The organism is Sporolactobacillus sp. BBK16-2 (genome assembly GCF_059878335.1).
This window is the reverse complement of the sequence record NZ_CM187611.1, coordinates 171,435-286,777: the sequence shown is the minus strand read 5'-3', so window position 1 is coordinate 286,777 and position 115,343 is coordinate 171,435. Positions and strand designations below refer to the sequence as shown.

Below are 115,343 nucleotides of genomic sequence, written 5' to 3'. Positions count from 1 at the left end.
GAGCCTCTATAAAAAGGCTCGAAAGCTAGCAAAAACCTATGGTGCCTGCATTATTTTTATCGATGAAATTGATGCGATCGGCATGTCTCGGCAAGCAGGAGGCGCCGCTGGGGGTATGGGTGGCATGCTCGGTATGGGCGGATCGGGTTTGCTCAACGAACTTCTGCTGCAAATGGACCCACCGAATATTGATCATTCACGGTTTGCTAAGCTGTTCCGCGCGCTTGGACTCAGGCACAAAAAAGCAGAGCGCCGCGCTGTATTGACCATCGGTGCAACCAATTTACCGGACGTCCTGGATTCCGCTTTACTTCGTCCCGGTCGATTTGATCGAAAGCTCTGGGTCTATCCCCCTGACTATGACGGACGGGTGGATGTATTCGACTATTATCTTGTGAAGGTTAACCATGATGAATCGCTGACTCCGCAAAAAGCGGCATTGGACACCATAGGCTACAGTCCGGCACAAATTAAACATATTGTGAATGAGGCCATCGTTATTGCGCATCAGCGCGGAGCAAATGGCGCGAGTTATGAGGATTTTAGAGCAGCCATGGAAACCTATGAATGGGGCTTAAAACAGCCGCTTCGATCAATGAGTGACGATGAAAAGCGTAACGTCGCCTACCATGAGGCTGGCCATGCGGTTGCTCAATATTTACTGAAGCCTCATGAACGTGTTTGGAAAGTGACCATCATCCGTCGAGGCAGCGCGCTCGGACTTGCCGCAACGAAACCAACCCATGAGCGTTATAATCAAAGCGACAGCGAAATGCTGGCGGAAATTCAAGTATGCCTCGCATCACGCGCGTCCGAAGAACTCTTTTTGGGAAAAAAATTAAACGGCGTTACCTCCGACCTGCAGCAAGCAACCGAGCTCGCCGGTGCCTATCTTGGCGCAGTCGGCATGGGCGACGAATTGTTCAGCTGGCTTTCTACAGGTTCACTAACGGACGCACTTAAACAGCTCCGTCCTAAAATCAACACATTATTAAAAGATCAGATGAACCAAGTAAAAACATTAATCGAAGAACAGACGGAATTTGTTCATGCCATTGCCAGAGAACTATTGACACGCGGTGATCTCACCGGAGAAGAAATTGATGCACTTTATGTTAATCTATATGGTCACGAGCGTCCAGAAGTGCCTGAAATCAAGGCATTAGGAACTGCCTCTGACGTGAAAAATTCGTCTGAAACTATTGCAGAAAAAAAAGAAGATTAAAGCAAAGAAACAGAGGCTGCTCACACGTCATGATACGACGATGAGCAGCCTTTTTTTACCAACATTCAAATGAAGGACATCAACGGTGAATTTTTGAACCATATATATTTTTATTGATTGTCTCAGATGTCAGAAAGGCAGCGGAAGCGGACAGCAGTGAAACGATCATAACGTAAAATGCGAGATAGTACCACTGATCTCCATCAACAGCAGTCAGCCATTTGGCAATAAACGGAGTGAACCCCCCTGCCACAATCGCACCTAATTGTGCGCCGATGGATGCCCCACTGTAACGGACGGAAGGGCCAAACATCTCGGTAAAAAAGGCCGGCTGAACCGCATTAATCGAGTTGTGCCCAACATTGATAAATAGAAAATAAGCTAGCATCAACAAGGCAAAGGAGCCACTTTCGACGAGATAGAAAAATGGAAAGACGAAGGCCGCTGCGAACAGCGCACCAAAAATATATACCGGACGACGGCCGGTCTTATCTGAAATATACCCGAACAGTGCGTGAGCTGGAAATGCAATGACACAGGTCAGCATGACAACAGACAGCATCATCCCGTTGCTTACACCGAGCTGCTCGGTAGCATAGGAAACTGCAAAAACAGTGGCAAGAAAAAAGGGAACGCTTTCCGCAAAGCGCAGTACCATAATGGTCAGAAGCTTCTTCCATCCCTTTTTCACAACCCGAAAAACGGGACTTTTCTGTACAACCTGCAAACCGCTTTTTTCGATTTTTTCTTTTTTCTTCAATTTTTCAAAGACCGGTGTCTCCTCAAGATGTATGCGCATATAAAGGCCCACAGCTACAAGCACGCCACTAAAGAGAAAAGGAATTCTCCAGCCCCATGAAAGCAGCTGTTCCCGATTCAGCATTGTCACAAGTGCGAACATTCCTGTTGCCAGCAGCTGTCCGGAAAAACCGCCGGTCTGAGGAAGAGCACCTGCCAAGCCGCGTCTGCTCGGTGATGCGCTTTCAACAACGTAAAGCATCGCGCCGCCCCATTCGCCACCGACCACAAAGCCCTGCATGAAACGTAAAAGGACGAGCAGAATCGGCGCCATGATTCCGACTTGCTGATAGGTTGGCAGAATGCCGACAAGCATCGTAGCCGCGCCCATACCAAGCAACGTAATCACAAGCGCCTTTTTCCTTCCTAGAGTATCGCCATAATGCCCGAAAAAGGCTCCGCCAAGCGGTCGCGCGATAAATCCGACACCAAAAGTTGCAAAGGCTGCTAAAGTTCCCGCCAAAGCACTGATATTGGGAAAAAAGATCGTATTAAATACCAAAGCCGCAGCAAGCCCATAGACGAGAAAATCATAAAACTCAATTGTATTTCCAATCCAGCTGGAGATAATTACCTTGCGAAGCTCAGAAGGCTTGCGTCCTGAAAAGTTTCCCGGATCTCTATCTTGAGCTATTTCGGTTGTTTCTTTTTCCAACTTACTCATTACCAGCACCTCTTCAATTACGATTTTGGTCCCGCTCTATTATTGAATTTTCTTCAGTGTCTTCAGTTATAAGCAGCAAAATATGGCATGTGGAGGAGGAGATCACGAAGAGTTGAAAAGTTTAATGATGAATCGAATTAAATATTCTATACCCTTAGATTATTAATCGAAACCATTTCTATAACAAAAGGGTATCGTTTTTGATTATTTATAATGAAAGCACAAAGCAGACTATTCCTCCGAACAGGGATAATCTGCTTTGTTTGTATACGATTCATTTGTACTCAATAATTAATCCAATTCCCTTTTTTCCTTCAACAGCTCTTGAAATTCCCGCTCCAATTCATCAGATGGTTCAATACTTAAACGACCAAGCACCGCTGCTATTTTTGTTTCGAGCACGAGACGTTTGTCCTTTTCGAGATCTCGATTCTTTTTTGGCTTGTCATTTTTGAACTGTCGGTAGCTTCCTTCAAACACGCGAATTTGCTGATTTCGGATTTCCAATATCCGGGTGGCAATGTTTTCAATAAATCGGCGGTCATGGGAGACAAAGATCACGCTTCCCTCAAATTCTTTGAGCAGCGATTCCAATGCGGCAGCCGCTTCCATGTCAAGATAATTTGTCGGTTCATCCAGAATCAGCGTATTCATATCGCTTAGAAAGAGCTTGGTTAGCGCCACTTTTACTCGCTCTCCGCCGCTTAACATCCCGACAGTCTTGTAGATATCGTCTTTGAAAAAATGCATCCGTGCGAGCACCGTTCGAATCAGCGTTTCATCCTGATAGGACGTAAAACGTACATTTTCGATAATCGATTTATCCTCATCCAAGATATTTAAATTTTGACTGAAGTAGGCAATCTTCACAGATGGCGATAACGTTAGCCCATATTCCTGATTGATGATCTTCTTGATCAGTGTCGTCTTCCCACTGCCATTGGGACCGATAATCGCTAATTTGTCCCCACCCCGAATAAAGAAGCTGGTCCGACGCCAAAGCACTCGTTTACCAAATTCTGCAGATACACCCTCCGCCCGAAGAATGATTCGCTTCTTAAACGTTTCTGCATTGGGCAAACTCATCTTAAGCGGCTGAATGTCTTTCAGTTTTTCTACCTTTTCTAGTTTTTCCAGTCGCGTTTTCATTGCATTCGCAGTCGTCTGCAATTTCTTTTGTATTATGGCAAAATCTTTTCCATTTGAATCCGACAGATTGACATTCTTCGGTTTCCTGATTGCCTTTTGAGCCTTTCTCTCCTTTAATCGCAGCGCTTCCTCGAGCTGTCGTTTCTTTTTCTCGTAGCTCTCATAAGCATGTTGTTGTTCGGTACGGGCGGCTTTTTTTTGGTCTAAATAATTACTGTAGTTCCCTGTGTATACGTTTATTTTGCCGTCATTGATTTCCCATATTGTTGTACAAAGCGTATCCAAAAACGCACGGTCATGCGAAACGATAACCAGAGCACCTTGCCACGCCTTCAGCTTCTTTTCGAGCCACTCTATATGATCCGTGTCTAGATTAGTTGTTGGCTCATCGGCAAGCAACAACTCAGGATCCCGCATCAAAGCTTTTTGGATGTACTCTTGTGTCACTTCTCCACCACTTTTAGTTGTATTCGTCCGCTTCAACTGCGGCAGCAGTTCACACGATGCGTGTTGAATAATCGTCCCTTCTTCGGGTACTATTCTCTTTGCGATTATGTTCAGCAGTGTTGTTTTTCCGCATCCGTTTCGTCCAACAAGCCCAATCCGATCCTTTTGATGGATTTGCAGTTGATCGATATCAAGTAACAAACGATTCTTGACGTAGTGTTTTATTTTGAGAGCTTCTAACAGGATCATAAGATCATCCCCACTTATTTCATAATCAAGGACATAAGAAAAATTTTGAAAATACCTGTGTCTGACACAGGCTGATCCTTAGATTTTTCTTTTACTAGCTTCCGCTAATCTTTTGTACAATCTAATTTGTACAAAATGGCCCCCCTATCTGCTGGTCAGAATAGGATTATCGACCTAATTCTTTTTTCTCTTTCAACAGCTCTTGAAACTCCTGCTCCAATTCATCAGATGGTTCAATACTTAAGCGACTGAGTACTGCTGCTATTTTTGTTTCGAGTACGAGGCGTTTGTCCTTTTCGAAATCTCGATTCTTTTTTGGTTTATCATTTTTGAACTGTCGGTAGCTTCCTTCAAACACGCGAATTTGCTGATTTCGGATTTCCAATATCCGGGTGGCAATGTTTTCAATAAATCGGCGGTCATGGGAGACAAAGATCACGCTTCCCTCAAATTCTTTGAGCAGCGATTCCAATGCAGCAGCCGCTTCCATGTCAAGATAATTTGTCGGTTCATCCAAAATCAGCGTATTCATATCGCTTAGAAAGAGCTTGGTTAGCGCCACTTTTACTCGTTCTCCGCCGCTCAGTACTCCAACCGGCTTATAAACATCGTCTTGGAAAAAATGCATCCGCGCAAGCACCGTTCGAATCAGTGTTTCCTCCTGCTTTGACGTTGCACGGACATTTTCAATAATCGATTTATCCTGATCCAGGATATTTAAATTTTGACTGAAATAGGCGATTTTTACAGATGGAGACAGCGTTAGTCCCGTTTTCTGATTGATGATCTTCCTGATTAACGTTGTTTTTCCGCTGCCATTGGGACCGATGATGGCGAATTTATCCCCACCCCGAATAAAGAAGCTGGTCCGACGCCAAAGCACATGTTTGTCAAATTGTGCAGATACATCCTCCGCCCGAAGAATGATCCGATTCTTAAATGTTTCTGCGTTGGGCAGATTCATTTTAAGCGGCTGAATGTCTTTCACTTTTTCTACCTTTTCCAGTTTTTCCAATCGTGTTTCAATGGCGTTCGCTGTTGTCTGCAATTTCTTTTGTTTTTTGGCGAAGTACGGCTTCGCTCCCGTAATTCGAGCTTCTGATCCACTTACGTTTTTGGGCTTTTTTGTCGCCCGTTCCGCTTTTTTCTCTTTTAATTTCAAAGCGTCTTCCAACTGCTTCTTCTTTTTTTCATAGTTCTCGTAAGCGTGTTGCTGCTCGGCATGCATGGCTTCCTTCTGCTGCTCATAATCACTGTAATTGCCTGTATAAACACTTATTTTGCTGTCATTGATTTCCCATATTGTTGTACAAAGCGCGTCCAAAAACGCACGGTCATGCGAAACGATGACCAGCGCACCCTGCCATGCCTTCAGCTTCTTTTCCAGCCATTCAATGTGATCCGTATCCAAATTGGTCGTGGGTTCATCTGCAAGCAAAAGCTCAGAATCCCGTACCAGCGCTTCTTGGATATACTCTTGGGTGACTTCACCGCCGCTTTTTGTTGTATCCGTCCGTTTCAACTGCGGCAGCAGCTCACACGATGCGTGTTGAATAACTGTTCCTTCTTCAGGTACGATTTTCTCTGCTAAGATGTTGAGCAGTGTTGTTTTACCGCACCCGTTTCGTCCAACGAGTCCAATTCGATCGTTGCGATGAATGTGCAGTTGATCAATATCGAGTAACAAACGATCCTTAACATAGTGTTTTATTTTTAGAGCTTCTAACAAGATCATAAAATCATCCCCATTTTTTCATAATCAGGGACGTAAAATAGCCCCCTATCTGTTGTCAGAATAGGAGGCTGCTGTAAAAATATAGGCGAACACCAAAAAGACACCCGGTCTTCTCAAGCCGACTACAAATCACCAATCCTATTCTGAACTCCGTTTGAAGGCATAGTGGCAGTACGGTTCCCCTGCTTCTCACTACCTTCAATTGGCGGTTTCAAAAAATAGGATTAGTTTTTCATCGGCCGTTGGTTCACCCCTTCCGTTCACTCGATTACTTTCAATGTAATCAATTTACTCGCTATTGTCAAACAGCAAACCCTCTAGGCAAAAGCGATGTTCACTTTTTCAATGCTTCTTTCTCGAAAATGGATCGCTGGTTTTATCGTTGTTCCAGACATATTCAATGCCGTGAGCAACATCAGAAGCTTGCTCAGTCCCAAATTGATCGGCAACGAATCCCAGAGTCATATCGATTCCCGCTGAGACGCCGGAGGATGTATAGTATTTCCCGTCAGTGACCCACCGAGCACGCTCCACCCAGTGCACCGCCAAATTTACACTTTTTACCCAATCAAACGCGATTTTATTAGAGGTCGCTTTCCGGTCGTCAAGCAGTCCTGTCCGTGCCAAGAGAGCTGATCCGGTGCATACTGTTAAGCAAAAGGCTGCTTGTTCTGCCGCATGCTTTAACTTTTTTGTAAACTCTTCATCATGAACAAGCGGCCGCGTACCTTGTCCGCCTGGAATCAGAAGGATTCCTGACGGATCAGCTTGATCAATCGGCTCGGTCATGATTTGCATCTGCTGCCTGCTGACCACCAATCCGCCGTCCATTGATACAAAATGGAGCGCATAATCGCTGATCCTTCCCAGTACTTCAACCGGGCCAAAGGCGTCCAGCGTTTCAAAATCAGGAAAAAGCAAAATATTTACATCCATGCTGATCCTCCTTTTTTACACAAATAAGAAAGTATAAAGATTTAGAGGAATTTAGTGTAAGTTCAACTAAGTCTTCGCCTTCTTCAGAGACTTGGCGAAGCCAAGTTTTCTAATCGAAACGGCACGTCTAAATGACAACCACCTAATTTGAGTGAATAACGCAAATCTTGATTGCCGCGCACCGTCATTCCAAAATCGGTGGCGTAAACAACAAGCCCAAGATGGTGTCCGGCGGTTAATCGGTGGAACGTCGGCTGTAATTCCACATCGATAGCATAGAATTGATCCGGCTGTAATTCGTCAACCTTCCAGGCATTTTCTCTATTTTGCAAGTTGATGTGACCCTTTGAGATCATCTTAAACGGCGTAGGAAAATTGGCCAGAGTAAATTCACGAAGCTGATCCTCACGCCAGCGATAGCCTAGATCTATTTTTCTCATAGAGTTTGGCGTTGGCGAAACGTTGAATCGTTTTGCTTCTCCGTAATCGACCAGTTGAAAGCTAAGCATACCAAATGAATGGTTTGATGCCGCCTGAACATGAACATGCACCCGGCCGTCAATGATTTTGTCCTCATCCACCGGATCTGTTTTGAACAATAGACAATTCTCGCTCAAAGCGTTCGGTTCATCCGCAAGAAGATCCTGTGCCCATTGATCATGGTGTGCAGCATAACGATCAAAAATGGCTTTCGGAAGACTATCTTTGAAAGACACCACTTCGTGACCCGCAGTTGCAGTAGTTAATCTTCCCTCAGCAAAATGATAGGTTTTCCTTGCAGCGGTCGGTTCGGACCAATCTTGATAAGCGGTCCAGGTTTCCGGAGTTACATTGTCTTGCACGATTACGTTGGGCAAAAGCTCCTTTGCCCCGTTTTGGATACCATAGAGCTCATGGCTGATCCAAAGATTAATCATGTCCGTATAATCAATCGAACGGAAGGCGTTAATATAAATGTGCTGCCCTTGATGCAGAATGATTTTTTTCGATACCGGCACGTCACGCAGTGCTTGCCACAGCTGCTCCACCTGACCAGGCTTCACATTCCAGTCATTCAAGCCATGAATCATCAGCACATCGCATTTAATGTTTCTCACTTTTTTAAGGTAGTTGCGTGCGTCCCAGAACGTATTATAGTTACCCGATTCACGTTCCATGTCGGTTGCCATCTTTTCCATCTGTGCGTCAAAATAATCTTTGATATGCAGATGATAATCAGCAGCAGCCTTCATGCGGCTCATCGTTTCGATTGCCAGAACATCGGCGTCCTCACCCGGAAAACCATCCGGTGCAATCATTAACCCGCCTTCGCGGTAATAGCCGTACCATGAAGAGATCGCCGCTTCAGAAATAATCGTCTTTAGGCCCTCAACGCCGGTTGTAGCGGCGGCAGTCGCCAAGGTCCCCAGATAAGAACGACCGGTCATTGCCACAGAACCGTTGCACCACCAAGCAGTGATTGCTATGTTATCTGTTCGATTCGTAAACGCGCGCCGTTTGCCGTTCAGCCACTCAATCACATCAATGGTGGCTTCGGTCTGCTGCGGATCACCGCAGGTTTGAATACCATCCGAATCTAACGTGCCAATGCCCGCAGAGTATACAGCCGCCAACCCTCGCGCCAAGAAATAATCATTCAATGTATAGGAATATTCACGGCTGAACGTCTCCGTTGCATATTTCGTTTCTCCATTGACCGGACGCGGGACAGGCAGTTCCAGTTTCTCATCATGGTAAGCAATATCCTCGTAGCTGAGGTTATTCGGCTGCTTCTCCGTCAAAGGGACATTAATGTTGTGCATTGCTTTTTCTCCGGCTTCATCATTTGTATCTTGATTATATGGACTAGCGGTGAAAAGTGCCGGAACCTTTAATCCATCTTCTGTGTCAGCCGGACGTATAATTTGAACCTTCAGCAGATCGCGCTTGCCGTCACCATCTGAATCAACGGAAGATTCCACATAAACGACCTCACGAATCAGCTTGGCTGTATCAAAAACGGCCTGGGATTTGCCATTAAAAAAGAGCGGTTTCTGCTGCGTGGACAAGTCATAAAACGGAACAAAATAGCCTTGATTCGTCAACAGATCGAGAAATGTCTGTCCATCCTTAGTGTGGGTAGTCAGCAATAAATACCAAGCATCCAGAACCTGCTCTTTAGTCCACGCGCCCGCGGCTTCAAGCATCGGCAATTGTATCTTTTTCATCGCGGCCAGCGGTTCAGCAAGCGAAAAATCTTCCTCCGGCAAAAATCCGCATAGCTGCAACGCGACTAAATAGAAGACATCCGCCGTAATCGGATCACCGGCATCCAAATAGTCTTTGAGATCGGCAGTTGGTGTTGCTAAATAGTTTCGCAGTTTCGTATCAAATTCATGTTCGCCACGCACCTTTACAAACGCTTTTTTGAGCAGCGAACAATAGGCTGCGGCAGGCGTCTGCGCGTGGTTGATTTGATCATCCAGAAAATGAATCCGTTGTAGTTCTTCGATCACTGTTTGGTGATCGGCAGTTATTCGTGCAAATTGATTGTTTTTCATCGACAAAACTCCTCAGTAAGTAACTGCAGTTATTATATCACTCAACGATGCAGCACTCAGGTCTCCTATGTATTTGTCCATCAATTAACTTAAGAAAAATGCTAAAAAAGTGGATACTTCCCTACTTCTACTGTTGATGGAATTCCTCATTGAACAGTTGGATTACATATTTTCCTTTATTCGTGCATGGATTCTCAGTTTTCGTGCATTGGCCACCTGTTTTCGTGCATTGAACTCTATTTTTCATGCATTGAATTACCGTTCTCGTGCATGGCCTGATCTCTATATTTGATTCGTGCATGGATTCTCTGTTTTCGTGCATTGGCCACCTGTTTTCGTGCATTGAACCCTATTTTTCGTGCATTGAATTACCGTTCTCGTGCATGGCCTGATCTCTATATTTGATTCGTGCATGGATTCTCCGTTTTCGTGCATGGGCCACCTGTTTTCGTGCATTGAACCCTATTTTTCGTGCATTGGACTGCCGTTCTTGTACATGGCCTGATCTCTATCTTCGATTCGTGCATGGATTCTCAGTTTTCGTGCATTGGCCACCTATTTTCGTGCATTGAACCCTATTTTTCATGCATTGGACTGCCGTTCTTGTGCATGGCCTGATCTCTAGCTTTGATTCATGCATTGATTCTCAGTTTTCGTGCATTGGCCACCTGTTTTCATGCATTGAGCCCAATTTTTCATGCATTGGATTGCCGTTCTTGTGCATGGCTGGATCTCTATCCGATTCGTGCATTGGCATTTGGAAAGATCCATCAATCCAGCTGACTAACTGGCTTATTTAATCAAAAGGATCGCAGTCTCAAGCAGTAAAAAGCCCCGTCATTTGGACAATTAGGTCCATTTTCCGGGGCTTCACATTTAATCTATGTTTTTTCAATTCCACATTAAATACGGTTCTCATGAGTTCTGAGTATCCGGTGTCGTCCACCTTTCAAAGCGCTCATAGCCTCTCCCGACATCCTTCGAAAAATGTGCGTCTGATCCAAAAACAAACGGGATCTGTTTTTTTACGGCTAACGATGCGATTTCATCGGGTGGATAGGGTTCTCTGCACCAATCTTTAAACATACCGGACGTGTTGTAATCCAATGCATACTCGCCAATGACAACTTCATTTAAAAAATAATCAATCAACTGTTCTGTCTTCGCAGAAAAGCCGGTATCCTCTTTTGTAAAGTAATTTTTGAACTTTCGGCAAAGTGTCATATGACCGATTCGCGTTGGTTTATAAATGCCGAGGTCTGATTTTACCAAATGACGCAGCATCCCGAAATACGCCTCTTGGGCGAATTGAAAGCTTCCATAAAAAGAGACAATCCCCTGCTGATAGTCTTCCGCACTATAGTCTATCGCTCGATAGCCTCCGCTGCCCGGAAGGAAGTGCAGGGATAGAATACTATGATCACTATACAAACCGTATTCGTTTAAAAAATCGCGTGTCCAGTTTTCGTAATCACTAAGATAATCCACTTCAAAACCAATATGAATGTTCAGCTGTGAACGATATTTTTGCTTTAATTTGTTCATTTTGTTTAAATAAGGCTCTACATCGTTTATAGCGATACCCGCTGTATCAATCGCTTGTTGAGCACCGGCGCATCGAGCCAAGAAATCAGGTGGAAGCGGCGCATGTTCAGTAATTGAATAATCCGTCATTCCCTGTTTTATCGCCGATCGAATGAATAACTCTGTATCTTCACCGGATCCATGCGGACAAAATTCACTATGTGTATGTCCATCCCATTTCATAACTGTCTTTCCCCTAACTCGGCCTATAATTTTGCTGCATATTATTGATGCAGCGTCACAACATCTTCTTGACGAATAAAGAGTGTGACATCTTTTAAATCATTCAATACTGCTTGGCCTTGATTCATTCGATCCACCCACAGTGTTCCATATTGTGTTTGAACCGTACAGCGGACCACATTGCCAAGAATATGCCGCTCAATAATTTGTCCTACCACAGAAACAGCGTCATCTTGCGGCGTGAATTCAATGGCTTCCGGGCGCAAAGCATAAGTGCTCCCTTCCTCAATGAGAGGACCAAACAAGCGCTCAATTTGTTCCTTATTTAGTTTGTTGTAATTACCGATGAAGCCTGCAACAAACTCATTCGATGGATGGAAGTATACTTGACTTGGCGTACCCTCTTGAGCGATTTGCCCGTTGTGCATGACAAAGATACGATCAGATATTGCCATGGCTTCTTCCTGATCATGGGTAACAAAAATCATGGTTATACCTAGTTTCTTTTGCAGGCGACACAGTTCGAGCCGCAATTGCTTGCGAATCTGCGCATCCAGCGCACTCAATGGTTCATCAAGCAGAAGCACCTTAGGCTCTACAACGATGGATCGGGCCAGAGCTACGCGTTGCTGCTGTCCACCTGATAATTCGCCCGGATATGACTTAGCCTTATCTTCAAGTCCTACTAATTCTAAAATTTGAGCGACTTTCTTGCTCACCGTATCCTTATCGATCCTTTTCATAGCCAGGCCAAACGCTACGTTATCGGCTACAGTAAGGTTGGGGAACAGGGCGTAGGATTGAAAAACCATCCCCACTTCTCTTTTTTTAGGTGCGAGCTTCGTTATGTCCCGCCCATCGATCATAACTTTTCCACTTTTAATTGAGTTAAGACCGGAGATTCCCCGCAACAAGGTCGATTTTCCGCAACCGCTTGGACCGAGAAGCGAAATTAATTGACCCTTTTCAATCGATAGATTCAGATCCTTGAGAATCATTTTTCCGCCAAGCTCCAGATTCAAGTTTTCAATGGTTAAGTAGCTCATGAGCAGGGCTCCCTTTTACAATTGGTTTAAATGCTGCTTCTTCACGCATCATAGAGGAACGCTTTCGATTCATATTCGTCAATTTGATAATAAGGGCGCTGATGATCACGAGCAGAATCAAATAGGTCATGACCACAGCACTTGAAAGATGGCCATTGACTTTCATCACGCGAAGCATATAAATACGAATGGTTTCAAAATCGCCGCCAAGAATCATATTTGTTAATTGAAATTCACCGAAGAAGGCAGAAAATGTAAGTAAGCTGCCTACCATAATGCCAATCTTGATGTTGGGGAGCAGAATGCGGATGAACGCGTAAACCTTTGAAGCGCCCAGCATTTCCGCAGCCTCCATTAATCGTGTTCCGTCAATCTCCTGCAAGCTGCTGCGCACGCTTTGATACATGAAGGGAAGCGAATAAATAAACAGTCCGCCCGACAATACGGCAAAAAGCGGGACAAGGCCATTTGTATAGGTGCGCATCAAACCGGTCGCAAGCACGACACCCGGAATTGCATACGGCAACAGGACAATCGGCTTGAACAAGTGATCAAACTTAGGAAGATAAATGGCAACAAGCGCAATACTTGGAACCAGAATCACGAGCACTGCCGCCAACGTAACTACCGTCAAAATTAATGAACGAGAGATTGCCGCGAGAAATTGTGGATCCTGATAAAGCTGCGCATACCACTTCAATGTATATCCAGAAGGAAGAATGGATTTTCCCCATTCAGTGGCAAATGAGTAGACGAGCGTTACCAAAATAGGCAGACACATGAAGGCAACAAATAGTGTGATGATGAATCGGTTCATCTTTTTCATTTGATATCCCTCCGGAAAAGATGCAGTAAATACTGATTGACCAGCAGCACGGCAATCATCAAGATGGAAAACAGAACGGCCATTGCACTGCCGATTTGAGGCTGGGCAAAAATATCGCCGGATACTGAACTGGCAATGCGTGTTGTGACCAAGCTGACCGTACCGCCAACCAAGGCATAAGCTGTTTCATAGGTTCCCATTCCATTGGCAAACAGGATAATGAATGTCCCCAATACACTGGGGAGAATATGCGGAATGCCAATACGCGCCCAGAAGGAAAAACGGCTGGCTCCCAGCAATGCAGCTGCCTCTCCCCAGCGCTGGTCCATTCCTTTAAATGCGGGATACAGAAATAACACACCCAGAGGTACTTGAAAATAGACATACGTCAATGCAAGTCCCTGCCATGAATAAAGATTAAAGAAGCTCTGTAAAGAAATGCCCATATGCTGCAGAATCAACGTCACGAGTCCTGCATTGCCCAGTAAAATTATATAGGCAAAGGCAAGCGGAACACCGGCAAAGTTTGCCGTCATATTAATAAATAAAGTGATTTTTTCCTGTGCCTTTTCATTCATCCGGGCAAGTGCCGCAGCCACGAACATCGCCAAAACAAGACCCGCAAGTGCAGAATAGATGGAAATAAAGAAGCTGTTGCGAAACGCATCATAATAGAACGGCTGACTCAAAATCTGCATGAAATTTGCAAACGAAAATCCATCACCATTTTGATCACCGAAACTTTGCCGAATCATGATAACAAGCGGAACCGCAAGAAATAAAAGCAATACGGCCGCAAGCGGCAAAAGACAAGCTTGAGCTTGTCTTTTCCAATGCTGCTGCAAAATTCTCCACTCCTTAATTAAATAGATTCTGAAGATGTACGCAATCCGGGAAACTCAAGACGCTCCATGTCCTGCGTAGGTTCAAGGTTCATTAAATGGCAGGCAAGCGGAGCGACCATCAGTTCCGGAATTTGTTTCTCTACAATTCGCGGAACAACTTTGTCTGACATAATGAACAGCGGTACTTGGCGAACTCCGGGCCGCGTTCCTCCGTGATGTCCGAATTCATCCATTCCATGATCGCTCGTCACGATGATCTGATAACCTGCCTGCATCCATGCAGGCAGGCATTCAGCAAGAATCAGATCGGCCTTATCAACTGCCGCGCGATATTCCTTGGAATCCGATGTAAACTTATGACCCGTATCATCTATATTCATTGAGTGAATGTAAAGAAAATCCGGCTGATAGTTTTCAAGCAGATAGTTAGCTTCTGCAAAAACATGTGAATCAGGATATTGATCTTCAAAATAGAAAATTCCATGTTGAATCGGCAGTTCGTCATTATGCTGAATACGATCCTTTTGAAAAGAAAACGGTGCATGCTGATAAAGTTCACTAACCCAGTAATAGGCAGATGCCGCAGTGACTCCTCCCGCTTCCCGAACCTGATGAAACAGGCTTTTTTGCTGAGACAAACGAACACTTAGGTTGGACACAATCCCATTTTTATAGGGAGGAGTACCGGTCAGCAGAACTTGATACATCGGGCGCGAATTACTCGGTAACTCAGAAAGCACCTGATATCGTGCCGCCTGTCCTTTTTCAACGAGATGTCCGAGAAAACCGAGTTCCTCCACCGCTGTATCATATCGGCATCCATCCAGAGTGATCATGATCAGCTTATTGCTTTGCATTCGCAAGGACCTCCTGCTGCCATTTCTGTGGCAAGGTTTCAGCTGTCTTTGTCCACGTTGCAACATCTTCAAGAGGAACAACGTTTTTGTATTCATCTTCAGGAAGCAGCTTATCCTTAATGGATGCAGGAAGTTTTACATCAGATCGAATCGGCCGTGCATATCCTTTCGCTAAGTTTGTTTGTCCTTCATCAGAAAGAATGTACTCACGTGCGAGCTTTGCGGCATTCGGATGTGCAGCATTCTTATTAATAATCGATGAATAACCGAACATCAGGGACTTATCTTCAGGAATGCTGACGGTAAAGCGGTTCTTGTCAATTTGATCACGATAGCCGAGGCCAAGGAAATCCCAAATAACTGCAACATCGACTTCGCCTTTTTCCAAATTCGGGATTGACGAATCGATCGTAGACAACCGGCCTTGCTTTGCGATCTTCTTGAAGAAATCAATACCCGGCTGAATGTCGCTTGCGCTTCCTCCATTTGCCAAAGCAGCCGCAAGTACGGTCATCTGCGACATTGCGCCTTTCGTTACATCACCAATTGATATTTTATAATCTCCGTTTAGAAGATCATCCCATGTTTTCGGAGGATTTTTCACGTTTTTCGTATCCGTTAAGAAAGCGAGTGTTCCTGTGTAGCTGGCAGCGTAATAGCCGTCTTTGTCCTTCGCCCAGGAAGGAATGCTGTCCCAAGTTGTCGTTTTATAGGGAATGGTCAATTTTTTATCCTTTGCCATTACCCCAAAATTCAGACCGACATCGCCAATATCCGCCGAACTGTCTGATTTCGGTGTTTGAAACTTGGCCAATTCTTCAGCACTGGACATATCTGTATCCGTATGTTTAATGCCGTATTTTTTGGTTATGTCATTCCAAGTATCTTTCCAGTTTGCCCATGCGTCAGGCATACCGACGCTCGAAATTTTTCCTTCTTTCTTTGCCGCCTTTGTAATTGAAGAAAGGGATTGATTATTATCTGTTGAAGCAGTTTCTGAATTTCCACAAGCAGCTAAACTTGACACAAGCAGAACGCTCGCCGTACACCCAACAGCAAATTTACGAATCTTCTTGAATGATTTCCAATCGTTGCCCATCATCATGCTCCTTTTTGTTTCTATATTTGTTTTATTTGTATCAACACTTTAATCATACATACAGAATGTAAACAAACATCGTTACGCAGATTAAAATTATGTAAATGTCAAAGACAAGCATGGAAAATGATGTAATAATAAAAAACGAGTAGGAGATGAACATTATGAACTCGTCATTTGATTACAGAAAAGCGTTTATTTTGAATACCTTGGCAGCTTCCAAACGTGTCAGTGTCAATAAGCTCGCAGAAACACTTGATGTAACACCCGAAACCATTCGTCGTGATTTATCCGCATTAGAAAAACAAAAACAACTGCTCCGCGTGCACGGAGGCGCAATCTGCTATGAAAATCCAGTTACTGAACCCCTATTCGTCAGGAAAACAAACATTAAGAAAAAAGAAAAACGGCGAATTGGTACGTTCGCCGCAAAAATAATAAAGAATGGAGACACAGTCGTCCTCGATTCAGGAACAACAACACTCGCATTGTGCGAATGTCTTCAGCAGGTTAGCGAGGTCACCTTTTTGACTCATTCCCTGGCTGCCGCTTGGTGTCTCAACAAAAAAATCGAGCAGAAACAGCTGATTAATTGCCAATTAATCGTTTTAGGAGGTACTGTTTACCCCGAACAACGATCAATAAAAGGGACATTAACCGAGCGCATGCTCGCTTCATTTAAAGTTAATAAGGCTTTTATTTCCTGCGGCGGTATTAATGAACAGGTCATTAGTGATTATGACTTAGAGGAATGCCAAATTTCGTCAATGATGATTGAGGCGGCAGATGAAAGCTATTTACTCACCGACGCGACAAAATTGGGAAAACAAAACTTCTGCACAATAAAACCGACCTCGAGCATTGATCACATTATCTGTGATGCCGAGCCGGATGAACGATGGAAAAAATTCTGCGAGGACGAACGTATTTTTTGGCATCGTGTGTGAGTTCATTATCATTGTACTCCCGGTTTCTAATCAGTCGATCAGTCAGTCGCACTCAACTCTGACAAAAGGTCATTAATGTCCAATTCCGCGCCTGCCATCGTGCGATCCGAAGCTCCGTAATAAAGCTTAAGCTTTGATCCTTTGACAACGCCGCCGCAGGTAAAGACAACGGCTCCGAAAAAGCCGTTTTTCTCATAGTCAGCCTCCGGCTCAACGATTGGTTCGGCTGATCGAGCGATGATCTTCGAAGGATCATCCAAATCAAGCAGCAGCGCGCCGAGACAGTAGCGGCTTTGCGCATCCATGCCATGATAGATTTCCAACCACCCATCCTTGGTCCGAATGGGTACAGCCCCGGCTCCAATCCGCCCTTCATCCCAAAAATGTTTGCGCACGCCCAGCAGATGGCGATGATTGCCCCAGTATTTGAGATTATTCGATTCAGCGATCCAAATCTCCGGGCTGCCGACACTTTTCAAAGAAGGACGATGCAGTGCGTAATAAAGTCCGTGAATCTTTTCGGGGAAAATGACCACATCCTTATTTTCCGGTGAAAAAATAAGTCCTTGATCCTCGTATGATTTGAAATCCTTGGTCGTCACCAAATAGTCGCCAATGCCAAGCGACGAAACAGCACTGAAGTAAATGAGGTACGTCGTTCCGATCTTCGTTATGCGCGGATCTTCAATGCCGAATGTCTGATAACGATTGGACGGATAGATGAACGGCCGGTCATCCACCGTGAAGTGATGCCCATCTTGACTTCGCGCCAGTCGAAGGTAGGACAATGAGGTGAGACCGACAAATGTATCCAGATTGGTCGAAGGACGGATCGTGCGACTGTCTTCAAAATTGTAGTCCGGATCATTTCGACGATAATTTTTGACTCGAATTTTTTGCTGACTGACATCGTAAAAAGGAGAAGGAACGATTGCCGGATCGTTTATAATCGGACGCTCCGCAACCCTTAGCAGCAGCAGTGTTTCTCCCTGATACTCTGCCGCGCCCGCATTAAAGGTACCAATCACTTCGTAGCCTTCATGATACGGTTTGGCCTCTTCAGGACAAATCAGCGGATTTTCCGGAAAACGAGTAACCTTTACCATTTGAAACGCCTCTATGTCTTTATCATTTCAATCTGCACTAATTAAACCATCTACATTTTGTACCCTGCTTATTCTTTCTCAACCCGATACCGAAGAACCGTCTTTAGTTTTTCAGGTTCAGTCCTCCGCGGGTCCGACAAATAGATCTCGCGATGTGTTTTGGAGACTCTCCTGTAGCCCTGTTCGCTGCAAAATTCAGCCATTCGTTCAAAGCTTTCCGGCTCATCGTCATAGCTTCCTTTGTGAAGCATTTGGCAGCATAATCCTTCTTCCAGCGCCGAGAACATCACTTGGTCTAAATAAGGATTGGGCTTTTTCTTCTTCGTCTCGGATAAAAATCGCTCAAATAATTCATTCGTAAGAAAATCGGGCTGACGGATCATCAATGTATATTTAAAATTACTTTTTACAGTCGGCGGCAATGTTTTATCCACCAAATCCCAGACACCTTCAAGCGGAAAAACAACATATTCATAATAACCATCAGGAACTGTGTCCTTCTTATAAGACATTTTAACCGCATAACTCAAGCTATAGAGTGCGGCTGTCGCCTGGGCAAATGTCTCACCATTGGGATCACCGCTGCCCTCAAGCATGAAATAATTGATCTTAGGAACGCGCACGATGACTGGTTTTTGTTTGGGCAGATACAGGTCTTTAAAGTCTTTCTTGTAGTCTATTTTAGTCATGATCTCATAATTTCTCCCTTAAAAGTTGTGATCATCTCTTCTTAAGAACACACTTATATTATAAAACATTAGTCATGACGACTTACTGTCAGACTAAAAAAAGAACGTCATGCGGACCAATTAAATCCGCTGACGCTCACTGCTCTTTATGTGATTAAGGGGCTGTACGTGTTTGTTCTTCCATTTGAATGTCATTCCGAAACCAATGGCCATAATAATCGCAGCAAAAAGGTACGGAAAATTAATGTTCCAATCAAACAACAGTCCGCCCATCGCCGGCCCAATAATATTGCCTAAGCTCGTATAGGTTGAGTTCATTCCCGCAACAAATCCTTGCTCTTGGTCATCGGCTGTTTTTGACAATAACGTTGTCAATGCCGGACGAAGCAAATCAAATGCGAGGAAAATCGCACAAGTGACTGCGAGCACGATAAAGAAATTGGAAACCATCGTGGACACCACTGCCAAAAGCACACCCGCAACGAGACACAACTGTATGAGTTTCTTCTCACCAAGTACTTTGACCATTTTCCCAAACATCGATACTTGAACAATAAGGCCGACTATTGAACTTATGGTAAAGATCATGGCAATATCTTGTGCTGTATACCCAAATCGATGATCAGTAAACAAGCTGAAAATCGTTTCATACACAGACAGGCCGAATGAAAGCACAAATACAATAACGAACGCAATCAAGTAAAGCGGATGAAAAGATTTTTTTACATCGCTGATAAAGCCTGTGTTCTCCTGAGTATGCGCAGGATTTTCGGCAGACTGCTCTCTTGGCATTGTCTCACTTAACATAAGCAGCGATGAGATGCAGGCTAGAAAAGCAACGACCGCTGCAAAAAAGAATGGCGTGCGCACGCCGTATGTGGCAAGAAAACCACCAATACCCGGTCCGATAATAAAACCCGTGCTGATCGCCGCAGAAACATAGCCCATCGCTTTCGGTCGTTCTTCAACGGTTGTAATATCTGCAACATAAGCCGTGGCCCCCGGCATAATAAAGGCGGCACCCACACCTCCTAAAATTCTTGAAAAATAAAGCATCCCTATGTTGGTTCCCAATCCGAAAATCAGCTCCGAAATGCTGAAAAAGAATAGACCAATAATAATTGCTTTCTTTCGACCAAAGCGATCAATCCAGCCGCCGGTGAGCGGAGACATCAAGAACTGTGCTGCCGCAAACGTTGCCACAAGGTAACCCATTGTTTGCCCTGATAAATGCATGGCATCCATAAAGGAGGGCATAACGGGAATAATGAGACCAATTCCCAAGAAAGCAATAAATATATTACTCAGCAAAATAATGAAAACCGTTTTCTGTTTTTTTTCCTGCTTTTTCACCCAGCAACACCCTCTTCTGTTTAAATCACTGAATTCCTCGCCAAAATACACGCCAAGAGGCGTCTAATTTTTCCTTAAGTGTTTTCTCATCGTTTCCGTATACAAGCTCCACTAAAATAGAATCAACGACACCTAAAAAAGCAAGCGTCAATCGTTTCGCTGAATCATCAACGACTTTTTTATGATCAATCCAGCCCTGAAATTTTTCCTCCAGTACGACCCTTACCTGCGTTTCGACATCGTCTACTTCCTTGTCGATCACTTTAGTAAGATGTACGGGAGGGAAAAAAGACACGCGCAGCCAAAACTTTAATTGTTCATTTTTCTGAAACAGATCGATCATCATCGTCAGAAATCCATAGAGATCTTTTTCGGGATGTTGTGCATCAATATCGCGAAAATACTTGATTTTTGAATACAGATACTCTTCCTTCGCTTCTTGCAAAACATGCAGAAAGAGATCGTCCTTTCCTTTAAAATGTGCATAAATGGATTGTTTTTTCATACCGACTTCTTCGCCTATTTGAGCAAGCGAGGCTCCTTCATAACCATAAATCGTAAAATATTTTACAGCCGCCGCTTTAATTTCATCGCTTTTCAATAACATCAGCTCCTACTTGACGAACGTTCGTCAGTTATCGTATCAAATAAAGAAAACAAAAGCAAGTGATGACGAAACCGAGTCCATTTAAATCAAGAAAACTGTAGCATCCTCACTCCCTGATACCACAACTTTTCCAAAATTGATTCTGTACACCCCGGTTCATAAAAATCATAATTGTTAGTAATCAATGCTCTGTCACTAAACACATGAAAACTGGAGGCTGTCAAACAAATGGAACAGATTAAAGATAAGGTTGTTGTCATTACCGGTGCTTCAAGCGGTATCGGCGAAGCCACTGCTCGAAAGCTTGCCAACGAAGGTGCCAAGCTCGTTCTCGGTGCGCGCCGAACGGAAAAGCTTGAAGCGTTAGTTTCTGAAATCATCGGCAATGGCGGCGACGCCTGTTTTCAAAAAACAGATGTAGCAAATAAAGAAGAGGTTCAATCACTGATCAATCTTGCCGTTGAAAAATATGGCCGAATTGATGTGCTCTACAACAACGCAGGCTTAATGCCGCTGTCCCCGCTTCGCGATTTGAAGGTTGATGAATGGGAGCGCATGGTCGATGTTAACATCAAAGGCGTCCTTTATGGTATTGCGGCTGCACTTCCAATCATGCGTCGTCAAAAGTCAGGACATATCATCAATACCGACTCAGTTGCCGGTTTCGCTGTCAATCCAGGTGGCTGGGCCGTTTACAGTGGTACCAAATTTGCCGTCCGAGCGATTGCCGAGGGCCTGCGTCTGGAGGAATCCCCATACAGCGGTATTCGTGTCACCGACGTTTCACCCGGCGCAGTTCAAACGGAGCTTCCTACCACAATTACCGATCCGGAACTTAAGAAACAAGTCGAGGATAAGGAAAAATTCAACGGCATTAAGCCGGAAGCAATTGCCAATGCCGTTGCTTACGCGATCAGTCAGCCCGATGATGTGTCGATTAATGAAGTCATCATACGTCCGACCGCGCAGAGAAACTGATTAAATGACACTTCGAAGATAAGTAGCACCATTAGCGCTGACCATCCACAAAGGTTCACTAAAAGTGATTTAGGACTTGCCTGAAATAATCTTTTCACAGCAAGTCCTTTTTTCATGAAAAGACTTCCTGCTCTTTATGTAATTTTTCACCAAAGCTAATTTAACGGCACATTGTGCAGGGTTAATGGTTGATTGTTTCCCATCGTTGCACGATACAAACGGATAGTCCCGGTAGTCGGCTCGGAAGCGTCCGAATGGACCACAAAATCTTCATTTAGCGACAGCGTCCACACGGCTTGATCATCTCTTTTCAGCACAACAGCCAGTGTCCCATATTGAACAATACTGCTCCATCCAAATAATTCTGTCGCGCCATTTTCAGTTACGGAAATGCCCTTGGAATCGCTGACGACCGTTGTTCTCCCCCCTTGCCATTTTCCATGAATTTCCGCGCCCACATAATAGTAAGATCTGCCTCCTCCGCGATCACCGTACGTACCGATGAACTGCTGAACCTTATCATTTGCATCCGTATACGTCAGAGCGGCAACATCGTTCGCCAACCATTTAACTTTATACCGGTCATCCGCTCTATAGGGAATGACCTGCTTTGGCCGACAAAAAATTCCATAGTAGCTCCGATAATAAATGGCCACGCCGGTCGCCGGATTTTCTTTAACAACAAACACATGCTTCCAATCCGGTGATATGCTGGTTATGTTGTTGACTTCCCTGCTGCTTTCAACAAGCAGAATCCCATTTACAACGAGAACAAGAATGATCCCTCCGGCAAGAATCCATATCATTCTTCGCGTGAATACAAGTAAAAATAAAAGGGACAGTGTAATGAAAAATAAACACAGGCTGTTGACGATGAAGAAGAGTTGATTGTCAATATACTCCACTTGAAAAAAACGATGTGTGAATAAATAGCCAATCTGCAAACAAAAAAAATTGCAGGCGAGCAATAATGAGCACCAGCCCAAGACCGTCGTCCATTTATTCCTGTTAATTTTCATCCGGCTGCACCTCCTCAGAAAAGACCCATGTTCTACCATTATCCTCTGAAATGAATTTTCCTTTCACTTTTCCGCCTTCATAATCGCCATTTGGGCCTTGGTTCACGAAAACAGCCAAGTGGTTCCCTTCTATTGTTGGAATTTCCGCCGTAACAAAGATCTTGAGATATTTTTTAGGCATTGTAAACACAGCCTTCGACCAGGATTTTCCTCCATCTTCCGTCACATAAAGCTCCGGATTCTCAGGATTAATCGTTCCAAAAGACAGGAATCCGGTAGATTCATTGACAAAGCCGCCGTCCGAAATCAACTGTGTAACTCCTGTAGATGCAGTCTCCTTCCAGCTGTGGCCCCCGTCCTGTGTTAAAAAGACTCTTGAACTTTCTTGAGACATCGTTCGATCACCGGATAGGATGACATAACCAAAGTGTTCATTGATAAACCTTACTTTTCTAAAGCGCATGGCGGTAAAGGAAGTTGTCACAGTAGCATTCTTCCATGTTTTTCCGTGATCAAGGGAGTAAGTGAGTACAACACTTTTATTTTCCGTATTCGCACCGTCTGAGTGTAAGAATGCCGCCCGATGTTCGGTCAGCATATAACTGCCGTCAATCAATTCCTGCTTGTTTCCGTTGTATTCTCCGGCGAATAATTGATCTTGTTCAACCGGAACTTTGACCCAGTTCTTCCCATGGTCGTATGTTATGTTCAATTCATTTTTCTGTAACGTGTAGCTTATCATGTCATTCGTGACAGGACGCAGCAACTCAGATTGCGGTTGCTTAGGCCTTCCCTGCGCACCAGTGACCTGACTGTGACTGCGGGCCGGTATGAAGCGGATCAGATTTTCATAATTAAATAGTGTCATGATCAGAGCGATGATCATGAACCCGCACACACTAATTAAGATCGTTTTCAAAGAAAAGACTCCTTCTGTTCATTTGTGGAGAACTCCGAGGATTTTCTTCAACGATACCAAAGGCTCGCTTCGTTTACAATTTAATGTCCTTATTAACAGCCTCATAACGATTGTCAATTTGTTCACGATGCATTTTTGTTGACATAGCTTCGTGTTGTAACTAAAATGATTACATCAAGCAAAAAAGCTATATGATAAACTATTTTTTATTGCGTATTAGTTGTAACCGAAAAAGTTACAGATGAATCTTATTAAATTTGGAGGTATTTTCTATGAAACTATTAGTTACCGGTGCCACCGGAAAGCTTGGCTCAAAGGTTGTTACGACACTCTTGAAGAATGTCCCGGCAAATCAAATTGCTGTCAGCGTACGTAATCCGGAAAAAGCAGCCGATCTTCAGGCTCAAGGTGTGGACGTCCGCTACGGAGACTTCGATCAACCGGAAAGCTTGGATCATGCTTTTGCAGGCATTGATCGGTTATTGATCATTTCTACAACCGACGACACGGAAACACGCATTCGGCAGCATACGAATGCCGTAGCTGCCGCTGAACGTGCAGGTGTAAAATTTATCGCTTACACAAGCATTGCTAATGCTCAGAAAAGCTCCAACGCACTGGCACCGACCCATCAGGCAACGGAACAGGCCATTTTAAAAACCGGCATTCCGTACTCCTTCCTGCGCAACAACTGGTATTTAGAAAATGAGCTCTCGTCAATTCAGGGTGTAATGGCAGGCGCGCCATGGGTAACCTCCGCGGGCAACGGCAAGGTAGGCTGGGCCTTGCAGCAAGATTATGCCGATGCTGCCGCAGCAGTACTCGCCGGCAGCGGCCATGAAAACACAATCTATGAACTGTCCGGCAAACTAAGGACTCAAGAAGAGCTTGCATCTGCTGTTGGCGAAGTGCTCGGCAAGAGCGTTTCAGTGGAGCACGTCGATGACAGCACCTACACGAAGCTCATGAAACAAGCCGGCGTGCCCGAATTTCTTTTACCGATGCTTGAAGGTATTCAAAAGGACATCCGTGAAGGCAGTCTTGAAGTATCAAGCAATGATTTTGAAAAGCTTCTCGGACGTCCGCTCGCACCAATTAAAGAAGCCATCGCAAAACTCGTTCAAGAAAGTTCACAGACAAAATAATGTGTACTCATAACAGCCGGCCTTCCTGAATACAGAAAGGTCGGCTGTTTCATTTGAAAAATGCCATCGTCTTAGGAATTCTGAATTTCATACGTTAATTGATCCGACACATGAGGCTGGTTAATCTGAATATAAACATCTACTCGCTGGGTATCTTTAGGTACTTCAAATTCGGTTACATGCGAAAAATCCAGCCCAACTATATCGTGAAATAGTCCAGCCTGCTTCCAATGAACAAGATAAGAATGGGATGTATGTGAATCTGAACTTTCTTCCATAAAGTCCGTAGATTGATTGTCAGGCAAAGCAGATGGTTTGTAGAATCGGTTGCCAATGGAAAGATGTTGAGGATTAAATGCCGACACACTGGCCCATGTCTGCACGGCATCGCTCGATAATTGCTGGTATTCCTGCCGGTACTGTATTGAGATCGATGTCGGCTTCATGGTTGCGGGACTATAGTCAATCCGCTCGCTCCCAACACATGCGAATTTTCGTTGTCCTTCAGAGATGAGATTCAATCTGATGCGTACGAATTTTACTCGCTGTGGTAATTTCGAATGGGTCACTTGAGACAAAGCCTGAGCATAATTCTTTTTTGAAAGTTTCTGTGAATCACTTGAAGTAACCTTCAGATAGGTCATCGATTGGGCAACGACTTTACCTTTCAACGGTTCGAGCCGCTGCTGCTCTGCATTGGACAGATTTGCAACCGCAAAGTCTGAGAACCCGATTGTTTTCAAATCCGTGGTACTCTGATTTTCTGAGCGCAACGCTTGGTGCTTTGTCTGCAATGTTTCAGGATTTACAATAATGGAGGATTGAACAAGTTGATCTAGGTAGGTATAGCACGTATAGATAAGCAGCAAGACAGTAACAGCAGTACACGCTATTAATATTTTCTTATTAATCAGGTAACTCTCCCTTCAAGGATAGCTGATGTTTAGTATAATAATACCAAGCAATGCATTAAAAATCGAATGCGATTGGGGAGTTATTTCGTGGGTTTTAATCAAATAATTATAGGATGCGTTTTTGTCTTCTTCCGTTTCACTATTAGTACGATTGATATTCTGCCCGATGTCATCGGCTACATCTTTATCTTTTACGGAACGCGCGCCTTATTATCCCATTTCCATAATGATCGGTTCATGAATGTAAAACGGGCCAGTCTGCTGCTCATCATTCTATCAGCGCTCGATCTCTTTATCCATCATTCCGCGGTTCTAGATGGCGTCATTGACAACACTCAGCTAAGCGGCAGACTGTTTTCCTATTTTTATTTTGTCGTTACGACCGTCCTGCTTACTTTCTCTATTTATCACTTGTGCAAGGGCATTGAACAAGAAGCCCAGGGTGTTGAAAATACCGAACTCGCTTCAAAATCAACATGGACCTACCAATTCTGCTTCTCATACCAAATCGTAACCGTGATTTTCAACACGACCGCTCTTTTCATCGGAAAAGAATCACTGGAACTCAATCTAAACGGAACAACAGGAACGATACTATTTGTCGTACTCTTTTTTTACATGATATCTGCTGCCGCCCAAGTGTTCCTTCTATTGAATAATGCGAAGAAGGTATTTGCCCATTAATAAAAAACAGAACCGCCCAACACATTGCGAGCCGTTCTGTTGCTTGATATCTGATTGTGGAACCGTGAAGCTGTTACCTATCAGCCACAGCATCAGTGATTTGCTGCTGGTCATAGGCCTGCAAGGTTAGAAACATAATGACGTAGAGCACGAGCGGAATCCAAACGTAGTTCACATTGATCATCGACAACGTCGCCGCGTTTTGCGCATGATTGGAAACATAACCGGACAGATGGAACAGTCCTGCAGTAATCATGCCGCCGATTCCGAGTCCCATATTGACCCCGAAATCATCGGTAGAAGCCAGAATACCTTCAGCCTGGACACCCATAGCCGTACCGTATCGAATCGTGTCGGCAATCATAATGGAAACAAGACCGATGATGATTCCGTGCCCGACAGAATTAATAAACGTTCCGGCAAACAGAGTTGCCAGAGAATGCGCATAAACCCCGACAGTCAAAATGACCTGACCGATAAAAGCAGTAACGATTCCGGACAGCATCGTCTGCTTCTTACCATGCTGTTTGGCCAATCGTATAATCAGTATAACTCCAATCAGGGCCGCCAACGTAAAGCTGTTTGCCAGCGGGACTAAGTCTTCGCGACCCAAGGTATATTTGAAATAGTAGATCGTGGTCTGATTTTTCAATGCAGTAACAAGCCAGTAAAGGAAAATCACCGCGGAAATGATTAGCCATGGCCGATTTTTGCGGAGCATGCGCATCACTACCTTAAACGGCTGATGTGCTACGTCAGGCTTGCTGATCCGCTCATGCACGTTGAAAAATGTATTGAGAATCAACAATAACGAAATCAACCCAAACACACAGATGGTCAGCAGGAAGCCCTTTTGCTGATCGCCGCGTCCAAAGAAGGCAACGAGCGGCAATGTGAAAACCGCAATAATAATTTGGACCGAGCTGCCGAAAAATTGTCGAATGACCCCAAGCAGTGTCAATTCCTGCTCATTTTCTGACAAAGCAGGCAAAATGGACGTAATCGGCAGATTGACCGCCGTATAAAAGAAGCCTAATCCCAGATAGGTTACGTAGGCCCATACAAGTTTACCTGACTGCGAGAAATCAGGCGTCATAAAAGTCAAAACGGCAAAAATGACATAAGGCAGAGCGTACCAAAGAAAGAACGGTCGGCTTTTGCCCCAGCGAGAATGCGTATGGTCGATCATCACCCCAATAATAAAGCTTTCCACAACATCGGCAATCCGGGCAACGATGAACAAAATCGCTACCGCCCCTGGATTTAATCCATAAACATCGGTATAAAAGAACAACAGGTACGTGGTTAACATTTGAAAGACCAGATTGTCGGCCGCATCGCTTAATCCATAGCTGATGCGTTCCGGCCAGGCCGTTTGCCATTTTCGTTTCATAAGCCATCTTCTTTCCAAAGAAAACAAGAAGGCACCAAATGGTCAGCGCCACTTGGTGCCGTTTCATTTCATTGTATGTGCTTGGTCAGCCGATGGTAAACTTCATCGCCTATAACGTCATTAGTCCACATCCAGACGATGTGTCCCAACGCTTCGGAAATATGTTCCTCCGTCGGCTGCTCCTTCGCTGACGGTACGGTTTTCATTGCCGGCATAATACCCAGGTGAAAAGCTGCCCAGACGGTGAGACCAAATACCGATCCTCCGCCTGCTTTGATTTTCGGTTCATATTGAGCAAGCACCTGATAAAGTACGGCAAATGACGTGGAAAAACCGAAGTGGACTAAATAACTGACCCATGGCATATCTTGTTCTGAATATCGATATGCAGCGTGTGTGGCTGATTCAGGAACACCCATTTGCTGCAGTAATTTCTGAGGCGGATTCGTTGCGTCACGTTTTGGAGTCCGCGGCGGCAGAACGTTTTCCCAGCCAAATTTGACGAGTCCGGAAATGAGCCCGGCGACAACTCCTGCTTTTATGGCTGCATTTAATTTGGAGGACTGTTTCTTTTTTAAAGCCATGTCTCCAGCTCCTTCTCTGTTGCTTACTTATTGTTAGTCTACCAACTAGTATAATCAATTCTTTCATTTAAGTGGTGCATTATGCTTTTGGGTTATTCATTTGCTATGGATGTGAGTGCACAAATGCAATTGTACCCTACATTTTATTAAGTTACAGTTGCTTCCAACAAAGGCCCTATTAATCTCAACAACATACCTGCCCATTTTCTCTCCATGCTATAATGAGCACGGAATGCAGACTTCAATTTATGAAATGAATCAGTGAGGTGCACTCATGCCAACACGAAGAATTACTCTTTCCAGCACGGTCAACACACGAGATTTAGGTGGTTATCCAACCCTTGACGGCAGAACGACAGCATTTGGAAGAATCATCCGCAGCGATGCACCGCAAGCATTAACCCGAGAAGATCTTGCATTATTGAAGAAATTAGGTGTTACAGCAGCACTCGATTTCCGTTCCAAACCGGAAACAGAAAAATTACCAAGTGCCTTCGAACAATCTGCTGATTTTGATTACTTTCATTGCCCGTTTGCATTTGGCAATCGCAATCCAGCCTCTAAGGCAGAAGTTCCCCTGCTGTACGCGGAAATGATCGATGATCTTCCGGCAATCAAGCGGATTCTCAGCATTATCGCTCGGCAAGAGGGTTCAATTTTTATCCACTGCTATGTCGGCAAAGACCGCACAGGTGTAGTAGCTGCGTTGCTTTTGCTTATTGCCGGCGTCGGCATCAGCGACATTCTGGCTGACTACCAAGTCTCCTATACTTATTTGCGGCTCAGAATACGTGAATTGCTGCATGAACATCCGGAACTTCCTGATTTCACTGGCCGATCCGATATGGAATATATGGAAGTGGCCCTGGATCATTTTTTCAAGACCTACGGCAATATCCAAGACTATCTTCAGAAAGTCGGACTGCATCCGGATGAAATTACAGCGCTGAAAAATAGGCTATTCTAAAAGTTCTCCCCGTTATAAATGATGATACAATCTCAGTCCTCAACGAATAAAGTCACGAAACGATTGGGATTAGCCCGATTAAAAATAGGGTATGATGAACGGGTTAGTTAAGGATCGGTTTGGGGTATCTTAATATCAACCTGACTAAAGACAGGTATACCATAAAGTGAAAAATGAGGTGATTTCAATGAGCGTGCATGTGCACCCATATATTATTATGAATGGCAATGGACAGGAGGCTGTCCGATTCTACAAAGACGCGCTTGACGCAGAAGTGGTCGGCATTCAGACCTTTGGTGATATGCCTGAAGAACCGGGCTTTACAGTTCCCGAAGAGGCAAAGCATCGCGTTATGCATGCCATGCTTAAAGTGGGCGATTCGTTCATCATGCTATCCGATACATTCCCTGGTCAACCCTATCAGTTGGGAGACCAGGTAAACATCGCCGTCCTCCTAGACGATACCGAAAAATCCAAAAAGGTGTTCAGCCATTTGCAAGAAGGCGGCACCATCCTTATGCCGCTCCAAGAAACGCCATGGAGTCCGCTCTACGGGCAAGTAAAAGACAAGTTCGGCATTACTTGGCAAATTTCAACCGAACCAAAATAAAAATCAAATTGACAAAAGGGGGGCATCTTAGCGTCATTTTTTTGACGATAAGACGCCCCCCTTTTTAATGAACGAGGAAAAAATGATCCGACTGTCTTATTTCCGCCGCAGAAAAGTTGAAATGAGATGACGACTCTAATGCCGGCGATGCAATACTCTTATTTTTTCGTATCTTTAACCGCATGGCGAATTTCTTTTTGATTTAAGCGTAAAACTTTCGGATTATAAAGTACTAAAGGAACGGCTTCCTCAACAACTTCACTAAATTTTAACCCGTACCAAATAGCCGGGGAAGTCGTGATATTTTGTAGAAAGATACGACCTCCGATCAATAAACGATCCCAGCGATTCATCTTTGGATCTGTCGCTAAATCCATTAACTGCTGCGTGGTGACAACAAATTTGAAATCACCGACACGCCTATTTTTAAGCGTTGTATATTTAGGATATTGCGTATCAATGACTTTTTCATCAATAAGATCATTGACGATCTGCCGAACATAAATATTAACATGTTGTGAATTCTTAAAGCCCAGATAGAGCTGTACACTAATAATATTACGAGTACCCAGCATATCTACCGTATACTGGCTCTCATACGGAGCATCCGTTTCATTAACCGTTACAAACCAATACACTTTTGCCCGTTTCGGTCGCTTATCAAGAATTGAATACAGGACTTTCCGTTTAATGCTGTAATGTGGACCGATTTTGGTCATATAAACTAAGTTCGTACTATAAAGCGGCTCCGTGCTGTCCTTACTCAATTGAACTAACTGTTTACGATAATCCAATAACGAAACATATTCACTTGTGCGTTCATAATTTTCACGCTGCTTGTTGCCGAAATACCAAACAACCATAACCGAAAGAATCACTAGTGTAATTAAAAGTGTCAAGTAGCCCCCATGGACAAACTTAACGAGGCTTGCCATCAGAAAGAGAACCTCAATCAAGCCAAAGAATAGAACCATCCCAAAAGCAACTGCTTGATTAAGCCTGCTCTTGATAAACTCAAACAGCAGCAAGGTGGTCATCAACATGGTTATGGTTATTGCTAACCCATAAGCGGCCTCCATATGCTGTGAGGTTTGAAATAACCAGACAATAATGAGTGTACTGACACACAAAAACCAATTAACAGTTGGAATATACATTTGACTTCGCGTGTTACTTGGACGTTTAATCAACATTCGAGGCAGAAACTTTAAACCAATTGCTTCATTTACTAATGTATAACTGCCTGTAATCAACGCTTGCGAAGCAATGATTGCTGCCAAGGTCGCAAGCACAATGGCAAATAACCTTATTTGATCCGGAAGCATTTCATAAAAAGGATTAACATCAAGAAGATTACGATAAGCCGCACTCTGGTAATGACCGATCACCCATGCGCCTTGCCCCATATAGTTAAGCATCAGCATAAGCGACACAAAAGGCCAGCTGCCATAAATATTTTTCTTTCCAACATGGCCCATGTCCGAGTAAAGTGCTTCTGCACCGGTCGTTGCCAGAAATACACTTCCAAGTATAAAAATACCTGCTTTATTTATCGGACTGAATAAAAACTGAATCGCATAGTATGGAGATAGTGCCCTTAAAATTTCTAAATGTGTCAGCATATTCATAAAACCGAGGACACCGATAAAAACGAACCATAGAAGCATCATTGGCCCAAAAGACCGCCCGATTACCTCTGTTCCAAAGTGCTGAATCAAAAACAGGCCTAATAAGATCGCCGTCACAATGAGAACGACAACGAATTGATGATCACTAAATTCAAGTGGACCAATATGCTGCCCTTTTAACCCTTCGATCGCTGATGTTACAGACACAGCCGGTGTTAACGTTCCATCTGCTAAGAGCGCAGCGCCACCGATGAGTGCAGGAAAGGTCAGCCAACGGGCACGATTGCGAATTAAAGCATATAAAGCGAAAATGCCACCTTCATGATTATTATCTGCGCGCATCGCAATAAGGACATATTTTACTGTTGTAATGATCATAAGTGTCCAGAATATCAATGAGATCGAGCCAATAATATATTCGGGTACGGCATACCGCATTTTTCCAGTATCTGAAATAATCGCATTTATCACATACAACGGTGAAGTACCAATGTCACCATAGACAATCCCCAACGTAACCAACATCCCACCAATCGACAAGCGTTGGTTCATTTTACTATCCATTAGTTTATTGATCTCCTCGCAAAAGTATTTTTTTCTGTACCAATCACGGGCACTTCATTAAAAAATGAAACGACAAAAAGGCCACAGAGAATCATCCCCGCGGTCGAATTAATTTTCGATCATCAGTTCACACCCTCTCTCTTAACGCTTACGAAGTTAGCTGTCGGATTCGGACCATGAGAGTAGCCCGTCCTTACGTTGAAGGATTCACCCCAAGTGATGCCCAGCATCACAAAGTTGGTTCCCCCGCTCCTGACGGATTCAGCGAATAAAGAATGATTTAATTTTCGAGGCTATTATACGCTTGGCAGTTCATGATGTAAAGAAGAACAATACAGAGGATGTGGTCATTTCTGCCTCCAGTCTATATTTTGGTTCTGATCGAAATCCTTTCAAGACTGCCTCTAATTGAAAACTGGTTGGCTGGCAGCAACGGACGAATCACCGTAGCTGTTTGCATTGGGTTCGGACTCATTATCAATCGGGTAATGTCACCATAAGGGCGGAAAAAGGTAACCGGTACCCTATCATTTGCACCGAATAAATCAAACGTTTGATTAAGACCAATCGTGATTTGAAAAACCGGGTCCAGCCCGGTCCTTAATTAAGTAACGCGGCCGGAATAAAATAAGCGGAGATTTTCCGGTTATATGCATCATGGCGCTTGGTTCACAGGTACATAAGGGTAATTTTTCCGCTTATGCACAGAAAAACCCTCCATTTTCACGTTTTTCGATTCGATAAGCGGAATTTTTCCGTCTATTCAAGCAATTTTTTCATTAATTTTCTAAATAAGCGGAATTTTTCCGTTTATTTCTCAGATTGGGCGCTTACCTGATCGCCCAACCGAATCTTATGACCTTATCGTTGTACCGGCAAGGCAAAACGCTATACTTTCTTAACGTGTAAGAAAGGCTAAATCCCTATGGATTCAGCCCAGTTTTGGATTAACTAATACTCCCTCACCTTAACAAGCAGAAAGAGCCCACTGATAGATCGCATTATAGGTTTGGATAATATGGCTTATAGATGGGATGGCTATAGTAAGGAGGTCTAACAGCAATAGTTGGGGTGGTCCAGCTATACTGTAAATAATCGAACGTTAATTCAGTTTCCACGTTTTCCAATAAACGTGTGACCTGAGGCATAAATTCAACGCGCATCTTATTGTCACCTCCTTCGTTTATAAACAGTCAGCCAGCTTTTCTTCACATAAAAAAATGGCTAATCATAGCCTATGAAATGGAGGAGGCATTCGTTATGAATAATCAAAATGAGCATAACCCACAGCATCACCAATCATTATCTAAGGAAGAACTTGAGCAAATTCGTGCTTATCAAAAATGGTTTGAAGACAATAAAAAGCAAGATCCGTATCCACTTTATCCGGCGTATGGAAAAATTACTCGCTATGAAGAGGTCCCCTTGACTCAACCCGAGCAAAGACAATTGAGGCAACCTGGGCTTGAGCATTTAATGGTTCCAAAACCCATTATTGAAAACCCGCATTATAAAGGGAGTGGAAAATTAAAAAACAAAGTGGCTCTTATTACTGGTGGTGACAGTGGAATGGGGGCAGCAGCAGCGATTGCTTTTGCAAAGGAAAAGGCAAATGTTGCGATTGCTTATTTAGATGAACACGAAGACGCCAATCGAACAAAAAGAAGAATTGAGGCGTTTGGCCAAAGATGTCTTCTACTACCAGGCGATCTTCGAAAAAAAGAACAATGTGAGCACATTGTACATGAAACAATGAAAACCTTTGGCAGGCTCGATGTATTATGTAATCATGTCGGGATTCAGTTTCAGCAAAATGATCTTATGGCTATTACGGACGAACAATTTGATGAAACCTTTAAACTGAATATTTATTCTCATTTTTATACGACAAGAGCTGCGCTCCCCTATTTAAAAGGAGGCAGTTCAATTATTGGAACTGCCTCAGTTGTCGCCTACGCAGGTGAACCGTTATTAATTGATTATTCGGCTACAAAGGCAGCCATTGTTGGCTGGACCCGTTCTTTAGCAAAAAGCCTTGCCAAACGTCAGATTCGTGTCAATGCTATCGCACCTGGTCGTGTTTGGACTCCTCTTATTCCGGCGAGCTTTTCTTCTGATGTAAACGCCTTGCACGGAACAAATTTATTTAATCGCATGGCTCAACCATTCGAAGTCGCCCCTACCTTTGTTTATTTAGCATCCGATGATTCTCGGCATGTTACTGGGCAAGTTCTTCATGTAGATGGTGGAGAATCAACACATTCCTAACTTCTAGAAGGTTATCTATTAAACTGATCAGTCAAAATTTTGAGGTTACTAAGAAATTAGCAAAACCCCCTAAAATTGAATTTCATTTCAACTTTAGGGGGTCAGTTCAATCATCATCTTCTAGGTGCTTAGCCTTTCTTACTGTCATTCAAATTTCGTTACTTTGCCCATATTTTGCATTATTCCTGGTTCTCTCCCTCGTTTTTTTGCTAAATTCCATATAAAGAATTCCACAGGTAAAAAATAAAGAAGTGGTGCCAGATCTTCATTCACCGTTGGTAATGTTAATTTGAAATAAGGAACATTTTCTTTCGTATCGCTAATTAGAATAATCTTTGAACCATTACGATACAATTCGTTTGCTAACTTTAGCAAAAGACTCTGAGTTTTACCCGAAGGAGCAAAAATCAATGCACGGTGCTGGGTGCCCGTTAACTCGTACGGACCATGCCTAAATGTCCCACCTGAAAGTGCTTGTGAAAATATTCCTGTTGTTTCAGATAAAACAAGTGATGATTGTAAAGCTGTTGCTAAAGTTGGCCCACGTGCAATCAAATGAAGTGGATCCAGAGTATTTTGATCTGATATTTTTAGTGTGCTAATAAATTTATTTGTTTCATCCATTAATGATTCCGTCAAATTTGCTGTAATTGAAATCAAATTCATAATATCCTGACTTTCAATTTTTCCCGACGTTTCAATAGTATTTATTAAAAGGTGTAAAGCAAGCAAAGTGTTCATAAATGTCTTCGTTGTCGATCCTTTTTCTTGACCCGCGCAAAGCAATAAAACCGTATCAGCCAAATGAGCAAGTGTACTTTCTTTCTCATTTGTTATTGCAATAATTCGACCTACACGATTTTTAAGCGCTTTTACTGATGCGCATGTTTCAAAGCTTTCGCCAGATTGTGAGATAGCAACTACCCAAGCTTCCTGTGGTACATTTTCAATTTCATAATGTAGAAATTCTCCCGCATCATAGACATAAAAAGGAATTTTCAAACGATTGAGCCTTGTTCTTACACTTATCGGAGCAAAATTTGAACTACCCATCCCTAAAAATATGATTGGCTTCGGTGCTTTCTTGTAATCTTCACCTATTAACGACAACTCTCTGCTTCCTGCCCATGAATCATACAGATACCTCATTTTAGCAGGTTGCTCCATTATTTCTGATAAATATTTATCCATTTTTATTGATTCCTTTCTAATATATGATAGGCTGCGACTAAAGCTCCAAATAAAACGGATCGATCTCCTAAGTTCGATACAACAACTTTAGGAGGATAGAGACAAAATTTTTCAATGATGGCAACTGTGGATTGGATCCAACGTTCACGGTGCTTCATAATTACGCCACCACTTAATACAATGGTATCCAAATCAAGAAGTGTCGCTGCATTAGCGGCCGTAATGCCTAAATATAAGGCCCCCTCATCAAAAACCAATTGGGCCAAAGAGTCCCCTTTCTTCTCAAGAGCAGCTATCTCCTGACCGCTGCACCGTTTCCCACTTAGTTCATAATATCTTGTTTCGAAGCCCGAACCAGACATCAAGTACTCGAGATGACCGTAATTCAAGTGCATAGTTAGCGCTTTATCGTTCATAACCCATCTGGCAATCTCTCCTGCTGCCCCGTGGGCCCCTGTCCATAGCTGATGATTTAAAATAATCCCTGATCCAAACCCTGTCCCAATCGCAAACATAATAAAAGAGGTGCCATGATCTCCATAATAATCTTCTGCGATAGCAGCCATATTAGCATCATTCTCAATGATCACCGGCACGGAGAATACCTGCTGTAGCTGCTCGGAGATACCTAACGCATCCCAACCCGGTATATTCCAAGTGAATTCTGTTGTTTTATTATCCAGATGCACCACTCCAGGGGAGGCTAGCCCAATTGATTGAATCCTAAAACCGGTCTGTCGAATCAGTTCTTTAGAAGCTAAAATCATCCGTTCAAACGCTTGCTTTCCGCCTTTTTCAGCTAATGTAGCCACTCTTTTCTCCCCAACTATTTTCCCATCTTGAGCAATAGCAATATGAATTTTTGTTCCACCGGCATCAATTGCCAAAACAGAACCATGCATTTTCAAACTATTTGCCTCCCTGACCCGACATGGATATCCCTTCAATAAAATGACGCTGAAAAACAAAAAATAAAATCGCAACTGGCAAGGTGAAAATGACACATGTCGCCATCAAATACGCCCATTGGGTTGAGTGGACACTCTGAAACTGCTGTAAGCCAAGCGACAATGTAAAATTGTTACTATCATTCAGAAAAATCAGCGGAGCAAGGAAGTCCGTCCAGTTCGCCAAAAAAGTAAATAATGATATAGCGATGAGAGCGGGCTTAGTTAACGGGGTGATGATTTGTAGAAAGACACGAAATTCACTTGCCCCGTCAATATAAGCTGCCTCAGAAATGTCTTTTGGAATCCCCAGATAAAACTGACGCATTAAAAAAATATAGAGCGGTGTTCCAAAAAATGCTGGGACGATTAGTGGATAATAAGTATCAATCCAACCAAGTGATTTGAACATAGCATACATAGGAATCATGGTCACAATGAAAGGAATCATCATTGTTGCAATACAAAGAGCAAATAGAAAATTTCTCCCTTTCCATTCCAATCTTGAAAAAGAATATGCTACAAGAGGGACAGATACCAATGTACCTATGACTGAACCCACCGAAATAATTAATGTATTGGCCAAATATTTCATAAAAGGAATATAACTGAGCGCACGTGGATAATTGCCCCAATTAAATACTTTAAGAATAAAATTTGGTGGAAAAGTAAAAATCTCCTGATTATTTTTTAAAGAGCTTGAGATCATCCAAATAATGGGCAATAAAAATAAAAAAGTTACTATAAGCAAAAGAATATAAACAACCATTTTTCTGGTTCTTTTTCTCATGCGCTTAATCTCCCCCATAGAAAACAGATCGTTTACCAATTTTAAAAATCACAAAGGTTAGAACGAGAGTCAGAATTAAAAGACCCCAAGCCATGGCCGATGCATATCCCATGTTCATATACTGAAAAGCATTCTGATAAATATAAGTGGTGTAAAACAATGTACTATGAGCTGGTGAACCAAGCGCTTTGGGTGCAACAACAAATGCTTGTGTAAAAAACTGTAGAAAATTAATCGCACCAATCACTACATTGAAAAAAATGACAGGACTTAACATTGGAAGTGTTATTCTTCTGAATTTCATCCATTCACTAGCACCGTCTATCTCTGCAGCTTCATATATGCTTTTTGGAACATCCTGAAGCCCGGCTAACATAATAACGATAATCTGACCAGATTGCCAAAGTACCATCAAAAGTAGTGAAGCCTTTGAATATCCGGGATCAGCTAACCAACCGGGCTGAGGCAAATGAAAAAATGACAATAATGCATTCAGCAGTCCATAATCTGGATTAAGAATAAACATCCACACAATAGCAACCGCAACGGGGGGAACTATTGTCGGTAGGAACATCAAGGTACGAAAAATACCGACGCCACGTACCTTCTGATTTAATAAAACCGCTGCACCAATTCCTAAAACAATAGACAACGGAACGCCAAAAATAGTGATGTAAAAGGTATTAAATAATGATCTCCAAAAAAGTGGATCATGGATCATATGCTGGTAATTGGTTAAACCTGTCCACTGCGGCGATTGGAGAATATTGAATTTTGTAAAACTATAATAAAGTGACATCACAATTGGATACGCACTAAAAACAAGAAAACCAATAATCCAGGGAGAGGCAAAAGCTATTCCAATTAAATTTTTCTTCTTCAAAATTCCATTCCACCTCATTTATAATTCGGAATTTTTTGAATTATTTTCGCCTGTTTTAACAGAAAAGCAAAATTTAATAGTGTTTATTTTCCCAATGAACTGTTGATACTGCTGTTCAACTGTTTTAAAGCCGATTTTGCTTCCGCTTTACCCATAAGTACATCATTTTCTGTTTGTGCCAATTTATTTGTATATTCACCGCTCACCGAACTTTGCACCCATGCGTGCGCGTTCTTACTGTTAGCTAAATCCATGAAGACTTTAAAACGCTTATCTTTTGCTAGTTTAAATTCAGGTACTTTTTTCAGTTGCGGAAGATTATTTATCAGATCAGCAAATGTGCTAGCAATTTTGGGATTACTCGTCTCCCATGCAATAAAATCATAGGCTTCCTGAACATGCTTCGATCCTGTTGGAATCACCTGAGCATTGGTGTCAATAAAGCCTACATTCCCGTGAATTTATACCTATGATGGGATCATCACGCCAAGCTCTTTGTACAGATCCATTTGTTTCTTGGTCATTTCACCAATTGATGCATCATGACCAGGTTGCCGGAATTGTTCAATGACATCTAAGTCATCAAGAACTTCTTGAAGTGTGTATCGTTTGAAGAGGTCATGATCGCTCATGGCTTTTTTTATGTACGAAAGATAGAACAGAGCAATAAACTGAACGAATAATTTGCCATCTAAGTTTTCCTCGGAAGAAACTGAGGTTCGTCTTAGATTTAACCGTTCTTTTAGATTCCCAAAGGCTTTCTCAATCATATCTTTGGTTCGGTAAATGTTAATGGCTTCAATGGGATCTTTGATCCCATTGGAGAGTAAAGCGAAATACCCATAATCCTGTTCCGCTTTTTCAATAGCTTCCTTTTTGGGTGTTAACGTAATACCTCGGACAGGTGTTTCTTTAACCATGTAGTATCGGGTATACAATTTTTCATGATCTGGATTTCGACGACCTGAAATTAATTCTTCTTCAAGCACATCAAGGAGTTTATTAAAAGCCATTTTATCATCGGTGGCTTTTTGATCATTGTAGTAAAGATGCAGATAAACCCGTTTCTTGGTTTTAATTACTTCACCAGAGCGTTTTTGAAGGCTTTCATAATTCCAATCGGTCATGAAGGATTGATAGTAAAGACCGATAGTCGACTGATAATGAGGCCTCGAAACCATAGTAGCCCGAACATCTGCTAATTTCTTTTGAACAAATTTCAGTGAAGTACGCACACCTATAAGAAACTTGAGATGTTTTTCGTAGAATGCATTAATATTCTGCTCACTGTAGAATCCACGATCCATCACAATCTTAGTTTTCTTTTTCCCGAACAGTTCAAACTCCTTCAAAAGGTGCTGGATCGTTTTCACATCTGCGATGTTCCCTGGAAGTTTACGGTATGACACAGGAAGACCGGAGGTCTCACCAAACAAAAGAGCCATATTAATCTGTGGTAATGGATCATGGTCTTTGTTTTTTCCGTATTTCACTTGTTTCAAAGACTTGGAGTATGAAGAAATAGAGGTGGTATCATACGCTAAATACTCCTCTTGAATGCGGCGCTCAGCTTGTCGGTGAAAAAACTGCTGTTTGGCATCCTCAGTAATTGAACCAAAAAGATCGCTACTCCGTTGTGACGGGATATTTTTACCGAACGGATGAACATGTGTCCGTGCCCATTTGGGAAAGCGGCTTATTGAGTTTCGATCCTCCATGACTAAATAATAGGCTACCGACAGAATCTGCTTGTAGGTATCAGGAAAACAACGTTTGAGGTCCTCAGTAATTCCCAATTTTGTGCCAATGGTATCAAACAAATAGGTTGTTCCGTAAAATCGGCGTTCCGCTCGCTCTGTCGGAACTGGGCCTGGTTTTTTGGCGATCAATTCTTTCATCGTTTCGGAATATTTTTTGGAAGGGACGAAGTCCCCTGTTACGGGATCCAGTTTTCCAATGCACTTCCGGTTATTTCGTGCTTGTTTTTTTTCTTTATCCCAGTATCCTACTGATTCATAAACATAAGTGACACCATTCTTTTTATTCTTTAGATAGACAAGTGACATGAGAACGCCTCCAAACATTGGTATAATTATACCAATGTTTGGAGATAATGTCAAGTGAAAAAGCGTCCAAATCTCAATAATATCAAGGGATTTGGACGCTTTATTGTTATAAAATACCGGGAATGCAGGATAAAGGTTGTCCCTTTTGCAGATGAATTGGATACCGGTGCAGGAAAAGGTGCTACGCCAATATCCTTTGAAAGTGAAGGTACGTTCTGCTTGATATATGCAAGTGCCCATGGCCCATCATATACCATGGCAAGTTTTCCAGATTCAAACAGATCTTGCGCCGTCAGATAAGCACCTGCCGATTTCTCAAAATTAGCGACATTTTGAGCCCCATACTTTTTATAAAATTCGCTTTCCCAATTTAATGCCTTCACATTCTCCGATCTATCCGCTGTTGCTTTGTTCTTTTCAGTATCAAACCAATCACCGCCAAAGAGCCACCCATAATTTTCAAGCCCAACTACCTGACCGTTTGTTTGTCCTGGATAATTAGGCAGGAAACCCATTTGGGTTATTTTCCCTTTTGAATTTACTTTTGTTAATTTATCCGCATATTTTGTTAGTTCTTCAAGCGTACTAGGCGGATTTTTAAGTCCTGCGCTTGCCAAAAGCTTTTTATTATATAGAAGACCGACATTAAAATTCATAAATGGCAATCCATATGGATTTCCTTTATAGGTCACCGGTTTCCAAGAAGCTGGAACAAATGCGTCTTTTTTAAAATCCTTATCTTTATTAATATACGGCGTCAAATTAGTAAGCGCTCCCTTACTTGCCCACTCACCAATTGTTGCGCTGGATCCTAAATCAATGATATCCGGCGGATTGCCTCCAGAGATTGCAGTCAAAATTTTTGAATTATCCGTTACGGGGATCTCTTTAATTGTTATATTTGGATGCAGTCGTTCATATTCTCGAATGACCTTTTTGAGGACCGCTTCTTCATGTCCCCCGCCCCACTGTTGCCACATTGTTAATTGGATCTTTTTATTTTTATCATTGCTCGAATTTGAATTTCCACAGCCTGAAAGAATCGAAAATATCATGACAACCGACAGGATACAAGCCCCAATTTTTTTTATTTTCATTAATGTTACCTCCCTGTTTTTTTGGGGGAAATCAGCACCAATTTTGGTGAATATCTTCCTGTTTCGACAATAAATCTGAAACGATCTTTTCGATAAATTGACTCCACATATTCGATTGGTCTATCCTTGCTGTAGCTGACAGCTTTTCTTAAAAATGCAGGAATCAAATCGTGTACTTGCAACAACAATGCCTGGTTGTGCGTTAAAATCACGGGCTCAAATTCTTGGGTTGATCGAGTGAGTTCAATTCGGTTCTCAGTCAACGCCTTATAAAATGATTGATCCGAGAAGTCCATATTGGTCAGATTCGGAAAAATGTTCAATGGTACATAAACATTTTCCAAAAGAATTGGCAACCCATCTCCTTGACGAATCCGATATAAATGAAAAAGCGGTGTCCCAATCTTGACTTCTAGTATTTTTGACTCATGTTCTCCCGCAGGAATCGTTTCTTGTGTCAATAAGGCTGAACTTGGTTTGATCCCCAATTCTTCCATATCAGTCGTAAAACTTGTCAGAACACCCACCGGCTGATTAATCTTCGTTGGCATTGACGCAAAAGTACCCTTCCCTGCTTGTCTTTTTACCCACCCTTCATTTGCAAGTTCCTGCATCGCTCTTCGAATCGTTATTAAACTGACTTTATATTTCTTAGCCAGTTCTGCTTCAGAAGGAAGCAATGCGCCAGTCACATAAGTTTTGTTCTGAATACTTTTTAATAGATAGTCATGAATTTGAATGTACAATGGAATTTTTTTGTTCATAATAATATAATATTATACTATTACGAACTGATAAATAGTTTTTAAAGAATCTATTTAATATATACACTCATTCACTAGACCCTTATTTCCATCATCTTGCTCCCTCCTATATTCAGAAAATTATTTTCTTTTTCATACATTATAATATTATAATATTATACTTTTGTAAACATTTTTTTGAAAAATTAGCAAACTTCTTTTGGCTTTTTCGATTGGAATCTAACTTAATTTAACCAAAATTTTCGACAAGTGCCAAAAAGAGGTGTCTCAAAGTCAAATAGCGACCTTAAGACACCTCTTTTCTTTTTGAAATAATCTATGCGTACAATGCTAATATTTCTAAATCCACTGAGCACTTCTTCTTATTTTTCACTTAATAAACTTCATCGGATCGACGGCACCGTTATGCGGCGGCGGATTCCATTGTCCGTCATACAATTCGAAGTGCAGATGTGAGCCAAAGGATTCACCTGTATTGCCCATTCCGCCGATATCCTGACCTTTACTCACTCGGTCGCCTGCAGAAACATGGTAACTGTTAAGGTGGGCGTATACGGTGGTGAATAAGTGACCATTAATCTTATGCGAGATCATGACTGTATTCCCGTAACTGGACGAATGATACGCTCTAAAAACAACGCCGTCCGCAGCGGCCATTACCGGTGTCCCCTCACTACTCGCGATATCAATTCCGGGGTGAAAACTGTTGTCAAAGGAACGTTGACCAAATCCGGAGGAAATATAGCCCTGAGCCGGTTTTATAAAATCCGCTTTACTGTCAGACAGATTCTCAAGGTCGGCGGATTGACTGCTTAGTGCACGCGTTTGTGCTTCCGCAACTTCTGTTTCTTCATTCTTATCCATTTCTTTTTCTTTTATTTTCGATGCTTCTTTTTTCAATAACGCGAGTTGACTGCGTTGATCCTCTTCCTTTTTAAGAAGCTCGGTCTCCAGATCCTTTAATTCTGCCAAGCCGTTCTTTAACTGACTTTGTTCATCAATAAGCGCCTGTTGATTTGCGGCCCGGTTTGCCTTGTCTTGCTTTTGATCATTGAGCATGTTTTGATCGTTTTCCGAAATTGTTTTTAACGCAAACACTCGATCTATGAAATTTCCAAAACTCTCTGAACCAAGCAGAACATCAAGATAGTTTGCGGATCCTTGATTGAGATACATGGTTCGAACCCGCTTTTTCAATAATTTGTCCCTGCTGTCGATCTGCTTGTTCAGTCGTTTAATCTCTTCCTTCATCCACTTCGATTTTTCACGACTTTCTGCTAGTATTTCCTGCTTGTCTGCCACCGCCGTCTTAATCTTCTTCACTTGATGATCCGAGGCCTTGAGCTGCTTAATAACCACATCTTGTTGCTGTTGATTCTCAGAAAGCTGATCCGATTGTGCATGTACGTCCATAACGCCGACGAAGCCCATGACTAAAGAAAACATCAGCCCCAGTGCTATTGCTGTATGTATGTGTTTCCGATTCATGATCCCTTTCCCCTCTAGTACTTTTCTCTGTTTGTATCGCTTCAGGCGGATACCCTCAGCAAAATTCTATGTTCACATCATAACAACCTAATATGACACAATAAGACATGATTCGATAACAATCTAGTTACAAAAAAAGCGCCCTTCTCATGGACACCTTTAGGCTATAATAGACTCATAGCGATTGATGGGGGTAAACGCGTTGGCTCGTGAAGAATTAGATAAGCTCACCGAGGTATACATAAACGATCAGGAATCAGTCTACCATACTTGGTTTATTAATAATGAAGATCGCCTCAAAGCATTCCGCACCATCAAAAAGGGGCTAAAAAAAGTCATCAGTGAAATTGAAGCACGCAGCTTTGGCAATGATTTCAAGGGATCGAGTTTGGAAACCGTTGTTACGGCGATATCGGAGCAAAAACAAGTTTTTGAAGGTGCGGCACATCCGTTTTACTGGAAACCAAAACTGCGCATTCCCGATATTTATGAGAACCCGGAAAACCAACTGGCTTTCGGAAGATTTCTTAATGCATGTTTGCATGCCAACAATGCTGAACAGATTTTTGACGAGATCGTGAAACTTGACCAATTAAAGATTAAGGGCCTTGGCCCGGCAGTTGCCACTATTATTTACTTCCTTCACCCCACCCTGTTTCCGCCTTTCAATACGGCGATTGTTCGCGGGTACAATACATTGTTCCATAAGAAGCTGAAGCTTGGGTCTTGGATGGCCTATCTTGAAATGAGAGAGGACATTTTGGCGACAAATCCACAATCTCGCTTGTCCAAAGACTTAGGCGCTTTTGCCGGTTTACTGTTTGAGATTGGCACAGGCCGGCTTATCCTGCCCGAAAATAGCGACCAGATTCTGGATGCGGAAAACGAAAAGCGTTTAAAAGTATTGAAAAAAAGACATCATCAAGTCCTTGATGACCAAATTGAGGAAAATGCGCACAGTGAAATGCAGTACCATTTAGCACGATTGGGACACTCGCTGGGTTATCACGTGTGGATTGCACAAAACGACCATAAGCGAGAATATAACGGTAAAAAACTCGGCGAATACTCGCTTCCCGCCTTGCCGCTCTCGAATCTAAGCAAAAGCGTTTTTGATACCATATCCCTGATTGACGTACTCTGGCTGAATCAGAATGGTGAGATTGTCAGCGGATTTGAAGTGGAAAAGAGTACCTCCATTTATTCAGGCATTCTCCGGCTTTATGATTTGTCGCTGTCTGTTGATCAAGTATGCAGACTATTTCTTGTCGCTCCCAACAAACGTGAAAAAGAAATCAAAGCGCAATTAATGCGTCCATCATTCATTAAAGAACACTCCTTAAAGTCCGTCATGTCTTATCTTTTATTTTCCGATTTGCAATGCGACTGTGACGCCATGTGCAAATTCGGTACGGACATCAGCATCCTTGATCCGATTGCAAAATCGGTATGAATTTTGCTGTTAAATTAGAAGCAGATTTTCTTATTGGTGGCTGCCTTCAACCATTCATTCATTAGGCTATCTGAACTAATTCGGATTATGCTAAAATAATAAACAAGGTAATAGAACGGCTTAAAGAGCGGTGTGTCTCACCCTGTTACTCGTAGGGTCTCCTGTAGACGACAGAGAACGGAAGGAGGCATTCTTCAACCAATGGATATAATTGGAGTAATAATTAGCATGATTGCGCTGCTCTTTATGGGCGGCACATTCATTATTGCTTTGCTCAGTTATATCTCAAGGGAAAAGAAATAACCGCTCTGGTCGGCAAACTAGAAAGCGGTTATCCTTTGAGATATTCAGCTATAAAGTGATGCGCTGCTCTTAAAGCAGCTTCTAAAGCCTAGGCAGTTATCTGTGTAAGCGCACAGGTAACTGCCGTTTTTATTATATACATGAATAACCAAATGTAGACGCAAAATCCATATGCTTAATCTACTAGATCAAAGCAACTATATATCCTAAGCGTTATATACCTTTAATCCTATTATAAAGTCTACTATTGAAAATGTGAAGCACAAGAACATACTGCATAGTCTACTACCTAATAACACAGTCTAATCATTAAATGCTATGCTACACAGCATAAGTGTCTGTATCTAGAAGGTATTGATATACATCTACGTTTTGTGTGATTCATTGTCATCCCGTGACCTGTTCTGCTTTTTGATCCCTTAAATTGAAAAAAACATGATGATAAAACAGCTACCAATCAAAGAACGGAGACCCTAGACGCTGATTTATCCCGATAATGAATCGCCGGTTTTTCTCAGCTGGTCTACTAAATAAATATAAAGGCCTTCAGCAATCATTTGCGAGCATCCGCCAATCACGTTATCATGAGATCAGCAGATCAAAAATCAATCATACGATTTTCAGTGCCAATCCATACATATGGCAAGACTTGCAAAACGTTTATCGGCAGGAAATGAAAGGATTTATCAGAGATGACGGATTTTCAAAGGCTGAAGGAACAACTGATCACATATAGTAAGAAAATAGGTGTGGACAAGATCGGCTTCACGACAGCTGATCCGTTCACCGAGCTCAAGTCACGGCTTTATCGGCAGCGGGAACTCGGTTATCAGTCCGGATTCGAGGAGAAGGATATTGAAAAAAGAACCGAGCCGACTCTGCTCATGGATGGCGTACAGTCGATCGTCTCGATCGCTATGGCCTATCCGAAGCGAATGGCCGAACGTCCGGCAAATACGAAAGGCCATCGTCGCGGCGCCTTTGCCCGGGTCTCTTGGGGACAGGACTACCATGCGATACTTCGTGACCGCATGCAAAAGCTTGGCGAATTTCTGGTTGACACGATTCCCGGAGCCACATTCAAAAGCATGGTCGACACCGGAGAACTGTCTGATCGTGCAGTGGCTGAACGTGCCGGCATCGGCTGGGCAGGAAAAAGCACCAACCTAATTACCAAAGAATTCGGGTCTTACGTTTATCTTGGCGAGATGCTGACCAACATCCCATTCCCTCCGGACAAACCGGCGACCGATCTGTGCGGTGACTGCACGATTTGTATCGACCACTGCCCAACCGGAGCACTGGTTCAAGGCGGACAGCTCAACAGCCAGAAATGCATCGCCTTTCTCACCCAGACAAAACAGGAGCTTCCGGAAGAATACAAAAAAGCGATTGGTAACAGGCTCTATGGCTGCGACACCTGTCAACAGGTCTGTCCGTACAATCGGGATGTGGACAGTCATTTTCATGAGGAAATGGAGGCGGATCCGGAACTTGCCCGTCCGCTTCTTGCACCGTTGCTGTCGCTGTCCAATCGTGATTTTAAAGAAATATTCGGGGAATTGTCCGGTTCCTGGCGGGGAAAGAAGCCGATCCAGCGCAATGCGATTGTGGCACTCGGCAATTATAAAGAAGTTGACGCCGCACCGGAGCTCCTCCGCCTATTGCAGGAAGACCCGCGTCCCGTCATCCGCCGCACAGTTACCTGGGCACTGCAGCAAATGTGGGACCGATTTGAGCCCGATATGCATGCGCAAATTATTGAATCACTAAAAAAACTTCTCGTGAAAGAAGAGGACGAGAAAATTTGTCAGTGGATTAAGGAAAAACTCGATAATGAAAAGGATAATTGTAGTTAATCATCAAGACAATGATGGAACCCATTCACAATGCATTCCGTTCGCACAGGGAACATTTGCAATCATCCACCGCAAAAAACAAACGTAAGGGGTAATCATCGATGCTGGATAAGCGAAAACAATATATCTATGTGTTACGTTTAATTCCTTCTTTATTAAATGAAGCAAATTGGACAAAGCGGGAAAATGATGCGGTTGAACGACATTTTTCAAGATTACAAGAATTGCTGAATAAAAGAGTGCTCATTCTTGCGGGAAAAACAGAAGGCCTGGATGAAAAGACATTTGGCATTGTCATCTTACAAACTTCTTCGTTCGAAGAGGCGCAAATGCTGATGCAATCCGATCCGGCCGTTGCAACAGGAATCATGACTGCTGAACTCTATCCTTACCACATCGCACTGATGCAGTCTGATTTGCCATTCATCGATTAGTCATTTCATCTACTATTTGCATCAAATACCGACATCATTCTCAGTAGTGAGCACAGTACTCATATCGATAGTAATCGTTTTTCATTAAGTTCAGCTACAGATGCACATGTCGGTCTGTTTCGCCCTGGCTTTAATGCCGTATAAGCAAATCGTCCTATTTCTCCCAAAGTTCAACCAGTCGACCATCTGGATCTTCAATCCAAATAAACGTTCCAAATTCACTAGTCTCTTTTTTCTTTGCAAGGGGCACACCAATGTCTTCAAGGTGCTTAATCATCTCGTCTAGATTATCTACTTGGAAATTCAACATGACTTGCTGTTCCGTTGGAAAATAACGGTCATTCTCGGTAAAAAAAGAAAAAATCGTTTCATTTCCTAATTGAGGTTTAATCATAGTCCCATTCCAATTTTCTATTTCAATCTTCAATACGTCACTGTACCATTTTTTTACGACTTCAAGATTCTTAGTTCTCCAAAATATTCCTCCGACACCTTTTATCATCTTTTTAAGCTCCTATCAACTGTTGTTTTTAAACCTCATGGTTAAAAGATATGCCAAAATAATGCAAACGACAATTAGAAAAATACTAATTAGGAAGGATCCTGGCGTTGAATAAAATGCGTTTGAAATATACCTGGATAAATATAGCATAAATAGAAAATTAATTATGTATTGGATCCACCATACTATTTTTTCGATCACACCCAGAAATCCCTCTTCTCTATTGATTCTGTGTACTTTCGCCCATAGACTTGGTACACTCAATTTTAGTCCATGAGCTTTTATGTTCAGCCTTCTGACCTCTGATCAGTGGAAATACAAAACACGCCACAAGTTACATTAAATATACTTTATGGCGTGATCTTTTGGAACACTTTCAATTGGTAAACATCTCAGTCAATGCATGTGCACATGATTGTCGGTGGTTAAACAGAATGTTATGGGTCGTGAATTTTGTTACATTGATTTGTTTAACTTACATTTAAAAATTTACTTATGACCTTTTTAAAATGTTCAGGATTTTCCAGTCTTAGCAAATGACCTTCATGGTCAAATTCAATGATTTGTGCATTTGGAATTAGATCAGAAGCTTCTTTTCCCAAGTCAGGCGGATTCAAAATATCGAACTTTCCACTAATTACAAGTGTGGGCAGTTTTATTTTTGTGAGTTCTTCTCGGAAATCAAATTTCGTGATTGATTTCGTCGCCGCTTGTTTTTGAGCAGGAGTCAGATGATCATAGTTTAACGTCTGCTCTACGATTGGATCAAATCTTGATGGTGTATGAATGATATATTTAGATAAAATCTTAAATGCTTCTTCGCTTGTTTTGCCAACTAATTCATTGGCGTGTTCCTTTTGTAATTTGCCATAGGATGAACCTTCACCATGTGATGCCGGGACAACAAGGATCAGCTTTGATAACAAATCAGGTCGTTTAATTGCAATCCCTTGTGCGATGTAGCTTCCCAGAGACTCGCCCAGAAGTATGACATTCCGGAGACCCAATCGGGTGATGAGCTCAATTCCGTCATGGATATGATCGTCAAGTGTATACCTTTCAGGCTTGGATGAGTCACCATGTCCCCGTAAATCATAACGTATGACTAAATGTTCTTGACTCATCCACTCAAATTCATACTCAAATGTAAAGCGGCTACTTGTTACACCGTGTATTAATAAAATAGGCGGATTCCCAATTCCCTTTTCTTCATAACAAATCTGGGTGGTTTTGTCGGTGGATAATACTGCCAACTTCATCATTCCTTTCGTTTATGTAGTGAGTTAACTTGTAAGAATCATTTTTATAAAATTTGTAATAATTTTTATTACAATTATAAATTCACCTTTATAACGAAAAAAGGATTATGCTTGCCTAATATCAATCCAATTGTGACAGTATTCATTAAAGGCATACAAAAAGAGTGAGAGATCTGCATCAGATCACTTCACCCTTTTCGCATAGTAATCAAAAATCATTAGATCGGCATTGTAATTTTCAATATCATAGATAAAAATTTTCTTTTTCAATTTTCAGATCAATCATTGATGTTAAACAAACTATTTCTTTTTATTTGATTCATATTTAGAGGTAAATCGTTTTCTGTCTTTTGTAATTTGATTGTCAACAGCTTTCTTAATTTTGAGTACTTGATCATCTGCCTTCACTTTATTTATGAGCGAGGATGTCTTTACAGAAGGAAGACTATTAATTTTTGTTAGTTCTTTATTCGAATTTGGTCCCGATATTAATAGTGAACCGTCCGGTTGTGCATATCCGATAAATGTATAATAATTCCCTTCCACAGGAAGTGTGTCGTTTTCATAGAGCTGAACATTCTTTTTATCTTGAGTTAATCCACCTTCTTTTACAATAGGAATTTCTTGGTTTGTGATAAGCTCACCTTTTAAATTTTGGATCACAGTTACTTTATAATTTGTAAATGGATCTGCAACGGTCTTTGTTCCACCGTCCTTAGTTTCTGTTTCAACAGGATTCTTAAAGTCCGTATCTAATTGCTCGTTTACATAGCCAACAAATACGTAATCAGCATAACCAACAAGTGCTCGTTCATTATCTGGATTAATGATAAAAGAGCCTTCTACACGTTTAACAGGGAATGATCTTCCATCCTTAAATGTATATTTATCTGAGCAGCCCGTTAAAACAAGTATAAAGATAAGAAGAATTGCGTAATTGTATTTCTTCATAAATAATCCTCCTCGTATTATTAGTTTTGAAGTTAATAGTCATCCCTGTTCAGCTCAAGTACTGCTCAATATTCTCTCCGTGATTTAATTTAATGAGTAATTACATAAAAATACCGATCATAAGATGCTTTATCATTTGCACTTAGACTGGTTCTTGTAGTATCGTATTTATACATAATATCTTTGGATGTATTATGTGCAAGACCCAACGTATGACCTAATTCATGCGTTGCGACATTTTGTTTTCTTGTTCCTGATAATTGATCCATATTATATTTATTAAACTTCTGGTATGTCAACACTAAATCAAACAAATTTTTAAAGGTGTTGTAACTTGTATTCAGTCGGTGTTAGATAGTCTAGTGAGCCATGGATGCGAATATTATTGAACCAGTTTACATAATCGAATAATTCAAGATCAAGAACGTGTTGGTTAGGGAAAACACGCCCGCTAATGAATTCAGTTTTGATGGTCTTAAATGTCGCCTCCGCAACGGCATTATCATACGGTGTGCCTTTGTGACTCAATGATCGTTTGATTTGAAACGTTTCCAATGCCTCATCAATTAACTTGTTTTTAAACTCGTTACCTCGATCCGTATGGAATAATTCAAGGCGATTTAGATCGTTTTTCACAGTGGTGAAGGCTTGATAGACTAACTTGGCATCTTTATTCGGACCTGAGCTATAACCAATAATCTCTCGATTATATAAGTCAACGAGGACACAGATATAATGCCATTTTTGCTGCACGCGGACATAGGTCAGATCACTGACAACCACCTTCAGCTCCTTCTCCTGGCGGAATTGACGATTCAACGTATTTCCAATTGGAGATTCGTTACATCCTGTTTTGTGCGGTTTAAACTGAGCGATGGTATATTTCGAGATCAGACCTTGTTCCCTCATGATCCGCCCGATTCTTCGCCGTGAGACTTGTTTTCCCTGTTTCTCTAGTTCTTTTTTGATTTTTCGCTGTCCATAAATCGATCGGCTATCCTTAAAGATTTTAACGATTTGATCTGTCAATTCCTGATTGACCTGTTGTTGTTCACGAACATTGGCCTCGTAATAGTACGTACTGCGAGCAAGTTGTAGGACGTCGCACATTGCTGATACCGAGTATTTGTGACGGTTCTGACGAATCACATCTACTTTCGTCCCATGATCAGCGCGGCTTGTTTTAAAATGTCATTCTCCATTCTTAGTTTTTGGTTTTCTTTTCTTAGTTGAATAAGTTCTTCCTGTTCCGGCGTACGATTATCTTTCTCCTTGAAGGAACCGCTCGTCTCATGTTGACGAAGCCATTTATCAAAGGCCGAAGGCGTGAGATCGTACTCTTTGATGATTTCATGTCTCGGTTTTCCTGAAGCATGCAAACTAACAATCTGTTCCTTAAACTCTTTTGAGAAAGTTCTCCGTTCCCGTTTCATATTTCCGGTCTCCCTTGGTCTATTTGAACCAAGTGTACATGACCTTAACTTATTCGTCCAATTAAGTGTAACCTATCCATTCAATTCTCCATATTGGTATGTGGTTGCATTAGTGCCATTTACTATATATATATCGGATAACGTCACATCTTTAATAGTCCAATCTGTATCATGTCTGATTTTGTTACCTATATAATTATTCCATGTGTTGACTCCGCTTTTAAAATAACTCAAATATGAAGTAGATCCACCCCAGTCCATATGAAGTCCACTGTCGATTAAACTCCAATTCTGTATGCTAGATGAGGCAGCATAAGTTTCCTCAGGAAATGATAAAGAAAAGAAGAATGTGAGCCCAACGAGAATTATTAGTGCGGAGATTAATTGGCGAATTTTTTTCATGTAACAACCCTTCCTTTAGGTTTAATTAAGTTAAATAATTGAATAATAAAAATGTACTATTCGATGGAAAATCTTGCTGTTATAGGTTTTGTATGAATACTTGATATTGAGTTTGAAACTCTGACTTTTCTTAACAACCCCTTGGAAAATTTCGATATAACAATGAACATTAATAGGTAATAATCAATTCTGATTATCCCGCTAGCTCATGATAGGTGACCGTTAATGTGGTTACGCAGTTAGAAAGTAGGTGATGGAAAAGTTCATCTTCAAAGTGTCGACGATTAAATAGGTAACTGAACTCATCGCGATGGGCCTAAATTTGTTTCTTGTCTAGACCATGGTAAGTTCCCTCATAATTGCTTTGGCATTGGATATCATGTTTTGCAACCAATAGAGATGATCCCGATTACTTTTGGGAGCAAATTTAATCCCCTAAACCTACACCTCTCCCCAACAAGACCTGGTAGGAACTAAAACCGTCCGTATGGATCATCGTGTCAAATTTAAGCGAATTTTCTGTCAGTAATCTGAGCGTTTTGCCTTGGACATTGAGAACTCTTTGTATTTTGGCGTATTGCGGATGACCTTTGGTATTGAGGATCAGCCCAACGACCAACGTAGCCTTTTTGGTTCCCCGTCTACGTTTGCCTCCCTCAGTTGTCCTGATAAAAAGTGTGCACATCGCAGACAGGACAGGTAAAGCTATTGGATCATTTGTTCTGAATCAAGTAGAATTCACAGGAAGATTGACTAGAAATGATTCTGGAAATAGTTCATTTTAGCTTTTTTGCCATAACCCCCCCCCAACGTATTCTCTACACTTCATTTATGAGTCTAAGAGATTTTTGAACTTCTAGGCATGTTTGGACAGTTTTTTAGGCATTATTACATTGTGGACCTTTTTTATTGTGGTCAATAAAAAAGTAATGTTAATGCTTAGAAACATTTTATATTATTCAAAAAAAAAAAATCTGTCGTAATCTGTCGACAAAATGATTTTTTTTGGTATGTGAAAAATTAAATCATACGATAACTTTGTGATATATAAAAGTGGCCTAAGCAATCTCCGCATAAACGGACAGCAAGCCTTAGAGCTTCACAGACACAACAAGCGACTGATCCATCCCCTACTTAGGATTCAAGCCTTAAAGTGAGAGAAAAGACTGTTGGCAGGATTAAAACTCGCTTTTTTATAAACTCTTATCAACTGTTGTTTTTAAACCTCATGGTTAAAAAATATGCCAAAATAATACAAACGACTATTAGAAAATGCTAATTAGGAAGGAGCCTGGAGTTGCATAAAATGCATTTGAATCGATCACCTGCTAAATTACCAGCTCACCTGCTGAATAACCGCCTCACCTGCTAAATAAATCGTTAACCTGCTGAATAACCGCCTCACCTGCTAGATAATCGATTCACCTGTTTAACTTTTCCCGCTCTATAATTGCCAGTCCGTCTTTACTGCGTAACAAGATCATCCTCAGGAAACATTTTATAAAAAACAGGCAAGTACACGATTTTGTGTACTTGCCTGTTCCTATTTTTTATTCCACCGTAACCGATTTGGCCAGGTTTCTTGGTTTATCGACGTCGCATTCGTTCTGCAGGGCTGCGTAGTACGCGATCAGCTGCAGAGGAACTGCGCAAACAAGTGGTGTCAGGGCATGGTGCACTTTCGGAAGCACGATGCGGTCTTCCGCGTGATTCGTGACTCCGTCCATGCTGATGATGCACGTGTGGGCGCCGCGAGCGGCTACCTCTTCAACATTACTGCGAATGTTGTTGTTGACATTTTTCTGGGTCGCAAAAGCGAAGACCGGTGTGCCATCCTCGATCAGGGCAATGGTGCCGTGCTTGAGCTCGCCGCCGGCGAAACCTTCTGCTTGGATGTAGGAAACTTCCTTCAGCTTCAGAGAGGCTTCCATGCAGACGTAGTAGTCGAGTCCGCGACCGATGTAGAAGGCGTTTCGTGTGATCGACAGATATTCGCGTGCGACTTCCTTCAGCAGCGCTTTTTCGTCAATCATCTGCTCCATGCCTTGTGCGGCAATGCTCATCTCATGAACAAGGTCGAAATCGAGCTTCTTGCCTGTTTTTTGAGCAGAAGCAACGGCGATAAACGCAAAGACGGCGATCATAGCTGTGTATGCTTTGGTTGATGCAACAGCGATTTCCGGACCCGCGAACAGCAGCATTTTGTAATCTGCTTCGCGGTATAGAGTCGAGCCTTCGACATTCGTCATGGTCAGTGTCGGATAGCCGAGTTTCTTCACCTTGACGAGTACGGCGCGGCTGTCGGCCGTTTCGCCGCTCTGCGAGATGAAGATGAACAGCGGTTTCTTCGAGAGAAGCGGCATATTATAGGAGAATTCACTCGAAATATGCACTTCGGTCGGAATTCCGGCAACGGTCTCAAGCAGATGCTTGCCGACGAGTCCGGCATGATAGCTCGTGCCGCAGGCGATGATGTAGATTCGGTCTGCGTCACTGACGGCCTTCGTGACCGTCGGATCAAGCGTAACGACTCCGTCCTTGCCGCTGTATTCCTGCAGCAGACGGCGCATCACGGCCGGCTGTTCGTCGATTTCCTTCAACATATAATGAGCATAAGCACCTTTTTCCGTGTCATGCGCATCGAAGGAAACCGTATAAGGCGCGCGCGTCTTTTTGTTGCCGTCGAGATCCATGATCGTGTAGCTGTCACGAGTCAATTCGACAACTTCTTCATCCATCAGCTCAACGTACTGCTTCGTCTTCTGGATCATCGCTGTCGCGTCACTTGCTACGACATTGAAGCCATCTCCGAGTCCGATCAGAAGCGGGCTTTTGTTCTTCGCTACATAGAGCATGTCGCTGTCTTCCGCGTCAACCAGTGCAATCGCATATGAGCCGTCAAGCAGCTTCAGCGTTTTCCGCAGAGCTGCTTCCGTACTCAGACCTTCGTTTGCGAAAACTTCGATCAGCTGTACAACGACTTCGGTATCCGTCTCGCTTTTCATGGTAACGTCGGACAGATATTCTGCCTTCAGCTGACTGTAGTTTTCAATTACACCATTGTGAACAAGGGTGAATCGGCCTGAAGCACTCTGATGCGGATGCGCGTTGCGCTTGTTCGGTTCGCCGTGTGTTGCCCAGCGTGTATGACCGATACCAAGCGTTGCGTGAACGGCAGGATCCACGGATTCACGAAGAACGGCGATCCGTCCTTTTTCCTTGAAAACATGGACACCATCTGCATTCAAAAGCGCGATTCCTGCTGAATCATAGCCCCTGTATTCGAGATTGCTGAGTCCCTTAAGTAAAATGTCACGTGCATCTTCGTTGCCAATATAGCCTACAATACCACACATAGGATAGTCCTCCTTGTGAGGCAAGGTGCTTCAAAGATGTTCTATTCATCAGATAGGGCAGTCTTGCCCCACTTGTTTTTTTTATTTTTATTGCCTATGTGCCTGCAGCACGGGTTCTGTACAGAAAGTTGCCTTCCTGGTTTGTGCGCGTGCTAACGGTTGCAAGCATTCCGAGAGGTATCCGCCGAATCCTTCGATAAACCTCTTCCTCGTCAACTATTCCGTAAATCTCCGTTCGAGAGAATAGTCCAGGCGCTTAATATTCAGTTATCCGACCCTCGCTTTCCTTCTCGAGTTACCCACATACTACTTTAATCTGATCTGTGCGTCAATCTTCTTCGAAGTGGGATTCTTTTTCTTACTCAATATATCTATTCAGCAAAGCCATGTCCGGCAACCACGGGATTAAATTTTCTATGGTCATCTTTTCCCGTCTCAGTTGAAAATGGCAAACAGTTATAAATTCGCAGAAACAGCGATCATAATGCCCGCCCAAATTCAGAAAAATTATTTTCCAAAAGTGGAGACTTTGACCGCTGGTTTATTTCGTCTTATTTTATTGAATTTCGCCGCCAACTGCTTCAACAACCTTTTGAGCAATTCGGTCGACATAAGCATCGCATGCTTCCTCAGTCGGTGCCTCAGCCATTACACGAATAAGTGACTCCGTACCTGAAGGTCGCACCAGAACGCGTCCGTCGCCGGCCATATCGGCCTCAACATCCTTGATCGATTGAGCGACCTCCGGATTTTCCGTTACATGGAATTTGTCGGCAACATGGATGTTGACCAATTTTTGCGGATATGTTTGTACTCCGGCGGCAAGCTCGGACAGCTTTTTACCGCTGGCTTTCAAGATGCTGACCAGCTGCAGAGCTGTCAGCATTCCGTCTCCCGTTGTCGAATGTTCAAGGAAGATGATGTGTCCCGATTGTTCACCACCAAGTGAGTAACCGCCGGCGCGCATTTCTTCCATAACGTAACGGTCGCCGACCTTCGTCTGTTTTGTTTCAATTTGCTCCGCTTGAAGTGCCTTGTACAAGCCAAGATTACTCATAATGGTCGTTACCAATGTATCTTTATTCAGCATTCCTTTTGATTTCAAATAGGTAGCACAGATATACATAATTTTATCGCCGTCAATAATGTTTCCCAGCTCATCAACAGCAATCAAGCGGTCGCCATCGCCGTCAAATGCAAGTCCGCAATCGGCTGCCTTTTCCACAACAAGTGCAGATAAAGCATCCGGATGTGTCGAGCCGACGCCTTCATTGATATTTTTACCATTTGGTGATGTCCCTATTGTGACAATGTCTGCTTCCAGATCAGCAAAAAGATGCGGGGCGAGCGAGCTCGTCGATCCATTGGCACAGTCGAGTGCGATTTTGAGCGAGGAAAAATCGTCTTCCTGTATCGTCTGTTTCAAAAATTGAAGATATTTTTGGCTGCCTTCAAAATAGTCGCTGGATGTGCCTAAGTCACCGCCGATTGGTCTTGGCAGATCATCTTTTTCTTTAGACAGCAATGCTTCAATGGTTTCCTCAACCTCGTCGCTCAGCTTAAATCCGTCACTGCCAAAGAACTTGATGCCGTTATCGGCAACAGGATTATGCGATGCAGAGATCATCACGCCGGCACTTGCGTCCATCGCCTTCGTCAAATAGGCAACGCCAGGCGTTGAGATAATACCAAGACGCATCACTTCAACGCCGATAGACAATAGTCCGGAGATCAGCGCGCCTTCCAGCATATATCCGGAAATACGCGTGTCCCGGCCAACCAGAACCTTCGGATGTTCAGTCGTCTTCGTTAATGCATAACCGCCTGCCCGCCCCAATTTAAAAGCTAATTCAGGTGTCAAGCCGAGATTTGCAATACCTCTGACTCCATCTGTTCCAAAGTACTTTGCCATAATTTCGATCGCTCCTATCTTTCCTCGTCCAAATTCCGCCGCTTTATTGTAAACTCCGTGCCGCATTCTGTCAAAGGGATGTTCTAACCCCTCAAAAAGTAACAGGCCGTGAACCGTTAACTGATGCTGACGTTCACCGTTTTCGGATCTGCCTTTGCAGTTAAACCGTCCGCTGCGCTAACTGCAACAGTAACCTGATGATCACCCGCATCCAATCCGCTCAAATCGACCTGCGCCTGGACATCACTTTCGGACAATTGATCGACATCCTGAGAAGGGCCGGTTACCGAGACGCTTACATGATCTTCATTGCTGAAGGTCGCTTTCAAGCCATCCTTAAGCCCGGTTACCTTTATTGGAATATTCGTCAGTTTTTTCGTTTGTTCGTCCGTACTTGAACTTGAACCAGAATCGGAACTGCTGCTTTCGTCACTATCAGCCGCTGTTTCTTTAACAATATGAACCGTAACATCTATTTTCTCCGGATCTACTTTGCTTGCCCCTGACGGAACAGGAATTGTTACCGAGAACGTCTTGTTCTTTTTTAAACCATCCACAGACACAGACAACGGATCGAGTGCTGTAATTTGGCTAAGTGCTGCCGCATCCTGAGCCGTTACGGTCACATCGCTCGCAGAGGGTTCGACCGATGAAACACTGTATCCCTTAGCCGGCGTACCCGTCGTCACTGCCTTGATACTCAATTGTTTCGACACTTTATCAATCGGCACGCGAACATGAACCGATGAAGGATTGATCGTCACATTCACTTGATCACCGTTGCTGTTGTATGCATGCAGCGTAACCATTTTATCCATCGTTGCATTCGCGTCTTTAACATTAATTACGCCTTTAATGAACGCAATCGAGTCCACGGAGTCTTCACCGCCGGTAACTGTGACATTCTGAGTGTCAATAACCGGATCACCAACTGCGTAACCGTCTGCAACCGAACTCTTATTGATAATATCAACGGCAACCGGAAGCTCTTTACTCGTTTTCTTCTGAATCGTTACCCGAACAGTCTTCGGAGTCGGGCGGACAGTCAGCCCTGACGGAAAGCCGCGTGTCTGGACGCGGGCATCATAGGTGCCCGGCTTCATATCCGTCAGATCCAAATATGCACTCTTCGTGCTCGGCAATTTTGCCTTCAGAATTGATTCATTGGAGCCGGTCAGACGGACACTGATCGTCTGCGGCGCCCCGCTGACCACATACTTGTTCTGATTATATTGTACAGACAGCTTTTGTGTCACCACTGCCGATTGCTGTGACGGATTCACAGCCACATTGGAAGGGCTTCCCGATGATGTACCGTCGCCCGATGATACAATGGCGTACAGCATAAGCGCCATGACAAAGGATACAATTTTGACAAACCAATTGTTATTCAAAAGTTTATCCATTGTGCTTACCTCTCCAATTCCAGCGAACGGTCGGCTGATTCTCCGATTCATCCAGTTCATGCTGGAGCATTTCTTTCAAGCGTTCCTCACCGATCTCGCGGAACATTTCTCCGTTCTTCGTCACCGTGATGCCCCCGGTTTCTTCAGACACAACAACGGTTAAAGAATCGGTTACTTCGCTGACGCCCATGGCCGCTCGATGCCTTGTCCCAAGTTCCTTCGAAATAAACGGGCTCTCCGAGAGCGGCAGGTAGCACGCTGCCGCAACGACTTCGTTGCCACGAATAATAACCGCACCATCATGCAGTGGCGTGTTCGGAATGAATATGTTAATCAGCAGTTGAGGGGTTAGGTTCCCATGAAGCTGAATTCCTGTTTCAATATAATCATTAAGTCCTGTTTTGCGTTCAATGGACATCAACGCTCCGATTCTGCGCTTTGCCATATAAGAGGACGCTTTGACAATCGCGTCCGCCATTTGTTTATGTTCTTCCTCAACTACGACACCTCTAGAGAACAGACGTCCTCGACCGAGTTGTTCCAACACGCGACGCAATTCCGGCTGAAAAATGACGATGATTGCGAACAACCCATAGGTAATGGCATTGTTCAAAATCCACTCCAGCGTCCGCAGCTGCAAAAGGCTGCTCAGAAACCACACTGCGATGATGACAAGAATGCCTTTCGCCAGCTGAACTGCCTTTGTGCCTCGAATAATCATGATCACTTTGTAAATCACGTAGGTGACAATCAAAACGTCAATGATATCTGTCAAGTAGTTTAGAATATTGAAATGAGTCCACAAAGACATGGCTTTTCATCCTCCAAATCAGCCGTAGTTCTCTACCCGCGCCGACAATCTTATTGTTTCTGTATATCCTTGGTGTAAACCTAATTTTCGAAAAATTAATAAGCGCATCGGCTCGTCTTTCTTATCTTATGACTTGCCGTTCAAAAAAATGAACAGGCAGTCTCAGGTCTGATCGCCCGATACTTTTACAAGTGCATAGCCGCTTCTGTCTCTTGTCTGGCGTCTGGCACCAATCACGACCAGCGACATCGGCAGCGCACAGATGGCAACCGTGGTCAGAACCGGATGACGGCTTCCCCATTTGCGAATCACGTTCCGCTTGTCAGGCGGCAGATGATCTAAAACACTTTTCGTAAAAGCGGCCGGCAATTGCGGGTGGGTCAGCCTGCGCAGCAATTCAGTTGAATCATTCAATTCATTGAAATGAACGCGGCACTCATCGCAAGTGGCAAGATGCTCAAACAATACCTGTTTCTCCTGTTCGGTTGCCTCCTGGTCCAGGACCTTATTCATTAAAGATACATATTTTTTACTGGCGCAACTCACGCTCGCCCTCCCCCTTCAGCCATCATATTTTTTCTTAACATTTCGCGGCCACGGTGAATGCGCGTCTTAACCGTACCGACCGGTATTTCCATAATTTCACTGATTTCTTTCAAACTCAAATCCTCAATATATTTTAAGACGACTGCCGAGCGATATTTCTCAGGCAGCTTCTTAATTTCACCTTGCACCATTTCTTCAGTCTCTTTGCGCACGATCCGATCTTCCGGCTGTTCACCTTCATCAGGCAGCATTGCATTCAGTGAAAGACCTTCCGTACTTGGAACGACAGCATCAAGCGAGACAACATTCTTTCTGCGCCGCAAAAAATCAATAGACAGATTCGTCGCAATTCGGAACAGCCAGGTTGAAAACTTTCGTTCGTGATCATATTGATCGATATGGTTATAGGCGCGTATAAACGCCTCCTGGGATAAATCCTCAGCTTCCTGAGCATTACCGACCATGCGCAGGCAGATGGCAAACACGCTGTTTTTATACCGTTCCACAAGCTCGGCAAATGCTTGCTGATCCCCTTTTCTGATTTTTTTAATCAGTCGCTTCTCACTTTGATCCATTTTTACCTCTCATTTGAAGCATTATTTACTACGCATTTCATTCGTACCAAGTTTCATTGATGTCATGAGGCTTTTTCGCAAACAGTCTGTTCTTGAATTCATATAGTTATTCGCTGGACAGGGCTTATTTATCACTTTATTCATGAGCTGTTATTCGTCTTAAAAACGAAGGATCCGGCCGTCAATCCGTCAAATGTTGCCGCTCGTTTGAAAAAATTCTGTTGGGGTAATTCAATAGTTAAGCAAGAACCGAAGCCTGGAGGTGGAACATATGGACAAGCAAGAACTCATCAAAAAAATCGAAGCACTGCGCAATGTGATGTCACAAGCTGCTCGTTATCAACCGCTTACCTCGCCGGAAATCCAGCATATGAGCCATCATCTTGATCAATTATTGAATCAGTATGATCGGCTCGTCCGAAGACAGAATTTGACGAGGTCAAGTCTTCAAGCTCCGGTTAGGCCTTAGTTTTTCTTATACTAGATACCGCTTATCTTTAATCTTTTATGCTTTTTTTGTACAAAAAACTTCCTGCAGTCTGCAGACATTAAAATTATAACATAATTCAAGCCTTCTAAAACAAACAAGCGGCTTGTTCCTCTTGACAGGAGCAAGTTTTTATTTAACAATAAAAGTAAACCAACAGTTTACTTTTATGTGATCAGGAGCGATATTTTGCCATCAAAAAGAACACTGCAGAAGGAAAAGAAAAGAACAGCCATCATCGACGCTGCTGAACACCTATTCTTTTCCAAAGGCTATGACCGTACAACCATGGACGACCTGTGTCGTGAAGCGCATTTCAGCAAACGCACACTTTACATGTATTTTAATAGTAAGGAACAGATTCATTTTGAGATCATGATTTGCGGTTATAAACAGCTGATCTCTATGCTTGATGACGAAAATCAAACGTTAGGCGTCATTGAGCGTCTTAAACAAATGGCGGATACCTTTTATCAGTTCAGCCAAAGCTTCCCGGAGTATTTCACAGCCATCTTTTCATATGAGAACAGCGCTGCCGATTTCCAAAAAGGTGTACCGGATTCCTCCAAAGAAGAATGCTACGCGCTCGGTGAGGTCGTTTTTCAGAGGCTGGCACTCTTAATTCAAGAAGGACAGAAGGAAGGTGTGTTCCGTAACGATTTGGATTCCGAACAAACAGCCCTTATCTTATGGTCTTGTATGAGCGGAGTCTTGAACACGGCAAAGCTGAAAACGAATTACTTGGAGAACTGCCATTCCCTATCATCCAGAACGCTCATTAACAACGCTTTTGAATTGATCATCCGGTCCATTCGCAATGACCACGGAGGTGCCCTTAAGTGAAAAGAAAAGGCGTGAAAAAAATGATTATCATCAGCATTTCGAGCTTCATCACTCTCATTTTGCTGGCACTCGCTGCCATCCTTCTAGCCGGTGGTTTGTTTCAGAATCAAACGTATCTGAAGCCATGGGACAAAAATTACGCCGACCACTTCAAAGACCCGCGTATTCGACTGGCTGCCTACGGACTTCTCGCCGCCAACGGACATAACATGCAGCCTTGGATCATTAAGCTCGACAAAGCCGATCCCATGACGTTCTACCTCTATGCAGACGCAAGCAGAATGTCGCCGAAAGCCGATCCTTATGCGCGCCAAATGATGGTGACGCAGGGCACCTTTTTGGACTACGTTGCGGTCGCGGGTCAATCGATCGGCTACCCTGCAACCATTGCCCTGTTTCCCGAAGGTTCCTATAATGAGCAGCAGCTCACACAAAGTATGTCCGTCAAACCCGTTGCAAAAATAACCCTGAAACGAGCAAAACCGCAGCATAATCCCCTTTTTCACGCCATCTATATTCCAGACACAAACCGAGAACCGTACAAATCGACAAAACTGAGTTCAGCACAGATTGATGCCCTGGAGGCTCTCAATAACAACAAAATTGAAACAAAGATTTATCAAGACAAGGCCGACGTGAAAGCACTTGGAAAATTCGCATTGGACAGTGCAATAGTCGAGGCAGATACTCGTCGCGTCATGGACGAAGCCGGAGCCATCTTCCGCACGAATGAATCGCAAAAAAACAAAATGCGTTATGGATTTTCATTTGAAGGTCAAGGCACATCCGGCCTTAAGCTCTACTTTATGCAGGGCCTGATCACACTTTTTCCTTCCCTTAATAATGAGAAGGCTTCATCTGATCTCATGATTCAATCGACCAAGGCGGCGCTTGAGCACACACCCGCATATGCCATGATTTCATCCGATGATAATAGTCGTGCCAGCCAGGTCAAAAGCGGCATGATTTACAGCAGACTGACGCTGACCGCCGCAAGCCTCGGTCTCGCCGCACAGCCGGTCAGCCAAGCGTTGGAAGAATACTCTGAAATGAACACGCAGTATACAGGCATTCACCATAGCTACGCACCAAAAGGACAAACAATCCAAATGCTTGTCCGAATCGGAACACCAACGAAAAATGTTCCGCAAAGCATGCGCCGGGATGTTATGGAGTTGGTTCGTAATTAATAAGACGGAATTGGAAAAATTTGTTGAGCAACCAGAATATAATAAAGTTCATTGTAACGAACCTCCTTAATTTCTAATGACTACTACTATTTTTGTTCCCTGTTATACAAAAAAGGGATTTTTGCTCTTAAGCAAAAATCCCTTTTCCGTATGTACAAAGCTTTGATGGAGCCTAGCGGGATCGAACCGCTGACCTCCTGCGTGCAAAGCAGGCGCTCTCCCAGCTGAGCTAAGGCCCCATATAATGGAGCGGAAGACGGGATTCAAACCCGCGACCCCCACCATGGCAAGGTGATGTTCTATCACTGAACTACTTCCGCAAAACAAACAAATATAAAATTAATTAAATGCGGATGAGAGGACTTGAACCTCCACGCCCCGTAAAGGGCACTAGAACCTGAATCTCACCCGAAAATTAAAGCCTTGAAATGCCCTCTATATCAGGCACTTCCAAAAGCATCCGTTTTAACGTCACAAGACACAGTATAAATGATCAGTTAATGCTTGTCAACATGAATTTCAACAAAGTAGAATTTATCATCAAACAGCATCTTTGTCTTGAAGTGCTTGTCAGCATTTCTTTGTACTGATCTCCAATTATGTCCATAACCGAGTTCATCATGCAACCAAATACCGACCTTATATTTTGCGTCAAAAGTTCGGACAACCTTCATATCTGTATCAAGAACCGCCACTTTTCTTCCATTGATTGTCCGTTTCCCTTCAGCAGCTCTTTCTTTGTACCACTGTTGAATGCCTTTTGATACATTGTCCCTATGTTCCTGAGTCAGAGTTCTTCCGGTGAGCGCCTTAGATATTTTGGCACCATCTGTTTTCTCTCCGCCTTTGGTCATGTTGCAACAAGGCTTCAGCTCTTTAATTTGATCAATTTCCAGTTGTCTTCCTTCATCATAGGAAAGATCAGCTTTGTAAACACGTACATCACATTTGTTCTTCCTATAATACGCTTTGAATAGTTTGTTTCTGTTCTTGACCTGATAGCGCCGGTTGCCCGTACCCAATCCGACATAAAACACTTCTTCAGTTTCGATATTGTACCAATGATAGATGTAGTACATAAAAATCACCTCACCCTACTTCTATCTGGGATTGGTGATTTGTAAACAGCTTATTGAAGTTCAGAAAGATAAATATAGGCAACCGCGCTTCCACTGCCAAATTTCGTATACATCTTATCTTCAGCATTCTGGAACTTCTTCAAAACTTCTTGTGTCACTTCTTTACCTGTAAATCGCTTTCTTCCCTTTTCAGGACCATCTTGAACAATTTCCCAAGACATTGAATGATAAGCGCACATCACCTTTCCACCACTTACCCCAATGGCATATTGAATATAGGGCAATCTTTTCGACAATAATCTCCAGTTTCCACGGATAGCTGTATAATAATCTTTTCCTTCTTTTAAAGCCTTATGTATCTTCAGCAATAATACCTCTTCTTCCACAAACTAAACCTCCTTATCAGAATTATTTGTGTGTTATAAAATCAATATTTTATTAATTAGATCGGCTTAATTAACTCTAATTAAAAGTAGTAGTTCCAAATATCTAAAAAATGGATAAATATGCTATAATATTTATTGGTCCAAGACGGTAACCATAAAAAGGAGATGCTCTTAAATGTCAGAAGCTGAGTGGACAGAAGACAAAATCAAACATCGACTAGCTGAAATAAAGGAATTGGGCTACATTCCCATCCCCGAAGATAGATACAGAAATGACGATGGCGTAGTCGGACAAATCCTAGAACGAAAATTTAATGTTTCAGAAAACAATCTTAAACTCGGTGATTTAGGCGGTACTTTCGAATTGAAAGCGATGAGAAATCGTAAGAATAAAAGTAATTTAACCCTTGGTCACCAAAAACCGATTAAAGGAATGTCTACAAAAGATTTGTTTGAGAGATATGGTTACGTCAGGCAATCAAAACGTCATCCAGAAATTGATAAGATCAAACTTTTCACCACGGTCAAAGGATCTAGATACAACAACCTAGGGTTCAAGCTTGTCCCAGTCGATGAGCAAGAAGGATTTGTTGAATTACACCACATAGATGATGGTTACCTCTCAACTTGGAAACTGAACTTGGAAAAAACACAGAACATGATACTCGTATTTGCTGACACAAAAGGTAAAGCAAACACTGTCGATGAGCAATTTCATTTTGTAAAAGCCTTCTTATTTCAAAACCTAAATACCCTCAATCAACTAGTAACAAGCGGATTCCTTGTCATGGACCTTTGTATTGACCAACCTGCTGATAAAAGTAAATCCATGCATGATCGAGGCCCTCACTGGAGAATTTCAACTAAAAAGCTACCAAAATTGTATAAAAGTTTTCATCAAGTATTGTAAAAGAGGGCCTGTAAGCCCTTTTTTTATACATAATCAATACCAAATAATGATTCCTGATCGTTTGAATTTTTTATACTCTCTTTAAAACGATTTTGAGCATACTCAAAAAATTCCTTATTAATCTCTGATCCAATTGTTTTTCTTCCTAAAAGATTCGCTACTATCCACGTTGTACCCGATCCTAAGAATGGATCAAATACTACTCCATTATTTGGAGAAGCACATTTAATACATATTTCCACTAACTTCTCTGGAAAGGTTGCAGTATGATTTCCGTGAAGAGGCTGAGTTTTAATATTCCATACATCTCCTGGATTTTTAGGTTTTCCATTAGCACCAATTACTTTAACTTCATCAAGATTAAAATAATACTTGTTTGACTGAACAAAATGGAAAACATGTTCATATGTGTTGTTAAATCTATCTTTTACACTGGCAGGAATCCTATTTGGTTTTCTCCAAACTATATCATCTCTTAAAATCCATCCCCTTGATTGCATTTCTATTGCAAATCGAGATGGAATCAGAAGAAGCTGTTTGTTTTGATATAATTTTCCATCTTGCTTGATCTTAGGTTGTAATGGCTTAGTCGTATAAAACTTCTCTTTTCTTTCTTTTTGTGTTTGAGTCACATGGCCTTCTTTGTCAACGTATTTTTTCCAAGCCCCTGCTCCCGAACCAAAAAACGTATCACCAATATTTATAAAAAGATTTCCCTCTTTTTTTAAATAAGGTCTAAAATCTTCAAAATAATCAGCTAGATTTTTTACGAATAACTCCGGAGTTGCTTCGGTTCCAAGTTCATTTTCACCATTATAAACGCGTTTTGCCCAATATGGGGGAGAAGTTACAATTAGATCTATGCTCTCTCTAGGTATATTATTAACTATTTCTCTACAATCTACATTTTTCACGATGTCCTGATTAATCACTACCAATACCACCTTGCTTCACTTTTGGCTTACGAAAATGCAAAATATATTCGAACGTGGTTCCCATCGTTATGAAATTTGATGGCCATCCAAATATTCCAATCCCATTAACTAGATTCGTTCGATCCCAAATTATTGTATTTCTTAATTCAAATCCTGCTCTCTGCATAGCTTCAACGACAGTAATGTGTAGAGGTATTCTGGTATTATCCATCCAAATATCAGACACATTAATTACACAATGCCCATTAGGTTTTAACAGTTTGTAGAGATTCAAAAAGATCTCTGTAAAAGCAGCAGAAAACTTATCTACATCTAAAATTCCTAAATCTCTAGAATCTTGGCTATACTGTTCGACTTTCAAATATTGCTCATTTTTTCTATTTCTTCTACTCTTGTTAGTTCTTTTATGATTCAATAGGTTTGCATATGGAGGTGAAGTTAAAATTAACGAAAGAGTTTCGTCTTTAATATACTCATTAATTTTTCGTGCATCATCCAATATTGGTATTTGCTTAGAAAAATTAAACATGTTAGTATTTCCGATTAATCTTTCCTTGCTTAACTCTATATATTCTTTTTTAAGATCAAAACCAATGGCATTTCTATCTAAGTCCTGGGCAGCGACTAGTGTTGTTCCACTACCATTAAACGGGTCTAATACCGCTTCACCCCTATGAGTAAATAGATTAATACACCTTGCAGCTAGAGACAATGGAAACACTGCAGGATGTAGGTTCTTATCGCGAATATCTCTTTTTTCATACTGAAATCTCCAAACACCTAACTGCATTTTTAACCATTCTTTGGCAGTTAAGCAATTAATGTGACTTGAAGAGCAGTCGCATGTCCTTTCGTATCCCATCCTTAAATCTAATTTGTCTTCATTTATACAGTTATCACCCATTCTACCACCTACTTTCCCATCTTCAAACATTATAACAAATGAAGTACCTGTTTTTAAAATCACAATTATGGCGATTTATGTTATCTTCTGTTGTTTTTCTACATAAAAGTTGACTTAAATATCCCCTTTTTCTTTTAAAGATACATATTTCCCCTCTTTTCCTATAACAATATGATCCAATAGATCAACTCCAATCATTTTTCCACAAGAAGCAAGCCTTTTAGTCACATCAATATCTTCTGTACTCGGAGTCGGATCACCACTTGGATGATTATGGGCAACAATCACTGATGCCGCGCTCAGTCTAACTGCTTCTTTAAATACCTCTCTTGGGTGAACAATGGATGAATTAAGAGAGCCTTTGAAGATATTCTTTCTACTAATCACTGCATTCTTCGTGTTCAGGTATATTGCATCCAAATATTCTTGTTCTGCTTGCTCCAAATCACTAAAATAATCAGCAGCATCTTGAGGACTTCTAATTGTGAAGCTCTCTTTCTTGCTGAACTTTCTGATCTTAAAAGCGAGCCCAAATGCTGAATTAATTCGTTTCGCTGCTGTCTCACCAATGCCTTGAAATTTCTTCAACTCTCCAATGCTCAATGTTGCTAAACGATCAACACCGAGTCCTGAAAGTTCCCCAGTAATTGAAGGACTTGCTTTCGGTCCAATGAGCACGGCCAATATATTTTGCAGTGATGTGTTTTCATTTCCATAGAACGAAAGTTCTTCCTTTGCCAACTCGTAGTGATCGTTCATTTTGATGCCTCCAATTGAAGAATTTTGGTAAGATTGTATTCAATACTACGTCTAGATCGATCGATAATAATGAGATCTCTAATGACAGAAGATGAGATATTTTTGTTGGATGTCTTTGTGTGAATCTCTGCTAAATTGGTTGCTTTGAAGAAGGTAAATTCGTAAAGATCATTACTGATAATCGTAACTTCTGGATCGCTGTCGCAGTAGAGATCACTTAGGATGTACGGCATTGGCCGAATTCCATCAATTTGACACTCTTCTAGAAATCTCACCTCTTTGTCAAAGCAGCTAAAGAAAAACTCTTGATCCATTTCATTCCCTCCATCTGGAATATATTTACATCTCTCACATTTATAATTATAAATAGTTTGTTGATCATCGTACACTATTTGTTTAAATTTTCTGTCTATTGATTTCAATCTCGAAAATTGAGTACACGAACGATAATAATTCAGATATACTATGAATATAAAGTTTAAACAGATGCCTGGGAGCGATTGATATGACCGGAGATGTGACCAAAGCTTTGAAACTTATCCTCAACGAGTTAAAACAATTCAGAGAGTCTATGAGAAGCGAGTTTGACTCTATTGATAAGAAATTTGATGGTGGTTTCAATTCTATTGATAGCCGCTTTGATTCTATTGAAAATAAGTTGGATGAAATAAATGAAATAGTTAGTGAAAGTGGCGAAAAGCTTAAGAAATCGATTGAAGATCATGCTCGTTGGGAAAAGGAATTTGAGCCTATCATGCGCAAACTTGAACATAAAGATTGAACATCCAAAAGGCGTTTTGGTACCTTGTGTACGCATGACACACCCACCTTTATAACAGAGCAGTGTGTCTTTTTTTCAAAAAAGGTAGGGCGTCTCTCTCTCCAAAGCATTGATCTCAAGTCAATTGACTCTCTCCAACACTCACATTCCTAACTCTTTGATCAACCAAAGCTGTGTCCTTTGACTCACAGTTGTTGTCTTCCAATAGATGCTTAATGCTTATGTCCTTCTGCGTTCGTACTATGTATGTGATGCACCCATCGAACCCTCATAAGATAGATGCATCTCTATTGCTTCTTAACTAACACAATCAACCAACCTTATCCACTCTGCGAATGAATCCATAGCTTACTTCCTCTACACCAATCTCGCGCAAATGAAGGTTCACCAAGGAATGGATCATTGTCTTATTGATTTCACCATGTCTGGTGCGCATTGCTGTTGCGTAATGTTCTGTGATCACTGAAGCACAGATACGTCTGAATAGATCTTCACCAATATCAGATCGAACTACTTCTAAGCTTTTAATTTTTTCTTGATACATAATAATTCACCTCCTTAATTTTTCTGACGCTATGTAAAAGCAGGATGATTCCTGCTTCTTATTCACCTGCTGTAACATCTAATGCGCCATTGCCTTGAAGACTGAGCTTATATGTGACGAGATCATCGAAAGGAGCATCAAGAGAAAAATCTGTAATAGCGCAGTTCCCTTCATACTTCGCTCCACTCGGAAATTCAAGATACACATCAACATTCTCAGAGTTCAAATAAGCATCTTCAAGAACACCGTAAGCTGCATCATCAGCGACAAAAGCTCCGTCTGCATCAATACTCCACTCTTTAAAGCCTTGCATGCTTTCTTTCCAGAAGCCCTCTGTATCTTTGCTTGTTGCATCGATCGAATCTGCAGAACGATTCAATGTAGCATTTTTCTGTCCGGCAAGAACTTTACCAGTAGCAGCTTGCATGACATACAGTTTGACTTTCATACCTGTGATTTTCGGCATTATATATGAACCTCGATTCTTTTAAAGTAATAAAGAGCCGAATGAACGACTCTTATTTGTGAATATTTTCACATGATTAGTCAGCATTAACCGTTAGCTTTGCAACAGCCTGAGGATTGACAACTGCCGCGTCTGCGTACATATCGAAAATGTACAACTTTGAACCTCTGAGTGCCTGCTGAGAATCAACGATCTCTTGAATACCAGCCTCCGTCTTAATCATCACGGAGTACGCTTCAGTAATGTTACCGAATACCACCGGATTTTCATCAGTCAACGCATCCGTAATGTGAACGGGCATACCGAAGAGTGTGTGCTGAATTTTGCCATTAACGACACCCATCTGAAGGAAGTAATGAGCATTGTTATCCTTCAATTTTGCGACTTCGTTAAAGAAATCTCTTTGCATGATAAACACCGAGTTCGTCAGGAAAGAAGGATGAATCGCTAAATACAAATCCTGCAGCTTGTCCATATTAAGCGCTTCAGTTGTTTCTACATTTGCGATCTCTACATCATTAACGAGTCCAGCAAATTCCACGCCACCATTCCCAACAAGCATCGACTTTTCTACGGACTTAGCCACTCTGCGGGCGAGCAAATCTTTCGTATACTCAGCAATAGAGACAGCGCTATCATTAATTAACTGATTCGACAAAGTAACCGCTGCACCAACGCGCTTCTGCTTCAGATCAACATGCTTAAAAGCAATTGCTTGCTCAAGAATATTTTCGCCTTCTCCCACGAATCCACCTTGCACGCTGTCATCTTCACGTGTCACACGAAGTGTCCCTGCAACTGAATTGAGTTTGCGAGCTAATGCAAATACTGGGCTCGTCTCTTCCATCTTTTTAATAATTTCGTTATGAACCTGCTCAGGAATTACTGCACCACCGTCAGCTGTTGTTTGGAGCGCCCGTACTTCCCCACGCAAAATTTGTTCAAAGTCATTGTACGTTCCGTTCATTTTCATCATTTTATTGCTCTCCCTTTTGTTTGAAATTTCAGCTTTATTAGCTTGCATTTGTTCCGTTGAAGGAACCTCTAGATCAGTGACCACTTCCAAACCTCGTGCTGCGATTGTTGATTGTGAATAAGCAGGATCACGAACAACTGAAACTTCGATAAGTTCAAGTTCTTCAACTGTCCGCACCATTTCACCATTGACCTGCTGCCAACTATCTTTCAGGCTCCTAAAGCCGAATGACATATTTCTCAAAATGCCTGATCGAATCAGTTCGAAATAATCGCGACCGAACGTTGTCGGCGTAATATTGGCTGACATAAAAAGGCCCTCGTCATCTTCAACGAGGGATAGCGAATTATTTCTAGTTGAAGCAAGGATTGATTTAGCTTCATGTCCTGCTAAAAAATCAATATCTCGCTTCGCTTGTCTGATTGCTCGATCAAAAGCACCTTTAGCGATTTTCTCGCGGAACTGTTTAACTGATCCGAGTACTTCACTCAGCTCATTTGTTTTATTGACATAGCCGGAAACCGTAAGCTCTCCCGATTCTGTCAACGCTGCTTCATGAGCTCGAATCTCAATTTTCTGCTTCTCCATCTTTTTCCTCCTTCTTTTGATCAACGACTCCCATATTTGGAATCGTCAGTTCACCAGTCTCAGCATTCTTGATTACGCTTCCAAGATTGAGCAGATAAAAATCATCATCTACTGGCGATTTATCGAGCGTATAACGCGCCTCATTGAAACTGATTAATCCTTTTGTAAATGCACTTGAAGTAGCATCAATCTTTTCTTTTTCCGTGCTGCGCAAAATTTCTGAAGTATCGAATCTGAAGTAGTAACCGGATTGTTTTTCATGAGAGGATAGTAAATTTTTATTAAGTGCTGCTTCAAACGAAGTAATGATAGGGGACACTGCATGTTGCAGGAATTGAATCGAGTTTGCTTCTAGCGAATTATACTTATTTGCACTTGAGTTAATCATGGATTCAGGAATGTTAAAAATTCGTGCGATCTCTGCAATGATTAGACTATTGGCTTGAGTGAGCTGAAGTTCATCGGGTTTCATAGAAAGTGGTAGAAAATCCATTCCTTCTTCCAAAATAACAGTCCGGCCAGCTTTCTTCGGCCCATTATATAACGCCACCCAATTTGCTCTCAGTCGGTTAATTGCCTGTTCAGTCAAACGGCTGGATACCTTCAAAACGCCTATTGGAGAAGCACCAGTTAACATAAGCGATTGTTGATAGTCAATAATTGCTGAAGCAGTAGCTAGAATAGCTTCTGCATCCACTAACACACCGTTCATTCCTGAATCAATTTCAAGAACTTCAGATTCATTCAATTCGACTTTCTTGATCCCGTAATAGATAAACTTTTTCTTTGCGATCGTAACTCCATCATTCGACCATTTTTCCTCTTGAACGTTTTTTGCTTCTAGGTAGTGTAATTGATCATTTTTTAAATAGATGTAACTTCGACCGGATAGCAAATAATCTTTGACGATTAATTTTTTCAGCGCTTGTGCAGTTGAAAAATCATTGGCATCATCGTTTAACAATGATGTCCGTCTATCAGAAATTGGTGAAACAGATTTATTATCGTCTTCAGAATAAAGATACACAGGCAGTTGAGCGATCGAATCGCTGATTAAATCTATTGAAGCTCGTACTGCTGGAATTTTTAGGGCTTCTTGCTCTGAAATTTTTCCAGTAGTAGGACGTGGAGTGATAATCGAAGTTGAGAAATAGTCCTTCTCAGTATCATCAGAACTCTTGCCCCATCTAAAAATATTGGCCATTAATTTCTTCCTTTCTATCTGTTGTTTTGCTGCGCACGGCAAATGCGAGCAAAATAAAAAGACGCACCCGAAGGCACATCCAGTTATGTACTGAGACAAATTGACCTCGTGCTGAGAAAGCCAATCTATCTCATTGGTTCATTGACTTGGAAATATATAAAGGGGGTGTTTTTAAAAGAATGAAGAACTCGTATAGACGAACTCTTCAATTGTCCTCCGACGGACATAAGCAAACTAGATAATTTCGAGGAAAAAATATGACTGAAAATAAGAAAGGCTTTGAAATACACACTTTGGAGTTAGCGCTCAAAAGACCTCTCTATATATAATATATACAACTCGCAATATTTATATGGGTTAATGGAAAAAATTTGCATAACAAAGCAACTTTAGCTCTCTCTATAATATAATTATTTACAACTCGTCTTTTTGTAACAGTATTTTGGAAAAAAGTTACATTTGCAGTAAATTCATTGCTTTATTATCTGTTTCAATCTAACTGGGACAAAAAAGGTTACCCTTGTATATTAATAAGTAACATTAACTTTTTTTGTCCCAATTTAAAATCAAGTTTCGGATAGAATCCAATATGTCTTCTTATAGTTTTCTGATTGCCTACTTCCTTCTCGCTCACTTTTAATAACGAGTGGAATGTTATTTTCTTCAAAGAATGAATTGATAGTCTTTAAACCAACTCTTATTGAGCCATTCTTTGCTCGAAGTCCGTACTTATTGCAAATCACACCAATTAACTCTTTCTGGCGATCCTTGAAAATTTTCTTATCAATGAAGTTATCAATGATATCTAGCTTAATGAGTTCTTCCTTCCGTAGCTGCTCTAAATCAAAGTATGAAATATCGGGAAAGTATCTGTCAAAAAATTTTTCAAATCCATGTTCATCCATGAACTCATAGATTTCTTCTTGATAACGTAAATAGGCAAATCCGGTTTCATGAACTCTCAGCCTTGTATATTTCTGCGAACTCTCAGGATCAATCACTGTATCAAGATAAAATGCTCTCATAGATTTGCTAATAACATCTATACCATATTCATCAATAAAGTCTACTTCTCCCAATCGTTCGAATTCATCATAATAGAATAGCTGTTTCTGGATATATCTGAGTTTAGCCAGAATTGATTTTTTTGAGACGCGCTTATAATAGACATTTACTTTTTTATTTCTGACGCGTCCAGTTGCTTGAACAAAAGTATCAATATCACTTATGCCATGAATAACTATCGACTCCACCAAATCGTCCTTAATTTCTGTTGCTTCTGTCATCAGCTTTGTAGTATTCAGTACATCACAATCAAATTGACAGGTATCCGTAATCTGGTTATATTCATCTGAAAAATTTCGATTTCCTGAATATAGGATTTTACTGTTTCCAATAGAAAAATCTGAAAGTGTATTCATTGAATTGTGATAAACAATTACCTTATTTCCTTTTTCGACTTCATTAGTAATTGCTGCAGACGCTGTCTCATCTTTCTCATACCGATATAGATCTTTTACAGAGTTATTTGCAAAATTTGCTTCTTTGAGTACTTCTATTTCATTTTTCCAAGGTAAGTAATAAAGTCCTTCGGGCGTGGCTGTCAAAAAGAACTTTACAGCCTTATGATTTCGATTCAAGTAATTAAAAGCTAATTCAGTTTTTGTATTGAATGCGCTATCGCTGACAAAATAATGAGCCTCGTCACAAACTATATAATCATAATCATCAACGGAGGGATCATTTCGCTTGAGCATATTCTGAAACGCTTGATAGGTTTTTAAATCAAACATTCCGCCTTTAAATTGACGAATGCATTCCCATTTATATTCTTCAAGGTAATTTCTTTGCTGACTGAGCGTTGAGCTTCGATGGGATAGAACGAGTGTCCTCTTTCTTTTGTCAAGCGCGTAAGGAAGAAGCACATTTCGCACCCAATAATTTTTACCACTATCCATTTCCGATGCAATAAGATAATTCTTGCCAATTTTCAATTTATCGATCACATTAGCTGTAATCACATCACTTACATATTCTTTTTTCCTCATTATCAGTTCTCCTCTATCTGATTTTTGTTATTGTATCTGGAGCACGAATAACGTAAATCAGTTTGAGGAATTTTATGGAAATAATTTGGAGGATCCGACTTCATACGTTTATAAAATGGAATTTTCATAAATAGAAGAACATTTTTATATTTAATATTGAGGAGGCTCACCATTAATTAGAAAGCCTTTGTCATCTAAATTTTTCATGTCTTTAATATATGACACCACCGATTCTATCTGTTCCAATCGACGAATTTCTTTTTCCATCCAGTAGTCATAATAATATGTATCATCGTCATTTTCATAGGCATAAATATCAGTACCGTAGGCTTCTACGATCTCATCCCATAAAGAAGTTGGAATGTCTTTCTTCTCATCGTCACTAGCTTCTCCTTGGCAAAGGAAAATTCTCTCATTTTTTTTCGGTTCTTCAATCTTTCTGGATTCCGCCTCAAATTTGAAAAACTCAATTTTAGGAAGATTGTTTTCAATTTTACTCGGAAAGTATTCAATTATGAATTCAATTAGTTTCATCCACTTCCCATTACCATCTTTCGATTTAAAGAAAACCTCACTATTACGTTTTCTCTCGTCAAAAATACAATGCAAAGTAATAAGCTCTTTTATTGATTTGATAGTAGCAACCCAAACATTTCCTTCAGATTCAAAACCCAATTCGCATTCTTTCATTAAAATTTCCATTAATAATTCCTCCGATTTGTTTTGTGTTTTTCTTACCCTCTCTGTCTATCTGGTGTTGGACACTCTGTAAAGCAAAATCCCAAAAAAACTTTATTTTTTTCCGCGCTCCTCCTTCGTTTGCTGTTTTTATACCCCACTATTATTGAAAATTTTGTTCGAGTGTAAAGCATATCTATAAATTAGACTCTGGTAATATTTTCTGGGATTGCTGGATCATCCGTAAGGAATTAAACAGTCCTTTTAATATGAATATAAAGAGCAGACAAAAAGAGATCATACGGGCCATTGTGGAGCCCTATAAGATCGAAGCTCTGTTTTGTCCTATATGACCAACATAGCTGCAATAATGTGAATATATATCTGTTGATCATTTGTTCCTCACGGGCAATTCTGGTGACTCTGAGAGCTATTCCGAATCATCATTGAGCCAGTCATAATCAGGCAATCCAGGTATGTTGATTCTTGGAGGTTCTTTAAGCCCACGTTTGTACTCTGACCTGTTCAAGGCAGTATGTAATGCTTGAGCAAAATATCTTTCGAAGTCTTCGATCTGAGCACCTTCTTTTTCCTGAAGTTCGATCTGAGATAAAACTCGGCAGAAAAGTTCTTTGTTCATTCCTTTAAGTGAGAATTGTTTCCAGAGATTGTTAACGATTTCGTCTCTCTTGTTAACAAGATCTTTTAACTCATTATTATTTAGCTCATTATTAATATTCTTATTATTATATGGTGCTCGTATATGGCACTCATGAGTGCTCTCGTTGAGCATTCTTGAATGTTCAGATTGAACACTCCGGGCCGAATCAAGCTTGTAAAGGTCTTCATCTGTGTATGAAAGCCTCCCAACGTAAATTCTATTGGGCTGATTGAGCCCCATCCTCTTTTCTTCAATTAATTCATATTTTCTCAGCTCACCTTTACATCGACGGATAGTTGAGGCTGAAAATCCTAACATCTCTGAGGCATACTCAATTGACAATATGACAAAATGTCGTCCCTTCTTGTCCTTCCACCCATTTGCCATGCTGAGCTTAATCTTGTCCATAAGCACCATATAAAGCATCTTAGCCTGAGGCATCATATCCTTGTACTTTGAGCCATAGATCAGAACTTTAGGTGTTTGAACATAGATCAAATTGTCTGTTTGATCTTCTGTGTAATACTTGATCATTCATGCTTCTCTCCTTTGACAAGACAAAAGAAGACATGCTAACATTTAGAAAACAGAGGTCTAACTTCTGTCCTTTGCACTGAGATAGCGAGCCGCCAAACTCATAGCTATCTCTTATTTAATTATATATAGTTTCTGAATTTTCGTACAATTATAGTTAAAAGATCCCCGAGTAATCATGCTTCTTTTCAGCTTGCACCTCTAAATCAGAGCCCCAAATTTGAACGTAGCGCTTCGTTATCTCAATCGACTGATGACCAAGCAACATAGCCAATGAAAATGGGTCCATCCCTCTCATGACAGCATTTTTCGCATACGTTCTTCGGCACACATGAGGGCTGACTTGCTTTTTAATGCCAACCGCTTGAGCAGCTTCCCTCAGTTGAGCCTGAAAAGATGATTTACATAGGATCTTATTATCACAGTTGATGAACATATAATCATGCGAAAGACTGCCTCTGACTTTGATGTACGAATGCAGCTTTTCGACCATGTTCTTCGACAAAAAGACCAATCTCTGCTGAAGATTTTTTGTTTCTCGAACGATAAGCCTTCTGCCATCAATATCGCCCAACTGAATACCGATACATTCGCTGATTCTTATTCCAGTATCTAACAGCAAATAGAACATGATCAGATTTCGATAACCAGAAAATGATTGCTGCTTCTTGAAGTAGTCAACGATCTTCTTAACCTCAAAATCCTCAAGTGTTGCTCGGATCTGTTTGCGCTCCCTCAGCAGTTTGATATTTGCGGTTGGATTCTTTTTGATCATCCCTTTCTCTTTAAGGAATGAAAAGAACGGTCTCACGCCTCTCAGCTTGCTGTTTATGGAAGTAATCTTGATCTTCGACTTCCACAACAAGATAATGTCTTCCACATCTTTCTCAGACAGTTCTATGAGTTGCTTATTGATGTGTAACTGCTCCATATCCCTCTTCATTACATGAATCACATTTTCGTAATACGTAATCGTCGTCTCGCGAACATTTTTTAACCGTCTGCTTTTCACAAATTCTTTGATCGCATTTTCATCATCAATCGTCGATGAATGATTGATCAGTTTTTGCTGAGACTCTGTCAACATTTTCCTGCGCATGTTAATCCCCTCCACTAGACTAGTGCATTAGATTTTGACGCTTTTTGTCTAGTGCTGAGAGCATAAAAAAAGACAGCCTACACGACGTAGACTGCCTATTCCAAAGCAATAATGCGGATGAGAGGACTTGAACCTCCACGCCCCGTAAAGGGCACTAGAACCTGAATCTAGCGCGTCTGCCAATTCCGCCACACCCGCAAAACTAAATGAAAGAAAAAAATAATGGGCCATGAAGGGTTCGAACCTTCGACCCTCTGATTAAGAGTCAGATGCTCTACCAACTGAGCTAATGGCCCACAACACAAATTAATGAATTATGGTGGAGGGAGAAGGTTTCGAACCTTCGAACCCTAAGGGAACGGATTTACAGTCCGTCGCGTTTAGCCTCTTCGCTATCCCTCCAGAAAAATAAAAACGTAAAGCTAATGGTGCCGATCAGAGGACTTGAACCCCCAACCTACTGATTACAAGTCAGTTGCTCTACCAATTGAGCTAGATCGGCTTAATATGGTGGAGGATATAGGGCTCGAACCTATGACCCTCTGCTTGTAAGGCAGACGCTCTCCCAGCTGAGCTAATCCTCCAAAGTGACCCGTACGGGATTCGAACCCATGAACCCACCGTGAAAGGGTGGTGTCTTAACCACTTGACGAACGGGCCATGCTTGTCCGCCGCAATCGACGTTTTTTATTATATACAGAATCCCATTCCTTGTAAAGCAAAAATAAGAAGCCATTTTATTCAGACTATTTATCGACATGCTAAAACCTAGTATTTATAGTCGTTTCGAGTTCTTTTTAGAACCAGAGATCGCTCAAAAAGCAGCAAATGAGCCTACCTGATTCAGCTTTAGCTGAGTTCAATCGTCACCAAACTGAAATGCATTTACTGACCTTCCTGTTTGTGGACTCGCATTATTCTCCCTCTTTATGTGTTCTCATCATGGCACAAAATTCGTTTTTTTATTCTTTGATACCTACTCAATCACTAAAGAAAAAGGAACCCATTTTTATGGATTCCTTTTCCCACAAGTCAGTTGTTCTCAGGAAACATTTGTTTCTGATGCATCATTTTGTCCATCCGGCCTTTTACTGCTTGTCCGACCTTGTTGTTCGGCTTCATCATCTGATAGCAAGCCGCACCGATGCCGATCGATGCGATCAGCGGCATCATTCCGTTTCCCTGTTTCATTTTCTGTCCACCACCATTAAGAATTTGTCCTTTCGATCCGGACAGATATAGCTTAACCTCTACGGCTCATTCAATGAACGTCAATCGCTGCCAATTTTTTAATCGCTCACCGGTACTTCGTTTAAGTATTCCTCAAGCGTTTGGTGTTTCTCAGCCATTTTTTTCGATGCAGGAAGTCCGACATACCGGAGATGCCATGCCTCGTACTCATATCCGGTGACCGTTTCCTTGCCCTCTGGGTAGCGGACAATGAAACCGTAATCCTGTGCATGCTTCGCCAGCCAGGCTGCCTCAGGTGTCTTTCCGAATTCTTGCGTGGCCGCATATTTTCCATTAATTCCCGAGACATCGATTGCGAGTCCTGTTTCATGCTCGCTCATCCCCGGACGTGCACTGAAATTCTGTGCTTTTTTTTCACCGTCCCGCCGGACATAATAATTAAATAAAGCAATTTGCGTTTTATGCGAGCGATAAGCAGACACCCCTGCCAGCTGCACGCCGTCCTGTTTTGCCGCCGCGAACATTTCTTTTAGCGGTTTTGCGGCAGCGGCACGCATTTTCTTCTTTTCCGACTTCCCTGAAAAAATAAATGGGACATCAAGATCAACAAGATCGCTTGGCACATAATTATCCGGCAGCTTGAAGTATTTGTTGACCAAGACAAGTGTACTTTCAGGATCGGCGACAACGTGCACACCGCTTTGACTCATTGCAGATACCGTATTCTTTGATGAATCGGTGTTGCCGCTTTTTTTCAGTGTCCCATCTTGAGATGAGGATGAATTTTGCTTTTGTTTTTGCTGCTGCGATGAACCGGCCCCTGATGGATGTATCCACGGAAGCTGTGCGCATCCAGACAACCCTAATAAAGCTGCTATCGCACCTGCAGTATAGATTTTTTTATTCATAGAGCACTCCATTGTTGTATTTGGTTAAAAGTTGAAAGGAATCAATCATGTGGAATCGTGTCGAATTTTGTGTACATCTTTTAATGTATTCGAAATGGGCCATGAATATCAAGGCATATAGAAGAAATTGGAATGGAAGGATGTCCCAATCGCGTGATGAAATGTTCCGCCGAAAATATATAAAAAACAGAATCCAAATTTTGGATTCTGCAAGTGTGAGTTATAGGGGTTATTGCTGAAATATATAAAATTAGCCAAGGAAAAGCTTTACATTAATGATAATGGACAGAACCAAGGCAATGTTGGTAAGCAACAATTTTCGACTCAATTTGACGGATGCTTCATTTTGGGAAAAATCATTCGATTGTTTAAAATCCATGATTTTCATCTCCTCAATCATTCCTTTTGATACGTTAATCATAGGCCATCACTATTAAGAAGATATGATGTCTTTTTTAAGATCATGTAAAAAGCTTAATTCGGTCAATTTCTCTGATATCTGCCAGATCTTCGTTTCTTTTTACTTTCTTTTAGAACTGAGAAAAATCGGGCACACGGTCCATACTTCCGCAGCACGCGGAGGCTCACGCATTGCGTACTGAGGACGTACTTAGCGAACGTTTCTCACCATATACGAAAACTCTCCTTAACTCCAAATGCGGTTTAAGTTCATCAACCTTGTACTTGAGCAAACATTTCTGGTTCATTAAGCATTCTGGTCCTTCATTAAGGATAAATTAAGCGGAGATTTTCCGGTTATTTGCATCTTGGCGCTCGTTTTATAGGTAAATAAGGGTAATTTTTCCGCTTATTCAAAGAAAAACCCGCCATTTTCCCGTTTTTCGATTCAATAAGCGGAATTCCTCCGTCTATTTAAGCGGCTTTTCCCTTCATTCTCTAATTAAGCGGAATTTATCCGCTTATTTTTCAGATTGGGCGCTTACTTCATTCAGCATTTTTCCTTATATAGCTTGAAGTAAAATTCACAATGGCACGTTGCGACATTAAAAGAGACGGAGCCTGACCCACATGCTTCTTGTGAAGTGCGGCTGTTCCAAGTTGGCTTTCCTCAAACGCTTGACCGATGGCGTCAAACGCTTCTTCATGGTACTCACCGTCTTGGTACGTCACCCACTGCCGACGTCCTTTTATACGCACGGGGCTTGATCGCTCTACCCGTTCAAGCCTTCCGGACATGTATTCGCCAAGATGCATTGATGTATTGTTACCATAACTGACGCCAAGCAGCAGAACATAACCATCTCGTTCATATAGTTTCCCAAGCGGCGATTCTTTTCCTAACCCGTCGTCAAGCGAATGGTGCGCAAGGATTGCATCGCGGCCCTCGCCCCAAGCGGTAAAGGAATAGATTGGGTGATTGCTGCGGCGTACGTCCGGAAACGAGCGAAAGGCCTCTGCGACCTGCCCCATTCCGAACGTCGGAGTCCGGCGCGGATCAAATGCCGGCATCTCTTGATAAATGCTGTGAAACCATGTCGATGGCACCGGAGGATTCTCCCAATCCGCCGGATCGGACACATCGGCACTGTGAGCCGGCATGACCAGTGTGCCCGCCGATGTCACCACTTCCTGAAGTGCCGAGATGAGTGATACAGAACCGCCGCAGATCCATCCCATCCGGCTCAGAGAAGAATGGACGATAACTGTCATTCCTGCCCCTAAACCGATTTTTCGTAAATCCCTAATCAGCAATGAGCGCGTAATCGCATGCTTGCTTTGCTGAATGACTTCCGCCTCGGACATGACTGATAACCATCCTTTTATATTACTTTTTTGTGCAACAAGTAAAAGGCACTCCCTTGACTAGAAATCCCCATAGGAAGTGCCTCTTTCCTTAATACGAGCTTCTGTTCGTTTCTAAAACGATTGTACCCGTTTATTTAACAATCAATACAGGAACATTTGAACGTTGAACAATTCCGTGGCTGACGCTCCCCAGAAATTCTTTGACACCGCTCAAACCTCGGCTGCCGATTACAATAAGGTCGTAGCCGTTCTGGCTTGCGAAGTCAAGAATTGTCCGAACCGGCTGACCTTCTTTCACGAATGTATGTGTCGCATTGGGAAGTGCGTCAAGCACACTCTCTGTCCGGCTCACCACTTCATGTCCATACTTAAGTGTTGATTCACGGACCTCGCGATAGACATCGCCGACGATAAATTGATTCGTTGGAACCGTCACGACATTTAATACATCCAGATCCGTACGTTCATCGAGCCGTGCCAGATCAGCTGCTCTTTGCAATGCTTTCTTTGCCAGATCAGAATCATCATAGGAAACCAGGATTTTCGAGAATAACATACCGGTCACCGCCCCTCTCACATTTAGACGCAGAGCTGCTCAAAATGGGGGGATCTATGCGTCATTCTTTGACGAACAACCATGGACCATCATTAACGGGTGAAACTGTGTTTCCCTGTTCTTGAACATTCCCTGCCCCTTTTATTTTACCACAAGTTTCCTCATTAAAAAAAGCGCAGCAATCATGATGAAACTGATATTAAGTGTACATTTTTGCATTCGCCTCTTACCATTTTCTCATATCTGCGTTATATTAGTAGGTGATGAAACAGATGCAGCAAGTATTAGTTGATATCGTTTTCATTTAGTCTTGTGCATGCCGGTCTTTCGCGGCTCTTAGTAAAGCGATCAGATCACCTAAAGTTAACTTGGCGAAGTCCATCCTTTGGCGTGGGCAGAGCTATAGTTAGCCTTACACTATTTCTTTCTTAATAGTGTTAAAAATATGGTGAGAAATCGAGGTTATATCATGAAAAAAGGGTTAATTTTTATTGCTTTTTCTACATTGTTCTTTAGTACGATGGAAATTGCCATTAAGCTGGTGGCTACCGAGTTTAACCCGATGCAGTTAAACTTTTTGCGATTCTTAATCGGTTCGATTATTCTGGCTCCGCTTGCTCTTCGTCATTTAAAGGGAAGTGGGTTTACACTTGATAAAAGCAAGGTGCTTTACTTTCTGTTTTCGGGATTTATGTGCGTTGTGGTCAGCATGACATTCTTTCAAATGGCCATTGTTTACTCGAAGGCGTCTACCGTTGCCATTCTCTTTAGCTGCAACGCCGTCTTCGTAATCCCATTCGCTTACTTCTTCTTGAAGGAAAAATTGACGAAGCTTTCCATTGTGTCACTCCTTATTAGCCTGATCGGTATGATTTTCATCGTCAATCCTGAGAATCTGACGAATGTCACCGGTATCACCTTATCGCTGATTGCGGCAGTGACTTTCGCGCTGTATGGCATCATTGGACGTAAGGGCAGTCTGAAGTACGGATTTGACGGCGTTGTTCAGAGCAGCTTCAGCTTCTTAACCGGAAGCATGGAACTGCTCGTGTTGATTCTGATTACCAAAATCGGTTTCGTAGCCAACTGGCTGCAAAGCGCGGGGTTTGGTCAATTCGCACGTATTCCGGTGCTTCAGGGCATTTCATGGAGTACAGTTCCGGCGCTGATCTACCTTGGTGTATTTGTTACCGGACTTGGATTCAGCTTCTATTTTCTCGCGATGGAGGAAACGTCGGCATCAACAGCCTCGCTGGTTTTCTTCATTAAGCCGGCCTTGGCTCCGATTCTCGCTCTATTCATTCTTGGCGAAGCCATCACGCTGAATGTTCTGTCAGGTATTGTACTGATTCTTGCCGGATCATGCGTTGAGTTGATCTCAGACAATCGTCAGGCGAAGCTTGAGAAACAATCGCAGCTTAAGGCTGTCGCAGGCACAAATACTGCGCACGTCAGATAAATTTCTAAAAGATGCCGACCCATTTCCGGGCCGGCATCTTTTTTATTCCCAATTTAATTTTCCATTTCAACACTTAAAATTCGGCCGTCCTTCGAGGCGATTTCCACCTCATAAACAACGCCTTGATCGGTCAACACATATACTTCATATTTCAGCAGATGATTATCTAATTCTAGATCAACATGGATAATCTGGCCGGGAACTCTGGCTACAGCGATCTCCGCCGCCTGTTGCGCCGTAATTCGCTGTCGATATCCATTCACGTATTGATTCTCATTTCGATATGCGGGATTATTGCCGTACATAAGAAATCGACCTCCTCATCGCTTCCGCTTCTCTTAAGATATGATGAGGAGCAATTTCTCGTGACAACGGCCTAACAATACAGGTTGGCGTCAATCAGCAGACAGCATTCTTCTGTTTCCGGTACACTTTGGCAAGGATACGAATGGCTTCGCGAATCTGGGATTCATCGCAAAAACTGAAGGCAAGCCGCAGATGATTGGTCGGCTTGCGGTCGAGATAAAACGACTTGCCGTCGACAAAGCTGACACCGGCTTCAACAGCGTCATGCAGCAATCGAGTCGTGTCAATGTCCGGCGGGAACGTCAGCCACAGGAAGAAACCGCCTTCCGGTTTTTCGAACGATACCTCACTGCCAAAGAAGTCGCTGATCGCTTTCACCATCGCATTGCGGCGGGTTCGATAACCGTCAACAAGCGGTTTCAAATGATCATCGAAGTTCGATGTTTCAAGGAACGTACTGACCGCTTCCTGCATCAAAACACTGGTCAGCCCCTCAGTTTTTACAATTTTGATCAGGTTCAGAACTTCCGGATCGCCAATCACCCAAGCCATTCGTATACCCGGAGCGATAATTTTTGAAAAGGTACTCATATAGATGACGCGTTCCGGCCCGAATGAATAAATGGAAGGCAGAAAGCCGCCATCAAAATTCAATTCCACATAGGCGTCATCCTCAATAATGTAAAAATTATATTTGTAAGCAAGTGCAGCCAATTTCTTACGTCGCTCAACCGAGAGATTTACGCCTGCCGGGTTATGATAATTCGGCAGCACATAAATGAATTTCGGCATTGGACGTCTGCCGGCAGCCGCTTCAATCAATGCTTCTTCAACGAGATCGACACGCAGACCGTCACCGTCGACCGGAAATGCGGATAATTCATTCTGTGCCAAATAAAAAGCACGCAATGCGCCAAAGTAAACCGGCGCTTCTACCCACACCGAATCACCGGGATCCGTCAAGGTTCGCGCAACCAGATCAATTCCTTGATTGGATCCCGAAGTGATCATAATATGATCCGTTTCAACCTCAATCGAACGCAGCCGCGAGCGCTCGCGAATCCACTCCAAAATTTTCTTCTGACCCGGACCTCCCGAATATTGAAGTGCCTCTGTTCCTTCTGATTTCAATGCGGTCACAGCGGATTCAGCCAATCGGTCGATTGGAAAGGAAGCGGGGTAGGGAAAGCCAAAAGCAAGCGGGATCAGCCCCGGATGTTCACCGGCAAAAGCTGATCCGATTAACGGCACATCGTTAAAGCGTTTTGAAAAACGAAACGGTTCCAGATTCCTCATTAATAGATCCTCTCCTGCTCCTAAAGGTACTTCTGATATGCAGCAACCTGTCCGATGATTTGATTTACGAAGAGTCTCTCTAATTGTATCTCTTCCTTTAACACATGCTTCTATTATAATGAAAAACAATTGGCCCTGGCTAGACGATAATCAAAAAATATTTTTATTATAATAATTTTTCTTTATATAATGTTGAAACAAAAAAAGAGCCTATTATATAGGCCCAAATTATGGGATAGAGATCATAAAAACTACCCGAAATCAGTGTACATGCTCCATCTGCTCGCAATCTGAACATCTGAACCTGTACCATGATCAAGACATTTCGGTATAAAAAAAGAGCCAATAAAACAGCTCAATACTCGGGGGTAAACAAATGACTTTACCCACGAATCACTTTAGCGCATGTATCTAGACATAAACTGAACACAAATGAAAACAATCGATTATGCTCTGATTCTTGCTTTGATTTGTATTGAGATAATCTCAAGAATAATCGCAATGGCAAGAATAAAATAAGTGATCGTCCCCATTTCTCTAATATCAAAATAGAACACGCCGGACATAAACATCTCATAGCCGATACCCCCTGCTCCGGCTGCCGCACCCATCGCAACTGCGACACCAAAATTCACTTCAAATCGCATAAAGGTCCATGAGATTAGTGACGTGAGGGAGTTCGGGACAATCGATTGAAAGACAATCTGCCACCAACCGGCACCGGTTGCCTTTAACGCCTCGATCACTCCCTCATCGAGTTCTTCAAATGATTCCGAATACGCCTTTGTTAAATAACTAATGGAGTGAAAGGACATGCCAATAACAGCGGCGACACTGCCTAGTCCTGCCGCAATGGCAAAGATCAACACCCATAGAACGGTTGGCACCGCACGAATAATAGCAACCAGCGTCTTCACACTATTCGAGATCGTTTTATTCGTTAAATTCTCAGCAGCAAGCAGCGATAGAAAAAAAGCGACCACAGCACCAACAATGGTTGTCAGTAAACCAAGTGCCAATGTTATCAACACACCTTCGAATGCTTGAGAAAAAGTAAAATGATTAAAATGCGGCTGGAAAAAAATTGTTCTGAAATTCGCAAATGTTGCGAACAAATTCTGCCAGAAATTTAGTTTCTGATTATTGAAAGTCACAAATCCATAAACCGTTAAAACTGCCAAAACAATCATTGTTGTTCGAATGACGATATTTGACTTAGTCAGTTTCTTTAGCTTAATTGGCGGCAAACGATCCGTGGCGGCAAACACATCGTTAGTCAGTTTTGGTGATGCTTTCATTACAACATCGCCCTTCTTATATAGTTGGATATTTGTTCAATAAGCAAAATTGAAATCACGATGACAATGACCACCAGACTCGCCGTGTGATAGTCCATCCGTTTATAATACAAATCAAAGATGTAACCGATACCGGAACCAGTCAGAATGCCTACCAACGTTGCTGCTCGAATATTGGTCTCAATCATAAACAAGATCCAACTCATGATTTGTGAAATACTTGAGGGGACGACTGCCTGAAAAATTGTCGGGACATACCCCGCGCCGGTTGCCTTTAGCGCTTCGACCGGATCGGTTCCCGATTCATCGATGGTTTCCATAAAAGCACGGGTCAGAAAGCCAAATGACGCAATAAAAAGCGCAAAAAATCCGGTAATCGGTGTTTGCCCAAAGGTAAGCAGCAGTACAATCGACCAGACACTGACATCAATATTTCGGGAAAGATTTGCAAAAGCGCGACTCAACATTGCGATAAAACCATTCACCTTTGTAATCCTTGAACCGAAAACGGCGAAGACGAAGGCAAAAATGGCTGCTGTCGCTGCTGCAGCAATAGAGACAAGCAGAGTCTCCTGCATTTTTACCCAGATTTCCGAGAGATAGACAAATGAATCCGCGGTCGGATAGAAACTAGAAAATCCCCATACAATCGCTTTTGGAATAGCAGCGATTCCTTGTGACAGATCAAATTGAGTCATCACCGATGAAGCAAAGCATATTAAGGCAACGACACAAAAGATGACGAGCGATCGAACTCTTTTTTTAAAAAAAAACGTCTGACTCATTATTTCTCCGCCGCCTTCATCCGGCCCTGATCCTCAACATTAATCATCAATTTTTCCGCATCGGAACCATAGATTGCCTTAATATTGTCATTCGTCAGTTCAGATGGAACACCATTGAATACAATGCTTCCCTTACTAACACCAATTATGCGATCTGCATAGTTCATCGCTACATCCACTTGATGCAAGTTAATCAACACAGTAATTTTCAATGAATCCGAGATATCTTTGAGATGATCCATGATTGTCTTCGATGAGCTTGGATCAAGCGAAGCAATCGGTTCGTCACAAAGCATCAGTTTCGGATTCTGAATCAATGCTCTGGCAATACCGACACGCTGCTTCTGCCCGCCGCTGAGCTGATCACAACGGCGATAGATTTGTTCTTTGAGCCCGAGCTTTTCCAATAAGCGGTAAGCCTGCCGCTTTTCATCATCAGTAAACAAACCGAGAGATCCTGCCAGCATTGATTTATAGCCGAGTCTGCCGTGCAGCACGTTCTCAATGACGGACAGTCGTTCGACAAGGTTGTAGTTTTGAAAAATCATGCCCATCTTCGTCCGCATTTGTCTCAGTGCGCGCCCTTTAAATCCCATTACATTGACGTCATCAAAAATGATTTCTCCGTCTGTTGCCTGAATCATTTGGTTAATGCAACGAAGGAGCGTTGATTTCCCTGCACCGGATGGACCGATAACGGAAACAAACTCTCCCTCATTGACGGAGAAGCTCACATCTGATAACGCTACAGTACCGTTTCCGTATTTTTTCGAAACGTTTTTCATTTCCAGTAACGTTGTCATCGCTAACCCCTCTATTCGATTTTAATTTAATGAAGGTCACGGATTGCGTCGTACCAAGAATCTTCAACTTTTACGAAACGAGATTTACCATCTTTTGAGAAGATACCTTTTTCACCTTCTGGGGCAAATACTTTTGAATTATTCGCTGTTTCATCAGAGGTCAAGGCGTCTTGAATTTTCTTTTGATCTTCTTTGCTTAATGCCTTCGAGTTCATTGCAATCGGTCCGTTCAGTACCGGAGTAACAGATAGTACTGTGAATTCTTTGCCTTTCAGTGAAGTGAATGGATCACTTGCATTATCTCTTACCTTGAGTACGGAACCTTCTTCATTTAGCTTGCCGCTAACAAGTGAAAAATAATTTGGTGTAAGCAGATCCATGAAAGCGGCAACGTCGGCTTTACCCATTAATAGATTTGCCGCAGAACCTTGATGTGATTGACCGAAAAGTACTTGGCTGAAAAATTTGCCGCCTTGTTGCATATCTTCCACTTTCAAATCTTTATATTTATCTTGATCACCGAAATGTGTGATGATTCTGCTTGTCGGAATTGCAAATCCAGAAGTCGAGCTCGGAGAGACAAAAGACATTTTCTTGCCGACAATATTGTCAATTGAAGGCTTGCCATCTTTCATATATTTAGAAGCATCTTTGGTTTGAACGGAAATCCAGCTGTGATAGAGTGCATCCTTCAGCGTTCCAGACGCACCACTATTAACGACTGCAGGGACGACATCAGCATTTTTCTTATGTGCTTCAGTGTACCCTTCGCCTCCCATAAGTCCAAGTTGCGCATTTCCACTGACAAGTGCTTCAATTGCAATGTTGTAATCCGTCGTCAGCTTGTCTACGACCTTCTTACCCGTTGCCTTAGCAATGACTTCATCAATCGCTGCACGCGAATCCTTTAAGTCATCAGCAGACTCGTTTGGATACCAAACCACTGTAATCGTTTCTTTGCTCTTGTCGCTGCTGCCGCTCTTTCCATTTTCTGACGATGAACTGCAGGCACTGAAGACCATGGTCAACATTGCGAGCAACAGAATCATTGCAACCTTTTTCACTTTGCTATTTCCCCCTCGAGATATGTGATTATTTTATGTAAATATACTTTGGTTGAGCGAAAAAAGGAGAATCTACTCGCAGCATAATCTTTTACGAATATCAACTTTTGATTTTTCAACTCGAAAAGTATACGAACACCTTGATTGAGTTTACTAAGCTCCCTTAACGCTGTGGTCGATTCATTTTGGCTCACAGGTTACATTGTAGCGAGCGAATAATTATAGAATGTTAATATACTATTGAGAAAATTTAAAGTTTGAGAATTATGTACATTCCAAAGAAGGTGAAATAGTAGAAGAGCCAACAAAGATACCTATAAAAAACGAAAACTTATGCCGCTCATATACAGAATCCTTGCTTCGCGGTAAACTTAATAGAAAAGGGAACACCGAGGTGAACATGCAATGTCAAAATCAGACATACGCCATTTGCAAATTGCAGACTATCTGATCGCTCAAATAAAAAAAGGAACGTACCGAATTGGAGATAAACTTCCTTCGGAACACGAACTATGCGACAAATTCCAAGCAAATCACCATATTGTTCGTACTGCCGTCGCCCGTTTGATCAACATGGGCTGGATCACCGCTCATCAAGGAAAAGGTGCATTTGTGATCTCTCGGCCTGAAGTGTTCCCCTATCAGTTATCTGCACGGACCGGATTTTCGGAGAACCTCAAAGAGAAAGCCGTCCCTCACCGCGGACAGCTACTGCACCATGACCGGCGTCATCCCACGCAGCAAGAATGCCGCTATTTGAACCTTGAAACCCATGAATTTATTTATGATCTGCGGATTAAACGATTTATTAATGAAACACCGGTCTCACTGTCCAAGACGATCATTTGTGAAAAGGACATCCCGAATCTCGAGAACTATTTAACAAACTTTAAATCATTGTATAAGATATTATCCGACCATTACCGGATTTCTCCGGTTCGCACGAAATCAATTGTTCAGGCAATCCTTCCTAATTTAGAAGACGTGCTCATGCTGCAACTCCCTGAAAATGTTCCACTGGTTCAAATTAGAAGTTTTGCCAATCATCCAAACGGGCATCCCTTTGAATACACCTTATCCAAAATGCGCAGCGATACATGCCATTACGTTATCGATTTTTAATTCCTGTTTTTCCGTAACCATTAGTTTGATTGGATCACCCGTCATTTCTCCATCCATTCCATTGTGTTCATTTTTGGGCACTCCAAAGCGGATATCTGCCACACATTTCGAGCCCGCAGCGCCAATCCCTCCTTATTTTTCTGTTTTTTCAATGAATTATATCTCAAATCTGTCCCTTCTTTTACAGTCTTTTTACAGTGCATTAACTATTTGTACTTATCGATAAGTTACAGTGACACATGTAACGAGCTTTATATACCTTGCCAATTCTTATTTTCTTGAAAAGTAATTCTTTCCGGCTGCTGAAGACGCACGTTTTTCCAGCACAGGACAGGACACGTGTTTTACCTACTTTAGTCTTAACAAAGGAGTCGACGTTTCATGTTGATGAATAAGCAGCAGCTCAGTCGAATCATGAGCGCTTGCTCGCTTCCTCTATTAGAAGAAATCACATACAAAATCGAACAGGAACAAAAGGTACAGGTGGAGCGCGAGCCGCAAACCTCACTTGTCATGACCAAAACAAAGGACTCCGTTTCAAGTCAGCCCTTTTATCTTGGTGAAGTACTCGTCACCGAATGTACTGCATCCGTCCATGGACAGTTCGGTATCGGTATCGTTGTCGGAAGAAAACCGATACGCGCCTATTGCATGGCTGTCATCGACGCGGCACATAATGCGGGGCTGCCGCTGCTCGACCAATATGGTTCCCAATTCCATGCGGAAGAACAGCGTATTCAGGAGACGCATGCCTTAGAATACGCGCGCAACGCGCAATCCCAAGTCCATTTCAATACGATGGAGGAATACAATGACAAACGCTGAAACCTTTCATCATGTGCATGACACACGTAAACTGTATCGCCATTTACTTGATAGTATGGCACGTCCGGGAAAGATCAATGACATTTCCGTCCTTCTGCACAAAGTTCCCGAAACATGTCCGTGCTCAACCGGCACCTATGTACTTGCACAAACCCTGCTGGACCAACAAGTCAGCTTCTATTACTATTCACAGGAGATAAACGCTGACGATGCGGAACACGCGATCGAATGGACAACTGGGAGCCGTCATACGGCTTCGCATGCTGCTGATTATTTATTCATCGACACACCTCCGGAAATCGATGAAATCGATTCGATCATGCAATCCGTCCGCATCGGCACACTGACCGAACCGGAAAAGAGTGCAACGATTGCCCTTCATGTCCGTAAACTGTCCGGTGCCGATGATTTGGCACTGCCAATGGTGCTGCGCGGTCCGGGAATCAATGGTTGGCATATTCTTTCAGCAGATGGAATGAACAGCGAATGGCTGCGCCTGCGTTCCGAGCGTAACCGTGAATATCCGACCGGCTGTGATTTCATCCTATTCGACGATGATGGACGGATCGCTGCCCTGCCAAGAACAACGCGCATCGAAAGAAGGGATTTCTAAATGGGATATGTTGCAGTAACCGGCGGACAAAAAGCCATCGAGGCTGCCAACCGGCTCAATCAATGGTATCGGATTAAAGACGCAGAGCATAGCCTGGAGACCACTGAAATTGCGAAACAATTACGTCATCTTACGGATCGCGTGATGAGTGAAGGCGGCCTTTACGCTCCGGAATATGCTGCACTTGCCATCAAGCAGGCAGAAGGTGATCTTTGCGAAGCGGCCTTTCTCATGCGTGCTTATCGATCCACACTCGAACGAAATTATGAGTCAGAAGTCATAGATCCGGGTCAAATGCGCGTCATCCGCCGCATTTCTTCCGCCTTCAAAGATATCCCGGGCGGTCAAATGCTCGGACCAACCATGGACTACACCCATCGGCTGCTCAACTTTGCCCTTGAGAATGAAAATGCACAAGCCCTAAAGAACCTGTTGAAAGAACAAATACCGGAGCTTAACGCAGATCAGCCGCTTTCCTTCCCAAAAGTTGCCGGTTTACTTCGGGAACAAGGCTTGCTGTTTCCGCCAAAGTCGTCAGGCGTTTTGTTTGATATCACACGCGACAAACTGACCTTCCCGGCTCCGAGATCCGCCAAGCTTCAGATTTTGGCCCGCGGAGAGACAGGTGCCATGACAGCACTTGCCTACAGCAGCATGCGCGGCCATATCACCAATCATCCGACGATCGGCGAACTGCGCGTCGGCTATACAGAACTAACCATTGCCTATCCGCTTGATTCCAATGAAAGTCTCTGTCTTGGCGAAATCATGCTGACCGAGATCGAAACGATCAATGCCTTCGAACGTGATGATCAAGGTGATGTAAAACTGCGGCTTGGCTACGGGCTGACCTTCGGGCAAAACGAAACTAAAGCAATCGCCATGGCGATTCTTGAGCAAAGTCTGGAGACAAAGGGATCAATCCCGTCTCAAGATGAAGAATTCGTTCTGCTCCATGTCGACAGCATTGAAGCCAATGGATTCGTGTCTCACTTAAAATTACCGCATTATATCACCTTTCAATCAAAACTCGATGTCCTGCGGCAAACACAGAAAATAGCTGAATCCGAAAAGAAAGAGATGCGAAAGGAGTGACGCAACCATGCAGGCACATTTGAAACAAACATACAATTATGCCTTTCTCGATGAGGGATCCAAAAAAGAAATTCGTCGCACAACGCTTAAGGCCATTGCCATTCCCGGTTATCAAGTGCCGTTTGCCTCCAGAGAAATGCCGATTGGCCGCGGCTGGGGAACCGGCGGCTTGCAGCTAACTCTGTCACTGATCGGTGATCAGGATTGTCTTAAAGTGATTGATCAAGGAAACGACGACAGTGTCAATGCCGTCAGTATCAAAAAGTTGGTCCAGTCCTGCACGAAAGCCGAGGTCACGACCGACTCAGAGCGTGCAACCATCATTCAAACCCGCCACCGGATTCCCGAGGTGCCGATTCGCAGCGATCAAATTCTCGTTTTTCAAGTACCGCTGCCGGAACCGCTTCGGATGGTTGAAGCCAAGGAGCGCAAAACGAAGCAGCTGCATGCGGAAATGGATTACAGTGGAATTTGGCTGCGCTTATATGAAGACATTGTCAAATGGGGGAAAATCAGCATCGGTGCCGACTATCCGGCACTCGCGCACAAACGATACATTTTCGCGCCAAGCCCGATTCCCCGCTATGATCTGCCAAAGCTGAATCATGCGGATGGGCTGTTTCTGTTCGGTGCCGGCCGCGAGAAGAAGATCTATGCCATTCCGCCTTACACAGAAATAGAGCCGCTTGCTTTTGACGATTATCCGTTTGAGGTCGAACATTTCGAGGGATGCTCCTGCCGGCTGTGCGGCAGCAGCGATACCTTTCTTGACGAACTTTTTGATGAAAAAACCGGTCAGAAATTCTACCAATGTTCGGATACCGGCAATTGCCGAAAACGACAAGAAAAGAGGCATACACCATGATCCATGATGCAAGCCGACCGCTGCTCAGCGTTCGGCATTTGACAAAGCGGTTCGGGAAAGGCTGCGCTGCCTGCAGCCATCCGGAACAGCTACCTGAAGGGAGCAACCATTGCCCGCACTGCGGCACAGTCTGGGCGTGCAATGACCTTTCCTTTGATCTCTATGAAGGAGAAATTCTTGGCATCGTTGGTGAAAGCGGATCAGGGAAAAGTTCGCTAGTCCAATGTCTTTATTTTGACAATCCGGTCACCGATGGCTCAGCGACCATCGCAACCTATGAAAAGGGAGCGGCAAATATATTTTGTGCATCTTCTCAGCAAAAGCGCTATATTCGCAATCATTTAATGGGGATGGTTTACCAAAATCCGTGGATCGGTCTGAGAATGCAATTCTCAAGCGGCGGCAATATTGCTGAAAAACTAATTGCCGCCGGGCAGTTCAATGTACACAATATACGCGCACGCGCCAAGGAACTGCTTGAGCATGTTGAGATTCCGGTCACGAGAATGGATGAGGCGCCGCTCCATTTCAGTGGCGGCATGCAGCAGCGCGTTCAGATTTCCAAAGCATTGGCCAATCATCCGCCGATCCTACTGTTGGATGAAGTAACCACCGGTCTTGACCTGTCGGTTCAAGCACGTGTCCTTGATCTGATACGACGCATTCAGCGAGAGAGTCGAACAGCGATGATTGTTGTCTCGCATGATCTCGGTGTGATCCGTATGTTGTGTGATCGGACAATGGTGATGAAACAAGGACGCTGCATTGAAGCGGGGTTAACCGACCAGATTCTCGAAGATCCGCATCACGCTTACACGCAACTGCTCGTCCACTCTTTATTGTGAGGTGTCAAAATGAAAATTTATCATGCAAAAATCGTGCTGCCCGACCAAGTCATTGAGAATGGTTATGTATCAATTGAAGCGGATCGGATCGTTCAAATTGAGCAAGGTGAACCGGACATTGTGGAGAGTGCGGATCTTGATGCAGGCGGCAAATGGCTGACCCCCGGCCTGATTGATTCGCACAGTGATGCGATTGAAGTAGAGATCGAGCCGCGTCCGACAAGCCGCTTTACCGTTGAACTCTCTTTTGCCGAACTGGAAAAAAATTAGCTGCCGAAGGGATCACAACCATTTTCCACGCCGTTTCTTTAATGAAACAGAATACCGTGCGTAAAGGCCGTGATAACGAGACCGTTTATGCCCTGATCAACTCACTAAATCGTCTAGCGAACGGACCGCATCTGATCCGCCACAAAACGCATCTGCGTTACGAGATTGCCAACATCAACGCACTGGATGCTGTTTCCGCATTAATCCAAAACGGCAAAATCGATCAATTATCTTTGACTGATCATACACCCGGCCAAGGACAGTACCGTGATCTGGAGGTCCAGCGGCGCCTGTTGATCGATCATCGCCACTATACCGAGCAAGAAGCGGAACAGATTATTGAAGAAACGAAAAAGCTTCCAAAGCTCGATACGCACAGTATTGAGAAACTGACACAATTAGCGAACGCATACGGTGTATCCGTCGCCTCACACGATGACGACACGATCGAAAAGCTTGAGATCGTCCGCGACTGGAATGCAGGCATCAGCGAATTTCCAATAACCATCGAAGCGGCACGATACGCACGTCAACTCGGTATGCTCACCGTGATGGGCGCACCTAATCTTGTACTTGGAAAATCACACAGCAATAACTTATCCGCCCATGAGGCCGTTAATGAAGGGCTTGTCGATATCTTCTGCTCGGATTATTATCCGGCATCGCTATTGCATGCCGCCTTCAAATTGCATTATGAGCTTGGAATGAGCGCATCTCAGGCATTTAACACGGTGACACTTAATCCAGCCAAGGCATTGCATCTTGATCAGTTGACCGGATCAATTGAATTAGGCAAGAAAGCCGATCTGCTCGTCGTCGGCGTCAGTGAGACCAACGGGCCGCAGCTCACCCATGTTTTTGTCGACGGAGCGGAGGTCTGCCGCATGCACTACCTGTTGCCCGAGCCGCAGCAAACAGTCGAGGGAAGGTGAACCATTTGGCGGAACGAACATTATCCGAACGGCCAACCATTTCACCGAGTGCGATCATCATCAACAGCAAACTTGGTGTCTGGACGGACATCGGACCGAATAGCCGCATAGAGGAAACATCCTTCGGTGATTACAGTTATACCGACGGAGACGCGAATATCATTTATTCAACCATCGGTAAATTTTGTTCGATCGCTTCGCATGTCCGGATCAACCCGGGAAACCATCCGATGGATCGCGTCACCCAGCATCATCTGACCTACCGCCGGGTCCGCTACCAATTGGCAGACACGAACGATCAGCGCGTCTTCAATTGGCGCCGTGCTCATTGGGTAACGATTGGGAATGATGTCTGGATCGGCCATTCGGCAACCATTATGGCCGGTGTGTCAATCGGGAACGGTGCGGTGATCGGTGCCGGCTCTGTAGTCACCAAGGATGTGGCACCCTACACTATTGTCGCCGGTGTCCCTGCTAAACCGATTCGGAAACGATTCAGCGATGAATTGATCAAGGAAATCACAGACAGCCGCTGGTGGGACTGGGATCGACAAACGATCGAGAACCATTATGAAGAATTATGCGATCCCCAGGCTTTTATCCGCCTCATTCGCAAATGGAGGGAAACACGATGACCGCACTGATTCAGGTCGATCAATTAGAAAAAACATTTCTGATGCACCAGTTTGGAGAAAAAAGAATTACCGGCTGCCGTGGGATCAGTTTCACTGCGCATGAAGGCGAATTTCTCGGCATTACCGGCCAGAGCGGAAGCGGAAAATCAACCATTATTAAGTGTATTTACCGCACCTATCTCCCGAGCAGCGGTCACATTCGTTATCAGTCCGAACGCTTCGGTCCGCTTGATCTTGCCGATGCGCCGGAGCGCGAAGTACTTGCAATTCGCAAAGAAGAAATTGGCTATGTCTCTCAATTTCTCAGCATCATGCCACGCATGACCGCCTTGGAATTTGTGATGGAACCGTTGCTGGATATGGGCGAAAATGAATCCACAGCCCGTTTGCGTGCGAAGGATATGCTCGACCATTTCAATCTGCGTGAAACACTGTGGGATACCTATCCGAAAACCTTCAGTGGCGGCGAGAAACTTCGACTGAATCTGGCACGCTCCATGGCTCGAAAATCCCGACTGCTGCTACTCGATGAACCGACCGCTTCACTGGACGAAGCATCTAAAGAAACCGTTAAAGAACGCATTTATGAACTTAAAAAATCCGGAACCACAATGATCGGCATCTTTCACGACCTGGATTTTATGGAATCGGTTGTTGATTGTACGTATAAACTTGAACACGGATTGCTCAAGGAGGTCTTGTAAAGTGACTGTCACCATTCAGGAATTGACATTGGCAGATATCGACCGTTATGTGCACCTGTTGCAGCAGCTTGACGCGCAGCATTCAATGACCATGAAAGATGCTCAAACGTTATTCAGAAAAATGGATCAATATCCTTACTACAAAATTTTTTGTGTTTGGTCTGAAAATAAACTGCTTGCCACGTACTCATTGATTATCCTTGATAATTTCGGCCATGGCGGATTAAAAATTGCGATTGTGGAAAATGTCGTCGTCGCGCCTGAAGCTCAGGGGCTGGGAATTGGTACAACAATGATGCATGACGCGATGAACCGTGCGACCGATCAAGGCTGCTACAAGCTAATGCTTTCCAGCGATTTGAAGCGGCAAGGCGCGCACGCCTTTTATGAACGCCTCGGATTTCAGCAGCACGGTATCAGTTTTAGAACGGAGTTGAACCCATGATTATCGATCTGCACTGCCATACAAACTGTTCCGACAACTCGTACTCAATCGAGGAAGTACTCAAGCTGGCCTTGCAAAATAAGATCAACAAGCTGGCCATCACCGACCACGACACAACAATCGGTCTTGAACGGGCAATCGCTCTTGGCGAGGAACTGAGCATTGGCATCATTCCCGGCATTGAAATTTCCGCCTATGACTATAAGCGTCATCGCCGCGCGCACATTCTCGGCCTTTTTGTCGCGCCCGGACATCCGGCACTTGAAGCACTCTGCCGCCCGATGCGGGAGGAGCGGCACAACGCATCACGTCTCATGACTCAGAAACTCATTCAAGCGGGATACCACATTTCTTGGGAGCAAGTATCCAAGCTGGCTGAAAACGGAACCGGCGTCTATAAGCAGCACATCATGCACGCACTTATTTTGAATGGCTATACCGACTCCATTTATGGCCCGCTCTATAAAAAGTTATTTTTCAGAGGCGATCGCCAGACGCTTCCGGGGCTTGCATTTGTCCCTGTTCATTACCTTGATGCAATTGATGCGATTCACGCGATTCGAAAAGCCGGCGGCGTTCCGGTTCTTGCTCATCCCGGCCAATTCGACAACTTCTCCGCTGTTCCCGAATTTGTCGAGGCTGGCCTAGAGGGCATTGAGGTTTTTCATCCGCTCCATGACGCAGCTAACGAGGAGAAGGCACTGCAATTAGCCGAAACCTATCATCTCGCTCAAACCGGCGGGTCGGACTTTCACGGCTATTATACAGATACCGGTTCTGTTCCCGGTTCACGCTGCATCGACAGCGATCGGTTCACCCTGCTTGAAGAAAAAAGAGAACAGATCGGCAAAATGATTCAATCGTAATCCGTCTTCAACTCTTCCAGGCACCGGCCATTCGGTGCTTTTTTGTTTGCTTAGAAAACTTATCTTCGCCAAGTCTCCGGTGAAGACGAAGCCGCCGTTGCGATGGTCACGGATGTTTCATAGTTGTGTAAAAAAAAGAGACGTTCACCGCCTCTCTTAACAAAAATAGATCGTCTCATCAGACCGCTGCTAATAGAATTAGCGTGAGTAGTGCCGGAAGTCCCTGTTTCCACAATATGGTTATTGATACAGTGACTGCGCCATACACTGCCGCTATGACAACACATACAACAAAAAACAGAACGACAGGGAGCTGTGCTGAAAAAATCCCCCAAACAATACCCGCAGCCAGAAATCCATTATATAAGCCTTGGTTTTTAAATAAAGTTTGAACTCGTTGATCTTGAACAAATTTTTGATCTAAATGAAATGTTTTTTGTGCTAAATGGCTGTTTGAAAAGAACATCTCAAGTCCCATTATATAAAAATGCTCTAAAGCAACAAGCAGGGCAACGGTGAACGCTGCAGTTTGTATCATCATTTACGCGCCTCAACTTTCTTAGCGGGCATTCCCACAACACCATCTGCATGATTCCAAGAAACTAATTTTTCGATTGGCAAACGGACACTCGGATGAGCCGGCTTTGCCGCCTTGCCAATGGCAAGCAGCATGATCGGTACATAGCGTTCCGTATCCACACCTAATGCCTGCATGACTTCTTTTCGTTCAAAACCGCCGATCGGGTTTGTGTCATAGCCATGAGCCTTTGCCACAAGCATCAGTTGCATCGCCACTAAACCGCCGTCAATTAATGTATTTTCTCTTATTTGCTGCTTTGTCATCTTGGAAAATACACCGGGAAGTGCATTCATATAATAGTCCTTAACCTCTTGGGACATTAGGTTTTTCTCCACCGCATCGGCAAAAATTTCCTCAGCATAATCCGGATGATTCATGTCCCCCAAAATTAAAATCATTGCTGAGGATGTATTGAGCTGGTTCTGATTGAATCGTACAAGCGACTCCAGCCGCTCCTTATGTTCATCGACAACGACAAAACGCCAAGGCTGGAGATTCACTGAAGAGGGTGCTTTAGCCGCTTCCATTAACATTTCAGTCATTTCCAGATGTGAAATTTTTACCGATTGATCATAATTTTTTACAGAATGCCTATTATTCATAACATCAAAAAAATCCGTTGATTGTGTTTTTTCCATTTTATTAAACCTCTCTTATCTTCTGTGAAATATGCTCAATTAGTTTTGATACTTCAATGATTTGACTATTGGTAAACTCAGCTAAAATCTGTTCTTGAAGCTTTCCCTTAACTTTTGTCAGACGTTCTCGTTCCAGCCGTCCCTGCTCTGTTAAGCGGAGCACGATTAGTCGTTTATCTCGGTCTACCTTTTTTCTGCTGATTAACCCCTCAGCTTCTAAACATTTTAGATGCCTCGTGACCGCCGCTGCATCGAGTTTCAACCTATTGATCAACTCCATCTGCCCGATTTCGCCCGATAAATCAATATGAAACAAGATTTCCAGTTTCGTTAAACTGGTCTGTGCCATCGACTCAAACGCCCGATTCATCTCTTTGCTGACCACATGCAAGTGATAAAATAATTCATCTGCTTCCGAACACCGTTTAATAATCATTCCTCCCGAAAACTAATTGATGCATCAACTAATATACCTGAATAACTTCCATAACTCACGCAAGAAGACTTGGAAAATGAGAATACCACCTTTGAGGTGTTACGCGGTGTCCCTTTACACGCATATAAAATTATGCTACATTCGTTGCTAAACACGAAAAGCGATGACGAGAAAAGTAAGCAATATTTGCTCTTTACAGAGAGGTCCTGTTGGGTGAAAAGGACCAAGAGCAGCGTGCTGAAACAAGCCTCCGAGCTGTTCATGGGATTCTAAAAAATGATCATGCAACAGATGCTCCTGTTATCGAGCGCAGGTAATTGATACCTGATAAGGCAAATACGGGTGACCGGTTTGCAAACTGGGGTGGCACCACGACGATAAACTCGTCCCCAAGACTTGAATTGTCTTGGAGGCGAGCTTTTTTATGAAAAAACGATGTCCACTGCCCTCGATTAACCACATCAATTATTAATAGGTTAAACGGAGGTAATCGTTATGAAAATCAGCAAAAGGTTAACACTCTGGAAAAATTCATTGCTCTTGTTACTTGGCATCGGCATTTCAAACATTGGCGATTGGATCTATCTTATCGCCCTCAACTTAATCGTTCTTGATATGACCCACTCACCGCTGGCTGTCACTGTCCTTTATATACTGAAGCCGGCAGCAACTTTATTGACTAATTTCTGGTCGGGAAGCCTCATTGATCGGCTGAATAAACGTAAACTGATGATTGTGCTCGATCTGATGCGCGCGGGATTAATTATCCTTCTGCCCAGCATACCATCACTATTCTTTATGTTCCTCGTTGTCTTTGTGATTAACATGGCAAGTTCAATGTTTAACCCAGCTTCTATGACCTACATTACAAAAGTCACTCCACCGGATCAAAGAAAACAATTTAATTCTCTAAGGGGTTTAATCGAATCCGGAGGGTTCTTAATTGGTCCGGCTATTGCCGGATTACTGTTTCTAATCGGTTCTCCCATGTTCGCGATTTATATTAATGGGCTGTCCTTTATTCTATCAGCACTGGTCATCCTGTTCCTGCCTAATGTAGAAAAGCATACCCGTTTTGCCATCGCAGAGAAAATGTCTCTTCAGGTCATTAAAATGGATTGGCAGGTTGTCATTCAATTCAGCCTGAAAAATTCATTAATCATGACTGTCTATTTTTTATTCAGCTGCATGATGGTCATGGCGGCTTCTGTTGATTCACTTGAAGCAGCCTTTGCAAAAAGCGTTTTAGGTCTTTCCAATACGCGCTATGGTTTCCTTGTCAGTATTGCCGGAGCCGGCATCGCTTTCGGCGCGCTTATTACTTCACTTTTTGCCCGCAAATTTTCGATTGCGTTTTTAATTCAAATAGGTTCTCTATTCTTCTCATTGGGTTATATTCTTTATGCTGTTTCTCACTCATTTTCTTTTGCCGCAGCAGGTTTCTTTGTTCTTTCCTTTTTCATGGCTTTCGCAAATGCCGGGTTCTTAACCTTTTATCAAAAAAGCATACCAACGCAAATTATGGGGCGGGTCGGCAGCTTATATGACTTAATCGAAGCCGTCCTCGTCATCATGACAACGATCATTTTTGGCCTGACAGCAGACTATTTTTCAATAAGAGCGGTCGTAATAACGGGAACGATCATCATGTTCGTCGTTGCCCTACTACTATCCGTATTCACTCATTATTGGACGAAAAGGAGTGCCATTCAGAAAGCTCCATGAACTCAACAAATAATAATGTCTGACAAGGTAGCTCTTTTGAGTAAATTATAAATTTATGATATAATTATAGTATAAAGAGCGTTTTATACGTAATCGAAGAGCCCTCCGCAGACCAGTGCGGAGGGCTTTTGTGTTGCTGAAGGTATAAAAGTACCTTCTGTCACTTAAAATAACCAGTGAAGAAGTCTATCGAGAAGCTTTGGCAATGTCTCACGTAGCACAGGGAAGACCAGTTCCCTGAGAAAGAGCTGCCAAGCCGCTTCTCGATTTTTTGCTGACTTCTTCATCTTTCGAGAGCGTTTCATACGTAATCACCTCCTTTACGTTAATTTCACGCAAAGGAAGCGAGCTTTTTAAGTGACACTTGAATTATATCAGAATTGTCCGCAATTTATAGTCTGTATGTTGTTCATTCCTGCTGGAACAGGGGAAAGCATTAACTAATAGTTAAAAACCTCCGCTTATTTAAGCGAAGGTTTGATTTTTGCATTTCACACGATGTGGCATGAAAACACTAGCCTTGAGTTAAAGAGCAACGGAATTTATTTGTTTTTAACAAATGCCAAGTTTAACGCCAATAGTCCTAAAACAGTTGCCATGAAATATTTTTGAATCTTTTTCCATACCGGTCTCTCTCTTAACATTTGGGAAACTTGACCCGCAAAGAACACAATTAATAAGTTCACAGAAAAGCTGATAATAATCTGTGCGGTCCCGAGTACTCCGATTTGCAAAGCTAATGGACCATTTTGCGGATGCTCAAACTGCGGTAACAGAGAGATGTAAAGAACCGCTATTTTGGGATTTAATAAATTCGTCATTAATCCGTTCAAATAGAGTTTTTTCAGAGAATGATGAGGAACATTATGAGGTTCAAAGACCGACTGACTACCCGGCTTTACGGCGTTCCATGCCATCCACAGCAAGTAGATGATTCCTGCTATTTTGATGGCTGAATAAAGCAAAGGAACCGTTTTAAAGATAAAATCAAGTCCCAAAATTGTCGCGATCACATAGACAATAAACCCTGTAACAACACCCAATAAAGAAATGAAACCAGCTTTCTTGCCCTGAGTCAGAGAACAGGATACGAGATACATCATATTTGGTCCGGGTGCACATACAATTCCCAAAGCTACCAGTGAAAAACTGATTAAAGTAATCGAGTCAACCACAGTCTCATTCACCCCATCAACTATTTTTCGTCAAGTCTACCACATGAATAATAAAAAATATATTTTACGGTTAATGCGAACTTCCTCTCTTTTTTACGCGTCTCTGGTCAATAATCATGTCAATCCGATCCAGATCATGCTTGCTACTCAAAATTTCTTTTTTATTGGTTTGAATCAATTGACGATACCTTAGTTTTTTTCTCAAATCGTCATCCCCTTTTCACAGTGGTCATTAGCTTCCTTATCATCATTAATGAATAAAAAAGTTCTCTGCAGAAATGCAGAGAAGATGGTGAGCTTTATTTTAACAGAAGGATTATTATTCATACTATACCACTGTGTTTAATTATATATCAAGTGTTTTTTTCATTTTCTTATGTGATTTGATCAAAAAAACACAATAAAAACCACTCCTCGCGGTTTCGTGTATCGTAACTGCGAAAAGTGGTCCTACTGCCCTTAAACGTCCAGCCGTTTGAACGTCTAATGTTTAAAAAATCCATTTAACGAGGCTTTGCTGTCACGGAAAATCTGTTCTCTCTCTTTTCAATCCTTGCCTTGTTGTTTCTTGAACTTAAGAACCAAGCGGGAATGGCGGCGACCAGAGTACTCACAATTGACCAAACAAATGCGGCATTGTACGCTCCTGAAATATGGGTCAAGCTAGGAACAGAGCCGGACAAATGATGCTGCACAACGGTGGCAAGGATTGCCGTACCGAATGCCCCGCCGATATTTTGAAGCATCCGCGTACTGATCGTCGCCTCAGGAATCTGTCTTTTTGACAATCCCGTGTACGCATCTGCCATAATTGGAATCATCATCGCTCCTTGACCCGCCCCGCGAAAGAAAAGAGCGAGAAGCAGCAGCCATTGCGATGTGTGCTGGTCAGCAAATGCGAACGGTATTGTGGCGAGCACCGATATGAAAATACCTGACATGACGACCCATTTTGCACCTATCAGATCCGTTATTTTGCCAACTTGGGTTCTAGTTAGCAGCATACCGATGCCTTGCGGAATTAAATAAATCCCCGTCCAGACGACACTTGCTCCTCTAATATTCTGATAGTACAGCGGTAAAAGAAGCATTGCTCCATTGATCGTAATACCTGACATTAATAATAAAAGCGACGACGCCGAAAAACTGGGCAGTTTAAAAAGACTGAGACTGACAAGTGCGCGCTTTGGCCAGATCCATGCATAAAGGACATAGAGAATCAGCAGACCCGTACCGATGGAAATTGGCACCATCACCTGGCTTTCAAAAAATTTACCTGTCGTGCTGACCTTAGTAATCCCAAGAATCAATTCCGTAAACGTTCCGGCAAACAAGATCACACTAATCCAATCGAGACGTTTTCCCCGTTCTTCCGGTGTAAATTTCGGCGATTTCCAAAGCAGAAGAATAATGGAGAATAGAGCAATTGGGATATTAATATAGAAAATCCAGTGCCAGTCTAGGTGATCGATAATTAAACCACCGATTGTCGGCCCAAGTATCGGAGCAAAAACGGCCGGAAGACCTACGATCGACATTAATTTCCCAAGATTTTCACCGCCCGCTGCACGTACAATTAATGTTGAAAGAGCAGACATAATCATTCCTGCTCCCGCTCCCTGAATAATTCGACTGACGACAAGAAGCCATAAGCTCCCCGAAAAACCTGCGACTACTGAACCTAACAAAAATAAAACTAAAGCGCCTAAATACAAGGTTTTGCCGCTTATCCAGTCAATGGCCCAGCCTGCGATGGGTACCGCAATCCCAATTGCTAGTACATAAGCAGTAACCACCCACTGGACTGATGAAACCGTGGTATGAAAATCTGCAATAATTGAATTGACAGCGATATTGACCATGGTGGTATCGAGCATCGGTGCCAAGGCACCAAGTACCAAAATGAAACTGATTGCGATCACTTGATTTAAATTGCTTGTTTTGCTTATTCCATTATTCATTGTTTGTTATCCCTTCACCAATTTAAGATACGGCCGTATCTAATATAATTTATGCTATAATAAAAAATAAGAAAAAGCAAGTTTAATTTGGGAGAAAAAAATGGATCAGCAAAAGCGTAAGTCAAGACGACGTGGCACGGAACTTGAGGATGCCTTATTAACCGCTGCCTGGCAGCAGCTCCAAGAGGAAGGCTATCAAAAATTAACGATTGAGGGCATTGCTGCTGCGGCGGGAACGACCAAAACCGTTTTATATCGGAGATGGCCGAAAAAGGCACTGATCGTCGTTGCCGCCTTTAAAAAATTCGGTCCAAAAGTAGACTTTTCAACACCGGACACCGGCGATTTACGTACAGATCTTCTTACTTTGTTATCCGCTCCGGTTGCCGCCTTTTCTTCATTGGGACAGGAGACAATTCGAGGGCTGATTTCAGACCAGATTGGTGAAGCAATTGATAAGCTCTTCATGGCAGCAAATTCGAAAAACATAATTCGTCAATCTCTTGACACGATTTTAGCAAACGCCGCAGCCCGAGGAGAAATTAATCCGGACACAATCACTGATCGTATGAAAAATCTGCCGACACTGCTTTTTATTAATGAACTCCTTACCCATGGAACGTTGACAAAAACTGCGGTTACTGAGATGGTAGATACCCTCCTCATGCCCTTGTTTCAAATGAACGGGAATAGTTAAGCAACGAAACGCTTAGGAACGAACTTCATAAGCAAAGGCCGCTCTCGAACATTCAGAGGCGGCTTCATTTCTGTCTGGACCCGAATCATCCCCTTTCCTTAATGTAATGCGAGGATGATCCTGCCGATTAAACTCAATAGATCAAATACGCAAATATACGAATCTTCACCTTAATTCTCTTTGTCTACCGATTCTATGAGATAATGACTTTTCAATTGGAGATTTGCGCACATCGTTTGCTTCATTCCATTTTCTTGGTGCTGCTGCTCTATGTTTGTCACTCGTTTGAAAAAATCGTGTAAAGGGTGGTTACGATGAAACGCCGTGTATTCTTTTTGACAGCTTTAGCTCTAGTTTTCATTGCCTTCTTGATTTACTTATTTACAGCTGTCCAGCATCAGGAAACCTCTGTACCCCGTTTCACAAAACATAAATATAATGGCGAACGATTGCTGCTGTACCCTCAAGTCCACGGAATCAACAAAAAAGCTGCCGCAAGAATTAATGAAATGCTGGAAAAAGCGGCTCAAAATTCCTACAAGAGTGCTACAAATCTAAAAAGAGCCGGAAGCTTTACTAAAGAAGGCAATGCTCACTATTCCTACAACTCCGCTTATAACGTAATAAATAATAAAACGGCAAGCTGAGTATTTTATATCGCGATTATATGTATACCGGCGGCTCAAACGGCAGCCTCTATGTAACCTTATACAATTTTGATTTATCTACAGGACAACAATATGCGATTAAAGATATTCTTAAAACCTCTGCTCAGTATAAAAAAGTGAAGAACTATGCTTTTAATTATTTGAGTACGCATGAACCCTATGCCAAATCGGTTTCAAAATTAAGTGATTTTACAGTGAACAAAGATACGCAAATCTCATTGTATGATCATGGCATCTATCTCGTTTTTCAAGACGGTGAAATCAAATCCTATCCTGATGGATATCTCTTCATAAAGATTCCTGAATCCGTTTATAAATAAAAGGGCTATTTTATAGCCCTTTTTGATTTCTACGGATTATGAATATAGGCAGCCTTTTGATTGAGTTATTGAGGAGTTGATAACCCCAAAATAAATGCTCCAATGTGCTGTTGTAATTCTGAAATATTCAATTGCGCCGGTCTATTTTTGCGAGTCATAAAATAGCCGAAATTAATCCAAACAAAATTAATGGCTTGCGTTTTGACGTCTACTACTTTCGCTATTCTTCCTTTATCCTTCATTTGAGTTAAATAGTTTCCAGTCAATTCTTTGAAATAAAGTGAAATCTGTTCACTAGCTTCACGAACTTCCGGCAAATGAAGTGAATCTCTCAAACCAGTCATAACAATTGCCTCATGCTTGCTCATAAAAGTCTGGTAGTTCGTGGCTATTTGTAGAAGATCTTCTTCTAGGTTTTCTGTAAGCTTACAATAACTTTGTAAGTCTTTTAAATCCATTAGGTACTCGGTTAGCAAGGCATTTAATAAGCCGCGTTTATCTTTAAAATGCCGAAATACGGTGTTTTCACTTACTGATGAGTCTTGAGCAATTTTTTGTGTCGTTGTGGACTCATACCCGTGCTTAATGATCAGTCCGGTGAAAGCTTGTAAAATTTTTTGTCTGGTGTCTTCTTTAGTCATAAATTCTCCTTTTAAATAGTACTTAGTCATATGTTTGTATATAGTTACCGATTAAATAGTCTGCCCTTTGAACACTGACAAAGGCCTTTGGATCACAGGAAGTAACCAGCCTTTTTAAAAAGAATAACTGACTTCTTTGAGCAATAACAATGATCATGTCTGTTTCTTGCTGAGAATAAATACCGGTTCCCTTAAATAAGGTAGCACCATGTGCAAAGTTCTTCAATCGTTCTATGATTTGATGCGGATTCTTTGTAAAAACGAAGACTGTCATATTTTTTTGCTGAATATAAATATTATCCATAATAAAACTAGTAATTACCATACTAATTAAACTGTACGTTGCTCCAGCAATTCCAAAAAACAAACTGGTCGTCAGCAAAATACTGCCGTTAATCACTGTATTGATAAAGCCTATTTTTTTCTTAAAGCGCTGCTGTACGTAGCTCACGAACACATCTGTTCCGCCTGTAGAAAATCCATTGCGAAAACATAGCCCAACGCCAATTCCAATGATCGTTCCGCCAACAATAGCATTGGTAATTCGTTCAGACAAAATGGGTGTTTGTGGAATAACTTGCAAGAAAATAACATTTGAAAACACTGCAATTAATGAATACATCGTATAGTTTAACCCAAATAAGTACCAGGCTGCCAAGACCAAAGGAATATTCATGATAATGACTAGCATGCTAATACTCAAATTAATGTTTACCAATGATAATATACCGTTCAAGAGTTGAGCAATTCCAGGTATGCCAATAGAATAGACGTTGGCCGGGTTCAAAAAAAGGTTAATGCCAATAGCAGATAGCAAACCATACAAGATAGCAAAACTGAATTTACGCGTATGGATCATTGTTGCTTTCATTTACATTTTTCCTCTCTACTAAAAAAGTTGCAGCTAACTGTCCATTAGCATAGTAACCAAAATAAAAGCCCACATGATGTGGGTTTTCAAGCCATCAATTAACATTATCTTGTTTTTTATTTCAAGATAAGCTCATTCAGCTGATCCGGCGCCTGGGTCATGAATCGATAACCATTGTCAGTGATACAGACAGTGTCTGAATGACGGTATCCACCCTGTCCGTCAAAATACAAACCAGGTTCCACGGAAACAACCATATTCTTTTGTAATCGCGTATCATTACCAAATGATAGTGTCGGTTCCTCATGATTATTTAAGCCAATCCCGTGCCCGGGTCGGTGTAATAAGTGTTGAGTTAAACCTTGTTCCTCCACATAGTTATAAACTGCTTGTTCAACCTCGCTGGCTTTGACACCAGGACGAATCATGTCCAGCATAATTTTACGTGCCTGCATCATTTGATTAAAGTGCCGCTGTTCTTCGGAAGTAGGATCCTCTGTAAAGAACGTTCGCTCACATTCTGCGGCATATCCCGCTAATTTAAAAGTAGCGACATTCACATTGGGACCTTTTGAAACCTGCGCGTCCATTGCAGGAATGCTATGCGGCATATAGCTATAACTAGCCGGCCAGACACCATTGGTAATTCGATTCGTTAAACTAAAATTTTTGCTGATCACTTCACTTTGCGTTTTATGCGGCAGCATGTACAAGTCGAGCACATTGGAGCCTGTATGCACCGTAGCCAACGTTTGACAAACCACATCACTACATACTTTCGCCGTGACTTGAATTTTGTCCAGTTCATAGTCGCTTTTAATGGTTCGCAATTGTTTAATGATCTCTCCAGGAGTCCAATTTATGTCACCCGTTTGATAAGTCAGATACCACGGTACATTATCTTCTACACCGACATGATTCACGTTAACAAGATGTCGTGTCACTACTTCGAACCAGTTCTGACCCTTTTTCGCCGTGACATCAAAATAAGTATCAATCGTGTACTTAAAGTAAGGGACCTGAACATGAGATTCTTCCAATTTAGGAACAATGAATAGCGGATCCTGATTAGCAAACACAATTAAGAAAAATGGCCGTTGTTCGGGACTGTAATTAATGTTTGTCAGGTACCATATGTCTTCAGAATCTGTAATGACGTAGGCCTCCAGATTGCGTTCAACTAATTTTTCCCGACACTTCGTTAATCGATTCTGAATTTCTTGTTCTAATGTGTTCATCCAATCTTCCTTTCACTTCACATATTTTATTATGAGTAAGTACGTACTTACTTTTATTTTGATTATACGCTTTTCGTTTATTTTGTAAAGGAACTAGGCAAAATAAATGGACAAAATTAAAAAGCGGAATGTTTTCTCCGTTTTTTAGAGTGTTTAAATTAAATCTTTTCTAAAATAAGAAAAACCGGGCAAAAAACGCCCGGTCCTTAATTTCACAGGATGTGATGGCTTTCGCGTTGCATACAGGACGTATGCGTATTTAGCGAAAGCTCCTTTACACTTGCGAAAGTTCCTTTTTTTTAGTATTGGTTTGTGTCTTTACAGTGCTGAATCATCACTTCGGTTGCTCGCATCAACTGAGCGCGACCGCGGGCGCATCTCTGCTTTGATTCTCGGCCAAGACACTGGTTTATTCGTTTAAATACGGGACAAAATCTTATACTTTCTTTACGTGTGAAAAAAGGCCGCCTTTCACAATTTCATTTATTGTGAAAGGCGGCCTTAAAAACTATAACTTACCTCTATACGTTGTGCTTTAAGCTTCCAACTGGACTTGAACCAGCGACCCCTTCCTTACCATGGAAGTGCTCTACCGAACTGAGCTATGGAAGCATTGGCTCCACAGGTAGGATTCGAACCTACGACCGATCGGTTAACAGCCGATTGCTCTACCACTGAGCTACTGTGGAATACTTAAGTTAAAATGATATGTATATTATAATGTACTCTCCATTATCATGGAAGGGTTCACATAATAAAATATAATAAGAAACAGGCTGCCATCATCGATGACTTCCTGCCTCTCTCCATTGCCTGGCAGTGACCTACTCTCACAGGGGGACAGCCCCCAATTACCATCGGCACAGAAGAGCTTAACGACCGTGTTCGGGATGGGAACGGGTGTGACCTCTTCGCTATGACCGCCAGACTTCCGGCTCGCATGAGCCTTCAAAACCGGTAACGAAAGCAATCGAAACAAAACAAGTGAATCCAAGTTCTTCTGGGTTAAGCCCTCGACCGATTAGTATCTGTCCGCTGCACACCTCACGGTGCTTCCACTTCAGACCTATCAACCTCATCATCTCTAAGGGGTCTTACTGATTTAAAATCATGGGAAATCTCATCTTGAAGGGGGCTTCATGCTTAGATGCTTTCAGCACTTATCCCGTCCACACATAGCTACCCAGCGTATGCTCCTGGCGGAACAACTGGTACACCAGCGGTGTGTCCATCCCGGTCCTCTCGTACTAAGGACAGCTCTTCTCAAATTTCCTACGCCCGCGACGGATAGGGACCGAACTGTCTCACGACGTTCTGAACCCAGCTCGCGTACCGCTTTAATGGGCGAACAGCCCAACCCTTGGGACCTACTTCAGCCCCAGGATGCGATGAGCCGACATCGAGGTGCCAAACCTCCCCGTCGATGTGAACTCTTGGGGGAGATAAGCCTGTTATCCCCAGGGTAGCTTTTATCCGTTGAGCGATGGCCCTTCCATGCGGTGCCACCGGATCACTAAGCCCGACTTTCGTCCCTGCTCGACTTGTAGGTCTCGCAGTCAAGCTCCCTTGTGCCTTTACACTCTGCGAATGATTTCCAACCATTCTGAGGGAACCTTTGGGCGCCTCCGTTACCTTTTAGGAGGCGACCGCCCCAGTCAAACTGCCCGCCTGACACTGTCTCCGAACCGGATCACGGTTCAGGGTTAGAATGTCGATATCGTCAGGGCAGTATCCCACCGATGCCTCCACCGAACCTAGCGGTCCGGTTTCCAAGGCTCCTGCCTATCCTGTACAAACGATACCCACATCCAATATCAAGCTGCAGTAAAGCTCCATGGGGTCTTTCCGTCCTGTCGCGGGTAACCTGCATCTTCACAGGTACTATAATTTCACCGGGTCTCTCGTTGAGACAGTATCCAAATCGTTACACCTTTCGTGCGGGTCGGAACTTACCCGACAAGGAATTTCGCTACCTTAGGACCGTTATAGTTACGGCCGCCGTTTACTGGGGCTTCAATTCAAAGCTTCTCCCGAAGGATAACCTCTCCTTTTAACCTTCCAGCACCGGGCAGGTGTCAGCCCCTATACATCACCTTACGGTTTAGCAGAAACCTGTGTTTTTGGTAAACAGTCGCTTGGATCTTTTCACTGCGGCTCATCGGACCCGTAGGTCCGACGAGCACCCCTTCTCCCGAAGTTACGGGGTGATTTTGCCGAGTTCCTTAACGAGAGTTCTCCCGAGCGTCTTAGAATTCTCTTCTTGCCCACCTGTGTCGGTTTGGGTACGGGCACCGTTTCACTCGCTAGAGGCTTTTCTTGGCAGTGTAGGATCAGGCGCTTCGGTACTTAAGTTCCCTCCTCATCACCGTTTGGCGGATAGCAGCGGGATTTGCCTCGCTGCCGGCCTCGCGGCTTGAACGCACACTTCCATCCGTGCGCTCGCCTTACCTTCCTGCGTCCCCCCATCACTCAAACGTGAAACGCTGGTACAGGAATATCAACCTGTTGTCCATCGCCTACGCCTTTCGGCCTCGGCTTAGGCCCCGACTAACCCTGAGCGGACGAACCTTCCTCAGGAACCCTTAGGCTTTCGACGGAGAAGATTCTCACTTCTCTTTTCGTTACTCATACCGGCATTCTCACTTCCAAACGCTCCAACATGCCTCACGGCACATCTTCAATGCCCTTGGAACGCTCCCCTACCATGACCTTACGGTCATCCGCGACTTCGGTGCTGTGCTTAGCCCCGTTACATTTTCGGCGCGACGCCACTCGACCAGTGAGCTATTACGCACTCTTTAAATGGTGGCTGCTTCTGAGCCAACATCCTGGTTGTCTGGGCAACGTCACATCCTTTCCCACTTAGCACAAACTTAGGGACCTTAGTCGGCGGTCTGGGCTGTTTCCCTTTCGACGACGGATCTTATCACTCGCCGTCTGACTCCCGGACGTAAGGGCTTGGCATTCGGAGTTTGACTGAACTCGGTAATCCTGTGGGGACCCCTTATTCAATCAGTGCTCTACCTCCAAGTCTCACTCATCCGAGGCTAGCCCTAAAGCTATTTCGGGGAGAACCAGCTATCTCCGTGTTCGATTGGCATTTCACCCCTACCCACACCTCATCCCCGCATTTTTCAACATGCGTGGGTTCGGGCCTCCATTCAGTGTTACCTGAACTTCACCCTGGACATGGGTAGATCACACGGTTTCGGGTCGACAACCCTAAACTCATTCGCCCTATTCAGACTCGCTTTCGCTGCGGCTCCGCCTCTTCAGCTTAACCTTGCTTAGAATCGTCACTCGCCGGTCCATTCTACAAAAGGTACGCTGTCACCCCCCGAAGGGGGCTCCAACTACTTGTAAGCACACGGTTTCAGGATCTCTTTCACTCCCCTTCCGGGGTGCTTTTCACCTTTCCCTCACGGTACTGGTTCACTATCGGTCACTGGGGAGTATTTAGCCTTGGGAGACGGTCCTCCCGGATTCCGACGGGGTTTCTCGTGTCCCGCCGTACTCAGGATCCACTCCGGAGTGCACGTTCCGTCGGCTACAGGGCGTTTGCCTTCTTTGGCCGACCCTTCCAGGTCGTTCGCCTGAAACGTGCATTTCTGACTCCATGTGGAGTGTCCTACAACCCCAAAGAGCAAGCTCTTTGGTTTGGGCTGTTTCCCTTTCGCTCGCCACTACTCAGGAAATCGCATTTGCTTTCTCTTCCTCCGGGTACTGAGATGTTTCAGTTCCCCGGGTCTGCCTTACTCTGCCTATGGATTCAGCAGAGCATCCTATCTGTTCAAGATAGAGGGTTCCCCCATTCGGAAATCTTCGGATCAATGCTTACTTACAGCTCCCCGAAGCGTATCGGCGTTCGTTCCGTCCTTCATCGGCTCCCAGTGCCAAGGCATCCACCGTGCGCTCTTTAAAACTTAACCACTGACGATGAAAATATTGCTCCTCATCCGCCACATTCATGATTAGTTTCTTGATCGTAAGATCAATTCAATAATCTTCTTGGATGTTTCTTGACTTTCTTTCGTTGCTTTCGTTATCCAGTTTTCAAGGTTCAAGGCTGCCTTTCGGCACGCCGGTGAAGGAATGATTCCTTCAAAACCAAACAAAAGTCCAAGCGCTTCGCTATTGATCGTTTCCTTAGAAAGGAGGTGATCCAGCCGCACCTTCCGATACGGCTACCTTGTTACGACTTCACCCCAATCATTTGTCCCACCTTCGGCGGCTGAGTCCATAAAGGTTCTCGCACCGACTTCGGGTGTTACAAACTCTCGTGGTGTGACGGGCGGTGTGTACAAGGCCCGGGAACGGATTCACCGCGGCATGCTGATCCGCGATTACTAGCAATTCCGGCTTCATGCAGGCGAGTTGCAGCCTGCAATCCGAACTGGGGGTGGCTTTATGGGATTAGCTCGACCTCGCGGTTTCGCTGCCCTTTGTACCACCCATTGTAGCACGTGTGTAGCCCAGATCATAAGGGGCATGATGATTTGACGTCATCCCCACCTTCCTCCGGTTTGTCACCGGCAGTCACCTTAGAGTGCCCAACTGAATGCTGGCAACTAAGATCAAGGGTTGCGCTCGTTGCGGGACTTAACCCAACATCTCACGACACGAGCTGACGACAACCATGCACCACCTGTCACTCTGTCCCCCGAAGGGGAACGGCCTATCTCTAGACTTGTCAGAGGATGTCAAGACCTGGTAAGGTTCTTCGCGTTGCTTCGAATTAAACCACATGCTCCACTGCTTGTGCGGGCCCCCGTCAATTCCTTTGAGTTTCAACCTTGCGGTCGTACTCCCCAGGCGGAATGCTTAATGTGTTAACTTCAGCACTAAGGGTTGGACCCCCTAACACCTAGCATTCATCGTTTACGGCGTGGACTACCAGGGTATCTAATCCTGTTTGCTCCCCACGCTTTCGCGCCTCAGCGTCAGTTACAGACCAGAGAGCCGCCTTCGCCACTGGTATTCCTCCACATATCTACGCATTTCACCGCTACACGTGGAATTCTACTCTCCTCTTCTGTACTCAAGCTTCCCAGTTTCCAATGACCGTTTGCGGTTGAGCCGCAAGATTTCACATCAGACTTAAGAAGCCGCCTGCGCGCGCTTTACGCCCAATAATTCCGGACAACGCTTGCCACCTACGTATTACCGCGGCTGCTGGCACGTAGTTAGCCGTGGCTTTCTGGCCGGATACCGTCACTGCAAGAGCATTTCCTCTCCTGCACGTTCTTCTCCGGCAACAGAGCTTTACGATCCGAAAACCTTCTTCGCTCACGCGGCGTTGCTCCATCAGACTTTCGTCCATTGTGGAAGATTCCCTACTGCTGCCTCCCGTAGGAGTTTGGGCCGTGTCTCAGTCCCAATGTGGCCGATCACCCTCTCAGGTCGGCTATGCATCGCTGTCTTGGTGGGCCGTTACCCCGCCAACTAACTAATGCACCGCGGGCCCATCTGTCAGTGATGGCCGAAACCATCTTTCAGCCCTGCACCATGCGGTGCAGGGGATTATCCGGTATTAGCTGCGGTTTCCCACAGTTATCCCAGTCTGACAGGCAGGTTACCCACGTGTTACTCACCCATCCGCCGCTCACTTCCGGGAGCAAGCTCCCTTCTATGCGCTCGACTTGCATGTATTAGGCACGCCGCCAGCGTTCGTCCTGAGCCAGGATC

At 42.9% G+C, this 115,343-nt stretch carries 110 protein-coding genes, 10 tRNA genes, 3 rRNA genes, 1 pseudogene, 1 riboswitch and 1 other annotated feature (2 of these 126 cut by a window edge); of the genes and pseudogenes, 33 read left to right on the top strand and 91 right to left on the bottom strand.

All coding sequences use genetic code 11. From position 1 onward, the window contains the following. Positions 1-1,225 carry the 3' portion of an AAA family ATPase gene (locus tag AC6F33_RS01540; protein WP_500777589.1) on the top strand. Its footprint begins 494 nt before the window's first position, so only the last 1,225 of its 1,719 coding nucleotides appear in the window; its start codon lies off the left edge, out of view; the stop codon is at positions 1,223-1,225. Between the two features lie 79 nt (positions 1,226-1,304). Here AC6F33_RS01540 and AC6F33_RS01535 read toward each other — a convergent pair whose 3' ends face one another. The 11 genes from AC6F33_RS01535 to AC6F33_RS01485 form a co-directional block, all read right to left on the bottom strand. Beyond that, positions 1,305-2,687 (bottom strand): MFS transporter, encoded by a 1,383-nt coding sequence (locus tag AC6F33_RS01535; RefSeq protein ID WP_500777588.1) that lies wholly within the window; start codon positions 2,685-2,687, stop codon positions 1,305-1,307. A gap of 291 nt (positions 2,688-2,978) precedes the next feature. After that, on the bottom strand, positions 2,979-4,532 hold the full coding sequence (locus AC6F33_RS01530; protein WP_480948057.1) for a Vga family ABC-F type ribosomal protection protein: 1,554 nt from the start codon (positions 4,530-4,532) through the stop codon (positions 2,979-2,981). Between the two features lie 166 nt (positions 4,533-4,698). Further along, positions 4,699-6,267 carry a Vga family ABC-F type ribosomal protection protein gene (locus tag AC6F33_RS01525; RefSeq protein WP_500777587.1) on the bottom strand — a complete coding sequence of 523 codons (1,569 nt, stop codon included), beginning with the start codon at positions 6,265-6,267 and terminating at the stop codon, positions 4,699-4,701. Positions 6,268-6,609: 342 nt separating this feature from the next. Next, on the bottom strand, positions 6,610-7,203 hold the full coding sequence (locus AC6F33_RS01520; protein ID WP_480948059.1) for a DJ-1/PfpI family protein: 594 nt from the start codon (positions 7,201-7,203) through the stop codon (positions 6,610-6,612). An 83-nt stretch (positions 7,204-7,286) separates the two neighbouring features. Then, positions 7,287-9,743 carry a Xaa-Pro dipeptidyl-peptidase gene (locus tag AC6F33_RS01515; RefSeq protein ID WP_480948060.1) on the bottom strand — a complete coding sequence of 819 codons (2,457 nt, stop codon included), beginning with the start codon at positions 9,741-9,743 and terminating at the stop codon, positions 7,287-7,289. 915 nt (positions 9,744-10,658) lie between these two features. Then, complete coding sequence (gene hisJ, locus AC6F33_RS01510; RefSeq protein ID WP_500777586.1) at positions 10,659-11,510, bottom strand: histidinol-phosphatase HisJ; 852 nt, start codon at positions 11,508-11,510, stop codon at positions 10,659-10,661. Between the two features lie 41 nt (positions 11,511-11,551). Beyond that, the gene (locus AC6F33_RS01505) at positions 11,552-12,556 is read right to left on the bottom strand and encodes an ABC transporter ATP-binding protein (protein WP_255749502.1); all 1,005 of its coding nucleotides are present in this window, start codon (positions 12,554-12,556) and stop codon (positions 11,552-11,554) included. Continuing rightward, positions 12,537-13,382: an ABC transporter permease gene (locus AC6F33_RS01500; protein ID WP_255749503.1), complete on the bottom strand. Its 846-nt coding sequence runs from the start codon at positions 13,380-13,382 to the stop codon at positions 12,537-12,539. The genes AC6F33_RS01505 and AC6F33_RS01500 overlap by 20 nt, the downstream gene beginning before the upstream one ends. Then, complete coding sequence (locus AC6F33_RS01495; protein WP_500777585.1) at positions 13,379-14,227, bottom strand: ABC transporter permease; 849 nt, start codon at positions 14,225-14,227, stop codon at positions 13,379-13,381. The genes AC6F33_RS01500 and AC6F33_RS01495 overlap by 4 nt, the downstream gene beginning before the upstream one ends. 17 nt (positions 14,228-14,244) lie before the next feature. Continuing rightward, positions 14,245-15,084, bottom strand: coding sequence for an alkaline phosphatase family protein (locus AC6F33_RS01490; RefSeq protein ID WP_500777584.1), 840 nt, complete (start codon positions 15,082-15,084; stop codon positions 14,245-14,247). Continuing rightward, positions 15,071-16,189 (bottom strand): ABC transporter substrate-binding protein, encoded by a 1,119-nt coding sequence (locus AC6F33_RS01485; protein WP_500777583.1) that lies wholly within the window; start codon positions 16,187-16,189, stop codon positions 15,071-15,073. Before AC6F33_RS01485 ends, AC6F33_RS01490 begins: the two co-directional genes overlap by 14 nt. Positions 16,190-16,347: 158 nt before the next feature. On the opposite strand from AC6F33_RS01485, the gene AC6F33_RS01480 reads away from it, so the two are divergent. After that, complete coding sequence (locus tag AC6F33_RS01480; RefSeq protein WP_500777582.1) at positions 16,348-17,130, top strand: DeoR/GlpR family DNA-binding transcription regulator; 783 nt, start codon at positions 16,348-16,350, stop codon at positions 17,128-17,130. 38 nt (positions 17,131-17,168) lie between these two features. Here AC6F33_RS01480 and AC6F33_RS01475 read toward each other — a convergent pair whose 3' ends face one another. The 4 genes from AC6F33_RS01475 to AC6F33_RS01460 form a co-directional block, all read right to left on the bottom strand. Further along, positions 17,169-18,236, bottom strand: coding sequence for a BtaManbiosPhlase (locus tag AC6F33_RS01475; protein ID WP_500777581.1), 1,068 nt, complete (start codon positions 18,234-18,236; stop codon positions 17,169-17,171). Between the two features lie 68 nt (positions 18,237-18,304). Then, positions 18,305-18,925 carry a GyrI-like domain-containing protein gene (locus AC6F33_RS01470; RefSeq protein WP_255749509.1) on the bottom strand — a complete coding sequence of 207 codons (621 nt, stop codon included), beginning with the start codon at positions 18,923-18,925 and terminating at the stop codon, positions 18,305-18,307. Positions 18,926-19,045: 120 nt separating this feature from the next. After that, positions 19,046-20,278 carry an MFS transporter gene (locus tag AC6F33_RS01465; protein WP_255749510.1) on the bottom strand — a complete coding sequence of 411 codons (1,233 nt, stop codon included), beginning with the start codon at positions 20,276-20,278 and terminating at the stop codon, positions 19,046-19,048. Between the two features lie 25 nt (positions 20,279-20,303). Then, positions 20,304-20,879 (bottom strand): TetR/AcrR family transcriptional regulator, encoded by a 576-nt coding sequence (locus AC6F33_RS01460; RefSeq protein WP_255749511.1) that lies wholly within the window; start codon positions 20,877-20,879, stop codon positions 20,304-20,306. Between the two features lie 234 nt (positions 20,880-21,113). Here AC6F33_RS01460 and AC6F33_RS01455 point away from each other — a divergent pair, with 234 nt between their 5' ends. After that, complete coding sequence (locus AC6F33_RS01455; protein WP_480948071.1) at positions 21,114-21,863, top strand: SDR family oxidoreductase; 750 nt, start codon at positions 21,114-21,116, stop codon at positions 21,861-21,863. Positions 21,864-22,018: 155 nt separating this feature from the next. On the opposite strand, the gene AC6F33_RS01450 is transcribed toward AC6F33_RS01455, so the two are convergent. Then, a complete protein-coding gene (locus tag AC6F33_RS01450) occupies positions 22,019-22,882 on the bottom strand; it encodes a hypothetical protein (RefSeq protein ID WP_255749513.1) in 864 nt (287 codons plus the stop codon). Beyond that, positions 22,872-23,801, bottom strand: a complete 930-nt coding sequence (locus tag AC6F33_RS01445; protein ID WP_255749514.1) for a WD40/YVTN/BNR-like repeat-containing protein — start codon at positions 23,799-23,801, stop codon at positions 22,872-22,874. Before AC6F33_RS01445 ends, AC6F33_RS01450 begins: the two co-directional genes overlap by 11 nt. Before the next feature lie 272 nt (positions 23,802-24,073). Between AC6F33_RS01445 and AC6F33_RS01440 the strand changes: the two genes are divergently transcribed. Further along, positions 24,074-24,946 (top strand): SDR family oxidoreductase, encoded by an 873-nt coding sequence (locus AC6F33_RS01440; RefSeq protein WP_255749515.1) that lies wholly within the window; start codon positions 24,074-24,076, stop codon positions 24,944-24,946. Positions 24,947-25,017: 71 nt separating this feature from the next. On the opposite strand, the gene AC6F33_RS01435 is transcribed toward AC6F33_RS01440, so the two are convergent. Further along, positions 25,018-25,815, bottom strand: coding sequence for a hypothetical protein (locus AC6F33_RS01435; protein WP_500777580.1), 798 nt, complete (start codon positions 25,813-25,815; stop codon positions 25,018-25,020). 132 nt (positions 25,816-25,947) lie between these two features. Here AC6F33_RS01435 and AC6F33_RS01430 point away from each other — a divergent pair, with 132 nt between their 5' ends. After that, the gene (locus AC6F33_RS01430; protein WP_500777579.1) at positions 25,948-26,544 is read left to right on the top strand and encodes a hypothetical protein; all 597 of its coding nucleotides are present in this window, start codon (positions 25,948-25,950) and stop codon (positions 26,542-26,544) included. Between the two features lie 73 nt (positions 26,545-26,617). Here AC6F33_RS01430 and AC6F33_RS01425 read toward each other — a convergent pair whose 3' ends face one another. Beyond that, positions 26,618-27,937 carry an MFS transporter gene (locus tag AC6F33_RS01425; protein WP_255749518.1) on the bottom strand — a complete coding sequence of 440 codons (1,320 nt, stop codon included), beginning with the start codon at positions 27,935-27,937 and terminating at the stop codon, positions 26,618-26,620. 68 nt (positions 27,938-28,005) lie between these two features. Then, complete coding sequence (locus tag AC6F33_RS01420) at positions 28,006-28,521, bottom strand: YagU family protein (RefSeq protein WP_255749519.1); 516 nt, start codon at positions 28,519-28,521, stop codon at positions 28,006-28,008. Positions 28,522-28,795: 274 nt separating this feature from the next. On the opposite strand from AC6F33_RS01420, the gene AC6F33_RS01415 reads away from it, so the two are divergent. Next, complete coding sequence (locus AC6F33_RS01415) at positions 28,796-29,488, top strand: tyrosine-protein phosphatase (RefSeq protein ID WP_500777578.1); 693 nt, start codon at positions 28,796-28,798, stop codon at positions 29,486-29,488. A 187-nt stretch (positions 29,489-29,675) separates the two neighbouring features. Next, positions 29,676-30,098: a VOC family protein gene (locus AC6F33_RS01410; protein WP_255749521.1), complete on the top strand. Its 423-nt coding sequence runs from the start codon at positions 29,676-29,678 to the stop codon at positions 30,096-30,098. Positions 30,099-30,256: 158 nt separating this feature from the next. On the opposite strand, the gene AC6F33_RS01405 is transcribed toward AC6F33_RS01410, so the two are convergent. Continuing rightward, complete coding sequence (locus AC6F33_RS01405; protein WP_500777577.1) at positions 30,257-32,290, bottom strand: KUP/HAK/KT family potassium transporter; 2,034 nt, start codon at positions 32,288-32,290, stop codon at positions 30,257-30,259. Between the two features lie 129 nt (positions 32,291-32,419). Next, positions 32,420-32,567: riboswitch (cyclic di-AMP (ydaO/yuaA leader) on the bottom strand. Positions 32,568-33,550: 983 nt separating this feature from the next. On the opposite strand from AC6F33_RS01405, the gene AC6F33_RS01400 reads away from it, so the two are divergent. Further along, a complete protein-coding gene (locus AC6F33_RS01400) occupies positions 33,551-34,558 on the top strand; it encodes an SDR family oxidoreductase (RefSeq protein ID WP_500777576.1) in 1,008 nt (335 codons plus the stop codon). 144 nt (positions 34,559-34,702) lie between these two features. On the opposite strand, the gene AC6F33_RS01395 is transcribed toward AC6F33_RS01400, so the two are convergent. From AC6F33_RS01395 to AC6F33_RS01355, 9 genes are all read right to left on the bottom strand, one after another. Next, positions 34,703-35,749 carry an SIS domain-containing protein gene (locus tag AC6F33_RS01395; RefSeq protein WP_500777575.1) on the bottom strand — a complete coding sequence of 349 codons (1,047 nt, stop codon included), beginning with the start codon at positions 35,747-35,749 and terminating at the stop codon, positions 34,703-34,705. A 2-nt stretch (positions 35,750-35,751) separates the two neighbouring features. Then, positions 35,752-36,651, bottom strand: a complete 900-nt coding sequence (locus AC6F33_RS01390; RefSeq protein WP_500778124.1) for an ROK family protein — start codon at positions 36,649-36,651, stop codon at positions 35,752-35,754. A 7-nt stretch (positions 36,652-36,658) separates the two neighbouring features. Then, positions 36,659-37,486, bottom strand: a complete 828-nt coding sequence (locus tag AC6F33_RS01385; RefSeq protein WP_500777574.1) for a carbohydrate ABC transporter permease — start codon at positions 37,484-37,486, stop codon at positions 36,659-36,661. A gap of 4 nt (positions 37,487-37,490) precedes the next feature. Beyond that, positions 37,491-38,369, bottom strand: a complete 879-nt coding sequence (locus AC6F33_RS01380) for a carbohydrate ABC transporter permease (RefSeq protein ID WP_500777573.1) — start codon at positions 38,367-38,369, stop codon at positions 37,491-37,493. 83 nt (positions 38,370-38,452) lie between these two features. Next, positions 38,453-38,791, bottom strand: coding sequence for a hypothetical protein (locus AC6F33_RS01375; RefSeq protein WP_500777572.1), 339 nt, complete (start codon positions 38,789-38,791; stop codon positions 38,453-38,455). Positions 38,792-38,836: 45 nt separating this feature from the next. Beyond that, the gene (locus AC6F33_RS01370; RefSeq protein ID WP_500777571.1) at positions 38,837-40,435 is read right to left on the bottom strand and encodes an IS1634 family transposase; all 1,599 of its coding nucleotides are present in this window, start codon (positions 40,433-40,435) and stop codon (positions 38,837-38,839) included. A gap of 50 nt (positions 40,436-40,485) precedes the next feature. Next, a complete protein-coding gene (locus AC6F33_RS01365) occupies positions 40,486-41,532 on the bottom strand; it encodes an extracellular solute-binding protein (RefSeq protein WP_500777570.1) in 1,047 nt (348 codons plus the stop codon). Between the two features lie 5 nt (positions 41,533-41,537). Further along, positions 41,538-42,296: a GntR family transcriptional regulator gene (locus AC6F33_RS01360; RefSeq protein WP_500777569.1), complete on the bottom strand. Its 759-nt coding sequence runs from the start codon at positions 42,294-42,296 to the stop codon at positions 41,538-41,540. Positions 42,297-42,665: 369 nt separating this feature from the next. Further along, positions 42,666-43,784 carry a murein hydrolase activator EnvC family protein gene (locus tag AC6F33_RS01355; protein ID WP_480948079.1) on the bottom strand — a complete coding sequence of 373 codons (1,119 nt, stop codon included), beginning with the start codon at positions 43,782-43,784 and terminating at the stop codon, positions 42,666-42,668. Positions 43,785-43,986: 202 nt separating this feature from the next. On the opposite strand from AC6F33_RS01355, the gene AC6F33_RS01350 reads away from it, so the two are divergent. The 3 genes from AC6F33_RS01350 to AC6F33_RS01340 all read left to right on the top strand — a co-directional run bounded on the left by AC6F33_RS01350 (position 43,987) and on the right by AC6F33_RS01340 (position 47,833). After that, positions 43,987-45,237, top strand: coding sequence for a type II restriction enzyme NmeDI-related protein (locus tag AC6F33_RS01350; protein WP_480948080.1), 1,251 nt, complete (start codon positions 43,987-43,989; stop codon positions 45,235-45,237). Between the two features lie 995 nt (positions 45,238-46,232). Further along, positions 46,233-47,399, top strand: coding sequence for a tRNA epoxyqueuosine(34) reductase QueG (queG, locus tag AC6F33_RS01345; RefSeq protein WP_500777568.1), 1,167 nt, complete (start codon positions 46,233-46,235; stop codon positions 47,397-47,399). A 101-nt stretch (positions 47,400-47,500) separates the two neighbouring features. Then, positions 47,501-47,833, top strand: coding sequence for a YciI family protein (locus AC6F33_RS01340; protein ID WP_480948082.1), 333 nt, complete (start codon positions 47,501-47,503; stop codon positions 47,831-47,833). A gap of 154 nt (positions 47,834-47,987) precedes the next feature. Here the strand turns inward: AC6F33_RS01340 and AC6F33_RS01335 are convergent, their stop codons facing one another. From AC6F33_RS01335 to sigW, 13 genes and pseudogenes are all read right to left on the bottom strand, one after another. Continuing rightward, on the bottom strand, positions 47,988-48,335 hold the full coding sequence (locus tag AC6F33_RS01335; RefSeq protein WP_480948083.1) for a VOC family protein: 348 nt from the start codon (positions 48,333-48,335) through the stop codon (positions 47,988-47,990). Positions 48,336-48,805: 470 nt separating this feature from the next. Further along, entirely contained in the window at positions 48,806-49,588 is a 783-nt protein-coding gene (locus AC6F33_RS01330; RefSeq protein WP_480948084.1) for an alpha/beta fold hydrolase, read from the bottom strand. Between the two features lie 306 nt (positions 49,589-49,894). Continuing rightward, positions 49,895-50,545, bottom strand: coding sequence for a hypothetical protein (locus AC6F33_RS01325; RefSeq protein WP_500777567.1), 651 nt, complete (start codon positions 50,543-50,545; stop codon positions 49,895-49,897). Positions 50,546-50,634: 89 nt separating this feature from the next. Beyond that, positions 50,635-50,829: pseudogene (locus AC6F33_RS01320) on the bottom strand (matrixin family metalloprotease); the annotation flags it as partial. 34 nt (positions 50,830-50,863) lie between these two features. Next, a protein-coding gene (locus AC6F33_RS01315) for an IS3 family transposase (protein WP_500777566.1) occupies positions 50,864-51,978 on the bottom strand; the annotation gives its coding sequence in 2 pieces (ribosomal slippage) (positions 50,864-51,726 and positions 51,726-51,978; 1,116 coding nt in all). A 72-nt stretch (positions 51,979-52,050) separates the two neighbouring features. Continuing rightward, positions 52,051-52,380 carry a hypothetical protein gene (locus AC6F33_RS01310; RefSeq protein ID WP_500777565.1) on the bottom strand — a complete coding sequence of 110 codons (330 nt, stop codon included), beginning with the start codon at positions 52,378-52,380 and terminating at the stop codon, positions 52,051-52,053. A gap of 427 nt (positions 52,381-52,807) precedes the next feature. Beyond that, positions 52,808-53,065: a transposase gene (locus AC6F33_RS01305; RefSeq protein ID WP_500777564.1), complete on the bottom strand. Its 258-nt coding sequence runs from the start codon at positions 53,063-53,065 to the stop codon at positions 52,808-52,810. An 865-nt stretch (positions 53,066-53,930) separates the two neighbouring features. Beyond that, positions 53,931-55,736, bottom strand: coding sequence for a glutamine--fructose-6-phosphate transaminase (isomerizing) (gene glmS / locus AC6F33_RS01300; RefSeq protein WP_480948088.1), 1,806 nt, complete (start codon positions 55,734-55,736; stop codon positions 53,931-53,933). Positions 55,737-56,292: 556 nt separating this feature from the next. Then, entirely contained in the window at positions 56,293-57,648 is a 1,356-nt protein-coding gene (gene glmM / locus AC6F33_RS01295; protein ID WP_255749343.1) for a phosphoglucosamine mutase, read from the bottom strand. Positions 57,649-57,764: 116 nt separating this feature from the next. Then, positions 57,765-59,054: a CdaR family protein gene (locus AC6F33_RS01290; protein ID WP_255749342.1), complete on the bottom strand. Its 1,290-nt coding sequence runs from the start codon at positions 59,052-59,054 to the stop codon at positions 57,765-57,767. After that, positions 59,047-59,865: a diadenylate cyclase CdaA gene (gene cdaA / locus AC6F33_RS01285; RefSeq protein ID WP_255749341.1), complete on the bottom strand. Its 819-nt coding sequence runs from the start codon at positions 59,863-59,865 to the stop codon at positions 59,047-59,049. The genes AC6F33_RS01290 and cdaA overlap by 8 nt, the downstream gene beginning before the upstream one ends. A 162-nt stretch (positions 59,866-60,027) precedes the next feature. Beyond that, positions 60,028-60,411, bottom strand: a complete 384-nt coding sequence (locus tag AC6F33_RS01280) for an anti-sigma factor family protein (protein WP_255749340.1) — start codon at positions 60,409-60,411, stop codon at positions 60,028-60,030. After that, positions 60,408-60,986, bottom strand: coding sequence for an RNA polymerase sigma factor SigW (sigW, locus tag AC6F33_RS01275; protein ID WP_255749339.1), 579 nt, complete (start codon positions 60,984-60,986; stop codon positions 60,408-60,410). Before sigW ends, AC6F33_RS01280 begins: the two co-directional genes overlap by 4 nt. A gap of 271 nt (positions 60,987-61,257) precedes the next feature. On the opposite strand from sigW, the gene AC6F33_RS01270 reads away from it, so the two are divergent. The 3 genes from AC6F33_RS01270 (at position 61,258) to AC6F33_RS01260 (ending at position 63,506) form a co-directional block, all read left to right on the top strand. Then, the gene (locus AC6F33_RS01270) at positions 61,258-61,455 is read left to right on the top strand and encodes an aspartyl-phosphate phosphatase Spo0E family protein (RefSeq protein ID WP_255749338.1); all 198 of its coding nucleotides are present in this window, start codon (positions 61,258-61,260) and stop codon (positions 61,453-61,455) included. A gap of 207 nt (positions 61,456-61,662) precedes the next feature. Beyond that, positions 61,663-62,316, top strand: a complete 654-nt coding sequence (locus AC6F33_RS01265; RefSeq protein WP_500777563.1) for a TetR/AcrR family transcriptional regulator — start codon at positions 61,663-61,665, stop codon at positions 62,314-62,316. Beyond that, a complete protein-coding gene (locus AC6F33_RS01260; protein ID WP_500777562.1) occupies positions 62,313-63,506 on the top strand; it encodes an Acg family FMN-binding oxidoreductase in 1,194 nt (397 codons plus the stop codon). Before AC6F33_RS01265 ends, AC6F33_RS01260 begins: the two co-directional genes overlap by 4 nt. A gap of 166 nt (positions 63,507-63,672) precedes the next feature. On the opposite strand, the gene AC6F33_RS01255 is transcribed toward AC6F33_RS01260, so the two are convergent. From AC6F33_RS01255 to AC6F33_RS01240, 4 genes are all read right to left on the bottom strand, one after another. Continuing rightward, positions 63,673-63,745, bottom strand: a tRNA-Ala gene (locus tag AC6F33_RS01255). Positions 63,746-63,751: 6 nt separating this feature from the next. Continuing rightward, positions 63,752-63,826 (bottom strand) — tRNA-Gly (locus tag AC6F33_RS01250). A gap of 177 nt (positions 63,827-64,003) precedes the next feature. Next, on the bottom strand, positions 64,004-64,585 hold the full coding sequence (locus tag AC6F33_RS01245) for a GIY-YIG nuclease family protein (protein ID WP_500777561.1): 582 nt from the start codon (positions 64,583-64,585) through the stop codon (positions 64,004-64,006). Between the two features lie 50 nt (positions 64,586-64,635). Further along, positions 64,636-64,971, bottom strand: coding sequence for a hypothetical protein (locus AC6F33_RS01240; protein ID WP_500777560.1), 336 nt, complete (start codon positions 64,969-64,971; stop codon positions 64,636-64,638). Between the two features lie 175 nt (positions 64,972-65,146). Here AC6F33_RS01240 and AC6F33_RS01235 point away from each other — a divergent pair, with 175 nt between their 5' ends. Then, positions 65,147-65,881, top strand: coding sequence for an MvaI/BcnI family restriction endonuclease (locus AC6F33_RS01235; RefSeq protein WP_500777559.1), 735 nt, complete (start codon positions 65,147-65,149; stop codon positions 65,879-65,881). A 23-nt stretch (positions 65,882-65,904) separates the two neighbouring features. Here AC6F33_RS01235 and AC6F33_RS01230 read toward each other — a convergent pair whose 3' ends face one another. From AC6F33_RS01230 to AC6F33_RS01215, 4 genes are read right to left on the bottom strand one after another with little or no spacing between them, the layout of a single operon-like run. Then, positions 65,905-66,813 (bottom strand): DNA-methyltransferase, encoded by a 909-nt coding sequence (locus AC6F33_RS01230; protein WP_500777558.1) that lies wholly within the window; start codon positions 66,811-66,813, stop codon positions 65,905-65,907. Beyond that, a complete protein-coding gene (locus AC6F33_RS01225) occupies positions 66,806-67,783 on the bottom strand; it encodes a DNA methyltransferase (RefSeq protein ID WP_500777557.1) in 978 nt (325 codons plus the stop codon). The genes AC6F33_RS01230 and AC6F33_RS01225 overlap by 8 nt, the downstream gene beginning before the upstream one ends. A gap of 51 nt (positions 67,784-67,834) precedes the next feature. Then, entirely contained in the window at positions 67,835-68,479 is a 645-nt protein-coding gene (gene radC / locus AC6F33_RS01220) for a RadC family protein (RefSeq protein WP_500777556.1), read from the bottom strand. Further along, the gene (locus tag AC6F33_RS01215; protein WP_223362358.1) at positions 68,476-68,793 is read right to left on the bottom strand and encodes a hypothetical protein; all 318 of its coding nucleotides are present in this window, start codon (positions 68,791-68,793) and stop codon (positions 68,476-68,478) included. Before AC6F33_RS01215 ends, radC begins: the two co-directional genes overlap by 4 nt. A gap of 191 nt (positions 68,794-68,984) precedes the next feature. Here AC6F33_RS01215 and AC6F33_RS01210 point away from each other — a divergent pair, with 191 nt between their 5' ends. Next, the gene (locus tag AC6F33_RS01210; protein ID WP_500777555.1) at positions 68,985-69,260 is read left to right on the top strand and encodes a hypothetical protein; all 276 of its coding nucleotides are present in this window, start codon (positions 68,985-68,987) and stop codon (positions 69,258-69,260) included. Between the two features lie 310 nt (positions 69,261-69,570). Here AC6F33_RS01210 and AC6F33_RS01205 read toward each other — a convergent pair whose 3' ends face one another. From AC6F33_RS01205 to AC6F33_RS01115, 19 genes are all read right to left on the bottom strand, one after another. After that, complete coding sequence (locus AC6F33_RS01205; RefSeq protein WP_500777554.1) at positions 69,571-69,804, bottom strand: hypothetical protein; 234 nt, start codon at positions 69,802-69,804, stop codon at positions 69,571-69,573. A 58-nt stretch (positions 69,805-69,862) separates the two neighbouring features. Continuing rightward, positions 69,863-70,270, bottom strand: a complete 408-nt coding sequence (locus AC6F33_RS01200; RefSeq protein ID WP_500777553.1) for a phage major tail protein, TP901-1 family — start codon at positions 70,268-70,270, stop codon at positions 69,863-69,865. A 76-nt stretch (positions 70,271-70,346) separates the two neighbouring features. Next, entirely contained in the window at positions 70,347-71,834 is a 1,488-nt protein-coding gene (locus AC6F33_RS01195) for a phage major capsid protein (protein ID WP_500777552.1), read from the bottom strand. After that, positions 71,815-73,038, bottom strand: a complete 1,224-nt coding sequence (locus tag AC6F33_RS01190; protein WP_500777551.1) for a phage portal protein — start codon at positions 73,036-73,038, stop codon at positions 71,815-71,817. Before AC6F33_RS01190 ends, AC6F33_RS01195 begins: the two co-directional genes overlap by 20 nt. Before the next feature lie 566 nt (positions 73,039-73,604). After that, positions 73,605-75,086: a DEAD/DEAH box helicase family protein gene (locus tag AC6F33_RS01185; protein WP_500777550.1), complete on the bottom strand. Its 1,482-nt coding sequence runs from the start codon at positions 75,084-75,086 to the stop codon at positions 73,605-73,607. A 150-nt stretch (positions 75,087-75,236) separates the two neighbouring features. Next, on the bottom strand, positions 75,237-75,788 hold the full coding sequence (locus AC6F33_RS01180; protein ID WP_500777549.1) for a hypothetical protein: 552 nt from the start codon (positions 75,786-75,788) through the stop codon (positions 75,237-75,239). A 406-nt stretch (positions 75,789-76,194) separates the two neighbouring features. Then, the gene (locus AC6F33_RS01175) at positions 76,195-76,959 is read right to left on the bottom strand and encodes a replication initiator protein A (protein ID WP_500777548.1); all 765 of its coding nucleotides are present in this window, start codon (positions 76,957-76,959) and stop codon (positions 76,195-76,197) included. A 157-nt stretch (positions 76,960-77,116) separates the two neighbouring features. Then, the gene (locus AC6F33_RS01170) at positions 77,117-78,058 is read right to left on the bottom strand and encodes a tyrosine-type recombinase/integrase (RefSeq protein ID WP_500777547.1); all 942 of its coding nucleotides are present in this window, start codon (positions 78,056-78,058) and stop codon (positions 77,117-77,119) included. Between the two features lie 112 nt (positions 78,059-78,170). Further along, positions 78,171-78,256, bottom strand: a tRNA-Leu gene (locus AC6F33_RS01165). A 25-nt stretch (positions 78,257-78,281) separates the two neighbouring features. Then, positions 78,282-78,354: transfer RNA gene (locus AC6F33_RS01160), tRNA-Lys, on the bottom strand. A gap of 21 nt (positions 78,355-78,375) precedes the next feature. Next, a tRNA-Tyr gene (locus tag AC6F33_RS01155) sits at positions 78,376-78,460 on the bottom strand. A gap of 24 nt (positions 78,461-78,484) precedes the next feature. Further along, positions 78,485-78,560 (bottom strand) — tRNA-Thr (locus AC6F33_RS01150). Positions 78,561-78,566: 6 nt separating this feature from the next. Beyond that, positions 78,567-78,642 (bottom strand) — tRNA-Val (locus AC6F33_RS01145). Positions 78,643-78,646: 4 nt separating this feature from the next. Further along, positions 78,647-78,718: transfer RNA gene (locus AC6F33_RS01140), tRNA-Glu, on the bottom strand. 372 nt (positions 78,719-79,090) lie between these two features. Beyond that, the gene (locus AC6F33_RS01135; protein WP_255749325.1) at positions 79,091-79,249 is read right to left on the bottom strand and encodes a hypothetical protein; all 159 of its coding nucleotides are present in this window, start codon (positions 79,247-79,249) and stop codon (positions 79,091-79,093) included. Positions 79,250-79,347: 98 nt separating this feature from the next. Beyond that, positions 79,348-80,157 carry a M15 family metallopeptidase gene (locus AC6F33_RS01130; RefSeq protein ID WP_500777546.1) on the bottom strand — a complete coding sequence of 270 codons (810 nt, stop codon included), beginning with the start codon at positions 80,155-80,157 and terminating at the stop codon, positions 79,348-79,350. Positions 80,158-80,407: 250 nt separating this feature from the next. Next, a complete protein-coding gene (locus AC6F33_RS01125) occupies positions 80,408-80,536 on the bottom strand; it encodes a hypothetical protein (protein ID WP_255749323.1) in 129 nt (42 codons plus the stop codon). Between the two features lie 566 nt (positions 80,537-81,102). Beyond that, positions 81,103-81,921, bottom strand: coding sequence for an AAC(3) family N-acetyltransferase (locus AC6F33_RS01120; RefSeq protein WP_255749321.1), 819 nt, complete (start codon positions 81,919-81,921; stop codon positions 81,103-81,105). A 133-nt stretch (positions 81,922-82,054) separates the two neighbouring features. Next, on the bottom strand, positions 82,055-82,480 hold the full coding sequence (locus AC6F33_RS01115; RefSeq protein WP_255749320.1) for a universal stress protein: 426 nt from the start codon (positions 82,478-82,480) through the stop codon (positions 82,055-82,057). A gap of 469 nt (positions 82,481-82,949) precedes the next feature. Here AC6F33_RS01115 and AC6F33_RS01110 point away from each other — a divergent pair, with 469 nt between their 5' ends. Then, entirely contained in the window at positions 82,950-83,939 is a 990-nt protein-coding gene (locus AC6F33_RS01110; RefSeq protein ID WP_480948092.1) for a DMT family transporter, read from the top strand. A gap of 53 nt (positions 83,940-83,992) precedes the next feature. Here the strand turns inward: AC6F33_RS01110 and AC6F33_RS01105 are convergent, their stop codons facing one another. From AC6F33_RS01105 to AC6F33_RS01080, 6 genes are all read right to left on the bottom strand, one after another. Further along, positions 83,993-84,244, bottom strand: coding sequence for a PepSY domain-containing protein (locus AC6F33_RS01105; RefSeq protein WP_255749318.1), 252 nt, complete (start codon positions 84,242-84,244; stop codon positions 83,993-83,995). A gap of 94 nt (positions 84,245-84,338) precedes the next feature. Then, positions 84,339-85,541: an aminotransferase-like domain-containing protein gene (locus tag AC6F33_RS01100; RefSeq protein WP_255749317.1), complete on the bottom strand. Its 1,203-nt coding sequence runs from the start codon at positions 85,539-85,541 to the stop codon at positions 84,339-84,341. A gap of 446 nt (positions 85,542-85,987) precedes the next feature. Further along, entirely contained in the window at positions 85,988-86,839 is an 852-nt protein-coding gene (locus tag AC6F33_RS01095) for a PhnE/PtxC family ABC transporter permease (RefSeq protein WP_255749316.1), read from the bottom strand. Next, on the bottom strand, positions 86,839-87,624 hold the full coding sequence (locus AC6F33_RS01090; protein ID WP_255749315.1) for an ABC transporter permease subunit: 786 nt from the start codon (positions 87,622-87,624) through the stop codon (positions 86,839-86,841). Before AC6F33_RS01090 ends, AC6F33_RS01095 begins: the two co-directional genes overlap by 1 nt. After that, positions 87,624-88,427 (bottom strand): phosphonate ABC transporter ATP-binding protein, encoded by an 804-nt coding sequence (gene phnC / locus AC6F33_RS01085; RefSeq protein ID WP_255749314.1) that lies wholly within the window; start codon positions 88,425-88,427, stop codon positions 87,624-87,626. The genes AC6F33_RS01090 and phnC overlap by 1 nt, the downstream gene beginning before the upstream one ends. A gap of 26 nt (positions 88,428-88,453) precedes the next feature. Further along, a complete protein-coding gene (locus tag AC6F33_RS01080; RefSeq protein ID WP_255749313.1) occupies positions 88,454-89,491 on the bottom strand; it encodes a phosphate/phosphite/phosphonate ABC transporter substrate-binding protein in 1,038 nt (345 codons plus the stop codon). A 405-nt stretch (positions 89,492-89,896) separates the two neighbouring features. On the opposite strand from AC6F33_RS01080, the gene AC6F33_RS01075 reads away from it, so the two are divergent. The 12 genes from AC6F33_RS01075 to AC6F33_RS01020 all read left to right on the top strand — a co-directional run bounded on the left by AC6F33_RS01075 (position 89,897) and on the right by AC6F33_RS01020 (position 98,708). Beyond that, complete coding sequence (locus AC6F33_RS01075; RefSeq protein WP_255749312.1) at positions 89,897-90,613, top strand: GntR family transcriptional regulator; 717 nt, start codon at positions 89,897-89,899, stop codon at positions 90,611-90,613. Positions 90,614-90,994: 381 nt separating this feature from the next. Further along, positions 90,995-91,438, top strand: a complete 444-nt coding sequence (gene phnG / locus AC6F33_RS01070) for a phosphonate C-P lyase system protein PhnG (protein ID WP_255749310.1) — start codon at positions 90,995-90,997, stop codon at positions 91,436-91,438. Next, on the top strand, positions 91,425-92,051 hold the full coding sequence (gene phnH / locus AC6F33_RS01065) for a phosphonate C-P lyase system protein PhnH (RefSeq protein WP_255749308.1): 627 nt from the start codon (positions 91,425-91,427) through the stop codon (positions 92,049-92,051). Before phnG ends, phnH begins: the two co-directional genes overlap by 14 nt. After that, positions 92,052-93,146 (top strand): carbon-phosphorus lyase complex subunit PhnI, encoded by a 1,095-nt coding sequence (locus AC6F33_RS01060; protein ID WP_500777545.1) that lies wholly within the window; start codon positions 92,052-92,054, stop codon positions 93,144-93,146. A 7-nt stretch (positions 93,147-93,153) separates the two neighbouring features. Beyond that, the gene (locus AC6F33_RS01055) at positions 93,154-94,011 is read left to right on the top strand and encodes an alpha-D-ribose 1-methylphosphonate 5-phosphate C-P-lyase PhnJ (protein WP_255749306.1); all 858 of its coding nucleotides are present in this window, start codon (positions 93,154-93,156) and stop codon (positions 94,009-94,011) included. Next, the gene (locus AC6F33_RS01050; RefSeq protein WP_255749305.1) at positions 94,008-94,856 is read left to right on the top strand and encodes an ATP-binding cassette domain-containing protein; all 849 of its coding nucleotides are present in this window, start codon (positions 94,008-94,010) and stop codon (positions 94,854-94,856) included. The genes AC6F33_RS01055 and AC6F33_RS01050 overlap by 4 nt, the downstream gene beginning before the upstream one ends. A gap of 9 nt (positions 94,857-94,865) precedes the next feature. Next, entirely contained in the window at positions 94,866-95,126 is a 261-nt protein-coding gene (locus AC6F33_RS01045) for a hypothetical protein (protein WP_500777544.1), read from the top strand. Positions 95,127-95,167: 41 nt separating this feature from the next. Beyond that, entirely contained in the window at positions 95,168-96,058 is an 891-nt protein-coding gene (locus AC6F33_RS01040; protein ID WP_500777543.1) for an alpha-D-ribose 1-methylphosphonate 5-triphosphate diphosphatase, read from the top strand. Further along, positions 96,055-96,693, top strand: coding sequence for a DapH/DapD/GlmU-related protein (locus AC6F33_RS01035; protein ID WP_370646151.1), 639 nt, complete (start codon positions 96,055-96,057; stop codon positions 96,691-96,693). The genes AC6F33_RS01040 and AC6F33_RS01035 overlap by 4 nt, the downstream gene beginning before the upstream one ends. After that, on the top strand, positions 96,690-97,397 hold the full coding sequence (gene phnL, locus AC6F33_RS01030; protein WP_255749302.1) for a phosphonate C-P lyase system protein PhnL: 708 nt from the start codon (positions 96,690-96,692) through the stop codon (positions 97,395-97,397). Before AC6F33_RS01035 ends, phnL begins: the two co-directional genes overlap by 4 nt. Position 97,398: 1 nt before the next feature. Continuing rightward, complete coding sequence (locus AC6F33_RS01025; protein ID WP_255749301.1) at positions 97,399-97,842, top strand: GNAT family N-acetyltransferase; 444 nt, start codon at positions 97,399-97,401, stop codon at positions 97,840-97,842. Further along, positions 97,839-98,708, top strand: a complete 870-nt coding sequence (locus AC6F33_RS01020; protein WP_255749300.1) for a PHP domain-containing protein — start codon at positions 97,839-97,841, stop codon at positions 98,706-98,708. Before AC6F33_RS01025 ends, AC6F33_RS01020 begins: the two co-directional genes overlap by 4 nt. A gap of 178 nt (positions 98,709-98,886) precedes the next feature. Here the strand turns inward: AC6F33_RS01020 and AC6F33_RS01015 are convergent, their stop codons facing one another. From AC6F33_RS01015 to AC6F33_RS01005, 3 genes are read right to left on the bottom strand one after another with little or no spacing between them, the layout of a single operon-like run. Continuing rightward, a complete protein-coding gene (locus AC6F33_RS01015; protein ID WP_255749347.1) occupies positions 98,887-99,243 on the bottom strand; it encodes a DUF1304 domain-containing protein in 357 nt (118 codons plus the stop codon). 2 nt (positions 99,244-99,245) lie between these two features. Continuing rightward, the gene (locus AC6F33_RS01010) at positions 99,246-99,926 is read right to left on the bottom strand and encodes a nitroreductase family protein (protein WP_255749299.1); all 681 of its coding nucleotides are present in this window, start codon (positions 99,924-99,926) and stop codon (positions 99,246-99,248) included. A gap of 4 nt (positions 99,927-99,930) precedes the next feature. After that, complete coding sequence (locus AC6F33_RS01005) at positions 99,931-100,362, bottom strand: MarR family winged helix-turn-helix transcriptional regulator (RefSeq protein WP_255749298.1); 432 nt, start codon at positions 100,360-100,362, stop codon at positions 99,931-99,933. A 154-nt stretch (positions 100,363-100,516) separates the two neighbouring features. After that, positions 100,517-100,756 (top strand) — a binding site (T-box leader). 107 nt (positions 100,757-100,863) lie between these two features. On the opposite strand from AC6F33_RS01005, the gene AC6F33_RS01000 reads away from it, so the two are divergent. Further along, positions 100,864-102,087 (top strand): MFS transporter, encoded by a 1,224-nt coding sequence (locus tag AC6F33_RS01000; protein ID WP_500778123.1) that lies wholly within the window; start codon positions 100,864-100,866, stop codon positions 102,085-102,087. 164 nt (positions 102,088-102,251) lie between these two features. Here the strand turns inward: AC6F33_RS01000 and AC6F33_RS00995 are convergent, their stop codons facing one another. The 4 genes from AC6F33_RS00995 to AC6F33_RS00980 all read right to left on the bottom strand — a co-directional run bounded on the left by AC6F33_RS00995 (position 102,252) and on the right by AC6F33_RS00980 (position 105,223). Then, positions 102,252-102,392, bottom strand: a complete 141-nt coding sequence (locus AC6F33_RS00995; RefSeq protein ID WP_480948095.1) for a hypothetical protein — start codon at positions 102,390-102,392, stop codon at positions 102,252-102,254. Positions 102,393-102,629: 237 nt separating this feature from the next. Next, a complete protein-coding gene (locus AC6F33_RS00990) occupies positions 102,630-103,262 on the bottom strand; it encodes a LysE family translocator (RefSeq protein ID WP_255749295.1) in 633 nt (210 codons plus the stop codon). Between the two features lie 70 nt (positions 103,263-103,332). Next, on the bottom strand, positions 103,333-103,467 hold the full coding sequence (locus tag AC6F33_RS00985) for an FbpB family small basic protein (RefSeq protein WP_255749294.1): 135 nt from the start codon (positions 103,465-103,467) through the stop codon (positions 103,333-103,335). Positions 103,468-103,765: 298 nt separating this feature from the next. Continuing rightward, positions 103,766-105,223 carry an MDR family MFS transporter gene (locus tag AC6F33_RS00980; protein WP_255749293.1) on the bottom strand — a complete coding sequence of 486 codons (1,458 nt, stop codon included), beginning with the start codon at positions 105,221-105,223 and terminating at the stop codon, positions 103,766-103,768. A gap of 100 nt (positions 105,224-105,323) precedes the next feature. Between AC6F33_RS00980 and AC6F33_RS00975 the strand changes: the two genes are divergently transcribed. From AC6F33_RS00975 to AC6F33_RS00965, 3 genes are all read left to right on the top strand, one after another. Beyond that, positions 105,324-105,920: a TetR/AcrR family transcriptional regulator gene (locus AC6F33_RS00975; RefSeq protein WP_480948096.1), complete on the top strand. Its 597-nt coding sequence runs from the start codon at positions 105,324-105,326 to the stop codon at positions 105,918-105,920. A gap of 314 nt (positions 105,921-106,234) precedes the next feature. After that, positions 106,235-106,567 carry a hypothetical protein gene (locus AC6F33_RS00970; protein ID WP_480948097.1) on the top strand — a complete coding sequence of 111 codons (333 nt, stop codon included), beginning with the start codon at positions 106,235-106,237 and terminating at the stop codon, positions 106,565-106,567. A 20-nt stretch (positions 106,568-106,587) separates the two neighbouring features. Further along, the gene (locus AC6F33_RS00965; RefSeq protein ID WP_480948098.1) at positions 106,588-106,908 is read left to right on the top strand and encodes a hypothetical protein; all 321 of its coding nucleotides are present in this window, start codon (positions 106,588-106,590) and stop codon (positions 106,906-106,908) included. Positions 106,909-106,973: 65 nt separating this feature from the next. Here AC6F33_RS00965 and AC6F33_RS00960 read toward each other — a convergent pair whose 3' ends face one another. The 8 genes from AC6F33_RS00960 to AC6F33_RS00925 form a co-directional block, all read right to left on the bottom strand. Next, on the bottom strand, positions 106,974-107,549 hold the full coding sequence (locus AC6F33_RS00960; protein ID WP_480948099.1) for a TetR/AcrR family transcriptional regulator: 576 nt from the start codon (positions 107,547-107,549) through the stop codon (positions 106,974-106,976). A 22-nt stretch (positions 107,550-107,571) separates the two neighbouring features. Further along, on the bottom strand, positions 107,572-108,420 hold the full coding sequence (locus AC6F33_RS00955) for a YitT family protein (RefSeq protein ID WP_480948100.1): 849 nt from the start codon (positions 108,418-108,420) through the stop codon (positions 107,572-107,574). A gap of 116 nt (positions 108,421-108,536) precedes the next feature. Continuing rightward, the gene (locus AC6F33_RS00950) at positions 108,537-109,658 is read right to left on the bottom strand and encodes a M24 family metallopeptidase (protein ID WP_255749288.1); all 1,122 of its coding nucleotides are present in this window, start codon (positions 109,656-109,658) and stop codon (positions 108,537-108,539) included. 538 nt (positions 109,659-110,196) lie between these two features. Further along, positions 110,197-110,270 (bottom strand) — tRNA-Thr (locus AC6F33_RS00945). A gap of 2 nt (positions 110,271-110,272) precedes the next feature. Further along, positions 110,273-110,347: transfer RNA gene (locus AC6F33_RS00940), tRNA-Asn, on the bottom strand. 122 nt (positions 110,348-110,469) lie between these two features. After that, positions 110,470-110,586, bottom strand: a 5S ribosomal RNA gene (gene rrf / locus AC6F33_RS00935). Between the two features lie 73 nt (positions 110,587-110,659). Continuing rightward, positions 110,660-113,587, bottom strand: a 23S ribosomal RNA gene (locus tag AC6F33_RS00930). A gap of 221 nt (positions 113,588-113,808) precedes the next feature. Beyond that, a 16S ribosomal RNA gene (locus tag AC6F33_RS00925) occupies positions 113,809-115,343 on the bottom strand (it continues 14 nt past the right edge of the window). The 16S, 23S and 5S rRNA genes sit together here with 2 tRNA genes alongside, the layout of an rRNA operon.

Excerpts from the sequence above, each read along its gene's own strand:
- AC6F33_RS01535 (WP_500777588.1), bottom strand. The coding sequence starts at position 2,687 with ATGAGTAAGTTGGAAAAAGAAACAACCGAAATAGCTCAAGATAGAGAT.
- AC6F33_RS01530 (WP_480948057.1), bottom strand. The coding sequence starts at position 4,532 with ATGATCCTGTTAGAAGCTCTCAAAATAAAACACTACGTCAAGAATCGT.
- AC6F33_RS01525 (WP_500777587.1), bottom strand. The coding sequence starts at position 6,267 with ATGATCTTGTTAGAAGCTCTAAAAATAAAACACTATGTTAAGGATCGT.
- AC6F33_RS01520 (WP_480948059.1), bottom strand. The coding sequence starts at position 7,203 with ATGGATGTAAATATTTTGCTTTTTCCTGATTTTGAAACGCTGGACGCC.
- AC6F33_RS01515 (WP_480948060.1), bottom strand. The coding sequence starts at position 9,743 with ATGAAAAACAATCAATTTGCACGAATAACTGCCGATCACCAAACAGTG.
- hisJ (WP_500777586.1), bottom strand. The coding sequence starts at position 11,510 with ATGAAATGGGATGGACATACACATAGTGAATTTTGTCCGCATGGATCC.
- AC6F33_RS01505 (WP_255749502.1), bottom strand. The coding sequence starts at position 12,556 with ATGAGCTACTTAACCATTGAAAACTTGAATCTGGAGCTTGGCGGAAAA.
- AC6F33_RS01500 (WP_255749503.1), bottom strand. The coding sequence starts at position 13,382 with ATGAAAAAGATGAACCGATTCATCATCACACTATTTGTTGCCTTCATG.
- AC6F33_RS01490 (WP_500777584.1), bottom strand. The coding sequence starts at position 15,084 with ATGCAAAGCAATAAGCTGATCATGATCACTCTGGATGGATGCCGATAT.
- AC6F33_RS01485 (WP_500777583.1), bottom strand. The coding sequence starts at position 16,189 with ATGATGATGGGCAACGATTGGAAATCATTCAAGAAGATTCGTAAATTT.
- AC6F33_RS01480 (WP_500777582.1), top strand. The coding sequence starts at position 16,348 with ATGAACTCGTCATTTGATTACAGAAAAGCGTTTATTTTGAATACCTTG.
- AC6F33_RS01475 (WP_500777581.1), bottom strand. The coding sequence starts at position 18,236 with ATGGTAAAGGTTACTCGTTTTCCGGAAAATCCGCTGATTTGTCCTGAA.
- AC6F33_RS01470 (WP_255749509.1), bottom strand. The coding sequence starts at position 18,925 with ATGACTAAAATAGACTACAAGAAAGACTTTAAAGACCTGTATCTGCCC.
- AC6F33_RS01455 (WP_480948071.1), top strand. The coding sequence starts at position 21,114 with ATGGAACAGATTAAAGATAAGGTTGTTGTCATTACCGGTGCTTCAAGC.
- AC6F33_RS01450 (WP_255749513.1), bottom strand. The coding sequence starts at position 22,882 with ATGAAAATTAACAGGAATAAATGGACGACGGTCTTGGGCTGGTGCTCA.
- AC6F33_RS01440 (WP_255749515.1), top strand. The coding sequence starts at position 24,074 with ATGAAACTATTAGTTACCGGTGCCACCGGAAAGCTTGGCTCAAAGGTT.
- AC6F33_RS01425 (WP_255749518.1), bottom strand. The coding sequence starts at position 27,937 with ATGAAACGAAAATGGCAAACGGCCTGGCCGGAACGCATCAGCTATGGA.
- AC6F33_RS01420 (WP_255749519.1), bottom strand. The coding sequence starts at position 28,521 with ATGGCTTTAAAAAAGAAACAGTCCTCCAAATTAAATGCAGCCATAAAA.
- AC6F33_RS01415 (WP_500777578.1), top strand. The coding sequence starts at position 28,796 with ATGCCAACACGAAGAATTACTCTTTCCAGCACGGTCAACACACGAGAT.
- AC6F33_RS01410 (WP_255749521.1), top strand. The coding sequence starts at position 29,676 with ATGAGCGTGCATGTGCACCCATATATTATTATGAATGGCAATGGACAG.
- AC6F33_RS01405 (WP_500777577.1), bottom strand. The coding sequence starts at position 32,290 with ATGGATAGTAAAATGAACCAACGCTTGTCGATTGGTGGGATGTTGGTT.
- AC6F33_RS01400 (WP_500777576.1), top strand. The coding sequence starts at position 33,551 with ATGAATAATCAAAATGAGCATAACCCACAGCATCACCAATCATTATCT.
- AC6F33_RS01395 (WP_500777575.1), bottom strand. The coding sequence starts at position 35,749 with ATGGATAAATATTTATCAGAAATAATGGAGCAACCTGCTAAAATGAGG.
- AC6F33_RS01390 (WP_500778124.1), bottom strand. The coding sequence starts at position 36,651 with ATGCATGGTTCTGTTTTGGCAATTGATGCCGGTGGAACAAAAATTCAT.
- AC6F33_RS01385 (WP_500777574.1), bottom strand. The coding sequence starts at position 37,486 with ATGAGAAAAAGAACCAGAAAAATGGTTGTTTATATTCTTTTGCTTATA.
- AC6F33_RS01370 (WP_500777571.1), bottom strand. The coding sequence starts at position 40,435 with ATGTCACTTGTCTATCTAAAGAATAAAAAGAATGGTGTCACTTATGTT.
- AC6F33_RS01365 (WP_500777570.1), bottom strand. The coding sequence starts at position 41,532 with ATGAAAATAAAAAAAATTGGGGCTTGTATCCTGTCGGTTGTCATGATA.
- AC6F33_RS01360 (WP_500777569.1), bottom strand. The coding sequence starts at position 42,296 with ATGAACAAAAAAATTCCATTGTACATTCAAATTCATGACTATCTATTA.
- AC6F33_RS01355 (WP_480948079.1), bottom strand. The coding sequence starts at position 43,784 with ATGAATCGGAAACACATACATACAGCAATAGCACTGGGGCTGATGTTT.
- queG (WP_500777568.1), top strand. The coding sequence starts at position 46,233 with ATGACGGATTTTCAAAGGCTGAAGGAACAACTGATCACATATAGTAAG.
- AC6F33_RS01340 (WP_480948082.1), top strand. The coding sequence starts at position 47,501 with ATGCTGGATAAGCGAAAACAATATATCTATGTGTTACGTTTAATTCCT.
- AC6F33_RS01335 (WP_480948083.1), bottom strand. The coding sequence starts at position 48,335 with ATGATAAAAGGTGTCGGAGGAATATTTTGGAGAACTAAGAATCTTGAA.
- AC6F33_RS01325 (WP_500777567.1), bottom strand. The coding sequence starts at position 50,545 with ATGAAGAAATACAATTACGCAATTCTTCTTATCTTTATACTTGTTTTA.
- AC6F33_RS01310 (WP_500777565.1), bottom strand. The coding sequence starts at position 52,380 with ATGAAAAAAATTCGCCAATTAATCTCCGCACTAATAATTCTCGTTGGG.
- AC6F33_RS01305 (WP_500777564.1), bottom strand. The coding sequence starts at position 53,065 with ATGTGCACACTTTTTATCAGGACAACTGAGGGAGGCAAACGTAGACGG.
- glmS (WP_480948088.1), bottom strand. The coding sequence starts at position 55,736 with ATGTGTGGTATTGTAGGCTATATTGGCAACGAAGATGCACGTGACATT.
- glmM (WP_255749343.1), bottom strand. The coding sequence starts at position 57,648 with ATGGCAAAGTACTTTGGAACAGATGGAGTCAGAGGTATTGCAAATCTC.
- AC6F33_RS01290 (WP_255749342.1), bottom strand. The coding sequence starts at position 59,054 with ATGGATAAACTTTTGAATAACAATTGGTTTGTCAAAATTGTATCCTTT.
- cdaA (WP_255749341.1), bottom strand. The coding sequence starts at position 59,865 with ATGTCTTTGTGGACTCATTTCAATATTCTAAACTACTTGACAGATATC.
- sigW (WP_255749339.1), bottom strand. The coding sequence starts at position 60,986 with ATGGATCAAAGTGAGAAGCGACTGATTAAAAAAATCAGAAAAGGGGAT.
- AC6F33_RS01270 (WP_255749338.1), top strand. The coding sequence starts at position 61,258 with ATGGACAAGCAAGAACTCATCAAAAAAATCGAAGCACTGCGCAATGTG.
- AC6F33_RS01245 (WP_500777561.1), bottom strand. The coding sequence starts at position 64,585 with ATGTACTACATCTATCATTGGTACAATATCGAAACTGAAGAAGTGTTT.
- AC6F33_RS01235 (WP_500777559.1), top strand. The coding sequence starts at position 65,147 with ATGTCAGAAGCTGAGTGGACAGAAGACAAAATCAAACATCGACTAGCT.
- radC (WP_500777556.1), bottom strand. The coding sequence starts at position 68,479 with ATGAACGATCACTACGAGTTGGCAAAGGAAGAACTTTCGTTCTATGGA.
- AC6F33_RS01215 (WP_223362358.1), bottom strand. The coding sequence starts at position 68,793 with ATGGATCAAGAGTTTTTCTTTAGCTGCTTTGACAAAGAGGTGAGATTT.
- AC6F33_RS01210 (WP_500777555.1), top strand. The coding sequence starts at position 68,985 with ATGACCGGAGATGTGACCAAAGCTTTGAAACTTATCCTCAACGAGTTA.
- AC6F33_RS01205 (WP_500777554.1), bottom strand. The coding sequence starts at position 69,804 with ATGTATCAAGAAAAAATTAAAAGCTTAGAAGTAGTTCGATCTGATATT.
- AC6F33_RS01200 (WP_500777553.1), bottom strand. The coding sequence starts at position 70,270 with ATGCCGAAAATCACAGGTATGAAAGTCAAACTGTATGTCATGCAAGCT.
- AC6F33_RS01195 (WP_500777552.1), bottom strand. The coding sequence starts at position 71,834 with ATGGAGAAGCAGAAAATTGAGATTCGAGCTCATGAAGCAGCGTTGACA.
- AC6F33_RS01190 (WP_500777551.1), bottom strand. The coding sequence starts at position 73,038 with ATGGCCAATATTTTTAGATGGGGCAAGAGTTCTGATGATACTGAGAAG.
- AC6F33_RS01185 (WP_500777550.1), bottom strand. The coding sequence starts at position 75,086 with ATGAGGAAAAAAGAATATGTAAGTGATGTGATTACAGCTAATGTGATC.
- AC6F33_RS01180 (WP_500777549.1), bottom strand. The coding sequence starts at position 75,788 with ATGGAAATTTTAATGAAAGAATGCGAATTGGGTTTTGAATCTGAAGGA.
- AC6F33_RS01175 (WP_500777548.1), bottom strand. The coding sequence starts at position 76,959 with ATGATCAAGTATTACACAGAAGATCAAACAGACAATTTGATCTATGTT.
- AC6F33_RS01170 (WP_500777547.1), bottom strand. The coding sequence starts at position 78,058 with ATGCGCAGGAAAATGTTGACAGAGTCTCAGCAAAAACTGATCAATCAT.
- AC6F33_RS01135 (WP_255749325.1), bottom strand. The coding sequence starts at position 79,249 with ATGAAACAGGGAAACGGAATGATGCCGCTGATCGCATCGATCGGCATC.
- AC6F33_RS01130 (WP_500777546.1), bottom strand. The coding sequence starts at position 80,157 with ATGAATAAAAAAATCTATACTGCAGGTGCGATAGCAGCTTTATTAGGG.
- AC6F33_RS01125 (WP_255749323.1), bottom strand. The coding sequence starts at position 80,536 with ATGGATTTTAAACAATCGAATGATTTTTCCCAAAATGAAGCATCCGTC.
- AC6F33_RS01120 (WP_255749321.1), bottom strand. The coding sequence starts at position 81,921 with ATGTCCGAGGCGGAAGTCATTCAGCAAAGCAAGCATGCGATTACGCGC.
- AC6F33_RS01115 (WP_255749320.1), bottom strand. The coding sequence starts at position 82,480 with ATGTTATTCTCGAAAATCCTGGTTTCCTATGATGATTCTGATCTGGCA.
- AC6F33_RS01110 (WP_480948092.1), top strand. The coding sequence starts at position 82,950 with ATGAAAAAAGGGTTAATTTTTATTGCTTTTTCTACATTGTTCTTTAGT.
- AC6F33_RS01105 (WP_255749318.1), bottom strand. The coding sequence starts at position 84,244 with ATGTACGGCAATAATCCCGCATATCGAAATGAGAATCAATACGTGAAT.
- AC6F33_RS01100 (WP_255749317.1), bottom strand. The coding sequence starts at position 85,541 with ATGAGGAATCTGGAACCGTTTCGTTTTTCAAAACGCTTTAACGATGTG.
- AC6F33_RS01095 (WP_255749316.1), bottom strand. The coding sequence starts at position 86,839 with ATGAAAGCATCACCAAAACTGACTAACGATGTGTTTGCCGCCACGGAT.
- AC6F33_RS01090 (WP_255749315.1), bottom strand. The coding sequence starts at position 87,624 with ATGAGTCAGACGTTTTTTTTTAAAAAAAGAGTTCGATCGCTCGTCATC.
- phnC (WP_255749314.1), bottom strand. The coding sequence starts at position 88,427 with ATGACAACGTTACTGGAAATGAAAAACGTTTCGAAAAAATACGGAAAC.
- AC6F33_RS01075 (WP_255749312.1), top strand. The coding sequence starts at position 89,897 with ATGTCAAAATCAGACATACGCCATTTGCAAATTGCAGACTATCTGATC.
- phnG (WP_255749310.1), top strand. The coding sequence starts at position 90,995 with ATGTTGATGAATAAGCAGCAGCTCAGTCGAATCATGAGCGCTTGCTCG.
- phnH (WP_255749308.1), top strand. The coding sequence starts at position 91,425 with ATGACAAACGCTGAAACCTTTCATCATGTGCATGACACACGTAAACTG.
- AC6F33_RS01060 (WP_500777545.1), top strand. The coding sequence starts at position 92,052 with ATGGGATATGTTGCAGTAACCGGCGGACAAAAAGCCATCGAGGCTGCC.
- AC6F33_RS01055 (WP_255749306.1), top strand. The coding sequence starts at position 93,154 with ATGCAGGCACATTTGAAACAAACATACAATTATGCCTTTCTCGATGAG.
- AC6F33_RS01050 (WP_255749305.1), top strand. The coding sequence starts at position 94,008 with ATGATCCATGATGCAAGCCGACCGCTGCTCAGCGTTCGGCATTTGACA.
- AC6F33_RS01045 (WP_500777544.1), top strand. The coding sequence starts at position 94,866 with ATGAAAATTTATCATGCAAAAATCGTGCTGCCCGACCAAGTCATTGAG.
- AC6F33_RS01040 (WP_500777543.1), top strand. The coding sequence starts at position 95,168 with ATGAAACAGAATACCGTGCGTAAAGGCCGTGATAACGAGACCGTTTAT.
- phnL (WP_255749302.1), top strand. The coding sequence starts at position 96,690 with ATGACCGCACTGATTCAGGTCGATCAATTAGAAAAAACATTTCTGATG.
- AC6F33_RS01020 (WP_255749300.1), top strand. The coding sequence starts at position 97,839 with ATGATTATCGATCTGCACTGCCATACAAACTGTTCCGACAACTCGTAC.
- AC6F33_RS01010 (WP_255749299.1), bottom strand. The coding sequence starts at position 99,926 with ATGGAAAAAACACAATCAACGGATTTTTTTGATGTTATGAATAATAGG.
- AC6F33_RS01005 (WP_255749298.1), bottom strand. The coding sequence starts at position 100,362 with ATGATTATTAAACGGTGTTCGGAAGCAGATGAATTATTTTATCACTTG.
- AC6F33_RS00995 (WP_480948095.1), bottom strand. The coding sequence starts at position 102,392 with ATGAAACGCTCTCGAAAGATGAAGAAGTCAGCAAAAAATCGAGAAGCG.
- AC6F33_RS00980 (WP_255749293.1), bottom strand. The coding sequence starts at position 105,223 with ATGAATAATGGAATAAGCAAAACAAGCAATTTAAATCAAGTGATCGCA.
- AC6F33_RS00975 (WP_480948096.1), top strand. The coding sequence starts at position 105,324 with ATGGATCAGCAAAAGCGTAAGTCAAGACGACGTGGCACGGAACTTGAG.
- AC6F33_RS00970 (WP_480948097.1), top strand. The coding sequence starts at position 106,235 with ATGAAACGCCGTGTATTCTTTTTGACAGCTTTAGCTCTAGTTTTCATT.
- AC6F33_RS00965 (WP_480948098.1), top strand. The coding sequence starts at position 106,588 with ATGTATACCGGCGGCTCAAACGGCAGCCTCTATGTAACCTTATACAAT.
- AC6F33_RS00960 (WP_480948099.1), bottom strand. The coding sequence starts at position 107,549 with ATGACTAAAGAAGACACCAGACAAAAAATTTTACAAGCTTTCACCGGA.
- AC6F33_RS00955 (WP_480948100.1), bottom strand. The coding sequence starts at position 108,420 with ATGAAAGCAACAATGATCCATACGCGTAAATTCAGTTTTGCTATCTTG.
- AC6F33_RS00950 (WP_255749288.1), bottom strand. The coding sequence starts at position 109,658 with ATGAACACATTAGAACAAGAAATTCAGAATCGATTAACGAAGTGTCGG.